The sequence below is a fragment of the Escherichia sp. E10V10 genome (genome assembly GCF_004211985.1).
Classification (GTDB): Bacteria; Pseudomonadota; Gammaproteobacteria; order Enterobacterales; family Enterobacteriaceae; genus Escherichia.
This window is the reverse complement of the sequence record NZ_RHJO01000004.1, coordinates 115,344-230,686: the sequence shown is the minus strand read 5'-3', so window position 1 is coordinate 230,686 and position 115,343 is coordinate 115,344. Positions and strand designations below refer to the sequence as shown.

Genomic DNA, 115,343 nt, shown 5'->3' with positions numbered 1-115,343 from the left:
TCGCGTACCACCAGACCAAGATCCAGTGGCACTTGTCTGGTTTTATAGACGGCGAGCTGCTCTTCGATAATCGCGGCGAGTTGTTCGCGGATCTCGTTAAACTCTTCGTACTCTAAATCTGGCGGAAGTTCCCCGGTCACTTCTTCATCGCGCAGTGCCATCTCTTCGTCACGCATGTCCAGCAGACGATCGGCATTGGCGTAAGTCAGCGCCCACGGCTCATCAAAATAGGTTTGTACCGACTGACGTAAACGCTGGGCAAAGACGCGGTTTTTATCCATATCGATAGCGGTACGAATAAATTTGTGTACGTGGCGATCGTAGCCAATCCACAAGTCGATGGATTGCTGCCCCCAGCTGATAATACGATCGAGCTTACTTTGCAGATCGAACACCAGACGATCGACAAAATGCAGGTCGTCATGGGTCATCGTCGCATCCTGAATGCGCAACAGGTTGGCCTGCAATTTATCGCCTGCTGCTTCCAGCGTATCCTGCAATTCACGCAGCGTTCCGGAAGTTTCCGAAAGCAACAATTCACAGCTGGAGATCGCCGCCCGCCAGTCTTTATTCAGCAACTGGGCGATATCGTCCTTCACCTGCTGCTGCTGTTCGTCCATCAGACGTTGCGTCAGGTCGATGCTGTCGAAAATTTCCGCTACCGAATATTTCAGCGGCGCATAGACGTTGCGGTGCCAGTGAAATTCATCACCGCCCTCTTCGGCGGCATCGGCTGCACGTTTTAACTCACCCGCCACAATCGACAACTGCATAGAAAGGCGCAACGTAGAAAACTCGCGCTGACGGATGTAGTAGTCAGTAATGCCGATGCCGAGCGGCGTCAGGCGATAAATAGCATTCCCTTCCGCCTGCTCGCTGGTAAAGCGGTTCAGCAGACGTTGACGCACCATATCGTTGATCGCGTTGTTGGCGCGCACGCCGATGGTTTCGCTGGTTTGCTCAAACGCATCACTCACATGGCGGAACGCATCCACCAGCTCGCCCTCACTCATCTCACCATCAAGACGCTCGCCATTCAGCGTGGCAACCGCCAGCAGAAAAGAGAGTCGGTCTACCGGCAGCGAGATGGAGAAGTCATTTTTTCTGGCCCAGGCAACCAGTTCGGGGACTGTCTGGGATAATTCACTCATACTTTATCCTTGCTCTGCGGTTTGTGCGCGGTGACATGAATATAACGCCCCAGGTTAATATACGGTTCCTGACGGCAATAACGCGTTTCTAATTCAAGTAATGCTTCATAGCTGTCGCGCTGTTGGTGCTTTTCACGCAGATAATCATGAAACACGCGAACGCCTGTCTTACCCATAATTTGCCAACCAGCTTCTTCCAGCCACAGATAAACCTGCGCCGGGTCGCGTGGATAATCTGGCGAAAGCGTCCGTTTTTTCTTTTTCGGCATTCCCGCCTGCACGTAATCAAAATTCCCGGCGACCATGTTATGCATCAGCAAGCCGTGCGCATTGTAGAACATTAATGACAACACGCCGCCTGGACGCAACACTGACCACAGGGTCTGCAATACGCTGCGGGGATCGGCCACCCACTCCAGCACCGCATGGAACAATATCAGATCAACGGGCGTTTCCAAATGTGAAGCAACATCCTGAGCGGCGCAATGTATAAATTGCATGTTGTCGCTCACACCTTTTACTTCTGCCGCCTGTTTTGCGCGGTCGATCATCTGCGCAGAGAGATCGCATAAAATGACCTGATGCCCGCGCTCGGCCATTTTGATTGCGGTCTGCCCTTCTCCACCGCCAGCATCCAGCACACGCAGTTTTTGCGGGCCCATTTCCGCCAGCACGCGATCGAGATCCTGCCACAGAATAGCCTGTCGAAGCTGCCCTTTGGTGGTGCCGTAAATGTTACGGGAAAACTTTTCCGCAATATCATCAAAATTGCGATCCTGCATTGCTTTCTCCACCGGTTGGCTAAGACGTTTTCTGATAAAGACGCTATTTTGTCACAGCCACGGCGAGAATGAACCCGTCTGGTGTAATATCACTGGCGATCCCTTGCTATATGGTCAAAAAAGGAACCAGAAAGGATGCTTTTTACACTGAAAAAAGTGATTGGCGGCATGCTGCTGCCACTTCCGCTGATGTTGTTGATTATTGGTGCTGGCCTGGCGCTGCTGTGGTTTAGCCGTTTTCAAAAAACCGGGAAGATTTTTATTAGCATTGGGTGGCTGGCGCTCTTGTTATTGAGTTTGCAACCGGTAGCCGACCGCCTGCTGCGTCCCATCGAAAGCACCTATCCGACATGGAATAATGCGCAAAAAGTGGACTATATCGTGGTGCTCGGAGGTGGTTATACCTGGAACCCACAGTGGGCACCGAGCTCTAATTTAATCAATAACAGTTTGCCGCGCCTGAATGAAGGTATTCGCTTATGGCGCGAAAATCCGGGATCAAAGCTGATCTTCACGGGAGGCGTAGCAAAAACCAATACGGTGAGTACAGCGGAAGTAGGTGCCAGAGTGGCGCAATCGCTGGGTGTCCCACGCGAGCAAATTATCACACTGGATTTACCAAAAGATACCGAAGAAGAAGCTGCCGCAGTGAAACAGGCGATTGGCGACGCCCCTTTCCTGCTGGTGACATCTGCGTCTCATTTGCCGCGCGCGATGATCTTTTTTCAGCAGGAAGGGCTAAATCCGCTGCCAGCCCCGGCGAACCAGTTGGCAATCGACTCGCCGCTTAATCCGTGGGAACGGGCAATCCCGTCTCCGGTCTGGTTGATGCATAGCGACCGCGTTGGCTATGAAACGCTTGGCCGCATCTGGCAGTGGCTAAAAGGTGCGTCAGGCGAGCCAGGGCAGAAGTGATTTAGTCGCCAGATCAAAGTTGCTACGGTTAAACCGCCCGGTATTGACCAGTTGTGCAACTTCATCCCATAACACATACAGCCAACGCCGCCAGATGAAAGACTCCGCCACTGGCGCGCGTTGCAGGTAACTCCAGAGCAAATCTTCCGCCAGGGTGTTATCCATCAACCGGAATAATTCATACTCACGCGGCGCCCAGAGCATTAACCCCGGTCCGACCATCGCCAGGAGCTGATCGCTACGGGAATCTTTCAGCATGCTACGCAAACAGAAATTGCCGTGAATCAGCACACAATTATCGTTAAAACCTTCAAACAACACCGGCAGACATTCACGAGTGCGAAACAGGATCCGCTTATCCTGCATGGTTAAACCTGTGTTATTAAACTGATTGAGCGTCGCCCACAGCATTTCAACGTGCTGACGATACCAGGAAGGCCAGAAATTTTCCTGAGTATTGTCAACCGCGCCAACACATCCGCGGCTGTCCTGACGGTGCCAGGCCAGCAACGCTTCAACAATTTGATCTTTCAGATGTTCCCAGCGCTCTGGCGTTCTTGCGGGAGCTTCCACAGAAACACCGCGCATCCGCTCCAGCAACAAGACATCGGGACCGGGATGTTCTTCATGCGTCATCACGCCATAGATAGTCGGCATGCGAACAGTCCCGCTCCGAGCCAGCATGGTGGTTTTCCATGCCAGCTGTCTGGCCTGCCCCGGGGTAGAAAAACTTCGCGCCATGAGCGGCATCGGGTTTCCCTGGCTGTCATACAACGCCCACAGAGTTGTGTCTGCTTTTTCATTCACACACTCTATACGACTCAATCTTTCGCCCAGTAAATGGCTTAGTTCGGCACGCAGCTGTTCCATTCAGATTACCCTCATAAAAGCTACTGCTTTCATAATGAGCGCCAATGTAAAAGATGTCACCTGAATGAGATCAATTGTTGAAGGGAAAAAATGAAGAGAATCGTAACGCTACGACACTCCTCCCAAAATTGAGATGGAGTGTCGTGGGGAAAAATTAAGCCATTTCAGCGCGAACACGCTCAAGATCTTCGGGAGTATCTACACCGGTGCCAGGAACCTCCTGGGCGACAGCTACATGGATTTTTTCTCCATACCACAGCACACGAAGCTGCTCTAGCATTTCGATATGTTCTAACGGGCTTGGCTGCCAGTTAACATAGCGGCGGATAAAACCTGCACGATAGCCATAAATGCCGAGATGGCGCAGGAAGTTATCTCCTACGGTTTCCAGACCTTTCGCAAAACGGTCACGATCCCACGGAATGGTGGCGCGCGAGAAGTAGAGCGCATAACCTTCGGCGTCGAGAACAACTTTAACCGCATTCGGGTTAAAGGCTTCTTCCGCACTGTGGATAGGCACAGCCAAGGTCGCCATTCCAACCTGACGCTGGGCAAGGTTATCGGCAACCTGACGAATGATTGTCGCGGGGATCATCGGTTCATCACCCTGCACATTCACAATCACCGTGTCGTCGCTGAACGCGCATTTTTCGACAACTTCCGCCAGGCGTTCTGTACCTGACTGGTGATCAGCACGCGTCATGCATACTTCACCGCCAGCAGCTTCAACAGCGCGGGCGACATCCTCATGATCGGTTGCGACGATGATGCGCTCGGCTCCTGATTCGCGTGCGCGTTCAAGTACATGAACAATCATGGGTTTGCCGTTAATATCGACCAGCGGCTTACCTGGCAGACGCGTGGAAGCATAGCGCGCGGGAATAATGACCACAAAACTCATGATTTACTCTCATCAGCAGTCAGCACGCGGGCTTCCGTTTCCAGCAGCACTGGAATGCCATCGCGCAGCGGAAAAGCCAGGTTGTCCAGTTTGCAAATAAGCTCTTGTTTTTCCTGGTTATACCAAAGTTTGCCGTTGCAAACCGGGCAGGCAATGATTTCAAGCAGACGATGATCCATAGTTCCTCCAGATGGATCGGGTTATGAATGCATAAATCTTATCATAATCATTTATGCGTCGGGGTCTATTTCCCAGCCGGTGCGGCAATCGGTAAAGAAACCGTGCGGGCAGCGCCCTATTGTTACTCGTGTTGCCTGCTGCCAGTGAGCAAAATCAGTAATCGCCTGACGCAGCCCTTTTTGAAGGGTCACTGTTGGTTTTACCCCATCCTGTAACCAGAGAGAGAGCACTTCAAAGATGCCAGTCTGGCGATGCATCTTAGAATCCATTCGTCCAACTAATTGCCCACGATGCAATAACGGTAGAACGAAATAACCATACTGGCGTTTGGGCGCTGGCGTGTAGCACTCCAGCCGGTAGCTAAAATCAAAAAGTTGCTCTGCCCGTTTACGATCCCAGACAACAGGATCAAAAGGCGAAAGTACCGCGCTGTGCGTTGCAGTGAGCTTTCCGGCGAGCGCACGTTCGAGTAGCGGCAGCAAATCAGCATGCAGCCAAAGATTACCCAATTTTTCAACATGCACAGCAATGATTTGCTGCTGTTCAGCCCTCGCTTCGCGCCACGCCGCCAGCGCCGGACGTTTCAGCCGGTAGTAATCCGCCAGCCACTGTTCGCGAAATATTCCCAGGCTGCGCGCACTGTTATCCAGCATGATGATTTCTGCTTCTGTTTGCGAAACGAGGTCGCGCTCATCATCCCAGTCAGGCATGACTCGGTGGGTTAAATCATAAACGCGCTGGAAGTTGCGCCGTTCAATCACCATCACCTTTCCGGCGGTAAAGAGCCCTTCCAGATGCCGTTTATGCGGCTTCCACTCCCACCAGCCGCTCGCCCCTTTACGAGGATGCTCAAAATCGGCTGAACGTACCGGCCCCTTATCATGAATATGCTGAATTAACTGTGCAATTTCCGCCGCATGTTCCTGCATCCAGGCATCTTTGTATTTCCAGCCCATTTTTTCAGGTGCCAGCATGCGGTGGCGAATAAGACGAAAATCGCTACGCGGCATAAAGCAGGCTTCATGCGCCCAGTATTCCATTAATTCGCCACACGCCAGAGACTCATCCAGCCACTGCGCAGGATAATTTCCCAGACGACTGAAAAGCACCAGATATGGACTACGGGCAACAATATTGATGGTATCGATTTGCAGCAAGGACATACGGGAGATCGTTGCCGGAATATCTTCCAACGACGCTCGACGGCGGGGTTTGTTTAACAGGCCTTGCGCGGCAAGGTGAAGATTACGCGCATCAGCAAGGGAGAGGTGCGGCAGCGACATTCATGACTCCATCAATCGAACGCTGCCGCGGCGTAACTAGTTGCCAGAAGCCAGCGAAGTTAGTTGCGCAAGCAGTTTTGCTGGTTCATCACCTGAAAGCTGTGCGTCAACGGGCAAATACCACCAGTTTTCTTCTGCAAAAGCCCGACATTTCACCGCATCTTTTTCAGTCATTACCAGCGTTTGCCCGGCGCTTACCAACGCGCTAACATCCGCATGATTTAAAGACTGATGATCGGCCAGCGGTACACATTTTTCCGGTTGTACGCCGCACATCTTCAGCGTGGCAAAAAAGCGCGGCGGATGCCCAATCCCCGCCATCGCCACCACATGTTCAAGCTGAGCAACGTCACAACGCGTACCGGTACGTAAATTCACCGCCTGACCCGGCAGCAGATGCATGGGGATTTCACCGCTGTGGGGGACACCGCCGTTGACGATTACCGCATCAACCGATTTTAAGCGCCCCGCGCGCTCGCGCATTGGCCCCGCCGGTAACCACCAGCCATTGCCAAAGCGACGCACGCCATCGATGACGACGATTTCCACATCACGCGCCAGACGATAATGCTGTAAACCGTCATCAGTCACGATAATCTGCACATCGGGATATTGCGCCAGAATGGCTTTTACCGCATCTGAACGGACAGGAGAAACTGCAACAGGTGCACCCGTACGCTGATAAATCAGCACCGGTTCATCGCCCGCCTGTGCGGTGGTGGTATCTGCCGACAATAACAGCGGATACGACTCAGCTTTACCGCCATAGCCCCGGGACACTACGCCAACACGAATACCGCGTTTTTGTAGTTGTTCCACCAGCCAGACAACCACCGGAGTTTTTCCGTTGCCGCCTGCGGTGAGATTACCAACCACGACAACCGGTACGGGGGCACGCCAGGCGCGCTTCAGTTTTAGTTTATAGCAAAGACGGATAGCGCCACTCACTAGGCCATACAACCAGGAGAGTGGCAGCAATAGCCGCCACAAAGGGGATTCACCAGACCAGATTTTTTCGATCATTGGCCAAACTGCATTTTATGAAGTTGCGCGTAGACTCCACGGTGCTCAAGCAAATCGTTATGCGTACCGCGTTCCACAATGATCCCGTCCTCGACGACCACAATTTCGTCAGCCTTTTCAATGGTAGACAAGCGGTGGGCAATCACCAGAGAGGTACGGTTTTTCTGCAACTCGTCCAGCGCCGCCTGAATCGCGCGTTCGGATTCGGTGTCCAGCGCCGAGGTGGCTTCATCCAGAATCAGAATTGGGCTATCACGCAGCAAGGCACGGGCAATGGCAATACGCTGGCGCTGACCGCCAGAGAGCAACACGCCGTTTTCACCAATAACCGTATCAAGACCGTTATCCATCTTATTGATAAAGTCCATGGCGTAGGCCATACGTGCAGCTTCTTCAATTTGCTCACGGCTGTACTGTTCAGTACGGGCGTAAGCAATGTTGTTGGCAACCGTGTCATTAAACAGATGGACATTCTGCGACACCAGAGCAACCTGGTTACGTAAAGACGCCAGGGTATACTCGCGCAGATCGTGACCATCCATCAGGATCTCGCCTTCATCGATATCATAAAAACGGGTGATCAGGCTGGCGATGGTCGATTTACCCGACCCCGAACGCCCTACCAGAGCCACTGTTTTCCCTGCCGGGATCTTCAGGTTGATATTACGCAGCGCCGGGACTTCACGCCCCGGATAGGTAAAGGTGACATTGCGGAATTCGACGTCGCCGGTAGCACGCTCAATCTCGCGTTTACCTTCGTCTTTCTCCTGTTCACTATCCAGAATGGTAAACAGCGTCTGACATGCTGCCATCCCGCGTTGGAACTGGGCGTTAACGTTGGTCAGCGATTTCAACGGACGCATCAGTGCAATCATCGAAGAGAAGACGACAGTAATCGTACCGGCGGTCAGGCTATCCATCACGCTTGGGAAGCTCGCAGCGTAGAGAACAAATGCCAGTGCCAGAGAGGCGATCAGCTGAATGATCGGGTCAGAGATGGAAGAAGCAGAAACCATTTTCATGCCCTGCAAACGCATCTTGTTGCTGACCTTATCAAAACGCTTTGTTTCTACTTCCTGGCCGCCAAAAATCAATACTTCTTTGTGGCCTTTCAGCATCTGTTCAGCACTGGTGGTCACCTGCCCCATGGTGTTCTGCATGTTTTTACTGATGCTGCGAAAACGCTTCGACACGATACGAATCGCAATCGAGACAATCGGCGCCAACACAATCAAAATGATCGACAGCTGCCAGCTGTAATAGAACATCATGGCGAACAGACCGATAATGGAAGCACCTTCACGCACCACCGTAATCAGCGCGCCAGAAGACGACGAAGCAACCTGTTCAGAATCGTAAGTAATACGTGAAAGCAGTGTCCCGGTTGACTGTTTGTCAAAAAATGACACTGGCATTCCCATCATGTGGCCGAACAGACGTCGACGCATGGTCATGACCACTTTTCCTGATACCCAGGAGATACAGTAGCTGGAGATATAACTGGTGATACCACGTAAAATCATCAGGCCGATAACCACCAGCGGCATCCACATCAGCACGGAGCGATCTGTTTTACCAAAGCCATCATCGAGAAGCGGCTTAAGGAGCGATAACATGAAGGTATCGCTGGCTGCGTTGAGAATTAACGCTATGCCCGCCACGATCAGACCCGCTTTAAAAGGCGCAATGGTTGGCCACAGTCGGCGGAATGTCTGCCACGTAGAGAGATCTTTGTCGTTATGCATTCAAAAAACCAGCATTTGTTGAAATAGCCGCATATTCTACCCGTTATCCACTGGCACGCCAAACCACTGATGATACCAACGAGGTAAAATTTGCTCCCTTAGGCTGCTCACCCGCCAACCTTGCGCTGAAAAATAGACCGTTATTTGCCCCTGATGTGGGGTGTCAACCCATTGATATCCTTGTAGTTGATAGCGAAGTTTGACTTTACTGGAGGGCAATCGCCATGCGTTATAGCGCGATGCCGATGCCAGTGCCATTTTTCCATTTACCCGCTGAATCAATGGCACTGATGACGAGGTATTACTACCGTGATGGGGTACCTGAATCAAAGTTGCCTGAACCTGTTGCCAGTAATGACTTAGCATTTTTTGTTCAGAGGGGGCTTCAATATCGCCAGTCAAAAGAATGCTATGTGTTCCATCATCAACCTTAATCACACAGGAATGGTTATTTCCCTTTTCGTTACTCCCTTGCAAAGGCCAGTGCACGCTAAACTGCAATCCTTGCCACTGCCACGCTTCGCCACGCACGCAGGGCTGATGATGCACCCAGTTTAAGGGGCTTCTTACCCATAACGTCGGCCAGGCATGTAATATCGAGTCCAGCCCACCCCGATGATCAAGATGTTCATGACTAAGAATAACGCCTACCGGTTCAAGGTCATGCCAGCGGAGCCAGGGAATAATCAGTTGTTGCCCACTGTCCCCCTCCGGCCAGGCGAGCCCTGTATCATAGAGAACCGCTTTACCGTTTCGAGCGATCACCATTGCCAGCCCTTGCCCGACATCAAGCATATAAACCTGCCACTCATCAGACCGTGGTTTTTGCCACAGTGGCCAACACATTATAATTCCTCCAGCCATACACACCGCAGGCAACGTTTGCCATGCGTTTAGTCGCCATATCACCAGTAATAACCAGGGCGAAAATGATAGCCATTGCCAACGTTCAGCAATGCTTATCCACCCTTCAGGCAAACTCTTTAACCCCCAAAAAAGTAAAGCTAAGGACCGATCGGCAAGAAACCATATACCTTGTTCCAGGATTAATGGCCCGCTTAAATGCACAACCATCGCGGCGAGGATCAACGGAACCGAAATAAATGTCACTAAGGGAATAGCGAACAAATTTGCCATAAATGAAGTCAGACTAATGCCATGAAATATGACTATTTGCACCGGCATTAGCAGGAGTGTTATACCAAGTTGCAGATGGATAAGTGAAACAATAGATTGCAATACAGGCGGCAATGGCCAGACTGGGCAGGGAAACCACTGATACCAAAATATCAGCGCTGCCACCGCTGCGGCAGAGAGCCACAAACTTTGCGAAAGGATAGCGACAGGATCCATCAGCAGAATTGCTGCCAGGCAGCATATCCACACATCCCAACCACTCCATTGCCGGCCGCTCAATTTGAGCGCTCCCCAGGTCGCAAGCGCCACCACGGTACGCAATGCAGGCGGCTGCATACTGGTAAGCCAGGCATAAAAAGCAGCGCAGCAAACTCCACCGATTAATGGCATCTGCCAGTAAATCCAACGCCCGGGGAGGAAAATTTGCCCGCCACGAATTAGCCCCGCAGCCAGTAATGCTGCAAAAGCGATGTGTAAACCCGATATCGCCATTAAATGTGCCGTACCGGTATCGCGCATTATATTTTTAGTTTCTTTAGATACCGATAACCGTTCACCCATTCCTAAGCCGAGCATCACCGTCTGCCATGAATACGGCTGCAGCGTCGTTTGCAGGGATGCCAGATATTGCGCACGTAGGCTACAACCTGGTTCAATGACGCTTGCTTGCAGAAAACGTCCGGTAAGTGGCTGATGCTGGGCAATGGCATAACGCTGGCTGTCAAAGCCGCCATCATTAAGTTGACCGTGAACAGCACGCACTTTCAGTTTCATCGACCATCGTTGCCCAGCGCATACCGATTGTGGCAAATATTCGCCATATAGCGCGATGCCTGGCGCGGGAAATAACCGCCGCCCTTGTAGATGAGTAATTTGCCCGTAATGCGTGGTCATGCCGTCAGTGGCGGTAATCTCGACGACTGCATCCTGCGTCGCGCCAGTTAAGTTTTCTCCTGCCCACAGAATTTGCTTCGCCGCCAACACGCCCCAAAGAAAAAACAGCAATGTCAGCGTGAAATAACGGACGACTTTAACAGGAATAAATGCCAGTACGCAGACGAATACAGTCAGACTCGCGAGAGTTAATGTCCCAGGCAACTGCGGCAAAATCAGCAGCGGAAAAATCCCGCAAATTATGCACAGGCTAACTGTCGTTATTTTCATGCACTCCTCCCTGTTTTTGGAAAGTGTGCAACTTTGTTGAGTGGTTGTCTGGCGGGAGTTTTGCGTTGCCCGAGGCACGTTCAGAAGAATTTAGCAGGATCATGAAAACTGTACACAACTCTGCGAGACAGCTTCCAGAACCATATTGCAGAAATGAAAAAAGCACCCGTCAGGTGCTTTTTCCGCGTTCAAGTTTTACTAAAACTTAACCGTAAATATTGGCGCGATCGCGCAGTTCTTTACCTGGTTTAAAGTGAGGAACGTATTTTCCTTCCAGCTCTACTTTATCGCCAGTCTTCGGATTACGTCCGGTACGCGGTGCGCGGTAGTGCAAAGAGAAACTGCCGAAACCGCGGATTTCAATACGCTCGCCCTGCGCAAGAGTCGAGGCCATATGCTCCAGCATCTCTTTTACTGCATCTTCAACCGTCTTGGCGGGAATGTGCGATTGCTGGGTGGCAAGTCTTTCTATCAATTCTGACTTGGTCATGATTCCTCCGGTTCCTTAAAGGCAAATTTAACGGCTGCTGTTGCTGCATTGATTAAGGGCGGCCGTAGCCGCCCTTAGTGCTTGATTACAGGACGAAACCTGCAATCTGTCAAGTAAACTCAGCAAACTTCGGAATAAAAATCCCGAAGAGTCAGAGAATTACTCGCCTTTAGCTGCTTTGAAAGCTTCAGCCATTGCGTTGTTGGAGAAGTTTGCATCTTCCTGTTTGTTAACAGTTGCGATTGCATCTTTCTCGTCAGCTTCGTCTTTCGCACGAACAGACAGGCTGATTGCGCGGTTTTTACGATCAACGCCAGTGAATTTAGCTTCAACTTCGTCGCCAACGCTCAGAACCAGGGTAGCGTCTTCAACGCGGTCACGGGATGCTTCAGAAGCACGCAGGTAACCTTCAACGCCGTCAGCCAGTTCTACGGTTGCGCCTTTAGCGTCAACTGCAGTTACTTTACCGGTTACGATAGCGCCTTTCTTGTTCAGAGCAACCCAGTTGTTGAACGGATCTTCTGCGAGCTGTTTAACGCCCAGGGAGATACGTTCACGTTCTGCGTCAACCTGCAGAACAACTGCAGCGATTTCGTCGCCTTTTTTGTATTCACGAACTGCTTCTTCGCCTGCAACGTTCCAGGAGATGTCAGACAGGTGAACCAGGCCGTCGATGCCGCCGTCCAGGCCGATGAAGATACCGAAGTCAGTGATAGACTTGATTTTACCTTCAACACGGTCGCCCTTGTTGTGGGTTTCCGCGAACTGCTGCCACGGGTTAGCTTTGCACTGTTTCAGACCCAGGGAGATACGACGACGTTCTTCGTCGATATCCAGAACCATAACTTCCACTACATCGCCAACGTTAACAACTTTGGACGGGTGGATGTTTTTGTTGGTCCAATCCATTTCGGAAACGTGTACCAGGCCTTCAACGCCTTCTTCGATTTCAACGAAGCAGCCGTAGTCGGTCAGGTTGGTCACGCGACCAGTCAGTTTGGTACCTTCCGGATAACGTTTAGCGATAGCTACCCACGGATCTTCGCCCAGCTGTTTCAGGCCCAGGGATACACGGGTACGTTCGCGGTCGAACTTCAGCACTTTAACAGTGATTTCGTCGCCCACGTTGACGATTTCGCTCGGATGCTTAACGCGTTTCCAGGCCATGTCAGTGATGTGCAGCAGGCCGTCAACGCCGCCCAGATCAACGAATGCACCGTAGTCAGTGAGGTTCTTAACGATACCTTTAACTTCCATGCCTTCCTGCAGGTTTTCCAGCAGCTGATCGCGCTCTGCGCTGTTTTCGGATTCGATAACGGCACGACGAGAAACAACAACGTTGTTGCGCTTCTGATCCAGCTTGATTACTTTGAATTCAAGCTCTTTGCCTTCCAGGTGCAGAGTGTCACGCACCGGACGAACGTCTACCAGAGAACCTGGCAGGAACGCACGAATACCGTTCAGCTCAACAGTGAAGCCGCCCTTAACTTTGCCGTTGATAACACCGGTAACAGTTTCAGCATCTTCGTAAGCTTTTTCCAGCGTGATCCAGGCTTCGTGACGTTTAGCTTTTTCACGGGACAGCAGAGTTTCACCGAAGCCGTCTTCTACTGCGTCCAGAGCAACGTCAACTTCGTCACCTACCTGGATTTCAAGTTCACCCTGGGCGTTTTTGAACTGCTCAGCCGGGATGGCAGACTCAGATTTCAGACCAGCGTCAACCAGTACTACATCTTTGTCGATAGCAACAACAACGCCACGAACGATAGAACCCGGGCGGGTTTCGATTTCTTTTAAGGACTCTTCAAAGAGTTGAGCAAAAGATTCAGTCATGTTTAATCTTCAGGTTTATATTTAACGTCCACCTGGCTCCGTGCCGGATGGGGTTGTTTAACATACCCGCTGTCATTCCATTGCAACGGGGGTACTGCAAATTCGGTCGCTTATGCGAGAGCCAATTTTTGGCGCGCGTAGTGTAACGCTTTTTCAATCACTTGCTCAATGCTTAAGGTGGTGGAATCCAAAACTAAAGCATCGGCTGCCGGAACCAAGGGCGCTACCGCGCGATTACGATCGCGGTCGTCGCGTTCTTTGATCTCGGCCAAAAGGCGCTCAAAGTTAACACTAAAGCCCTTCTCCTGCAACTGTAGCATGCGGCGATGCGCACGTTCTTCCGAGGAGGCGTCAAGGAAAATTTTTACTGGCGCATCAGGGAATACCACTGTCCCCATATCGCGACCATCGGCGATCAAACCGGGTAACTCCCGGAATGCGCGTTGGCGACGCAATAATGCTTCACGAACGCGTGGGAATGCAGCGACTTGTGAAGCAGCATTCGCCACTTCCTGAGTACGAATTTCGCCGCTGACATCTTCCCCTTCGAGGATCACTTCCAGATTGCCATTGGTCGACACAAAACGTACATCCAGATGGGATGCCAGCGGCACCAGCGCATCTTCCGACGCAACATCAACATGGTGATGTAATGCCGCCAGTGCCAGTACGCGATAAATTGCACCCGAGTCCAGCAGATGCCATTGCAACGCTTCCGCCATAGCCTTACACAAGGTGCCTTTCCCTGCACCGCTTGGGCCATCAATGGTAATAACCGGGGCAATTGCCGTCATCTTTATCTCCTTAAAACAGGCGTACCGTTAACATAACCGCGCGCATTATACGCGTCGGCGCCACAAATCGTTAACGTTGTGTGCAAAAACCAGTTTTGTCTGTATTCAGATGGGGATTTATTGCGCAATTATAGCGGGCTGGCGAAAGACCAGCCCGAAAGATGACAATGATTTACTTACCGGAGGCGATACGATCGCGGATGTGCTGTGCACGCTCTGCTGATGGTGGATGAGAGTCAAACATAGACTGAGTACGACCGCCATCCAGGCTGGCCAGTTTTTCAAAGCTACCGACCAGTCCCTGGGTGTTAATGCCACGTTTCTTCAGCAGATCAAAGGAGAAATCATCTGCTTCAGACTCTTTATCGCGGGAGTACTTAGCATTGATAGCGCCTTCTGCGATATCGCCCAGTTGCGAGCGAGAAAGCTGGGAAGCAACACCGCTGGTGGCGGAAATTGCATCGCGTGCGGCAACAATCGCATAAGATGCTTTCATTTCAGCCAGTGAGTGACCCAATGCAACGTGTCCCAGTTCATGACCCAGAACGCCTTCAATTTCGTTGTCGTTCATCATGTCCATCAGGCCACTGTAGACTCGGACACAGCCGTTTGCCATCGCCCATGCGTTAACGTCGCTGGTCATATAAACCTTATAGTTGACCGGCGTACCGTTAATGTTGTTACCCAATGCTTTGGCGATTTTTGCCAGACGTTTACCGTACTTGCTGGATTTGCTTGCAACTTGATTGCCGCTGTCCATTTCGGTACAGCCCTGATTGGCAATGGCTTTTGCATCGGCGTCGCTTAACGTTGCAGCTTTATAGGCATTTAAACCGGAGCTGATAGCCATATTGGTATCAATACCGTGCGTATTTTGACACCCTGTCAGTAGTGCTGCAGAAGTCGCAATCGCCAGCAGTAATTTAGTATTCTTCATGTGAATCATCCGTTGATTAATCATATATAAATATTATGCATCAATAACTTACATTGATAATTGACGTTACCACTGTTCAAAATGACTCACAAGGTCCGAAAAAAAACGCCGGCAATGTGCCGACGTTTTTAGAAAGAAATATTTGTCTATTTATCGCCCGTTATTCAAGCTGGTTGGCTTATCCGCGCCAGTTGTTCGAAGTAATCCGGGAAGGTTTTAGCCGTACATTTGGGGTCAAGAATCGTCACTGGCGTATCTGACAATGCCACCAGCGAGAAACACATCGCCATCCGGTGATCATTGTATGTCGCGATCTCGGCAAAGTTCAGTTTTTCCGGTGGTGTTATGCGAATGAAATCGTGCCCCTCTTCAACTTCTGCACCGACTTTACGTAGCTCTGTTGCCATCGCGAACAGGCGATCCGTTTCTTTTACGCGCCAGTTATAAATATTGCGCAGCGTGGTTGTGCCTTTTGCAAATAACGCCGTCGTGGCAATGGTCATCGCCGCATCGGGAATATGGTTCATATCCATATCGATGGCGTTCAGTTCGCCACACGTGCAGGCAATATAATCATCGCCCCAGCTAATGGTCGCCCCCATTTTTTCCAGTACATCAGCAAATCGAATATCGCCCTGCATACTGTTGCGTCCAATGCCGGTCACTTTTACCGTGCCGCCTTTGATTGCTGCTGCTGCCAGGAAGTAAGAAGCTGAAGATGCATCTCCTTCGACCAAATAAGTACCCGGAGACTGATAAGACTGCCCCCCTTTTACGACAAATTGTTGATAGTGCTGATTTTCAATCTCAACACCAAACGTTTTCATCAGGTTGAGCGTGATATCGATATAAGGTTTAGAAACCAGATCACCTTTAATACGAATAACTGTATCTTTCGGCGCAAGAGGCGCAGTCATTAACAGTGCGGTGAGGAACTGGCTGGAAACGGAGCCATCAACGTCAACGTTGCCGCCAGTAAAACCGCCCTGTAAACGCAACGGCGGATAATTATCTTGTTCCAGGTAAGTGATTTTCGCTCCGCCCTGGCGCAACGCATCCACCAGATGACCAATCGGGCGTTCTTTCATACGCGGCTCACCAGTCAGGACAATATCATTGTTTCCCAGACAAAGTGCCGCCGCCAGCGGACGCATAGCCGTTCCGGCGTTTCCAAGAAACAACTCCAGCGCGCTTTCTGCGTGTAATGGACCGCCGTTACCGATGATTTCGCAACGCGTACGATCGGCTGAAAGCGTGTAACTTACCCCTAACGCCGTTAATGCATTCAGCATATGGCGCACGTCATCGCTATCCAGCAGATTAGTTAATACTGTTTTGCCGTGTGCTAATGCCGCCAGCAATAAAGCGCGGTTAGAAACGCTCTTGGAACCGGGCAGATTAATAGTGCCATCGACACGGGCGATGGGGTGCAACGTCAGGGATTCCATGAACTCAACTCTCTACAACAGAAATAAAAACCCCACAGTCTGGCTGTGGGGATTACGCAAAATGTCGGCATTAGCCGTGACGACGTTCGAACTCAACCATGAAGTCTGTCAGTGCTTTAACGCCTTCCAGCGGCATGGCGTTATAAATAGAAGCACGCATTCCGCCGACCACACGGTGACCTTTCAGCGCATGTAAGCCCGCAGCGAAAGACTCTTCGAGGAACAATTTATCAAGCGCGCTATCCACCAACTGGAACGGCACGTTCATCCGCGAACGGTTAGCTTTCGCCACATCATTGCGGTAGAAATCGCTGTTATCAATCACACCATACAGCAGTTCTGCTTTTTGCTGATTGATCTTATCCATTGCAGCCACACCGCCGTTCGCTTTCAGCCATTTGAAGACCAGACCAGACAGATACCAGGCAAACGTTGGCGGCGTGTTAAACATGGAGTCGTTATCGTTGAGGATGGAATAATCCAGAATCGACGGACAAGCGATATTCGCTTTGCCCAGCAAATCTTCACGAACGATGACGATTGTCAGGCCAGCCGGGCCGATATTTTTCTGCGCGCCAGCGTAAATTACGCCATAACGGCTGACGTCAATCGGACGGGAAAGAATGGTTGAAGAGAAGTCGGCTGCGACCACCACATCTTTGCCGAAGTCTGGCGTTTCGTCGATGGCGATACCATCAATGGTTTCATTCGGGCAGTAATGCATATAAGCAGCATTATCAGAGAGTTGCCATTCGCGCATTGGCTTAACCGCACGCAGACCATCAACAGTCACTTTGGCGTCAAAGACATTAGGCGTGCAGTATTTTTTCGCTTCTTTAATGGCACTTGCCGCCCAGTAACCAGCATCAACATAATCTGCGGTGGTTTTATCACCAAGAATATTCAGCGGTACAGCAGCAAACTGACCGCGACCGCCGCCGTGGCAGAACAATACTTTGTAGTTGGAGGGGATATTAAGAAGATCACGAAAATCCTTCTCGGCTTCCTCTGCAACCTGAATGAACTCTTTGCCACGGTGACTCACTTCCATCACCGACGTACCGAGACCGTTCCAGTCGCGCAGTTCCTGTTGAGCCTGTTTAAGCACCTCTGCCGGTAGCATTGCCGGACCAGAACTAAAATTGAAGATTTGAGCCATTTCCCCTCACCACGTTGCGTTGCCATTAACCCCCGGTCAATCGATTGCGACCGCGGGTAATATGTTATTCCTGTGGCTATCGGTTTTATCATTCAGTGACACGCATCGCAATGGGTAAAAGCGTTGAGGGAAAAAATGCGGCACGCGTCACACAACAGAATCTCTCGGATTATTACCAAAAAACCGATATTTTTGCTGTCAGGTCACCCGTTTTGCCCGACTTGCCTTCGTCCATTCTGGATTTGCACAGCGCGGACATAATTGTTTTTCCCCCGCTTTCATATGAATGATTTCACTACAACGAATGCAGGCATAGTCCGCCGACTCCGGCACCACTTTGTAACGCTGAGTACAGTCACTGGGTAAAATAAGTAATCCCGGTTTTACTTTGTCATTCTCAAAGAAATAGACGCTAATTTGCCCGTTGGTTTCGAGAATAGCCAGACGTACCTGCCCCAGTTGTTCCACGCCACGCAACCGTAGTTCCATAAAGAACTCAAATTCCGTCATGTTGGAGTTATTGAGTTTCGACCAGGCCAGCTCGCCATCTTCAATAATGACAACTGGTTTACCTTCCAGCAAATCTTCCAGTTTTTCACTGTGCGCCATCAACCACATCACCAGGCGGTATAACAACGCCAGGGTAATAAAGACAATAAGCACCGGGACCATCGGCACATCATCATAAAACGCCACATCTCCCGCCGCTGACCCCAGCGTCAGAATGATTAACACTTCAAACAGCGACATCTGCCGCACACCGCGTCGTCCGGTCATTTTGAGGAACAAAAAGACCAGTACAAAGGTATAGAGACTACGTAGTGCAACTTCGCCAAGAAAATCAAAAGGCACTTTATCGAATGCCATACGGTGGAGATCGAACGCCTTCATTTTTATGCTCTTATCGTGGTTTATCCGCTAAAAGCATAGTCAACAGTTCATCGGCATGGCTGCGGTGATAGCGCCTTTGAGATAAAACCCGTATTATTGCGCGCTTTCCGTACGACTAAAGTGATTTTCATGACGCAAACATTTATCCCCGGCAAAGATGCCGCACTGGAAGATTCCATCGCTCGCTTCCAGCAAAAACTCTCCGACCTCGGTTTTCAGATTGAAGAGGCCTCCTGGCTGAATCCAGTACCGAACGTCTGGTCTGTGCACATTCGCGACAAAGAGTGCGCCCTGTGTTTTACCAACGGCAAAGGCGCAACCAAAAAAGCGGCGCTGGCTTCTGCCCTCGGTGAATATTTCGAGCGTCTGTCTACCAACTACTTCTTTGCGGACTTCTGGCTGGGCGAAACCATCGCCAACGGTCCGTTCGTGCATTATCCCAACGAAAAATGGTTCCCGCTGACCGAAAATGACGATGTGCCAGAAGGGCTGCTCGATGACCGTCTGCGCGCATTTTACGATCCGGAAAATGAACTGACCGGTAGCATGCTGATTGACCTGCAATCCGGTAACGAAGATCGTGGTATTTGCGGCCTGCCGTTTACGCGTCAGTCCGACAATCAGACCGTTTATATTCCGATGAATATCATTGGTAACCTGTACGTCTCCAACGGTATGTCCGCAGGTAATACCCGCAACGAAGCACGCGTTCAGGGATTGTCTGAAGTTTTCGAACGCTACGTGAAAAACCGCATTATTGCTGAAAGCATCAGCCTGCCAGAGATCCCGGCAGACGTGCTGGCACGTTACCCAGCGGTGGTTGAAGCCATCGAAACACTGGAAGCAGAAGGTTTCCCAATCTTTGCTTATGATGGTTCGCTTGGCGGCCAGTATCCGGTGATCTGCGTGGTACTGCTCAATCCTGCTAACGGTACCTGCTTTGCCTCTTTCGGTGCACATCCTGATTTTGGCGTAGCACTGGAACGTACCGTGACCGAGCTGCTGCAAGGTCGTGGCCTGAAAGATTTGGATGTGTTTACTCCACCAACCTTCGATGATGAAGAAGTCGCTGAACATACTAACCTCGAAACGCACTTTATCGACTCCAGCGGTTTGATCTCCTGGGACCTGTTCAAGCAGGATGCCGATTATCCGTTTGTGGACTGGAGCTTCTCCGGCACCACTGAAGAAGAGTTCGCCACGCTGATGGCTATCTTCAAAAAGGAAGATAAAGAAGTTTATATTGCCGATTACGAGCATCTGGGTGTCTACGCTTGCCGAATTATCGTGCCTGGCATGTCCGATATTTATCCGGCTGAAGATTTATGGCTGGCAAATAACGGTATGGGCAGCCATTTACGGGAAACAATTCTGTCACTGCCCGGTAGCGAGTGGGAAAAGGAAGATTACCTGAACCTCATCGAGCAACTGGATGAAGAAGGTTTTGATGACTTTACCCGCGTACGTGAGCTGCTGGGTCTGGCGACCGGACCGGATAACGGTTGGTACACCCTGCGTATCGGTGAATTAAAAGCCATGCTGGCGCTGGCTGGTGGCGATCTGGAACAGGCTCTGGTCTGGACCGAATGGACGATGGAGTTTAACTCATCAGTATTTAGTCCGGAACGCGCCAACTATTATCGTTGCCTGCAAACGTTGTTATTACTGGCACAGGAAGAAGATCGCCAGCCACTGCAATATCTGAATGCGTTTGTTCGCATGTACGGCGCAGATGCCGTAGAAGCCGCCAGTGCGGCAATGAGCGGCGAAGCGGCGTTTTATGGCTTGCAACCAGTAGATAGCGATCTGCACGCGTTTGCTGCACATCAGTCGTTGTTGAAGGCCTACGAAAAGCTGCAGCGCGCCAAAGCAGCATTCTGGGCAAAATAAAATCAAATAGCCTACGCAATGTAGGCTTAATGATTCGTCTGAGTTATATTACGGGGCGTTTTTTTAATGCCCCGCTTTACATATATTTGCATTAATAAAATAATTGTAATTATAAGGTTAAATATCGGTAATTTGTATTTAATAAATACGATCGATATTGTTACTTTATTCGCCTGTTGCTCCCTTTTAATTAACTGTTTTAGCGGAGGATGCGGAAAAAATTCAACTCATTTGTTAATTTTTAAAATTTATTTTTATTTGGATAATCAAATATTTACTCCGTATTTGCATAAAAACCATGCGAGTTACGGGCCTATAAGCCAGGCGAGATATGATCTATATCAATTTCTCATCTATAATGCTTTGTTAGTATCTCGTCGCCGACTTAATAAAGAGAGAGTTAGTGTGAAAGCTGACAACCCTTTTGATCTTTTACTTCCTGCTGCAATGGCCAAAGTGGCCGAAGAGGCAGGTGTCTATAAAGCAACGAAACATCCGCTTAAGACTTTCTATCTGGCGATTACCGCCGGTGTTTTCATCTCAATCGCATTCGTCTTCTATATCACAGCAACCACTGGCACAGGCACAATGCCCTTCGGCATGGCAAAACTGGTTGGCGGCATTTGCTTCTCTCTGGGGCTGATTCTTTGTGTTGTCTGCGGAGCCGATCTCTTTACTTCCACAGTGTTGATTGTTGTTGCCAAGGCGAGTGGGCGCATCACCTGGGGCCAGTTGGCGAAAAACTGGCTAAATGTCTATTTCGGCAACTTGGTCGGCGCACTGCTGTTTGTACTTTTAATGTGGCTTTCTGGCGAATATATGACCGCGAATGGTCAATGGGGACTAAACGTCCTACAAACCGCCGACCACAAAGTGCACCATACTTTTATTGAGGCCGTCTGTCTTGGTATCCTGGCAAACCTGATGGTATGTCTGGCAGTATGGATGAGTTATTCTGGCCGCAGCCTGATGGACAAAGCGTTTATCATGGTGCTGCCGGTCGCGATGTTTGTTGCCAGCGGTTTTGAGCACAGTATCGCAAACATGTTTATGATCCCGATGGGTATTGTAATCCGCGACTTCGCATCTCCGGAATTCTGGACCGCTGTCGGTTCTGCACCGGAAAATTTTTCTCACCTGACCGTGATGAACTTCATCACTGATAACCTGATTCCGGTTACGATCGGTAATATTATCGGCGGTGGTTTGTTGGTTGGGTTGACATACTGGGTCATTTACCTGCGTGAAAACGATCACCATTAATGGTTGTCGAAGTACGCAGTAAATAAAAAATCCACTTAAGAAGGTAGGTGTTACATGTCCGAGCTTAATGAAAAGTTAGCCACAGCCTGGGAAGGTTTTACCAAAGGTGACTGGCAGAATGAAGTAAACGTCCGTGACTTCATTCAGAAAAACTACACTCCGTACGAGGGTGATGAGTCCTTCCTGGCTGGCGCTACTGAAGCGACCACCACCCTGTGGGACAAAGTAATGGAAGGCGTTAAACTGGAAAACCGCACTCACGCGCCAGTTGACTTTGACACCGCTGTTGCTTCCACCATCACCTCTCACGACGCTGGCTACATCAACAAGCAGCTTGAGAAAATCGTTGGTCTGCAGACTGAAGCTCCGCTGAAACGTGCTCTTATCCCGTTCGGTGGTATCAAAATGATCGAAGGTTCCTGCAAAGCGTACAACCGCGAACTGGATCCGATGATCAAAAAAATCTTCACTGAATACCGTAAAACTCACAACCAGGGCGTGTTCGACGTTTACACTCCGGACATCCTGCGTTGCCGTAAATCTGGTGTTCTGACCGGTCTGCCAGATGCATATGGCCGTGGTCGTATCATCGGTGACTACCGTCGCGTTGCGCTGTACGGTATCGACTACCTGATGAAAGACAAACTGGCACAGTTCACCTCTCTGCAGGCTGACCTGGAAAACGGCGTAAATCTGGAAGCAACTATCCGTCTGCGCGAAGAAATTGCTGAACAGCACCGCGCTCTGGGTCAGATGAAAGAAATGGCTGCGAAATACGGCTACGACATCTCTGGTCCGGCTACCAACGCTCAGGAAGCTATCCAGTGGACTTACTTCGGCTACCTGGCTGCTGTTAAGTCTCAGAACGGTGCTGCAATGTCCTTCGGTCGTACATCCACCTTCCTGGATGTGTACATCGAACGTGACCTGAAAGCTGGCAAGATCACCGAACAAGAAGCGCAGGAAATGGTTGACCACCTGGTCATGAAACTGCGTATGGTTCGCTTCCTGCGTACTCCTGAGTACGATGAACTGTTCTCTGGCGACCCGATCTGGGCAACCGAATCTATCGGTGGTATGGGCCTCGACGGTCGTACCCTGGTTACCAAAAACAGCTTCCGTTTCCTGAACACCCTGTACACCATGGGTCCGTCTCCGGAACCGAACATGACCATTCTGTGGTCTGAAAAACTGCCGCTGAACTTCAAGAAATTCGCCGCTAAAGTGTCCATCGACACCTCTTCTCTGCAGTATGAGAACGATGACCTGATGCGTCCGGACTTCAACAACGATGACTACGCTATCGCTTGCTGCGTAAGCCCGATGATCGTTGGTAAACAAATGCAGTTCTTCGGTGCGCGTGCAAACCTGGCGAAAACCATGCTGTACGCAATCAACGGCGGCGTTGACGAAAAACTGAAAATGCAGGTTGGTCCGAAGTCTGAACCGATCAAAGGCGACCTCCTGAACTACGATGAAGTGATGGAGCGCATGGATCACTTCATGGACTGGCTGGCTAAACAGTACATCACTGCACTGAACATCATCCACTACATGCACGACAAGTACAGCTACGAAGCCTCTCTGATGGCGCTGCACGACCGTGACGTTATCCGCACCATGGCGTGTGGTATCGCTGGTCTGTCCGTTGCTGCTGACTCCCTGTCTGCAATCAAATATGCGAAAGTTAAACCGATTCGTGACGAAGACGGTCTGGCTATCGACTTCGAAATCGAAGGCGAATACCCGCAGTTTGGTAACAACGATCCGCGTGTAGATGACCTGGCTGTTGACCTGGTAGAACGTTTCATGAAGAAAATTCAGAAACTGCACACCTACCGTGACGCTATCCCGACTCAGTCTGTTCTGACCATCACTTCTAACGTTGTGTATGGTAAGAAAACCGGTAACACCCCAGACGGTCGTCGTGCTGGCGCGCCGTTCGGACCGGGTGCTAACCCGATGCACGGCCGTGACCAGAAAGGTGCTGTAGCTTCCCTGACTTCCGTTGCTAAACTGCCGTTCGCTTACGCTAAAGATGGTATCTCTTACACCTTCTCTATCGTTCCGAACGCACTGGGTAAAGACGACGAAGTTCGTAAGACCAACCTGGCTGGTCTGATGGATGGTTACTTCCACCACGAAGCGTCCATCGAAGGTGGTCAGCACCTGAACGTTAACGTGATGAACCGTGAAATGCTGCTCGACGCGATGGAAAACCCGGAAAAATATCCGCAGCTGACCATCCGTGTATCTGGCTACGCAGTACGTTTCAACTCGCTGACTAAAGAACAGCAGCAGGACGTTATTACTCGTACCTTCACTCAATCTATGTAATTAGATTTGACTGAAATCTTACAGTAAAAAGCGTACAATAAAGGCTCCACGAAAGTGGGGCCTTTTTTAGCAAGAGAGCCTTTTTTGTCAGCTATCTATACTTTAGGGTAACTGCCAAAACAGACTCGACGTAGCCTTCGAGCTGCGCACCAACACGGCCTCAGATGGGCCACATCTGGAGAAACACCGCAATGTCAGTTATTGGTGACATTTTTTGATATCTAATCATATGAAATAAAAGGATTTATTTCTGGTCACGTCCACACATTGACCACATCGACAAAAAAGCCCCTCGACTGAGGGGCTTTCTGTTTGTAATTACATCCACATAATTTGCTGCCCTGACGGCAATGGGTGCGGCCTTACGGCGTGGACTTCTCCCGGCTTCACGATGTATCGCTGTACCGACTCATAAGTGATGAACGTGGCGCTGCAATTCACGTTCTGACACTGGTGATAACGCTCTTTTGTCGTGTCAGTGATATAGCGGCTTGTACGCGCATGTGCGGCATGCTGGCATAAAGGACAATGAAACATCGCGAGCACCTCTTCCGGTTTTGTTGATGGTGCCATTTTAGTTAGTTTATCCTTATAAAACAAATAGATAAAAACAAATCATTACTCATCATCTTCTGTTTCGTACTCCACGTCAGAAAGCCTGACCTCAAGCTCTAAGGACGTCGTGAAGCCGCTATTATTCAGAAAATGTGTCACCTTAGTGATTGTCCAGTCCTGCTCGTCTATGACGCGCTTAAAGCCTGACACTTTGACCGGCGTTTCCGTGTAAATATCTGCCCGACCAGTAGCCAGACTGATGGAGAACTCCGCAACGCCCCGTTGCAGCTTATCCCACTTCGCCTGAGCGGCGCGCATGGCCTGCGCTTTCGTGGCATATACCGTGGTCAGGGCAAAAACGTTGTCAGCCTCACCAGCCATGTATTCACCTTCGCGCGCTTCCGGTACTTTTGGCGCTTTCTTCTGCGTGACTGGTTTCGCTTTCGGGTGCTCCAGTGCGCGCAGGTGTTTCTCTTTCTTTTTGCGTTTCAGTTTTACCTTCTGCTTTTGTGGCTTCGGGTCTTTGGTGTGTAACCACTTTGCCGTTACGCCGGTATAGGCTCCACGGTCAGCAATCGCAAAATGATGGCGGTCGCCGTCGCTGCGGGTTATGGTGACCTGCGGGATTTTTTTACCGCTGGCCGTCACCCCCTGCCCCGCTTTGAGAAACAACAGTTTTCCCATTTTTACCGAGACCTCACCGCCGTTGCGTTCTGCAAGACGGGTCAGGAATTTCGCATCAGACTCCTGCGACTGGTCGATGTGCGGGATTTTAATTCCTGCCAGTGACGGCGCGACACTGGCTTCCAGCCTGTTACGGGAGGCTATCGCCTCAACAATCGCACCGAGCGTGGTGTCATGCCAGGAGCCTTCACGGCGGGAATTGAGCGTCCCGCGAAAATCTGCACTCCGGGCGCGGATGGTGACCACATCCGGCGCGCCCCGGTGTTCAACCTCATCAACGGTAAATTTCCCTTTGCATACCAGGGCAAAACCTTTCCAGCCGATATACACCGTCAGGACAGCGCCACGAATCGGCAGCCCGACCTGCCCGTCGGCATCGTTCAGTTCAATATCAAGCTGATCAGCCTCAAAGCCCCGGTTATCCGTCAGGGTCATGCTCATCAGACGGTCGCTGATATTGCCGGTAATATCCCTGCTGTCGAGCATCAGCATGTAATCCGGCGTCAGCGTACTGCCTGCATCAAATGTCAGCGCATCCAGCATTATCCTGCCCCCGTCATACCCGTGAATCTGGTCGCCATACTGCCGGCCTTACTGATGAGCGACTCCGCCTGTTTACCGATATCGCCATAAAGCGCGGCCAGTGATTCATCAACGCGGGTGAGAGACAGCGTAAAATCAATTTTCCGGGGTGTGCCGTCTGCAAAGAAAATACTCCCTGTTTCACTCACCTTGCTGATGACATACATGCCGTAAATCATGCCAGTGCCATCCAGCAACGGCCACGCCCGGCCTTCATCTGCCATCAGCCTGAGCGTGGTCATCGTCAGCTTTCCGCCGGTCAGTTCGGGATAAAGCACACCGGCAAGCGTCATGTTTTCCTCACCCACACCGAGAAACTGGTAGGCATCCCGTTTACCGATACGGGAATTTGACGGCCAGCGATAATCTGATTCACGCTGCATGGTCTGGTGTGGCAGCGTCTGGCGCATAAAAACAAACATACCTAACGCGAGCATCATTTTTCGTCACCTCCTTAACCGTCATGCATCATGCTGGCACGGGCGCGCGCACGTTTATCCCGCTCGTATTTTTCGAGCGCGTCCTGTAACTGGCGGTCAAGCGGTGTCCCCGGCGCAGTACCACCCGTCAGGCTGATGTGATATTCGTTTTTACTCTGGTCTACATAAGAGCGGCCAGCCGGTGCCGTGACCGGCTGATAAGCCTGATAGCCTGCATAAGAGCTGGTCGCCGGAATATAGCCACCGGTACCATACGTGGCGGCATGAGTTCTGGCGGCGGTCTGGTCAAGTGTGTCTGACTCTTTGTTGATAACACCGAGTTTTTCCAGTACCCAGTCAATACCACTGCGCAGTTTGTTGAACGCATTAAGCGGCAGCATCAACGCGTCAGCCAGTGCCTGCCCGAACATGACGCCCGTATCACGGCAACGGTTCAGGGTGTCCTGTGTGGCTTTAACCGGGGCAATCAGGTTTTTAAACCACTGCCACGCGGCCTGTAACTTTTCGCCCAGCCAGTCAAACACCGGCTTCAGTGGCGTGAACAGTTCCCCCACCGGCGCAAATGCCGCTTTCAGCCCTTCAACCACACCGCCAAAGAATGCGCTGACAGGCTCCCAGTATTTACGGATAAGCAACGCCCCGGCGACAATGGCGGCCACCACGGCCACAACCGGCCAGCTAATCGCCCCGATGGCCGTCATAACAGCACTGCCAACCGTCGTGAAGATTGCCCCCATTGCGCCTGCTGCCGCGATAATGGCATTGATGCCGGTGATAACCGGCCAGGCTACAAGACCAATGGCACCGATGATGCCAATAAGTGCCAGCGCGCCACCGACAATGAGGCCGATGGTTGACGCCAGTGATTTGTTTTTCTTGATCCAGCCGTCGAGTTTTAACACATACTTTGTGGCAGTCTGAGTGAGCTTACGCAGTGCGCCTTCCTGCTGGTCAAACAGGTCAGTCCCCACTGCCTCATAAGCGGACTGAAACTCCTTAAAGTCACCGCCGAGGTTATCCTGCATGATTTTAACCAGCTCTTCCGTTTTACCGTCCGAGGCTTTCAGCGTGGCGGCCAGCGTATCCAGTTTTCCGCTTGCTGCCGCTGCCAGTAAAACGTTCGCTGATTTCAGGGCTTCCTCACCAAAAATGGTTTTAAGGTATTCCCCCTTCTGAGACGTTCCCAGCTTGTGTTTATCAAAGCTGGCCTGAATCTCTTTCAGAATGGTGAACAACGGACGCATATTTCCCTTTTTGTCCGAGGTTTTAACGCCAAGCTCTTTGAGTGCATCCCATGCTTTTCCAGTCGGTGCCTGTAATCGGGTGACAACGGCACTGCTCCCCGTCCCCGCCATTGACCCCCTGATGTTATTATCATGCAGCACACCTGTCATGGCCGCTGCCTGCTCAAGACTTACACCTGCCGTCCTCGCAACCGGACCGAGGTAAGTCAGTGCATCACTGAGTCCCTGAAAATCAGCCGCCGACTTATTCATCGTTGCCGACAACACGTCGCCCACATGGCTGACATCATCATTTGACAGTTGAAAGGATGCCTTAGTCCCCAGCAACAGTTGCGCGTTTTCTTCCATCGACCGCTGATTCGCCAGTGCCATATTCAGCGTGACCGGCGTTGCCGCCTGAATAGCCGCAGCATCTCCACCCGCTTTCGCAATGATAATCTGTGCACCGGCTGCATCATCTGCCGAGGCTGCGGTATTGTCGCCGAGCTGGCGCGCCTGCTTGCGGAGTGCGGTCATTTCGGCGGAGTCTTTTGCCACTCCCAGCACGGCCTGCAATTCTGAGTTTTTCTGCGCAAACTCATAACCGGGCATCAGCAGCTTAACTCCGGCCATCGTTCCCGCCGCCGCAATCCCCACACCGGCAGCGCCCACCGAGGCCATATTTCCGGCCAGCTCCTTTCCGGCCTGATAACGCTGTTTTACTGCGTTAAGTTTTGCCTGTTGCGCACTGACACGCGCCAGCGCATCACGCTGACGGTTAAGCTGTGTGGTGGTTTCACTGATACGGTTTTTCAGCCCTCGTTCATCATGCGCCAGATTACGGGTATTAATACCCGCCTGACTCAATTCCTGACGCTGGCGCTGTACCGACAATCTCAGGCTGTTATATTTCGCCTGTAACTCAGACGCATTTTTACGCGCGGCTTCCATTGCCTTTGCCTGTGCATTTGTCGGTCGTTCAGTATTTTTAAACTGGACAGCCAGAGCTGCGGCTTCCTGTCTGGCTTTTTTCAGTTCCTGACCAGTCACGGCGAGCTGTGCACTGGTCTTGCGGAACCCCTCAATACGGGATGCCTGACCGTTCAGCTCGCGCAGTGATTTTTGTGTTTCCCGGATATCCCCCGACAGCGACTTGCTCGCTGTGCGGATGGATTTAAACGGGCGGGATGCCTGGTCAACAGCCCTGAGCAATACCTGTAATTTTACATTGTTACTCATTCGTGTTTCCGCTTCGCCGGAGCGCCTTTTCGCGCCATGTGATGAGTTCGGCCAGGCTCATGGGATACAGTTCTGATGGCGGCCAGTGAAATATCACTGCCACATCCGCCATCAGGTCATCGACCGAGAGATTTTTCGGAAACGTCACTGCACCGAGTTCGGCGACAAAAAACCGACCACCTTACCGACCAGCGCCACAAGGTCAGGCAGTTCCAGCGCGGCGACTTCCTGCTCGGTCAGCATCGGTGCCGTCATGCGCGGCAGCACCTTAATCAGTGCATCGACTTCGGAGTTCGCGACCGCAGCCAGGCTGACACCGCGCAGCGTCCCGGCATTGGGTTTCATCAGCGTGACCTGTTCGATAACCTGCTCACCACGCTTGACCGGATTGTCCAGGGTAATCACATTTTCTTTGTTCATGGTTTTCTCACTTCTGAATCAGGGTTAACCGGTCAGCCAGGCTGACCGGATGAAAATCACAGGCCGATATTTCGGCGGTGTTGCTCCAGCCGGTCGACGCCGTTCACCTTCTCAATCATGTTGATGGTGTCGATTTCGACCAGCTCCTTACCGTCCATCGTCAGCCGGAAATAAGTACAAATCACCGGGAGTTTCGATTCGGTATCCTCTCCCTGTTTACCCTCTCCGGTATCGACTTCTTTCTGACGCCCACGCATGACCACTTCGACGGCCACCGTTTCGCCGGTATCGTCGCGCTGGTAAGAACCAGCAAAACGAATCGGTACGGCATCAGCACTGGTTGCAGCGTAAAGCTCCCAGATAACCGAATCCGGGAAGCCCCCGAGCGACCACTCCATTGACAGCGCATCATCATCAAGGCCGAGGTCTACCGGTGCGCTGCCGTTCATCCCCGCACCGCGATAGTTTTCGAGCTTACGGGTCAGTTTTGGCAGCGTGACGGACTTTGCAACGCCCTGATAGCTGTAGCCGTTCAGAAAGACATTCATGTATTTGAGTTTGCGCGGCATTGCCATCGGTCAGGCTCCTTAATTGCTGTTAACCGAGGTGACCAGATTTGCCAGGTATTTATCAGTAATACGCTGGCGCAGGGTCAGGTTTTCAAGAGGAGGCACCGGGGTATAGTCGTAGTCGATATACAGTTTTCCGGCCTTGAGGGTTTCCGCATCGTTGGATTCTTCACTGAACCAGCAGGTCGCATCCACGATATAGCCGTTTGTTTTCAGCTCTCGGAATTTGGCATTGATGCCATCAACGATGTCGCGAATCAGCGTTGCGGTGATGGGCTTGTCCACCGCCCACATGTGCGCCTCAGCCATCGTGTCGGCCAGCACCTGCGCGGTGCGGGTGTAGTTTTCAAAGAGGAACAGCGGGTCATCAGAGCAGGTACGGTTACCCCAGAAGCGGAAACCGTCACGACGAATCAGCGTTGTGACGCCTGACTCGTTAAGCAGGTCAGCATCGGTGCCGGACTCCTGCAAATCCCAGAATACAGATGCGCTGATGCCGGTAACACCGTTCACCCCGACGTTGGACAGCGTTTTATGCCAGCCCTGCTCCTGGTCAATTTTAGCGCGCAGGCCCAGTGCACGGGCGGTGGCATACGCGGTGGCGGTGGTACTGGTGACCGTATCCCATGCGAGGAAATCCGGCCAGATGACCATCAGCTCACGCTGGCTGAAATTCTGGCGATAGGCTTTCACCTCGGAAATGGTTTTACAGTCCCATGCGCTGATATACCCGAAAGCGCGCAGCTTCTGACAGACTGATGCCAGTGCAACAGCCACCTCTTTGGTGTCCAGTCCCGGCACGCCGAGAATGCGCGGTTTAACACCGGTTACCGACTCCGCCGCCAGCAGGGCTTTCAGTCCGGTGTACTGACCGTTTTCGTCAGTGGTGCCGATGATATTGGAAACGGTCTGCGCGAGTTTCGTTTCTTCGTCGTCGCCGGTGCCGTCTTCCACGCGCACGACAACGGTGACCGGTTTTGACTGGTCGGCGATGGCCTGCAGCGACGCCGCCAGCGTGCCTTTTTTACCGGCCTTTGCAATTGCGCTCTGCACATTGGTAATCAGCACCGGTTTATTGAGGGGGAAGGTTTCCGCATCCGCATCGCTGGCCGTGCAGACCATGCCGACAATGGCAGTGGATACAGTGGAAATGACGCGGGTGCCGTCGTTAATCTCCAGCACCTGCACGCCATGATGATAGTCACTCATCCGTTTAACTCCGTGGTTAATGGGTACAACTATTTTCTGTTGGGCAGTGCATGAGACGCTATTTGACCTGGCTGGTCAGTGAATGAAACAACAGATAAAGAAAAGACGGGCAATCAGCCCGCCTTTTCTTTATTTGTTCTCACTTAGCTTCCAGCTGACAAGTTACATAATCAAAACGCTATTAAATCTGACAGTCTGCCTTGAGCGAATAGCAGACATTCATTAATATGTTTGTTAGGCTAACTTTATATGATGATTACTGAAATTAATCTTAGTTTGAGAATTGCATTAGGGGAATAAAATGGATGTCAATGAACTTAGAGAGTTACTTATCAAGCATAATGGTCTTCAAAATACTGATGAAGTCTATACGTTTTATTATGATGAAACGAATAACATTCGAAAACTATATTTAAAAGATTCTGGTTTCAATGTTGTAAAGGCGGATAATTTCATCCTTGCAGGAATACTACACAAAGGGTTAAGCACTGACAGCGATTATTCAACCCTATTTCAAAAGCTTAATCTTCAAAAAAGTGCCCATGAGTTAAAACTCAGACATATTGCTAAGGGTAGTTTTTTGGACATGCTTAAATCTGATAAGATTTTAATTATTCTAAACTGGCTTATCGAAAACAATTTCTATATCCATTATTTTAATCTTAATGTCACATACTGGTCTATTATTGACATTGTTGATTCTATTATTGGAGAGCTACACAATCCTTTTTATATCATGAACCACATGTCATTTAAGAGCGATTTTTATGAGCTTGCCAATAGCAATCCCGATGTTTTCCTGAATGCTCTACATAAATTTAACTACCCCGATATTCCAGAAGAAAAAGTTTATGAGTTTTGCCTCTGGCTTATCGATTTTACATGCATGCACAGTTGTATGCTACCAGATTTTCGAGCACTCGCACTCGAAAATTTGGTTAAAGAATCTCTAAAAATCGAAGAACTACCGTTCATATCGGGATTTCATGGTCGAGAACTGATCGATAGCTTTATGGTATTCTATTTAAGAAACTTGTATCTATTTAAAAATTCCATTCACATATTTGATGAAGAAAAAAGCATTCAAGATGAAGTTAAAAACTTCCCGTTAACTGAAAATGGCATACCAATACAGAATCATGAATTCGTTAAATCCCACGACTCAGAGGCTGTCCAACTATCTGATGTTATCGCAGGCTTTTTGGGTAAGTATTTTTCTTACTTAAAAGATGTAAATGACGAGCAATTAGCGATTGATAAGTCAGCCTTAACGAGCAAGCAATTTGAGACCCTTTCTGCGTTAAAACACATTATTGATGTTTCTGATGATGTTAGCAGAGGATTTTTTAATGAAGTTAGCAGCGAGGGAGAGCGACGAAGAAATAACCGTTTTTTACATGGTGTATAATCGTAAGAGGTAAATTCTGCTTTTGGCACAGAGCGAACTGTCAGATTATTTTTTACTCTGTGCCATAGATGTATAAACTCACATCAGAGCTTCTACAATTTATTGCGGCATTTCCGGCCATTCTATATCCGGAGCATCTTCCGGCTGAACGCGATTCAGTAACACACGGTATTTTTTCCAGTGTGTCAGGCTTAACTTTTCTTCCTCGGTAGCCATATCTAAATCGACAGCATCCTGCAGCGTGGCAATAATTTCACCTGCATATGCAATCAGCTCTTTCTTCTGAGAGTCAGCCGCTCTGACAAGCGCATCACGCTCTGCATTCTCATCATTCACCCACGCATTGCCGTTCCATTTCTGATAATCCCCCTCCGGGGAAATGGCTGTCACGTCTGGAGGTAATGCGCCAAGTTCAGAAATATAAATGGCTGCTCCCGTTTTCGTTTCATAGACAGTCTTTCCGCGATGGTCTTCCATCAGTTCCCATTTCATTTCATCTGCATTGAAAACGGCAGCAAAACCCGCCGGAATATCAGGTGGTGTAATATCTGTACTGTTTGCAGGCAGACCTGTATGCGGCGGAATATATGCATCACTTTCGCCAATAAATTCATTGGTTCCATCAAGTAAATTGAAAACGCGGATAGTTTGTGCTTCTGCACTCATTCTGAAAGCCATTATGCAAGCCTCACAATATAGTTAAATGCGATGTTTTTGACGGTGTTTTCGGTATTACCTGTAGCATTAACGGTAATAGAGTGCCCGTGTGAGCCAATAGCAACCGTGTGTGAATGTGCACCAATACCAACAGTATGGTTATGTGCTCCAATATCTACCGTGTGGGCATGATTCCCGGCAGCTCCTGATGTGCCATTAAACGATGGGTTGTCAAAGCCTGTTTTACCGGTTTCACCATTAGTATTGGCATTCCCTCTGTAAATGGTATGTGTATGGTTACCTGTGGTATTAGTGGTTTTTGTTCCGTAGTTAAACGTACTGACTGTCTTCGTGCCGTAATCAAATGAACTGGTTGTTTTCGTTCCCAAATCCGTATTTGACGCACTGGCGCTGTGAGTATGCGATTTAATCCCGTCCTGTTCCTGTGACAATACGGCACGCCCACTGGCGGGTTTGCCCTTGATTGTCCAGCCGCGCATATCTGGAATAACACCAGAAGGATAGGCTATAGCCAGTTTCGGATATGCTGCCTTATCAAACGTCTGCCCCTGCATAATTGCATAGCCCGCAGGTGGTGTATCTGATGGCCACGGCAGCGGAACACCAGGCGGAAACGCTTCAATATTTGCCGAGCCGTCAAATTTTACGCCGTTAATTGTCCTTGCCGTTTTCAGCTTTGTTGCTGTAGCCGCATTGCCGGACAGTTCACCAGAAAGGCCTGCACTGAATGTCTGTTTTGCCTCCCATGTCTGGGCTTCGTCGATAATTGGTAGCCGACGAATATTGAAGCTACGCTCCCCAGGATTTCCATATAAGCGGACTGTAAAAAAACGATAGTTGGTTTTGTTTGAAGTGCTGCGCCATACCTGCATTGAACGGGCGACACCTCCGCCTTCACTGGGGCCAACAGTGATATTTATCAGGTTAGTATCAATGACGCCCCATTCCATCCCATCGGGAATATTGGTCATATCTGAAAGCCTGACAGTTATCATGCTGCCCGGTATAAAGTCGTAGGTCTGCCAGTCCAGACTGGATAACCTGTCGGTAACACCGCCGACACCTAATTTAGTGAGTAATGATTTTGAGTTGTATACTTCCGCCCATTCCCCCCAGTCAGTTTCACCGCTGGCGCGGGTTCGCTGAAATGTCCGGTTTTTATAGGCATCCGTTGCTGAAACAGTCGTGTATGTCTGGATATACGATTCAATATCACAACGTTTTTTCACTTCAACTATTGAGCCAACAGCAAGATCTTTAGAGTCGGTGACAGGTGCATTTGTGGCCTGTTTCGTAACGCTATAAATACCAGGCTTTAAAAGGTCATCAAGATCCCCTGAATAAGTCCATCCCGTGGACTGATACCCAACAGCAATCCAGTCCTCCCATTGTGGATTTTCTGCATCCCATGAGGCAGTCAGTCCGCGAATGTACATAGTCCCACTACGGGTGGTGTAACGTTGCATCCTCCCATACAGACCGCCTTCAAAGACTTCCAGAATACCCTGCCCAAAACTCCCTTCCTCCGGGAAATGACGGTCAAATGAGGCTATTGATGTACTGCTATTGCGCCATATTCCCAGGTGTTCCGCACCACCTAAAGAATTCAGGTCAATTGACGTGCTTAATGGGCGAGTCCCGCTTGTAATAACTCTCCATGCACTCCATACAGGACTGACAGGGTTCCATTCTGCATCAAGCATCCGAATGTAAATATTACCGGTTCGGGTGGTGTAGCGTTGTGTGCAGTGAAAGCGACCAGCATTGAATACTTCCAGAACCCCATTGCCTTTATCTTCAGGGTAACCAGACTCTGGTTTTGCAGTGGATTGTGACGGACATGACCACGTTCCAAGATATTTTTCTTCTGGGCCATAGGAGTCAAGATTGTCAGTGGTTGGAATCATTCCATTGTGTTTCATAAACGTCAGGCTGGTAACGCCAATATTGTCCAGAAAAGCGCCCTTATCTGGAATATCGCCACCGTTCTGGTCTTTCTGCAGACGTTTCTCAGCATTGTCATAGGCTGCTTTTACTGCCTTTGGCGTTGCCGCCAGCTTTTCACTGGTGCTGTTTGTTGCACTGCTTAACTGAGTAAAACCTTTTTCTGTCAGCGTGGCGTCAGGATGGCGGCGGGACTGCTCATGCTCTGCGATTTTGTCATCGACATAATCCTGCGTCGCCATCACTGTGCTGGCATCAATACTCAGCTCAACGGACGCCACATTGCTGAGAATAATAACCATGCGGCAGGTCTGCGCACGTCCGGAGCCTTCAGCCAGTTCTGGTTTATAGCTTTCTGCCATGTTGGATACCGCAATCAGTGTTCCGGCATCGTCATACAGACCAAGCTCACGCATCCAGAAGCCGCCCACTTCGGGCGGTACAACCAGTTCAGCCACGATATAGTTTTTATTCTTATTATCCACGCTGACTTTATTCAGAGCATGACGCCAGACCTCATGCACCAGTTTCGTCTGACCGGCATCCGGCACCGGCAATTTGCCATTACCGTCACCCACGGCCATTGCAGACAGGTTTACTTTTTTCCCGCCGGGGACAGTGGCGGCTGCCAGCTTTGCGGCTCCGGCAGTAGTGATAACGGTTTTAAATTTCGTGCTCATTGTTTCTCACTTATCCGGGATAAACAGTAATAACATCACCATCACAGACCACACCGCCTGTATACAGATAGCCGGGAATGTCCTGGATAATGTTCAGACCGATAAGGTGGCGACTTGCGGGTTTGGCATCGGCAATCAGCCGTTCCATTTCCAGATACATCTCCTCCGTGATGCCGCTTTCCAGTACGCCGATATCAAGGCGGAAGGTTCCGGGCGGGTCGTTTGTCTCCCACCATTCCTTTACGTTAATGAGATAGCCGAGCGGCTCCACCACACGCCGGATTGCGCCGATAGTGCCTTTATGACAGTGGATGAAATACGCATCGCGGATAACGGCGCGTTTTGTCGCTTCCGGCCACTTTTCATCCCACCTGTCGACCGAAAACGCCCACGCCAGCCACGGCAGCAGATTTGCCGGACAGGAGTCCGGGTTCCACAGCTCACGAATACTGACCGGTGTTTTTTCAATTTCCGCACAGGCTTTTGCGGCGGCAACTTCAAGCGGTGATGAGCCGGTCGGCAGCAGTCGCGAATCACTCATCCGAGCCTCCGGTCACGACGCTGTATTCGGTACAGAAAGACGCCTGCGTACTGTTGAGCACAATGTCGGCCAGTGGTGCGGCCAGCTCGACACGCTGCACGCCTTCCACATGCAAAGCGGCATAAATGGCAGACAGACGGATGTCGCGCCCCAGCCGGTGCTGTGCCGTGATGTACGCTTCTAGTTTTTTCACGGCGGCAGCGCGGATGGGTTCGCTTTCGGGACCAGGGTAAAGGTAAAGCGTGGCGTTTATCTGGTATTCAACGATGGCGGCAGACTGCACGGTCACGCGGTCGGCCACCGGCCTGACGTCCTCGCCATTAAGGGCGTTACGCACCACAGCCAGCAGGTCTTCGGATGCGACGCCGTTATTTTCACGTGACAGCACAGAGATGGTGACGCAGGCCGGAGACGGACTGGTGACAGAGATATCCGCGACACGCCCGTCGGCACTGCGGCCATGATACTGATAGGCACCCACCGACCCGGCGACGCTTAAACCTTCAAACGCCTGCTGAATACGCAGACGATAATCGGTGTCAGATTCCATCACTGCCGGTGTCGGCGGGATGGTCGAATCATCTGCCGGGGTGATAATCAGGCGCGTGGTGTTGTAATTGGCACCAATCACATCAAGGTCATTACCGGCTGCACAGGCCAGCATCACCGCCCGTGCAGCCTCATTCACACGCTGACGCCAGATAAGCTCACGATAAGCATTTTCCTCCAGCAGTTTGACGAGAGGCTCAGATTCCAGCGTCAGGGTACGGGCGACCGCCTCCTGCTGGTCTTCCGGGTAAAGGGAAATCAGTGTCGCCTTGCGTTCGGCAAGAATGGTTTCAAAGTCCAGCTCCTCGACCACATCCGGTGCGGGTAGCTGGTTCAGGTCGATAATCGGCATGGTTTCAACTCACAGGGATGGTTAACGAAAGTGGCTGGCCGGTGTCGTTGTGCTGGCCGGTTAACGTGACCGTCATTCGCCCGTCAAAACTGCGCTCAGTGGTGACGGATGACAGGGTGACTCGGGGTTCCCATTTCAGCACCGCCATGTAACAGGCGACCTTAATCTGCAACTCAAGCGCCGGGGTCTGCGGCTGGTCAATCATTGATGCCAGCAACGAGCCGTAATCACGACGCATCACCCGTGAGCCGACCGGTGTGCGCAGGATATCGCCGATACTCTGGCTGATATGCTCAAGGTCAGTGACAGTCTGGCCATCACTGCGATTCATTCCGAGATAACGCGCTGTCATAGAGGACTCCCGGTTGTGCCGCCGCTGTCGCCGGGGTGTTTATGGGTATGCAGTACCTTACCGTTTGATGAGAGTTCACCGCCGGTGTGTTCAATGTTGCCGCGCATCGTCCCGCCCTTCTGCACTTCCAGCGTGCCGGTAATCAGCCTGTTGGTGCAGACCACCTCCGGTGTGTCCAGGGTGACGCGGGTTGATGCTTTCACCATGACCACAGGCACCGTGGCGGTAACAGAATCAGAAGCCGTCACGCTGGCCGTTTTAATTCCGCTTACCGTAAGTGCACTGGTTTCGGGTTCATACTCAATCACCGCCCCGTCAGGGAAACGGATATGCAGGGCATCCGCCGACGCAGACGGCGCGGGATTATCGCCGGAATAAATCCCCGGCAGAACAAACGCCGTGTCGAGTTCACCGCCCACGGACAGAATCAACACCTGTTCCCCCACGGAAGGTGCCCACCATGTGCGCGAACGTCCGGCGCGATGGGTCAGCCACTGAAGCCAGTCGGTGCACATGCCGCCGGTCTGCACACGGCAGCGACCGGCGTTAAGGTCGGTTTCGACGATAATGCCGGTGCGAATCATATTGCGTATAAAGCGAAGTATTTCATTGTATTGTGTATTCATTCGAGAATAATGATTCTGTACAATCCCGAAGTAAATCACGCAACGATTTCTGGTGCACAGAACAACAAGGGACAACAAAATCCATAATGAACACTTACTTTTTCTCATCAAAAACAATGAAAGAATTGTTCAAAGATTATCTGGTCTTTTTGAACACGCTGACACCCAGCACAACCTTTGAATCAAACAGAAACAAAATAATTGCTCAAGCAATAGACTTCATTTCTGAAAACCCAGAAGATTGGGACAAAAAATCCCAGTACAACATTGTCAGGATTGGTAATACCTTTACAAACTTATTAAAAGAAAAGGGAGAGGATAACAACAGCATCAATTTTATATTCACTTGTTTTTTTAGATTTATTATTGAGCCAAGTATTCTCTCTCCTGAGACAGATACTTTCTTTTCACCACTAAAAACCATCAAGGATTTCGCTCTGTATAACTATAATGAATTCGATGAACAAAGCAGAGCACAGATAGACTTTTCTCTTAGAGAACTACCATTAGCAATGGTTAAAGAAGTTTTAAGCTCAGGCAATGTGGACACATATAAAAAATATATTGATAGTTTAAGCGAAGGTCGTCAATTTTTCGAAAAATGCGAGTCCTTTTTAAAGGAACAACATACCAAAATAGAGTCAATTAAAGAATCATTGAAAGGGTATGAGGTCGCATTTAATTTTGTTGGATTGTTTGAAGGCTTTAATTCACTTGGCAAAAAGAAAGAACGTGAAATTTTACTATCAAGAATAATCCTTATCATCTTAGCTATAATCATCCCATCCCCGCTGATATACTATGGAATGCATAAATTACCAACTCTCGAAACGACAAATGCTGCCACATATTTCATGTCAGCACTACCTTTTGCATCAGTCACATTGATTTTCATGTATTACTTTAGAGTTGTACTGATAAATCACATATCGTTACGAACTCAGATTATGCAAATAGAACTCAGAAAGAGCCTTTGTCAGTTTATTCAGAGTTATAGCGACTATTCCTCAGAGATAAGGGAAAACAACCCAGAAGCTCTTTCAAAATTTGAAGACGTAGTATTTTCGAACATCATGCTATCCGATGATAAGATACCATCTACATTTGATGGTATTGAACAAATAGCATCGTTAATCAATGCATTGAAAAATGGCAAGTAATGATAAAAGGCCAATAACTGGCCTTTTATTTATTAACGTAAAGATTCAAAATAAATCATACTAAATCAAATAATTTCATTCTTATATTCTCAGATCAATAAAGCTAGCGATTCAGGTGAGCCAGAATAATCTCTTCAATCATCTGCACATCCTCACCGGTAAAGCCGAGCAGAGGACGCGCCGGATAATCAATTTTCTTACCGTCTTTCCTGTTTTCTTCCGACAGACCGAACTGATGCACGCTGGCGATTTTCGGTGACTTCCCGCCGTAAAATTCCATTGATGCCTGCTCCGGGCTGGCGCGGATATGCAAAAAACGACTGGTGATAAGTTTCGCAAACATTTTTCGCTTAACGCGACCGGTCTTTTTTCTGGCGCTCTGCTGCTGGCGTGGCGCGTAGGGTGTGCCGTCCGGGGCTTTCTGTGCTATCACCCGACGCTGCTGACTCTGCCGCAGACGTTTCGCCAGTTCGGCACTCAGTCGCCGACGCCCTGACGGTGACAGCGACTCAATCAGTCCGGTCAGTCGGTCTTCAAAACGCTTAAACTCATTCATCCCACTTGCTCACCAGTTCGCCATTGATATACAGCTCCATCGGGCGGGTGACCGGCTCCGGCGGCGGAGGTTCCGGGATATTCTTCACATGCAGCGCACCGCCCACCTCACTAACCAGCGTACGCTCGGTCAGCATCAGGCTGATGCTGATATCAAAGCTGCTGTCATTGTTGATGTCTGCATAAAACGTGAAGCCCTTTTTCTGGCCTGCGTCGGTGGTCATGATGTCGGGCTGATTTTCCCGCAGCCACGCCAGCACCGGCACAATGAGCAGGTCAAAATCACCGGTAAAGTCGGTCACAATGACATTGAGCGTGTAACGCTTTTCGAATGACAACGACGTCGCCAGTGTGGAGGCAATACTCCCGTTATCCACGAATATCCGCAGCATCTCGGGGCTGGTTTTCAGCACCGTGACGGCATCAGTCAGTGCCCTGCGCAGGCTGTCGGGTTTGAGCATCGTTTTCGTCCTGACAGTGTTTAATCATTTTTACCTGGCTGGCACAACGTGCCAGCGCGTTCTCAAGCTGCCGGATATCGGCACTTAAATCGCCGTTCTTCTGCGGGTCACTGCCCGGCATCGGGCAAAGACTCACTTTCGGGCAGGCGTTGTGGACAATCACTGGCGTCAGTGCAGGCCGGACGCTGGTGCAACCGGCGCACAGCATCAGGCAGGTCAGCACCGTACCAGCGGCGGAAATCTTCGTTTTCATTCAGTAACCTCGTGATGGTTTTCTCGCGCTGTGCTTCACGCTTCGCGGTGTTCTCCAGCTCCTGACGCAGTGCAACCTGCGCCAGCTCGTTTTTATCTGCCCTGGTGATGGCAACATGAAGCTGATTTTTCAGCATGGTGATGGTCGTCTGCTGCCCGCTGGCGACGTTGTTCGCCCTGTCCAGCGAGGCGCGCAGGCTGGCGTTTTCATGCTTCACCAGAAACAGCCCGGCCACCGCCAGCGATAACAACACAACCAGCACAATCATCAGCTTTGACATGGTTCCCGCCCCTCAAAACGCTGACGGCAGGCCGTACGTATCAGCCGGAAAAACAGCGACGCCACGAGATAAATCAGCGCGGTAAAAATCCACCCGGCAGCGACCAGCGAGATAAATGTCGCCACCATCACCACCAGAGCCACCGCCCGTCTGCGCCACGGCACCGGCTGCAAAAACAGCGACGTGACAATCTTCACGGCCAGCGATTCCGGCGGCAGCTCCCGCCCGTAGCGTTCCAGTACATACTCTGTGGCATACACGCCGACACCGCCGGCAACCACACAGATAACCGTCGCCAGAATCGCCCAGGCAGCGACAAAATTGACGGCCACGCTCTGCGGGTAAATCAGGGACAGTGCCAGCATCAGCGCCAGCGACACGTTCAGCATCAGTGAAAGGGATAATTTCTTCATGGTGTTGACTCCGTTTAAGCCGGTACACCGCCGGCGGTACGCCAGACGGTGACCAGTTTTTCCAGTGAATGCTCACGCTGACCGTAACCGGCACCCGGCAGGGACGCCCAGATATTGCGACAGCGTGAAATGGCGCGCTCAATGCGTCCCGCCCGAATGTCCTCCAGTGCACCGCGTTCGCGGATCAACTGAATGGCGAGTCTGTCCTGTGACAACGGACTGAAATCCGGCAGGGCAAGCTGTTTGCGGTAGTGTGGCCAGAACAGGTAAAGCTGCTGATAGCGACCGGAGGCCGTGGATTTTTCACCGCGACGGTTAAACACCTTCGCCGGTCGACCATGTGCGAACGGGTGGTCACTGTAGTCGGTGAAAATTTCCGGCTTTCCGTCCAGTCCGGTGACTATCACGTCATAGCCCCGGTTTTTCGTCAGCGGATGGTTCGCCGTCCCTTCGGACACGGCCAGCATGTCGAGAAAGGCGGCGATATTCTGATGCGTGTTAATTACCGGCATTACGGTTTCCCCCTGCCCTTAAAACGGCGCTGAATGGCAATCTCAATCACCTGATAACCGGCGATACCCAGCATGGATCCGATGCCGCACACCGCAGGCAGTGACAGGTCAGGAAACTGCACCAGAACAACACCGGCAACCATCGAGACAAAACCACCGAGCAACATGCGCCCGATAAACAGACGCGGGGTGATGGGTTCACCACCGGCAAGCACCTTGCCGACAACAATCAGCACCCCAATCATGAAAAGCGACAGGACGCTTTTTTCTTCTGCTGTCATGCGTTACTCCCACAGATTGACAGTTTCAGCTACGGGCGCGGTCTGAACGTCGGGCAGTTCGACGGCGGTGCCGTGCGGCAGCACCGCACCCAGTTCAGCCAGTCCCGGATTTGCGGCGAGCACGGTCTCAACCACGCCCTCAGTGCGCCCGTAATACCGGACACAAATGGCGTCGAGCGTGTCGCCCTGTAGCGCAAAGGTCTTCATCAGATTTGACTCACGATGCAGCGCGGCTTGTCCTGGATACGCGCCACCGCCCAGCGCATATCCCGCCACAGCTCATCAATGGTGCTGTCAATGCTGTCGGCCTTCTTGTCGCCCTTGGCACTGGCATCCACGCCGCGGTAACGCTCATAAAGCGACGCGGTCGCCATCGCACACACGGCGCGCTCGTAGTAAAAAACTTTGATGCTTTCACCGTCGATGTCGTCCGCCGGAACGTCCGCCAGACGCGTAAAACCGGCGGCAATTTTCTGTTCGCGGTACTCGTACAGCTCCGCATTCGTCTCCGCCATGCCTGACTTGATGGCCTCACGCAGACGGGCGGGGGCGACGGTCTGCTCAAGGCGCATACGTTCCCGGACGCGCTTCGGGTCGATATCGGGAAAAAAGAACGTGTTTTTAATCACCGGCTCGTCGCCTGCCGGTTGCGGGATGACCACCGTACCCTCACCGGACACGGGAGCCTCCTTTCGCGGAATAATCAGCGTCATCATGACTACCTCTGAAAAGTCGGGCGGTGGACGCCGGTGCAGTGTCAGGTGATTCACCCTCACTGACCGGCGTGCCGCCCTGGCGCGGGGCGCATTCGGTTGTTAACTGGCTTTCTTTTTCGGGCGTCCACGTTTTGCCGGTGTCACGCTCCGGGTCTTACGCGGGGTACGGGTGGCCGCTTTTGGCTGCGGCTCCGGCTTCGGTTTCAGCTCCCGCTCCAGTCGTTCAATCTCTTTTTTGACGCCTGCCTGACAGTCGAGCTGTGTCGCACGTTGCAGATGCGCCAGCGCCCCTGCGGCATCACCAGCGTCACGCAGAAACAGACCGGTGATTTTGTGCAGCTTTGCGCGCACTTCATCAGGCATGTCAGCCGTGGCGGTCAGTTCAAGGGTGTCCGTCAGCAGGCGGGGATCCACAGACTCACCGGCAGCGTGGGCGCGCATGGCCGCGAGCGCGACCTCCTCGGTGAACATGTACGGCGGGGTACGGCGGTGTTTACCCGGCATGGTCAGACCGTACTTCAGGGCATAACGGGCAATCTCCAGCGCACCGGCAATATCGCCGGTATCCAGACGCCACAGCATGACCGTCATCAGAATGTCATCCTGTGCGCCTTTGCCCTGCTCCAGCACGCCGCTCACCCACGGCAACCAGAACGGCAGCAGTTCGCGCTTTTTCGCGGCCTTCAGCTCTTTTGAATAAATCGCTTTCAGTGTGCGCTGGTCTGCGGCCAGCTTGACCAGCATCTGCTCATAGACAGTTGCATGTCGCAGCGGGGCGGCTTCCCGCTGCGCGGTCATCGCTGCCGAGACCCGCATCATGTGGCGCTGTGCGGGACTCGTCATCGGTTACGCTCCCGGCTCTGCGGTCGCTTTAGCCGGTGTGGAGAAATCACCGACCTTAATTTTTTCCACCAGACAACCGGCGGCGTAGTCTTCCACCACGTAATCAATGTTCATTGACTCGTAGTTCTCCACGCGGTCGAGTTTCGGGTTTTCCACAATCACGCGGCGATGGCTGTCATCCATGTAGTAGATGGACAGATTTTCCAGCTTCGTGATGAGCATCGCATCCGCCGGGAAGTACGGAACGCGTACCGCCGGCAGGTTACCGATGCGTTTCTGACTGATGATGACGTCAGCGGCCAGCATTTCGCTGTTGTCCTGCTCCTTGTTGACGATGGGGAAATACTTGTCCGCCAGTAGCTGGCGACCCACAATCACCACAAGGTCAGGGTCTTCCTGATACCACGGTTCAATCAGGTTGTTGGTCGCATCCATCACCAGCGCGTCAAGGCTGGCATAATCACCGCCCTTACCCACGCGGATGACCTCAGAGGTGGTGCGGCCTTCCTCGTCAGTGACCTTGCTCATCACGCGCGCCGGGGCTTCATTGCGGTATTTCTGCAGCCAGCCGACTGCCACATCCTGCAGCATCGGATTGCTGCTGCGGTCAGAGGTTTCGGCACGCTTCACGCCGTTAAAACCGGCCATGATGAAATCAAGGGACTGGCGTTTGATAATGGCGTTACGGATACGGAGCTGGAAATCCTGATAACGCGCCCACAGGTCCAGCGTTTTGTAGCGGATATAAAAATCGAAGTTAACCTGGTCGCATTCGTACTTGTTGGACGCCAGCTTCGAGAAGTCCTTCGGCTGACGCTCGGTGCCACCGGCGGTGTCGGTGGTGCTGGCGATGGAGCCGGTGACACCGATACCAATTTTTTCCCCTTTCATTTCGCTGACCGGCACAATATTGATGCGGGTCAGAAAATCAGAGGACTCCTGCATGGTGTTCATCAGGGTCTGGGTGACCGACGGTTCAACGGTGAATTTTTTCGACACATCACCGGCGTCGATGCCGTTCAGTTCGGCAACACGGGACAGGTAGGCATTAAATTTAAAGCGGGTTTCCTGGCGCATAGTTTTTCCTGAAATTAAGGGTTAATCGTGAAGGTTTTCCCGGACTGACTGACACGGTCAGCAGTTCGTCATCAGGGCGTCACCGCCACCGCCGGTGGCCTTGCTGCGGCGCTGCTGGGTCAGACTTTCGGTGTTGTCGAGACTGTTTTTCAGGCGGGTAAATGCCTGGCTGGTTTCATCCGCCCTGTCAGTCACCTCCTGCTTAAGTGCGGAAAAGGCAGTTTCCATCTCAGCGAGGCGCTGCTCAGTGGCGCTCAGTTTTTCCTGCACATGTTCAGCAACAGCGGTCACCGCTTCATGCACGTCATTCAGACGGGCGTCATCGCTGGCCTGTTTGCGGCCAAAAATGGATTTCACCTTTTCGGTCAGGGCGGTGAATACGGTTTCAGGCAGGTCTTCAAATTCCAGCTCAACGGGCGTTGCCACTGAAATCAGGTTTTCAGGGCTTAATTTGAAGCGGTTCAGGGGGTTGTGTTTTGCCGTGCGGCAGAATTCCAGGTATTCCGTGCCGAGGCTTGCCGGGTCATCGGTGACGGCCAGCCCCACCAGATAACATTTGCCGGTGTTGGCAAAGTTCGGCTGAATTTCCATTGAGGTGTAGACCTTCTGCGCGGCCTTGTTCATCGCGATAAGGTCATCGGTCGGGGTGATTTTTGCAAACAACGCCCATTTGCCCTTCAGCGCCGAATCGTCGTCAATCTTTTCGGCCTTCAGTTCGACCACATCGCCATAACGCTTAAAAATACCGTCAGGCAGGATGCCGCGCAGATGTTCCAGGTTAATGCGGCAACCATAGACACGCGGGTCAAAGGTTTCGGCCATTTCCTGAATATCCTGCGCACTGATGACACGCCCGTCACAGGTGTCACCCTCAACGCCGATACGAAAGAATTTTGAGACTTTTTTTGCCATTGTCAGGAGTCCTGAATAGTGATTAGAGGAGTCACATGTCGGCATCAGTTTCCCGACGATGCGCATCCTCCGCCATCAGTCCCGGATGGCTTATCACTGACACAACAGCACCTTAGCGAATCGCGGGGCGCGACTCAGTAGCCTTGCCGTGTATTCATCACGGCGAGGTATTCATGACCATCACCACAGACACCACTCTTTTACACGACCCACGTCGTCAGGCGGCGCTGCTGTACTGGCAGGGGTTTTCCGTGCCGCAGATTGCCGCCATGTTGCAGATGAAACGCCCGACGGTGCAGAGCTGGAAACAGCGCGACGGCTGGGACAGCGTTGCCCCCATCAGCCGTGTCGAAATGAGTCTGGAAGCGCGGCTGACCCAGCTCATCATCAAACCGCAGAAAACCGGCGGTGACTTCAAGGAAATTGACCTGCTGGGACGCCAGATTGAACGACTGGCACGGGTAAACCGTTACAGTCAGACCGGCAACGAGGCAGACCTTAATCCGAACGTCGCTAACCGCAACAAAGGCGGGCGGCGCAAACTGAAAAAGAATTTTTTCAGTGACAAGGCCATCGAAAAGCTGGAGCAGATTTTCTTTGAGCAGTCTTTCGACTATCAGTTGCACTGGTATCGCGCCGGGCTTGAGCACCGCATCCGCGATATTCTGAAATCCCGCCAGATTGGCGCGACGTTTTATTTTTCCCGCGAGGCGCTGCTGCGCGCCCTGAAAACCGGTCATAACCAGATTTTTCTGTCGGCCAGTAAAACGCAGGCGTATGTGTTCCGCGAATACATCATCGCCTTTGCCCGGCTGGTTGACGTTGACCTGACCGGTGACCCGATTGTCCTGGGCAATAACGGCGCAAAACTGATTTTTCTCGGCACCAACTCCAACACCGCACAGAGCCATAACGGCGACCTGTACGTCGACGAGATTTTCTGGATCCCGAATTTTCAGGTACTGCGTAAGGTGGCATCAGGTATGGCCTCACAGAGTCACCTGCGCTCGACCTATTTCTCCACCCCGTCCACGCTGGCGCACGACGCCTACCCGTTCTGGTCGGGTGAACTGTTTAACCGGGGACGCGCCAGCGCCGCCGAACGCGTGGAAATCGACGTCAGTCATAACGCCCTTGCCGGTGGGCTTCTCTGTGCAGACGGCCAGTGGCGGCAGATTGTCACCATTGAGGACGCGCTGAAAGGCGGCTGCACGCTGTTCGACATTGAGCAGCTCAAACGTGAAAACAGCGCCGACGATTTTAAAAACCTGTTCATGTGTGAATTTGTTGACGACAAGGCGTCGGTATTCCCGTTCGAGGAGCTGCAACGCTGCATGGTCGACACGCTGGAAGAATGGGAAGACTATGCGCCGTTTGCCGCGAATCCGTTCGGCTCCCGCCCGGTCTGGATTGGTTACGACCCGTCACACCGTGGCGACAGTGCCGGATGCGTGGTGCTGGCACCGCCGGTGGTGGCCGGTGGCAAATTCAGAATACTTGAGCGTCACCAGTGGAAAGGCATGGACTTTGCCACCCAGGCGGAATCCATCCGCAAACTCACCGAAAAATATAACGTCGAATACATCGGAATTGATGCCACCGGCCTCGGTGTCGGCGTGTTCCAGCTCGTGCGCTCGTTCTATCCCGCCGCGCGCGACATCCGCTACACGCCGGAAATGAAAACCGCAATGGTGCTCAAGGCCAAAGACGTTATCCGCCGTGGCTGTCTGGAATATGACGTCAGCGCCACCGACATCACCAGCTCGTTTATGGCTATCCGCAAGACCATGACCAGCAGCGGACGCAGCGCCACCTATGAGGCCAGCCGCAGCGAGGAAGCCAGCCACGCCGACCTCGCCTGGGCGACCATGCACGCCCTGTTAAATGAGCCACTCACCGCCGGTATCAGCACCCCGCTGACATCCACCATTCTGGAGTTTTACTGATGAGTAAGAAAAAAGGGAAAACACCGCAACCTGCGGCAAAAACAATGACCGCCAGCGCCCTGAAAATGGAGGCATTCACCTTTGGCGAGCCGGTGCCGGTACTCGACCGCCGTGACATTCTGGATTACGTAGAATGCATCAGTAACGGCAGATGGTATGAGCCGCCGGTCAGCTTTACCGGTCTGGCAAAAAGTCTGCGTGCTGCCGTGCATCACAGCTCACCGATTTACGTCAAACGCAATATTCTGGCCTCGACATTTATCCCGCACCCGTGGCTTTCCCAGCAGGATTTCAGCCGCTTTGTGCTGGATTTTCTGGTGTTCGGTAATGCGTTTCTGGAAAAGCGTTACAGCACCACCGGTAAGGTCATCAGACTGGAAACCTCACCGGCAAAATATACCCGCCGTGGTGTGGAAGAGGATGTTTACTGGTGGGTGCCGTCCTTCAACGAGCCGACACCTTTCACGCCCGGCTCCGTGTTTCACCTGCTGGAGCCGGATATTAATCAGGAGCTGTACGGCCTGCCGGAATATCTCAGCGCCCTTAACTCTGCCTGGCTGAATGAGTCGGCCACGCTGTTCCGCCGCAAGTATTACGAAAACGGCGCACATGCCGGATACATCATGTACGTCACCGATGCCGTGCAGGATCGCAACGATATCGAAATGCTTCGCGAAAACATGGTTAAGTCGAAAGGCCGCAACAACTTTAAAAATCTGTTTCTCTATGCCCCGCAGGGGAAAGCCGACGGCATTAAAATTATCCCGCTCAGTGAAGTGGCAACGAAGGACGATTTTTTTAATATCAAAAAAGCCAGCGCCGCTGACCTGCTGGACGCGCACCGCATCCCCTTTCAGTTGATGGGCGGCAAGCCGGAGAACGTCGGGTCGCTGGGTGATATTGAGAAAGTGGCAAAGGTCTTTGTCCGCAATGAACTTATCCCGTTACAGGACAGGATCCGCGAGATAAACGGCTGGCTCGGTCAGGAGGTCATCCGCTTTAAAAACTACTCACTGGACACTGACAACGGCTGAACATCGCCGCCTGCGGGCGGCTTTTTACACCCCGTCATCACGCCCTCACACGCTCACCACCGCACAAAACATCCCGCAGACCCACCAACGCCCCGGCGCACAATCCAAACGCCGTCACGACGCGCTCAGACGCTGAAAAAATAAAATCAGCACCACCGCCAGCGCGCAGTGCTTTCCCCGCCTCGCCCGCCCGCTTCATGGGTCGGTTTTAATGCAGTTGCACAAACACGTCGGAGACGCGCCAGCACTGGTGGCGCTCACTCACTGCAGGGGAGGAAAAACCATGCAATTTGATGCTATTTAATGCGTCTTATATATCCATATCTTTACCATGCATTTCCTTATACATCTCCCGTATTTTTATTTGTTTTTCATAGTTAGCTTTCATCATTCTCAACAACACTTTAGGTATCCTTAGTTTGTATTGCTTCATTGATGTTTTAACCACAAAGAAACCACTTCGGAAAGTTGGACTCCCATTAACACTCAGTTCATGATAGAACTTCATATTTTTCTGACTTGCAGCAGGATAAAAAGCAAACTCCCATACTTCGCCTATTTGGCATAAAGAATACGGGATTCGTAGCCCATTAGCTTTTAGTTTGTTTATATTGATGTGACCATCTACCCCACTAATTTCCAAACAAAACTCTTGTATATGCGCCGAAACACTCCGCATATTCTTCACTTCAACATTTGCACAGTAATTTTCATTATTATCGCTCGGGTAAGGCTTATAGAATAAAGCTAATTTTTCAATATTATTTTGTGATGATTGATATGTCGCATACAGTGAAACAATTACTGCTATTGATGTTGCAATTCCTGAGACCCATCCGCCTATCATAGTTAAATAAGCAACAGCATCTTTATGCTCTGGTTTCGACCATTCAGCCTGAATAGAACCTAGCCATAAGCCGAGAACAAAAATACAAACACCGACAAGTACAAATGTAATCACTTTCCAAAGCATTTTTCGGCCTCAATTTAATTTAGTCTAACGCCTCGCGTGGCTCGTTGTTTAACCCCGCCAGCACTGAAAACAAGTTTCAGTACTGGCGGCGTTTGTCACTATATTGTTTAATTGTCGAGTATCGAATCGACCTCACCCGTTCGCACGTTGACGCGCGCCGCTACGGTCTGCTTTACCACTCCACCATAAGCATTAGTGCCGCGAAACGTGGTTTTCACAATGGCGTGCGGGTCTTTATTCAAAACCAAATGATATACCGTTGACACATGTTTATAAGATGAATCATCGTTCATATTATCTTTAATTAGTTTTTCCAATGGACGATAAGAACCATCCCAACCACTAAAATTACTCTGAAATGTATCAAGATTGATTTTATTGTTTAGTGAATCCGGGGCATTTTCATAATCATTAAAGCACCACCCAAGAACATCACCGAGTTTCAACTCATCATCTTTGGTAAATGTATACTCACTCATGCAGGCATAAAATGCATCTGATGCGGTGACTGGCACTTCCTTAAAATCAATGTAACTATTCACAATATCGTGTCGTGTTTTCTTTGACTCGTTCCGATATTCCTTGAGTGTTTTTTCACCATATTCGAATGTTTTTTGGACTTTGTGTTCTGCAACGGTTGATGTTTCAGTTTTGGCAACTGGCTGGCTTTTTTCTGTTGGATAGAGTATTGAACCAATTATGCTCAATACAAAACCTCCTCCGAGATAAACCGCACTTGCACGTTTGCGGTTTGGCATTCGCACCAGTGATGGCTTGATTAACCCGATGAAGAAAGCAACGAAAAAAGCGAGTGATAGAAAAGCGATTATAGTATCCATAGCTATCCTTTTTGCATCATCCACATAAAAAATCGACCTCATGTTAGCAACAGGATGCTTACTTTTGAATATTTGTAAGTTGTTAGCTCTCCAACCTAACTCCTTTCAACCGTCAAAAACCGGCACCAACGCAGTAAAAATATGTCTGTCAACTAACGCCTCGCTTCGCTCGTTGTTCAACCCCGCCAGCCCTGAAAACAAGTTTCACGACTGGCGGCGTTCTCTATCGTCTGCGTGGTGGTGGCGTAACTCTTGATTGACCGATATGATTAAACCGCCCGTAATTATCCCGGACTATTTCGGCACACCCGACCAGCTCATCGGGCGTCAGATTTTCGTTGACCATAATCCGCTGTAAACGCTGAACAATAGCCATCAGCTTGATATTTTTAGTTTTATGGTGCGGTATCTCGCCTGGTATTCTGTGCATTATCCAAGCCACCCGTTTTGCTGTGCACGCTCCATCTGTTCATCTGAATAGTTCCATGCTCCATCCGTGGCAACCATTGCCCCGCCAGACATCCCCGTCTCTGGTTCATACATAACAGCAAGGCCGAGCTGATGCATAATTTCATGATTAATTCTGAATACCAGACCACGCTCACTAAGTTCTTTCCAGTTCACAATCTCATATGCGCCTGTATTAAGCAGCTCAATACTTAGCAAGACATAATCTTCCAGCCAGTCTGACAGGTCAGTAACATCTGTTATCCGGGCTTCAACCTTTCGCCCCGTATACACACCCTGCCCCCATTCATGCAAAATCAACGTGTCCCCGTGCTCATAATTACGGTCATTTTTCCGAAACTCTGCGCGTTTCTTTCCTTCCAGCACAAGGTCGAAATATTTTGCGTGCAGCTTTACCTCGTGAATTTTTGCCATCATCTCCACTCCATTACTGTTGAGAATCCCGGCCACTCATCAGCGACCGGATACGTGAATTTTTTCCCGTCATAATTTACGGTCGCGCCACGCGCCAGCGCCTCAAGCTCCCATCGCTGCGGCCTGATACCCTTCTGAGCAAGGTCAACGCGGATACGGGTAATTTGCATTCTTTCCGACCGGGTAAGTCTGGCCGATGGTGCAATTTCATGTGGTTTTAACGGGCTTCCGTTTCTTTGCTGACGGTTTGGTGTTCTCAGGTCGTGTTTTAATGCGCCCCTGAGCGCCCTCACGACCTCCGGGTCATTCCATTCGATAACACCATCATCAACCAGATTAAGCACTGCTGCGGCGTGTTCAGAAGGTGTGGGAGCCGGTAACGAAGTATCACCACCGGTGAGCTTTCCACAGTTATTGACAGGACTCCGAGGCGCGGCGATGCCGCTTTTTAAAGTCAAAGGCTCAACGACCGGCACTTTCGGCACAATGCGCCAGTCCGTCGTTCTGGTGATATGAATATGACGCGCGCCGAGATGCGGCGCGTAAATGCCGACCACTCTCTCGACTTCTTCCTCGTACTCGTTAACGTCATCCGACGGGCTACGGGCGACCCTGACAGTCTGACAATCGCGCGGGACATTTGCCCCGCCCTGCGCGCTGATATACAACGCAAAATCACCACTGTCTGCAGCGGCGCGTGCAGCCTCGACGCGCTCGTCAAACTCATCAGCAATGCTGACGCCGCGAGGCAATTTGCGTAGTTCACGGTAAGCCCCCATTGTCGGCAGACCAACCGTTTTAAATTGCGGGATGCGCCACGTTGACGCCCATGCGGTAACAGCCGCGGCAGTGTCTTTCAGCGGTCTGCCGGTATCATTATCGAGCTGACCATCCAGTGCATAGCCGTCGATATTTTTTGAGATGTATTTCGCGATATACCCCGCAGCACCGCCCCGGTTAAGGTGTTTCGCCTGAAAACGGTTTCGCGCGGCTCCTCTTTCGTCGCCATCCTCTTTGAGCGCATAGCGACGCATGATTTCGATAATCTGGTTACGCTGGCGTGGATTACAAAAAAGCATCATATGCCAGTGCGGCGTTCCGTCGTGGTGTGGCTCAACGACACGCAAACCGTAGGCCTGTAAATCATTATCTTTGAATGCCGTGCGCATCAGGCTCCAGATACGGCAGAGATAACGCTGCGCATCCTTTGGATTAAATGCCTCATGGTTCCAGCCGTGATTAAGCTGGACGGTTTTACTTTCGCCTTTTCCGACCTGACGTGTCGGGTGATACTTTGACGGCGCGGTCAGCGTGATAAACATCCCCACATCACCCTCTGCGGCGGCGTAACGCTCAATTCCGGCGATGGTGTTCATCAGCTCCATCCGGCGAATTTCTGGATTAGAAATACTGCCCATCACCTTACTGATAAGGTCGATGCGCTCGCCGGTTTCCCTGTTTTCGAGGTCACACGATTTAAGAAATTCCAGATTTGCCTGGCGGCGTGCACGCACATCACGAATGGCGTGTTTACTGGCATAAGGAGAACGGTCTTTATTGACCTCCCCGACAGCAATCAGTAACGCCTCATGCCAGCGCATACGCTGGCCTTTAAGCTGATGAGTCCACCACTCATCGTTAAACAGGCGGGCAATGGCAGAATATGCCTGCCTCGTGGTCATCTGCCCTTTACGGTATTTTTTCCAGTAGAGCGGGGAAATATTGAAAGCACGTGCAGCACCAGCAACATGACCATACAGGTGAGCCTGCGCCTCATCCGTAAACAGCGATTCTTTCTCGCCATGTGCATCAACCCAGGCATCGCAGAGTTCCTCATACATCATGAAAAGCTGCGATGAGATACGGGCAGCAAACTTTTTCAGCTCCTTGTCATTCATTCCAGGCAGGCGCGCATAGTGGTCACGCTCTGCCAGAAACAGCAACGACGCGTCGGTATTCATTTCATGGCGCTGATTCACGCGCTCAATGCGCGGCCATAAACGACGCTGAAAAGTGGATGTGAGGAAATAAAACCCGTGCACCGGGCTTTTATTGCGCCGAATGTAGTCATAGCGTGAAGTAAACAGCGAGCGCAAAAAGTAAGGCAGGCGGTTAATCGTGGATAAAACACCTTGCACCTGACGCATCTCGTCACGTGTAAGGGGTCTTTCGCGCCCGACAGCCTCGCGTGGCGCGTTCCATGCATAAGCACCGGTAAACGTCTTACCGGTGCCTGCGGCAAATGCTGACGGAGGGACAAAACGCCCGGAGGCTTTAACGGCCATATGAGCCAAAAGCCTCTGAACAACGCTTGCTGAGTTGCTCAACCTGCGCGTTTAAATCAGCAAAAGACTTTGCGCTTCCGGTCAGAATATCGTGATGCATCAGGCCGGAAACGAGCTGGCTTAATTTCGGGTAATAACCAACCACCGCCAGCCATTCCTGACCGGCGTTTTTACCGCTTTCAGCTCTCTTTTTCTCGTGGAGAATAAACTGAAAGCTGTCACTGGTAACGACATAACGTTCGCCAATTTCAATACGAATACTCATGCCGTTCTCCGGTAATGTTTGTTTTTTGCTTCAAAGACTGACTGACAGGAAACACAACGCGTGGCTGACGGATAAGCCGCACGACGGGCAGCAGGTATTGGCGCGTCACACTCTTCGCAAACCAGCGCAGAAGCACCGCAATGTTTTACCCTTGCCGCGTTAATCTGGCGCTCCAGTAATTCAGCCTGTTGTTCCTGAATAAAATCTACGTTGTCCGGCATTATCAGCTCCTTTTATCGTTAAGTTTCCTGGATACATCAGCGCAATAACTGGCAAGTTCTGTCGTTAATTTTGTCAGTTCATCCACTGAGGAAATTTGCTTGTGGAATACAGCGCGTTTAACAAGTAAATTGACCACATCAGACAGGAGGTTTAATTCATTCTGATAAATCGCGATAACAGATTCAGTTATGTCGCGTTTTTCTTTATCAAGACAAAGTTGAATAAGAGACAAATCGCCATTTTTCATAACGGAGATTTTTAAGGCATTGTTCAGTAATACAACTGAATGAGAACAGGACATCAAAGCACCTCCCCGCGAGACAATCCGATATTGTGAAATTTTTCCGACTCCTGACTGAGCAGCTCGACTATCTCCACGCGGGATAACTCCGCCTTTGTGATGTGGCGAATCATGGCGTCAAGATGAGAAGAAAAGCGCGTCGCAGCGTCGGCCTGTGCTTCGGTTCTGGCCTGTTGCAGCAGTAATGCGTATTTACCGCACTGATTTTCAGAAACTGTATGCATGACTTTCTCCAGGCAAAAAGAAGCCCCGCACGATTAAGTGCGTTAAAAACTTTGGTTAATTACTTAATGCAGATATTGCTCTGGTTTTACCGACGTCAGAATTGTCGGCGCATACTCAAACAGACTGAATAATTCACGTAATGCACGGAATAAAGCATCACGCCAGTAACATGATTCCTCATTAATTCGCCAGTATGGCTGGTTAAATTCTTTTTCTGTCAGTCGTGCGTGCATAAATAAAGTGCGACGCTGACTGACTGTTAAAAAACTAATATATGCATACTCACTTGCGCCAACCTGACGGCGTTTTGAGAATGCCCCACGCAATTCATCAATTGCACATACCAGTCGTTCACGTTCGACGTCGTTCATTTCTTCAAAACGCATCGTTGCGTGACGCTGTTTTAACTGCGCATGGAAGCAAACCGTTAGCCGTTCACGTTCCATCATCTGGTTATAATAATCGCATGTCTCCTGCCAGCGAGGGACGGCCAGATGCTTACCAATTATCCGGCGCATAGTTGCTGGCTGTTTTTCAACAAGATTGAGCGTCATCACTGTCATTTCCATACCCTCCGGCTTTTCAGAAAGGTCAGAGCCTTTTTTAACGGACTCTGTTTTTTGGTGCGGATAATGATTCCCTTGCGTCCCTTCCCGTGGGTGATGGTGAAGTCAATCGCCCTGGGGCTTTCGTTACGCAGTAACTGAGCAATACAACGCGGCTCCTTCATCCTTTCCACCTTAAGCCGCACGGCCATGTCTTGATTTGCTATAACTAATGCGATTTTTCCAGTCGTGCCATTCTGATGGAGCTTCATCGACTAGCTGTGCTGCGTACTTGTCCCACTCACGACGATTAATCCATAACTCAGCATGACCTCCCGGCTTTAATGGGTCTGCCATGTAAAAGGCAGGCAGCTTGCCTGCTTTCGCCATTTCAGCTACAGCGCGAGGCGTCTTACCGATGTAAAGAGCAAAACCCTCTTTCGAGAGTAGATCCGACGGTGCGGCAGCGAGCTTGATGTCACATTTTTTACTTTTTGTGAGATCAGATACTTTTTCTCCAACATCGTTATTCATTTCTGATCCAATACTCATTTTGATATCCTCAACTTTGGTGCCATTCAACCAGAGCTATTTGAAGCCGCTCTGCGTTGTTCTGGCTTGTCGCATGCAACATAAATTACGAGATACGACAATTCATGTCAAATACACAAATCACATCTCAAGCAGAGAAACTCGCACTTATTAGGGAGTCAGAAAGGATGACAAGGAAGCAAGTCGCTGAATTAACTGGGATTAACTACAACACCTATGCTGGATATGAGCAGGGAAAAGTAAAGATGTCTTTTGACGCAGGTATGAAATTTTTCAAGCCAGAAAGATTTCGCAAGTACCGTGACTGGTTCATGTTTGATGAAACTGATCCCGCTGGCGGACAAATAGCCCCGGCGCTCGCGCACATTGGGCAAGACTCAACAACCTTGCACCACTCAGACCAAAAGACTGGCTGACGATTTATTCAGCATATGTGTGCAGTAAATGTACGAAAGAAAATTGCATTAATTTTCAAGTAGTAGAAGTAAACAGCGTCATCGGAGGGCTTTATGTCTATTAAAAAGCTCGATGATGGTCGTTATGAAGTGGACGTCAGACCGCAGGGTGCAGATGGAAAACGTATCAGGCGGAAATTTAAAACTAAAGGTGAAGCCCAGGCATTCGAGCGTCATGTCTTGGTTAACTACCACAACAAAGAGTGGTTGGAGAAGCCGGCCGACCGCCGAACTCTTACAGAGTTGTTAGGCAGATGGTGGATATATCACGGAAAATCACATGAGCGTGGAGATATTGAACGGGGGCGTTTGACGACAATAATCGCCAAATTTGCAGAAATGGGAGTGTCCAGAGCTGACCAGCTAACAAAGAAAACGATAACTGATTATCGCGTTGTAATGATGAACGATGGTCTAAAACCAGCCAGCGTAAATCGGCATCTGGCAATAATGAGCGGGATGTTCACCAAGTTAATTGACGCCGGTGAATACCATTCTCACAACCCGTTCCGTGAGGTTAAGCGATTACGTGAAGCTGTTACAGAAATGGCTTTTTTGTCCAGTGAAGAGATTACACGGCTGTTATCCATGCTCGATGGTGATGAATTAAATGCGACTCTGGTCTGCCTTTCTACTGGTGGACGCTGGAGTGAAGTGTCTAATTTAAAAGCTGAACACATCATTAACCAGATGGTTACGTTTATGAAAACTAAAAACGGAAAGCGCAGGACAATTCCCGTTTCGCAGGACCTGATTAAACGGATCAAGACCAAAAATTCAGGCAGGCTTTTTAATGCCAGTTACTACAAAGTGCGCAACGCTCTCAGGGAAGTAAAACCCGATTTACCTGACGGACAGGCAGTGCATGTTTTGAGGCATACATTTGCCACACATTTTATAATGAATGGAGGTAACATAATCACATTGCAGCGCATCCTGGGTCATTCTAACATTCAGCAAACTATGACCTACGCACACTTTGCACCGGATTTCTTACAAGATGCAGTGACTCTTAACCCGGTGTCAGGAATGTCCATAATGCGTCCATAAACCAGAGTTAACTAGAGCCAATTGAAGCGATATGAGTAATTTAACTAATTGTAATACAACAGAAAATACCGCTACGGCGGGGGCTACCAAGTCAGTTATTGGTCGCATTCACTCCTTTGAATCCTGTGGAACCGTAGACGGCCCGGGTATTCGCTTTATCACCTTTTTCCAGGGCTGCCTGATGCGCTGCCTGTATTGCCATAACCGCGACACCTGGGACACGCATGGCGGCAAAGAAGTTACCGTTGAAGATTTAATGAAAGAGGTGGTGACCTATCGCCACTTTATGAATGCTTCAGGCGGTGGCGTTACCGCATCCGGCGGTGAAGCAATCCTGCAAGCTGAATTTGTTCGTGACTGGTTCCGCGCCTGCAAAAAAGAAGGCATTCATACCTGCCTGGACACCAACGGTTTTGTTCGTCGTTACGATCCAGTGATTGATGAACTGCTGGAAGTGACCGATCTGGTAATGCTCGATCTCAAACAGATGAACGACGAGATCCACCAGAATCTGGTCGGCGTTTCCAATCATCGTACGCTGGAGTTCGCCAAATATCTGGCGAACAAAAATGTGAAGGTCTGGATCCGCTACGTTGTTGTCCCAGGCTGGTCTGACGATGACGATTCAGCGCATCGCCTCGGTGAATTTACCCGTGATATGGGCAACGTTGAGAAAATCGAGCTTCTCCCCTACCACGAGCTGGGCAAACACAAATGGGTGGCGATGGGTGAAGAATACAAACTTGATGGTGTTAAACCACCGAAGAAAGAGACCATGGAACGCGTGAAAGGTATTCTTGAGCAATATGGTCATAAAGTAATGTTCTAATTTCCCCGTAAAGCGGCAACTTTATTGAGTTGCCGCTTTGTTATTCCGCGCTTCATTCTGCAGAACTAACCACAATGATTAGTCCGTATTCGCTTTACGAGCCAATAGCGGGAATATCAACCCCAACCCCACCAGCACAAATGGTGTAGCGATATTCAGCGCTAGCTGGAAGGTCCACTCTGCAGTGAAGGCTTCCATTTTCGGGAAGATCCCCGTCAAACAGGCAAAAGCAGTAAAGGCAAAACACCAAATCCCGACAGTCATCGCCAGAGACTTATTACGAATAAAGACATATTCCGGTTTATATTTCTGCGCCAGGCGAACTACTGCAATAAACGCCACGAACACCCACAAATAACGCAGTGGCATCACTACTGAGTTCAAATTGAGCAGCCATTTGTAGAGATTATTCATGTCACCAATACCCAGTGTTGGCAGCATAATCAGAATCGCCACCAGCACCAGGGTCAGTAGATAACCATTAACCGGTGTACCTGAATCATTGGTCCGGCACAATCTGGCAGGAATATATTTACTATCCGCATCACCTAATAACACTTTCAGAGGAGCATCGATGGAGAACACCAGAGCGGCGACTTGTCCCAGGGTATTTGCAATGGCGTAAATCACCATCAGGTATTCCCCATGTTGTAATACTCGCCCAGCTTCTGAAAAGCGTAATACTGACCGTTAGTCATTAAGTCATCAGGAATATTACGCGAGTCAAACATCATCCCCATTGCGAGAGAGCCCAGAATGGCACAAACCGCAACCATCACCGCCAGGCATAGCATCCCTTTTGGAAATTCTTTTCCTGGGTTGCGCGTTTGATTAACGTAGGGAGAAATCTTCTCTGCACCGCCAACCGCGAAAACCAGCATTGAAATAGTGGTAATGTAGGTAAAATCGATATGGGGAATGAACGTTTCCCAGGTAATGTTCGTGGTCGCAATATGCACTTCAGTAATCGCAGGCGCGGTTACTGCCATCGCCACATACAGGAGCGACATGATAAACATCGCAATCCCTGCCACAGAACCGACGATTTTCAGCGATTTCATACCACGTGAAGCGATCCACATAAAGAAGACAAACAGCACCAGCGTTAACCCCTGTAACGCTACGACTGAATATTCTTTGATTAACGAACCGTCACCTTTCATCGCCCAGCCGAGCGCAATCAGAATGGCCTGTGGTTTTTGTGCCAGATAGGGTATATGCACCACCCAATAGGTCCACGCGGCAAGATAAGCCAATCCGGGGCCCATTGTGTGTTTAATCCAGGTACTGACTCCGCCTTTCCCATCTTTAAAAGTCGACCCCAACTGACCGACAATCAATGCATATGGTGTAAAATAGAGCGCAAATATAAACAGCCATGAAAAAACAACGACCAACCCCTGGTTGGCATAATTATTAACAACATTGCCAAATCCCCAAACCGTAATAAAAGACATCAGTGCAATGTTGTACCAGCGCAACTGTTTTTCCTGAACGTTCCCAGCCATAGACCGATCCTTCGCTATTTTTTTAATAGATATCTGTAAAACGAGGGATTATGCGCGGCTAATAAGAAGTACGAAAATAGCGGAACGAAAAATTATAACCTGCTGCACACTTTATTTTTCCATAAATGAAATTTGGTAAAAGCAAGTTGTATGGAGGAAACAAAAAAACAGAGTGTGATACAGCATGTTCACACTCTACACTAATTCATTTACACATGAGCGACAGGTTTGGGTGTATGACCGGCGTTACGCAGCAGCATCAACAAGTAGATAAATGACACACTGGCAATCATAATAAATAACAGTTTATCGGAAAAATTCTGCATCAGTATGGCGGTAAAAGACGGACCAAGCAGACTACCGACTGTATAACTCAACAGTAAAGCCTGATTCATCGCCACCAGTTGATGATGTTCAACCTTCTCACAAGCCCAGGCCATCGCTACTGGATACAGCGTGAACCCCGCAGCACCGAGAATAAACAATGAAGGCGCCATCGCAGCCTGGCTTAACATTGCAATACTACCAAGAATGACAACAAAAACCTGAACGCGCAGTACCAGTAGACGACCAAATTTATCCGCCAGACGCCCAATAGGCCACTGCCCAAGGATTCCTGCGCTGACCAGTACAGCCATCCAGAAACCGATGCTGGCGTTATTGATCCCCTGATGGTTAAGATACAATGGCATCAGACCATACAGAGAGCCCAGGACAATCCCGGAGATAATACAGCCATTGACCCCAAGCCGTGCCTGACGAAGTTTAAGCATTGATGTAATCGGCGTAGCCGGATGTTTTTCCGTTTGCTGATTCAGAATACGAGTAAACAACAACGGTAAGATGCCTGCCAGTATCAAACCCGTTGCCCACGGTAACACGGCCATCAGCTCAGTCGACACTTTGCTGACCAGTAACTGGCCTAAAAACGTCCCCACGTAATAAACCATCATATACGCAGCAAGCAGCCGCCCACGGTTACGGGACGTCCCACTGCACATCAGCGCGCTTTCAACCACGACCCAAATCATTGCGCAACCAACGCCTGCAACGAAACGCCAGGCAAGCCAGCTCCAGAAGCCAATCATTAGGCCAAGCCCGGCACATCCAGCCGCAAAAATAAACGACGCCAGATAGTAACTACGATTAAACCCAAATCGTTTAATGACATACCCTGTTAGCAGGGTACCAACGAGGTTACCTGTAAAATATGACGAGCTGACAACGCCGACCTGCCATGTGGGCAAGTGTTCCTGAGCGAGCCATAGAGGCACGAGCGTATTCAGCACCGCAATCGCCAAAGTCAACAAAAGCAGGCCAGACAGCAAGAGCATGACAGGCCGGGTATACGTGGACATGAATTAAAACCGTGAGGAAGTTCAAATTTCATGCGCATCATGCCACCAACCAAAACATTGTCAATGGGGGAAAATACGTACATAACGCAGCGGCTGTATTATCGATTTATATTACTCATTCATAACACTAATAACGAAAAGATAATCAGCCTCATCTAATTGTTTTTATTGATCTAACATAAAGTTCATATGGTTAGTTCAGTCGAAAAATTTCATGGTCACAGCAAACCTGAATTTCCCGTCTATGCTTTCAGGGCAACGCATCGCGTCTGAACGCTTTCAGGCGTACCACTGACTCTCAAAAGGAGAAGAGAATGACCAAACCGTATGTTCGTCTCGATAACAATGATGCTGCTGTTTTGTTAGTTGATCACCAGGCTGGTTTGCTTTCCCTTGTGCGGGATATTGACCCCGACAAATTCAAAAATAACGTGCTGGCGCTGGGTGACTTAGCAAAATATTTCAATCTCCCCACCATTCTCACCACCAGTTTTGAAACCGGCCCTAACGGCCCATTAGTCCCCGAGCTGAAAGCACAGTTTCCGGATGCGCCTTATATTGCGCGTCCTGGAAATATTAACGCCTGGGATAACGAAGATTTTGTCAAAGCAGTTAAAGCGACAGGTAAAAAACAACTGATTATTGCAGGGGTGGTAACCGAGGTTTGCGTAGCATTCCCGGCGCTTTCGGCTATTGAAGAAGGGTTTGATGTCTTTGTGGTAACCGACGCTTCTGGAACCTTTAACGAGATTACCCGGCATTCAGCGTGGGATCGTATGTCACAAGCTGGCGCTCAATTGATGACATGGTTCGGCGTGGCTTGTGAACTGCACCGCGACTGGCGTAACGATATTGAGGGACTGGCAACGTTGTTCTCTAATCACATTCCTGATTATCGTAATTTGATGACCAGTTATGACACGTTAACGAAACAGAAATAAGAGATAACCGGGGCCGAAACCCCGGTTATTACACCTTAACTGGCAACAGCCATGCCAACGGTCATATGCAAACCGTAGAATACCCCGCGGCCGATTAATTCCCCTGCGAGAAGCAGGATGAATGATACGGAAAGCAGAGGCACCGCAGGCTGAAAGCCTTTCACCTGCGGTGCAATCCACAAGCACAGTGCCACGGCCAAAAGCACAATCCGCCAGGACATCAGCGCACCGTAGTCAGGCACCAGTGCAGCAGCCTGTTGCACTGAACTATGAATGGTCGCCAGTTCTGCGCCCTGCATTACTGACATCACGCCACTCACCACCAGTGCCAACACGGAAATTGCAGGCAGCAGACGCATCGCCCAGCCATCAACGCCAGCAAGACTCAGCAACAGGTAACCCAGCAACGGGCCGCCCATAAACATGGTCAGGAAGAAGCCCATCGGCGTCCAGATGCTGTACCAGGTCGGTACGGTATCGATGCTGTTATAGACACGCACCATCATCCAGACAAAGACCACGCCGAGAACCATCGTCACCACCAGCCAAAGCGTGCGTAATGCCGGTGACAATTTTTTCAGCATCGCCAACAACCAGCCGATGCCACCTACGGCAAAAAAGATCGAACCGCTGGCGATTTCGTTACTCAGTGCTGAAGCCCCTACCCGGTTAAGCGAGTTAAAGGCGCGCATTGGTGAGCCAAGATGGAGCATAGAGGCGATAAACCCAATGCCCATCAGAACCCATAAGCCAAACATGCAGGCGATAACACGCTGCTGGGCTTCTGCTCGCAGGTCACCTTTAAGCAGTGCCAAAGCCAGAACGATAAAACCGCCCGCCACACATTGCCCAAAGACCGTGAAGATCATCAGCGGCCATTCATGCCATCCACTTCCCATCTCACACCTCCTTCGGGTTTGCCAGATAGCCAGTGGTATCCCCGGTTGGGCGGCTATTGGCGTTAGGTTTGATCACAATATTCGGTTTGGTGAAGTGCGCACGCGGCAACGGCGCAACAGCCGCCAGATCGCCGTGTTTTTTACGCAGCTCGTCGATAGGTCCGAAATCCAGCGCCCGTAGCGGGCAAGATTCGACGCAGATCGGTTTTTTACCTTCTGCGACGCGGTCATAGCAACCATCACATTTGGTCATATGACCTTTGGTTGCGTTGTACTGCGGTGCGCCATACGGGCAGGCCATATGGCAGTAACGACAGCCAATACACACATCTTCATCGACAACGACAAAACCATCTTCACGTTTATGCATCGCACCGCTTGGGCAGACTTTGGTACAAGCCGGATCTTCGCAGTGGTTGCATGAAATCGACAAATAGTAGGCAAATACGTTTTGATGCCAGACGCCGTTATCTTCCTGCCAGTCTCCACCAGCATATTCATAAATGCGGCGGAAACTAACTTCCGGCGTCAGATCTTTGTAGTCTTTACAGGCCAGCTCGCAGGTTTTGCAACCGGTGCAACGGCTGGAATCAATAAAAAATCCATACTGGGTTGTCATCGGTTACTCCTTACACCTTTTCAACCTGAACAAGGTTCGTATGTGATGGATTCCCCTTGGCAAGAGGAGACGGACGTTGAGTGGTCAGTACGTTAATACAACCGCCCTTATCGACACGTTTCGCATCCGGGTCATACCAGGCACCTTCGCCCAATGCGACCACGCCCGGCATCATTCGTGGCGTCACTTTCGCCTCAATATGGACTTCACCACGATCGTTAAAGATCCGCACCTTATCGCCGTTGCTGATACCACGTTTTTGCGCATCAAGTGGGTTGATCCACATTTCCTGACGGCAAGCTGCTTTCAGCACGTCTACGTTACCGTAAGTCGAGTGAACACGAGATTTGTAATGGAACCCCGTAAGCTGCAGCGGATACTGTTTGTTGAGCGGATCCTGATAACTTTCAAAGCCCGGTGTATAGATCGGTAGTGGATCGATCACATCGCCTTCCGGCAATTCCCAGGTGGCGGCAATATCAGCCAGCGCCTGTGAATAGATCTCAATTTTGCCCGATGGCGTGGTCAATGGATTAGCCTGCGGATCTTCACGGAAGGCTTTGTAAGCAACGTGATGCCCTTGCGGATCGCGCTTTTTAAAGATCCCCTGTTTGCGGAACTCTTCAAAGGTTGGCAGTTCCGGAATCGCTTCGCGCGACTGGGCATACAGGTGACGCATCCACTCTTCCTGGGTACGACCTTCAGTAAACTGTTGCTCGACGCCAAGACGTTTTGCCAGTTCGCTGGTCATCTCATAGATAGTCTTACATTCAAATCGCGGTTTAATGACCTGGTCGTTGAAAATGACGTAAGACATATTCCCGCAGGATGCATCCAGCGCAAAGTCCATCTGTTCGGAGGCAGTGCAGTCCGGCAGCAGGATGTCAGCATATTTTGCCGATGAGGTCATGTGGCAGTCGATAACCACAATCAGCTCACACTTCTTATCATCCTGGAGGATTTCATGGGTACGGTTGATTTCCGAATGCTGGTTAATCAGGCAGTTACCGGCATAGTTCCAGATCATCTTGATCGGAACATCCAGCTTATCTTTCCCGCGCACACCATCACGCAGTGCCGTCATTTCCGGGCCACGTTCAATGGCATCGGTCCACATAAACATGGAAATGCTGGTCTGAATCGGGTTTTCCAGAGTAGGCATCCGCACAAACGGTAAGCTGTATGAACCTTCTCGCGCACCGCTGTTACCACCGTTAATACCGACATTCCCGGTGAGGATTGCCAGCATCGAAATGGCACGCGTGGCGATTTCGCCATTGGCATGGCGCTGCGGCCCCCACCCCTGGCTGATAAATGCCGGTTTGGTGTTACCGATTTCACGAGCAAGTTTGATGATTTTATCTGCCGGGATACCGGTAATTTGCGAGGCCCATTCCGGTGTTTTGGCAACACCGTCTGGCCCGTCACCCAGAATATACGCTTTGTAGTGACCATTTTTCGGCGCGCTGGCTGGCAACGTTTTTTCGTCGTAGCCGACACAATATTTGTCGAGGAATTCCTGATCAACCAGGTTTTCGGTGATCATGACATACGCCAGACCGTTAACCAGTGCCGCATCTGTTCCCGGACGAATCGGGATCCATTCATCTTCGCGTCCGGCGCCCGTATCGGTATAGCGCGGATCGATAATGATCATACGTGCATTTGATTTTTGCCGCGCCTGCTCCAGGTAATAAGTCACCCCGCCGCCGCTCATACGCGTCTCGCCAGGGTTGTTACCAAACAGCACCACCAGTTTACTGTTTTCGATATCTGACGGACTGTTGCCATCGGCCCAGCCGCCATAGGTATAGTTCAAACCTTCGGCTATTTGCGCCGAGGAGTAGTCACCATAATGGTTCAGATAACCGCCGCAGCAGTTCATCAAACGCGCAACCAGAGTATTTCCCGGCGGCCAGGAACGGGTCATGGTGCCGCCCAGCGTACCGGTACCATAGTTCAGATAGATGGATTCGTTACCGTACTCTTTTATCAGGCGCTGCATATTCGTGGCGATGATATCGTAGGCTTCTTCCCAACTAATACGCTCAAACTTACCTTCACCGCGAGCACCTACTCGTTTCATCGGATATTTCAGGCGGTCGGGATTGTAAACGCGGCGACGCATAGAACGCCCACGCAAGCACGCGCGCACCTGGTGCAGTCCTTCGTAATTGTCATCCCCGGTATTATCCGTTTCGACATATTTGATTTCGCCGTCCACTACATGCATACGCAGCGGACAGCGGCTGCCACAGTTAACTGTACAGGCGCTCCATATCACCTTTTCGTCTGAATTTGCCGGAGCGACACTATTAGCAGCGTGCGCAATCCGGCTAAAGGGTAATGTTAACGCGCTGCTGGCCATCGCCAGGCCGCCGATCGCTGTCGTTTTTACCAAACCACGGCGACTCACCTCAGCAGCCAATACCGCATCAGGAATTTTCGTTTTCATAATGGCTCACTCAAGCTTGCTTACGATTGATTCCAGTAACAAACCGTCTTGTGTAATTATTTTCATAGCGGTGCGCTATATAGGCTTGTATACATCGAATAATTTGAAAATCAACGGGATAGGTAGATTTTCACTCGAAAGTAGTATTGCGCTTAAGTCAGCTGTAATTATTGTTTGGTATCAAAGGGAGATAAAAAAAGCGCCCGTAGGCGCTTTTTAGATTCAGAATAGTTGGATATTAGCCGATATATTCCAGTCCGTTCATATACGGGCGCAGAACTTCTGGTACTTCAATACGACCATCAGCCTGCTGATAGTTTTCCATTACCGCAACCAGCGTACGACCAACAGCCAGACCAGAACCGTTCAGGGTATGAACCAGACGGGTTTTCTTGTCAGACTTACTGCGGCAACGTGCCTGCATACGACGCGCCTGGAAATCCCAGACGTTGGAGCAGGAAGAGATCTCGCGGTAGGTATTCTGCGCCGGGATCCATACTTCCAGGTCGTAAGTTTTGCAAGCGCCAAAGCCCATGTCGCCAGTGCAAAGGATGATTTTGCGGTACGGCAGGCCCAGCAGTTGCAGGACTTTCTCCGCATGACCAGTCATCTCTTCAAGTGCCGCCATTGAATCTTCCGGACGCACGATCTGAACCATTTCAACTTTGTCGAACTGGTGCATACGAATCAGACCACGGGTATCACGACCATAAGAACCGGCTTCAGAACGGAAGCATGGGGTATGAGCGGTCATTTTGATCGGCAGATCATCTTCATCGATGATTTCACCGCGAACCAGGTTGGTCAGCGGAACTTCTGCAGTTGGGATCAGCGCGTAGTTACTGGTATCAGCTTCTTCTTCCAGCGGACGAGTATGGAACAGATCGCCAGCAAACTTCGGCAACTGACCCGTACCGTACAGCGTATCCTGGTTAACCAGGTACGGGACATAGTTTTCGCTATAGCCATGCTGCTCGGTGTGCAGGTCCAGCATAAACTGCGACAGTGCGCGGTGCATGCGAGCGATCTGCCCTTTCATCACCACAAAGCGCGAACCTGTCAGCTTAACCGCTGCCGCAAAGTCGAGGCCGGAGTGCATTTCACCCAGCGTCACGTGGTCACGAACTTCGAAGTCAAATTCACGCGGGGTACCCCAGCGGCTGACTTCAACGTTGTCATTTTCATCTTTACCAACCGGCACTTCATCTGCAGGCAGGTTAGGGATTGTCAGCGCGATATCGCGAATTTCAGCCTGTAAAGCATCCAGCTCGGCTTTTGCTGCATCCAGCTCTTCGCCCAGTTTGTTCACTTCCAGACGTAAAGGCTCGATATCTTCCCCGCGCGCTTTCGCCTGGCCGATGGATTTCGATCGAGAGTTACGCTCTGCTTGCAGGTTTTCCGTTTTGACCTGCAATACTTTACGACGCTCTTCAAGAGCGCCCAGCTTATCTACATCCAGCTTAAAGCCCCGGCGTGCCAGTTTTTCAGCGACTGCGTCTGGCTCATTACGCAGCAGATTGGGATCGAGCATGCTTATCCTGTGCTTATCGAATTAAATGGGAGATGTGGCCACAGCCTGCGACCACAGGGATACAGTAACAACATTACCGCAACGATAACATTAACGGTAGCGTTTTATGGGGCTATTTTGATCCTGTTCAGCCAGCCAGGCGAGCTTTTCGCCAATCTTGCCTTCAAGGCCTCTGTTTGTCGGGAAATAATAGCGCGTTTGTGCTATTTCCGGCGGGAAGTAAACCTCACCGGCAGCATAAGCGTTTGCTTCATCGTGGGCGTAACGATATTCCTGCCCGTAGCCCATTTCCTTCATCAGTTTGGTTGGTGCATTACGCAGGTGTACCGGCACGTCATAATCCGGACGTTCACGGGCATCAGCTAACGCGGCTTTAAACGCGGTGTAGACAGCGTTACTTTTTGGCGCACAAGCGAGATAAACAATCGCCTGGGCAATGGCGCGTTCACCTTCTGCCGGACCTACGCGGGTAAAGCAATCCCAGGCCGCAATCGCCACCTGCATTGCCCGCGGATCGGCATTACCGATATCTTCTGAAGCAATCGCCAGGCAGCGACGTGCGACATATAACGGATCACCGCCCGCAGTAATAATCCGCGCATACCAGTAAAGCGCTGCATCGGGTGCGCTACCGCGTACCGATTTATGCAGCGCGGAAATCAGATCGTAAAAGCGATCACCTTTGTTATCAAAACGAGCGCTACGCTCACCAGCAATTTCGGTGAGTAACTCAGGCTTCAGGACACGTTTGCCGCTGTCATCGACTTCGGCCATATCCGCCATCATTTCCAGCGTATTTAACGCCCGGCGCGCGTCGCCATTCACCAGTTCAGCAATCGCGCGGCGTGTTTCGTCTGGCAGAACAATATCCTGCCCACCGTAGCCGCGGGTTTTGTCTTCCATCGCCTGAGTCAGTACTTGCTCTATATCCTCGGTGGTCAGGGATTTGAGCAAATAGACACGAGCACGGGAAAGCAGCGCCGAATTAAGCTCAAACGACGGGTTTTCAGTGGTTGCGCCAATAAACGTGATGGTGCCATCTTCAATGTGCGGCAGAAACGCATCCTGTTGGCTTTTATTAAAGCGATGCACTTCATCGACAAACAAAATGGTACGGCGACCGGCATTGCGGTTTTGCCGCGCGCGCTCTATCGCTTCGCGAATTTCTTTCACGCCAGAAGTGACAGCAGAAATACGTTCCACATCAGCATTTGCATAGCGGGCGATCACTTCGGCAAGGGTAGTTTTACCGGTACCTGGCGGCCCCCAGAGGATCATGGAATGCAGATGTCCGGCTTCGATAGCGCGCGGCAACGGCTTCCCCGCAGCCAGCAAATGTTGCTGGCCAATATACTGTGCTAAATTTTCTGGCCGCATACGTGCGGCCAGAGGTTGAAAAGTATTATCCGAAAAATCGAGCGACAGATTGCTCACTCAGGTGCCTCTACTTACGTTGATCATCTACCGTTACGCCTTGCGGCGGGGTGAAGGTAAATTTCGCTGCATCCACAGCCCCATTTTGCTGGGATTTCAGCTGATAACTGCTGCGTTGATCGTCCTGTTCCACCGCGCTGAATTGATGGATGGTGCCATCACGGCCCACGTTAATAGTGAACTGCTTCAGATTGCCATTGCTGGCTTTCGGCGTCAGGACAAAATCATCGCCGTTCTGTTTGATGTTGTACTGCTGCCAGTCGCTGGACTGGTTACGTGCGATCAGCATAAATGGCGTATTCCCGGTGGCATCTTTCAGCCAGGTCGCCGTAGCCTGTTCAACAAACGGGTTATAGAACCACAGTGTTTTACCATCAGAAACCAGAATGCTTTCATCAGGTTGAGTCATATGCCAGTTGAATAAGTTTGGACGTTTCACCCACAGATCGCCCTGACCTTCCTGCACCGCCGCGCCGCTACCGTCAGTCACTTTTTGTGTGAAGCTGGCGTGGAAGCTGCTGACTTTATCCAGACGGCTTTTCAGATCGCTTGCGGCATCAGCCCAAACACTGGACGCCACTAAACTTGAGAGTAATGCACAGGTGATGGCAATTTTTTTCATCATTGTTCCTCAAATTACGTCACTCCCGATCGGGAGTTCCCTCTACTCTCTATTCCAGGCTAATAATCAGCTTGAGGAAAGAAGAAAATACTGAATTTTCAGTTGATAGAGTGCCGGATGCGACACTATCGCGTCTTATCCGGCCTACGATGCACTAATTAGTCAAACGGTGGCGGAGCCAGTACTTCACGATTACCGTTGTGACCCTGTTCGCTGACGATCCCTTGCGCTTCCATCTGTTCAACAATGCGTGCAGCACGGTTGTAACCGATGCGGAACTGACGCTGAACACCAGAAATAGACGCTTTGCGTTTTTCAGTGACAAACGCCACCGCCTGATCGAACAGCGGATCCAGTTCTTCAGCACCGTCGAAACCACCAGCTCCGCCTTCGCTTTCGCTGTCGGAGGTGATGCCATCTACATACTGCGGACGACCACGCGCTTTCCAGTCCTGCACCACAGCATGAACTTCCTGATCGCGAACAAAAGCACCATGGACACGTACCGGCATGGTTGAGTTCGGCCCGGAGTAAAGCATATCCCCCATACCAAGCAGTGATTCCGCGCCAGCCTGATCAAGAATGGTACGTGAGTCGATCTTGCTGGATACAGTAAAGGCGATACGGGTTGGAATGTTCGCTTTAATCAGCCCCGTAATAACATCCACCGAAGGGCGCTGCGTTGCCAGCACGAGGTGAATACCTGCGGCACGGGCTTTTTGCGCCAGACGCGCAATCAACTCTTCCACTTTTTTACCTACCGTCATCATCAGGTCGGCAAATTCATCCACCAGCACTACAATGTACGGCTCTTTTTTCAGCACTGGATGCTGGGCATCCATACTGTCACCTGGCTTCCAGTACGGGTCTGGAATCGGACGCATCATTCGGTCCGCTTCAGCAATTTTTTCGTTATACCCCGCCAGATTACGCACTCCCAGTGCCGACATCAGCTTATAACGGCGTTCCATTTCATTTACGCACCAGCGCAGAGCGTTGGCAGCATCTTTCATGTCGGTAACGACTTCCGTTAACAGATGCGGGATGCCTTCATAAACCGAAAGTTCCAGCATTTTCGGGTCGATCATAATGAAACGAACATCTTCCGGCTGCGCTTTATAGAGCATGCTCAGGATCATGGCGTTTACTCCCACCGACTTACCGGAACCAGTGGTCCCCGCAACCAGCAAGTGAGGCATTTTAGCCAGATCGGCTACGACCGGATCGCCTGCGATATCTTTACCCAAAACAATCGTTAGCGGCGATGGGTTATCACGGAACTTCGCGTTATCCAGCACTTCGCGCAGATAAACGGTTTGTCGTTTTTTGTTCGGCAACTCCAGACCTACGTAAGGTTTGCCAGGAATGACTTCAACCACACGCACCGCCACGGTCGACAATGAACGGGCAAGGTCGCGTGACAGGTTAGAAATACGTGCTGCTTTTACGCCCGGCGCCAGGTTCAACTCAAAACGGGTGATTACAGGCCCTGGTGAATAATTGACCACATCAGCTTTAATGCGGAAATCGGCCAGCCGTGCTTCTACCAGACGCGCCATTTGCTCAAGCGCAAAGGTATCTACTGGCTCAACTTCGCTTGGCGGTGGTGTCAGCAAATCCAGCGAGGGTAGTGGCGTCGTTGGTTTATGCAACGGACGGCTATCACCGTTGCGCATTAACAACGGATGAAGCAGGGTATCCTGCGGCTGTGGCGCTACCGGTTGCTGCGGCTGCTGATATTGCGGCTGCGGCACCACCGGTTGTTGCGGCTGCTGATACTGCGGCTGCGGCGCCACCGGTTGTTGCGGCTGCTGATACTGCGGCTGCGGCACCACCGGTTGTTGCGGCTGCTGATATTGCTGCTGCGGCGCTACCGGTTGCTGTGGCTGCTGATACTGCTGCTGCGGCGCTACCGGTTGCTGCGGTTCAACAATGGGCGTAAACAGTGGCTCGTGTGGGCCATCATCCACCAACGCTTTCATCGGTGAAAATTCAAAATCATTCAGCGAGAATGGATTTGCTCCCGCAGGTTGTTCACCGGAATAGCGTTGCTGCTGAGTCTGGGCAAACTGACGAGCCAGTTCAGCCTCTGCCGCTGCATCTTCATCTTCAGGGTTAACTGGCGCATCATGCTGATACTGTTCACCATAGCGTTGCTGCTGCGCCTGGGCAAACTGACGTGCCAACTCATCTTGCTGCATCGCATCGATTTCATCATCGTTATACTGATCGCCAGAATCGTATTGATTGCGCTGCGCTTCGCGAGCTTTCTCTTCGGCGGCTCGTTGTGAAGGTAGTTTAATGCCATACGATGCCAGTTCACGACGAGTCGGAACACGAATACGCTTTGGTCGTGGCAACTGCGGGCCTATCCCCTCTTTCACTTGTGGTCGAGGTCCACCGCTATTTGCCAGGCTAAAAACAGGTGCAGCAACCGTTGCGGCGGCCCCCGTCGCCAGAGTCGCTTTCTTCACGCCCGATGCCAGCGGCGAAACAGCAGCCACGGCTTCTACCGGAGGGACTGCAGCAGCAGTCGGCGATGACTGAACAGATCTAGCTGACTGAACAGGTCTAACATGCTCAGGTTCTTTAACTGGTTCAGGAATAGGTTGATACCAGGCGGCGAGCTGTTCACGTTCGCGCGCACGCTTCTCTTCAACTTCTTCAAAATAGTAAAGCGGCGGACGCGCAGGTTTTGTTTCTTCAGCAACCGGTTCAGGCTCCACAACAGGCGGCTGTTCAACCGGTTGCGGCTGTTGACGCAACGTCTCCTGAACGGCTGGCTGCTGGTAGGTTTGCTCAGGCTGGTATGTAGACTGCGCCGCAAAAGTGGATTGTGTCCCCTCGGCTTGCCACCCGTTATCAGCCACTGGTTGTTCAGGCACTGGTGCATAATATGGTTGTTGAACAGGTTGTTCCGCAGCAGGTGCATAATATGGTTGCTGAACCGGCTGTTCAGGCACTGGTGCGTAATAGGGTTGTTGAACAGGTTGTTCCGCAGCAGACGCATAATATGGCTGCTGAACTGGCTGTTCAGGCACTGGTGCGTAATAGGGTTGTTGAACAGGTTGTTCCGCAGCAGACGCATAATATGGCTGCTGAACTGGCTGTTCAGGCACTGGTGCGTAATATGGTTGTTGAACAGGTTGTTCCGCAGCTGGCGCATAATATGGCTGCTGTGACTGCACAGGTTGTTGCGGATAACCTTCCGGCGCAGGGGCAATGACCGGCTCGCCCGTTTGCGGCCCTGGCGCAGGCTGCCAGGCAACAGCAGGTTGCGCAGGTGGAACATCAACCGACGCAACAGGCGGCGTCTGAGTAACAGGTTCAACCGGAGCTGCCCAGCTTTGCGTCGCCGTGGTAGCAGCTGCTGCCGCAGCAACAGGTTCGGTAATTGGTGCACCGTTTAATAATGGATCGTATTCGTCATATTCTGGCTGCGTTGCACGGTTGCCCGAAAAGAGGACATCATCAGGATCAGCGGCTACGCCGCGCGCAGTGTAGGTAATGTCGTCTTCATCATCCATCCGCTTACCGGAGAACAATGCAGCGTCTGTTTGCCGCCCCATCGGATTGATGAATTTTTCCGCCAGACGTTTACGACGCGCTAACGCGCCACGAAGAATACGAGCACGGCGCGATTCATGCTGTTTGCCGTTTTTCTCGTCTTCATACTCTTCGTCGTCTTCATACTCTTCTTCATCAACCCAGGTATCATCGCGACGAGTGCGGTTACTGGCGAAAGTGAGGATGTTTAAAATCCAGCCCCCCAGTTTTTCGGCAATGGTCACCCAGGACCAGCCGGTAAACAGCGTCAGGCCAGCCGCCCAAACACAGAGCAGCGCAATGGTCCCACCACTGCTGTGCAACAGCGGCTGCAGCGTAGTGCTTAATAAACTACCGATTACACCACCGGAGGCAAAATACCAGATGTCGTCCGCGTTGATTGCCGCAAGGCCACAGGACGTAAGGATAAGCGCCAGCACGCCAATAATTCGTAGTGAAACGGCGAAATAGTCAACGTACTCATCGCTGGACTGATGACGCCAGGCAAACCAACAGCCGCCAACAATAATGACCGGGATGGTGTAAGCCATCACGCCAAAAATGAAGAACAGCGTATCTGCCAGCCACGCGCCAGGCGTCCCGCCTAAATTATGGATAGGCTCATGCCAGGCCGTTTGCGACCAGCTGGGGTCCGAAGGGTTAAAGCTTAATAAGGCTGCCATCAACCAGACGGCAAACAGGACAATAAGAATCAGCAACGCCTCCAGAAGTCGGCGCCCGCTGCTTAACTTTGTCAATGTGACTTCTTTGTCTTCAGTGTATTCCTGGCTCAAGAAAGGCTCTCCAGGTTACAGGCTTTTCCTGCCCGATGCTAAAACGGACAACAGCACCAGGTTACCCCAGTACTGTTGCTGTATGGATTAACAGGAGTGTAATCAAAATACGCTTATTTTGCACCTGTTCCGTGTTAGCGCGTCTTAATAACCAGACGATTACTCTGCTTGACTTCTTCCATAACAACATATGTCCGTGTGTCATTGACGCCAGGCAGACGCAGCAGGGTTTCCCCTAGCAGCTTACGATAAGCTGACATATCCGGCACGCGTGTTTTCAACAGGTAGTCGAAATCACCGGATACTAAATGACACTCCTGAATTTCTTCAAGTTTTTGCACAGCAGTATTGAATTGTTCAAACACATCCGGAGCGCCACGATTCAGAGTAATCTCAACGAATACCAGAAGTGATGCATCCAGATAATGCGGGTTCAACAGCGCCGTATAGCCCTGAATAAACCCTTGTCTTTCCAGCCGACGCACACGCTCAAGGCACGGCGTTGGGGAAAGTCCCACACGTTTAGAAAGCTCGACGTTAGAAATACGCCCATCCTTTTGCAACTCATTAAGAATGTTACGATCGATACGGTCGAGATCTTTGCCAGGGCGCTTCTTGCTATCTACCATTATTATTGTCTCTCTGTATTCCTTCCCTACTCCTGTCTGACCCTGAAGACATCACTGTTCAGAGTCGCTACCTGTCACGATAGACCGAAATCATTAAGATTCACGGCTCGCAATGCCTGGGTCTACGGTGAGAAGACCGTTGCCTTGAGGCAGCTATCGACATCACGAATGGCGTCTGTCCACGCCATGCGTAGATTTCACTAGCACGGTAAACATGGTATTTACATGCATGATTATGCGCACATAACAATACTGTTTTTTTCTTCCTCGAATGTTTTCGCAAAACACCAGGTGATTGTCAAAGCAAAACATCGTTTTTTAGTACAACATGCCAGTTATTCATTAACAGTGACGTTTAATCATCATTTAATCGGCTTATAAACCGGAAAAATTAAGTAGCAGACGTGATAATGACGGGAGAATGACAGGAGAATTTGACACGATTATCGCTTTTGACGATTGCACAAATCGTTAACAAAATCGTCATACTCTTTTTTTACGTCTGTAAATTCCCTACAATCCTGCCCATTGTCTGCCAACAACTATGGGGATCTCATGGGCACGACCAAACACAGTAAACTGCTTATCCTGGGCTCAGGCCCGGCGGGATATACCGCTGCTGTCTACGCGGCACGCGCCAACCTGCAACCGGTGCTGATTACCGGCATGGAAAAAGGCGGCCAGCTGACGACGACCACTGAAGTAGAAAACTGGCCAGGAGATCCAAATGATCTGACCGGCCCGTTACTCATGGAACGCATGCATGAACATGCTACCAAGTTTGAAACTGAAATTATTTTTGACCACATTAATAAAGTGGATTTGCAGAATCGTCCGTTCCGCCTGACTGGCGATAACGGCGAATATACCTGCGATGCGCTGATTATTGCCACCGGAGCTTCTGCACGCTATCTCGGCCTGCCCTCTGAAGAAGCCTTTAAAGGCCGTGGGGTTTCTGCCTGTGCAACCTGCGATGGATTTTTCTATCGCAATCAGAAAGTGGCGGTTATCGGCGGTGGCAATACCGCAGTTGAAGAGGCGCTGTATCTGTCTAACATCGCTTCCGAAGTACATTTGATCCACCGCCGCGATGGTTTCCGTGCGGAAAAAATCCTCATTAAGCGTCTTATGGACAAAGTGGAGAACGGCAACATCATTCTGCACACCAACCGTACGCTGGAAGAAGTGATCGGCGATCAGATGGGCGTCACTGGCGTTCGTCTGCGCGATACGCAAAACAGCGATAATATCGAGTCTCTCGACGTTGCTGGTCTGTTTGTTGCTATCGGTCACAGTCCGAACACGGCTATTTTTGAAGGACAACTGGAACTGGAAAACGGCTACATCAAAGTGCAGTCGGGTATTCATGGTAATGCCACCCAGACCAGCATTCCGGGCGTCTTTGCCGCAGGTGACGTGATGGATCATATTTATCGCCAGGCCATTACTTCTGCCGGTACAGGCTGCATGGCAGCACTTGATGCGGAACGCTACCTCGACGGTTTAGCTGATGCAAAATAATTTTACAAATCAGTAACAAAAGTAAAGAAGGCGACACCATGCGACTATGGGTCGCCTTTATTTTTTCCCCGTTGTAACATTGCTCTGCAAATAATTCTGATAACTCACCTGCTAAGCGTGCAATGAATAAATCCCGTCAAAAAGAGTTAACCCGCTGGTTAAAACAGCAAAGCGTCATCTCCCAACGTTGGCTGAATATTTCTCGTCTGCTGGGCTTTGTGAGCGGCATATTAATAATTGCCCAGGCCTGGTTTATGGCGCGAATTCTGCAACATATGATCATGGAGAACATCCCCCGAGAAGCCTTGCTGCTTCCCTTTACCTTGCTGGTGATGACCTTTGTGCTGCGTGCATGGGTGGTCTGGTTACGCGAACGGGTGGGCTATCACGCCGGGCAACATATTCGTTTTGCCATCCGCCGCCAGGTTCTTGACCGTTTGCAGCAGGCGGGGCCTGCCTGGATTCAGGGCAAACCTGCGGGGAGCTGGGCGACGCTGGTGCTCGAGCAAATTGACGATATGCATGATTACTACGCTCGCTACCTACCGCAAATGGCGCTGGCAGTCTCAGTGCCACTACTGATTGTCGTCGCAATTTTCCCTTCTAACTGGGCCGCGGCACTTATTTTACTCGGCACTGCACCGTTAATTCCGTTGTTTATGGCTTTAGTTGGGATGGGTGCTGCCGATGCTAACCGACGCAACTTTCTCGCGCTTGCTCGCTTAAGCGGGCATTTTCTCGATCGTCTGCGCGGCATGGAAACCCTGCGTATTTTTGGTCGTGGCGAGGCTGAAATTGAAAGTATCCGTTCGGCTTCGGAAGATTTTCGCCAACGGACCATGGAAGTATTACGCCTGGCGTTTTTATCCTCCGGTATTCTTGAATTCTTTACCTCGCTGTCGATTGCCCTGGTCGCGGTGTACTTTGGTTTCTCTTATCTTGGTGAGCTGGATTTCGGTCACTACAGCACGGGCGTGACGTTGTCTGCGGGCTTCCTTGCGTTGATCCTCGCCCCCGAGTTTTTCCAGCCGTTACGTGATCTCGGCACGTTTTATCATGCCAAAGCCCAGGCTGTTGGCGCGGCTGACAGCCTGAAAACATTTATGGAAACACCGCTCGCCCATCCACAGCGTGGTGACGTTGAGTTAACGTCTACCGAACCAGTGACCATTGAAGCCAAAGATCTGTTTATCACATCGCCTGAAGGTAAAACACTGGCTGGCCCGCTGAACTTTACACTACCTGCAGGCAAACGTGCGGTACTGGTGGGACGAAGCGGATCCGGGAAAAGTTCACTATTAAATGCGCTTTCCGGTTTTCTCTCTTATCAAGGCTCGCTGCAGATCAACGGCATTGAATTGCGGGATTTATCACCGGAATCATGGCGTAAACATCTCTCCTGGGTTGGGCAAAACCCACAATTACCCGCGGCAACAGTACGAGACAATGTGCTGCTGGCACGACCGGATGCCAGCGAGCAAGAGTTACAAATGGCCCTGGATAACGCCTGGGTCAGTGAGTTTCTGCCGCTCCTGCCGCAAGGCATCGATACTCCCGTGGGCGATCAGGCAGCCCGCCTTTCCGTAGGTCAGGCACAACGTGTGGCCGTAGCGCGTGCATTACTTCATCCCTGCTCACTGTTATTACTGGATGAACCTGCAGCCAGTCTCGATGCACATAGCGAGCAGCGTGTGATGCAGGCGCTAAACGCTGCCTCGCAGCGCCAGACAACGCTGATGGTCACCCACCAGTTAGAAGATCTCGCCGACTGGGATGTCATTTGGGTAATGCAGGATGGTCAGATTATTGAGCAAGGACGTTACGCGGAATTAAGTGTGGCTGGTGGCCCATTCGCCACATTACTGGCCCATCGTCAGGAGGAGATTTAAATGCGCGCTTTGCTACCCTATCTGGCACTGTATAAACGTCATAAATGGATGTTAAGTCTTGGTATTGTGCTGGCAATTGTCACGCTGCTCGCCAGTATCGGTCTGTTGACACTTTCCGGCTGGTTCCTCTCCGCCTCAGCGGTTGCGGGGGTTGCCGGACTGTACAGCTTCAACTATATGCTACCCGCTGCGGGCGTGCGTGGCGCAGCAATCACCCGTACTGCCGGGCGTTATTTTGAACGTCTGGTAAGTCACGACGCGACTTTCCGCGTGTTGCAGCATCTGCGCATTTACACCTTCAGCAAATTGCTGCCCCTCTCCCCTGCCGGACTGGCGCGCTATCGCCAGGGCGAATTGCTCAACCGCGTCGTCGCCGATGTTGATACGCTCGATCATCTTTACTTGCGCGTTATCTCACCGCTGGTAGGGGCTTTTGTGGTAATTATGGTGGTGACTGTCGGGTTAAGTTTTCTTGATTTCACCCTCGCCTTCACGCTGGGCGGCATTATGTTGCTGACGCTTTTCCTGATGCCGCCGCTGTTTTATCGAGCGGGGAAAAGCACCGGGCAAAACCTTACCCATCTTCGCGGGCAGTATCGCCAACAGTTAACCGCCTGGCTGCAAGGGCAAGCTGAACTGACCATTTTTGGTGCCAGCGATCGTTATCGTACGCAGTTAGAGAACACCGAAATTCAGTGGCTGGAATCGCAGCGTCGTCAGTCCGAACTGACCGCGCTCTCGCAGGCAATTATGCTGTTGATTGGCGCGCTGGCGGTGATTCTGATGCTATGGATGGCCTCCGGCGGCGTTGGCGGTAATAGCCAGCCGGGTGCGTTAATTGCGCTGTTTGTCTTCTGTGCTTTGGCTGCATTCGAAGCCCTGGCTCCGGTGACAGGTGCATTTCAGCATCTGGGGCAAGTTATTGCTTCTGCCGTGCGTATCACTGACTTAACGGACCAAAAACCAGAAGTGACCTTCCCGGATACTCAGTCCGCCGTTCCTGAGCAGGTTTCCCTGACGTTACGGGATGTTGCGTTCACTTATCCGGAACAATCCCAACAAGCGCTTAAAGGGATTTCTCTTCAGGCAAACGCCGGAGAACATATTGCGATTCTCGGGCGAACCGGATGCGGCAAATCAACGTTGTTACAACTGCTAACCCGCGCATGGGACCCGCAACAGGGTGAGATTTTGCTTAACGGCAGCCCGATCTCTGACCTGAATGAATCGACATTGCGCCAGACCATCAGCGTTGTGCCACAGCGAGTGCATCTGTTTAGCGCCACACTGCGCGATAATCTGTTACTCGCCGCACCTGGCGCTACTGATGAGACTCTTGCTGAAATTCTCCGTCGCGTCGGTCTGGAGAAACTACTCGAAGACACAGGGCTCAACAGTTGGTTGGGAGAAGGCGGACGTCAGCTTTCCGGCGGCGAGCTGCGTCGTCTGGCTATCGCCCGTGCGCTATTGCACGATGCGCCGTTAGTATTGCTGGATGAACCAACCGAAGGCTTAGATGCCACGACTGAAAGTCAGATCCTCGAATTACTGGCTGAAATGATGCGTGAGAAAACGCTATTAATGGTTACACATCGGCTGCGTGGGCTTTCACATTTTCAACAAATAATAGTGATGGACAACGGGCAAATTATTGAACAAGGTACTCATGCAGAACTGCTTGCCAGACAGGGGCGTTATTACCAGTTTAAGCAGGTTTTGTAAGCTATTATTGAACGATCCGACTTGCGTAGTGGAGTTTTGCAGTCATGCGCCTGGTTCAGCTTTCTCGCCATTCAATAGCCTTCCCTTCCCCGGAAGGCGCATTACGTGAGCCTAACGGTCTGCTGGCGCTGGGAGGCGATCTTAGCCCTGCGCGGCTGCTCATGGCTTATCAGCGCGGTATTTTCCCGTGGTTTTCTCCGGGCGATCCTATTCTCTGGTGGTCGCCTGATCCACGTGCGGTTTTATGGCCAGAATCACTGCATATCAGCCGCAGCATGAAACGTTTTCATAAGCGCTCTCCCTATCGCGTCACGCTGAATTACGCGTTTGGTCAGGTCATTGAAGGCTGCGCCAGCGATCGCGAAGAAGGGACCTGGATAACGCGTGACGTCGTCGAAGCCTACCATCGTCTTCACGAGTTGGGCCATGCTCATTCCATAGAAGTGTGGCGTGAAGGCGAACTTGTCGGCGGCATGTACGGCGTGGCGCAGGGAACACTGTTTTGTGGTGAGTCGATGTTCAGCCGCATGGAGAATGCCTCGAAAACGGCGCTCCTGGTTTTTTGTAACGAATTTATCCACCACGGCGGCAAGCTTATCGACTGCCAGGTATTAAATGACCATACGGCCTCGCTTGGTGCCTGCGAAATTCCTCGCCGGGATTACCTCAATTATCTCAATCAACTGCGCCCCGAACGGTTACCAAATAATTTCTGGGTACCACGGCGATTGTTTTCACCACAAGAATGAATGTTTTCGGCACATTTCTCCCCAGAGTGTTATAATTGCGGTCGCAGAGTTGGTTATGCTCATTACTCCGCTGCCGATAAGGAATTTTTCGCGTCAGGTAACGCCCACCGTTTATCTCACCGCTCCCTTATACGTTGCGCTTATAGTGCGGCTTAGCCGTGTGTTTTCGGAGTTATGTGCCAAACCTGTTTGTTGCGAATTAGCGCACAAATCTTTACTTATTTACAGAACTTCGGCATTATCTTGCCGGTTCAAATTACGGTAGTGATACCCCAGAGGATTAGATGGCCAAAGAAGACAATATTGAAATGCAAGGTACCGTTCTTGAAACGTTGCCTAATACCATGTTCCGCGTAGAGTTAGAAAACGGTCACGTGGTTACTGCACACATCTCCGGTAAAATGCGCAAAAACTACATCCGCATCCTGACGGGCGACAAAGTGACTGTTGAACTGACCCCGTACGACCTGAGCAAAGGCCGCATTGTCTTCCGTAGTCGCTGATTGTTTTACCGCCTGATGGGCGAAGAGAAAGAACGAGTAAAAGGTCGGTTTAACCGGCCTTTTTTGCGTTTGGGGTCAAGGGGAATAAATACTGGAGGATGGTGTGTTAAGTTTGAAAACTGCCTGTACGGCAGAGTACGCCGGAAGCCCGAAGGGGCGAGACAGCTTGCTTCTCTAAGCTGCCTGCACGGCAGTGAACACACCAACGGCAAAATTACCGACTCAATGCCATTTCTAAGCTGCCTGTACGGCAGTGAACCGTATCATCATGGCCTCGGACCATCTGCCGAATTTCTAAGCTGCCTGTACGGCAGTGAACGTTTAATTGTCGCGTCAGGTTCAGATTGTTGCTTTCTAAGCTGCCTGTACGGCAGTGAACTGGAATAATAGCAGACTATCCGATTGATTTACTGTTAAAACTTACAAAGTCGCAGATTTAAACCCTTTTTCCAGACTTCAAAATAGCAATAAACAAAATCAATGAGTTACATTTCAACCTAAAAAAAAGGGTCGATTTGGTACTTCTTCAATCTCATATTTTATGCATAGCTTTTGATAAACAATTGAACAGAACACATACGGTCATAATCTCCGTCACGCAAACAGCGTGTTCATTGCGTAACCAAACGAATCAATCTCTATAAATTCTTCTTGACCGTTTTACTCCAACTCCCTATAGTAGCGCCCCGTTGCCACCCATGAGGTCAGGCAGCAAAACAATTTGGTGAGGTGTCCGAGTGGCTGAAGGAGCACGCCTGGAAAGTGTGTATACGGCAACGTATCCGGGGTTCGAATCCCCGCCTCACCGCCATATTTTAAGAAGAGCTCGTACGAAAGTACGGGCTTTTTTTTCGCATATTGCACAGCCTGGCGGGGATGAGAAGCCCGGACCCGGGTTCGACAACTGGCGCCAGCCAGTTGGACAGACCGCGAACGCAGTGAACGGGCTGCCCGCAGGGCGAGCGAAGCGAGTCAATCCCCGCCTCACCGCCATATTTTAAGAAGAGCTCGTACGAAAGTACGGGCTTTTTTTTCACATTGATGTGCCTTAAATAAAAAACACGTACTTCCTCTTCGAAAGTACGTGAAAATCAGTGGCTGATTACTATACCCACTAGTCGTAGGATACGGCAAATATGGCTTTGCTTTGGACTTCTCCAGGCTGTAGTGCTTCCTCATTCACGCGGACATATTTCGCGGTAATCGGGAAGGTGTACTGATTCTCAATGGCCGCCATTTTAGTTAGTTTGTTCATCAGAGTATCACCCAGCTTTAGCGGTGTCGTTTCGTTACCATTATAAATCTGGAACCCAACCCCCTTAGCACCATTAAGCGATGTGTTTTTCAGAATGGTTCCACTATCATCCCATTCACCGCGCGCAACTTTAAAAGTCACTGGATTAGTCGTGACGTTATAAACACTGTCACAATTTAAAACCAGATCTATAGAACCTGATTTTGTGTTATTGGCAGATTGCATCTCACTTATCGTTGTTTCTGGCATTCTTATTTCGTAAGTCGGTTGCGAGAAACTACAGGTTGTAGGTTTGTGTTTTGTTATATTAACATTTAAATTCTGTTGATAAGCAGCATCTGTTGGTAACCTATTGCTCACATAACATATAAAATAAAAGATAATGTTTTGATAGCAAAAATTAGTTGCTGAACCATTTTCAAATGGAAAGATAACCGCCGGAGCATTCAAGATGAATGAATTAGAATATACTGTTTGAACATTCGCATTACTTTCAGGCGATTTTATATATGAAGCTGTTAATGCTATACTTTTATTATTAATAGTATCGTTAACTGAATAAGTTTTCCTATCTCCCGTGTCAACAGGAAATCCATCTCCGACATCAAGATTAAACTTAATATAAATTGATTGATTGCTGTTTTGATTTTCTTTCATCTCTACAACATAATTATCTAATGTTTTAAGCACATTCACCTTATCTTGAGCCGAATTACATGTGAATTCCCCCGTCAGATTAGGAGAAAATGTAACCGTTGCATTTCCCGCAGTTAAGTCTAAATTAACTCCCTGTATTGCAGTAGAATTTCCGTTGATAGTACATTTAGCCTGCCCCCAAAATGGCAAAGCCAGTAAAAACAAAAAACAATATTTCTTCATAAACAAATCCTTTAACGACAAATATAAACTTTATTCTCATCAATAACGTTATCAAAGGTAATAGTGCAGAATTGTTCCTGCTGTTTATTAACCGAGACGCGAATCGACGCGGGAACATCATTGGTGCGAATAAATATCCGGCTTCCCTGTCCTACTAAGCCCACATTATTGCCGCTTTCATCTTCAACCTCATAACCAAACGGCAACGGAGAGCCATCAGGGCGTTGGGAGATGAAATACCAGGGCTTGCGTTTATCAGTCTCAAACTGCGTCATCACTACCGCACCACGATAAGGAACGGTGTTTTTACGGTTACCCAGTAGCGCCACGTCGCTTTTACTGTCGGCAATATCCAACATCAACGTATTTTCACGATACGGCGTCAGGTTGTCATAAATAGCGTAGCCTCTGCTATCCGTGGTCAGGTAACGATATCCCTGCACCGCCGCTCCCTCCAGTCCCGGCGCTTTGACGATGGCGAACGTATCGGAAAGTCTGGGAGCCAGTGCCACCCCGTCCGACCACGCGACTAAACCGCCTTGAATATTAGCGCTAACCTGTTGATATCTTTTCGACTGGCTATAGCTGCCACCAATAGTCGCCAATGGCGCACGCCAGGTCAGGTTTCCACCTGCTGTTGTTTCGCTGCCCTGGTGTTGATGGCTTAAGTTAGCCCCGTAGCTGAACTGATCGCGACTCCCCGCTACACCGCTGAGGCTGGTATTATTCGACCGATAGCCGTCTTTATCAAAAGTGGTCGAGTTAGAAACAAATAAATCTCGTCGTTTTTCAGTGATTCCATCGCCCCACGAGAAGGGAATTGAGAAATATAAGTTAATGCGTCTATCTTCGCGGTTATCTTCATCGTAGGTTTGGCTAACAGACAAGGTATAACTAAGGCGTTCCCAGGAGTTCGAATAGCTGAGTTGATAATCTTTCCCTGTCCCGCTGCGTTCCCAATAATCCCGCCATTGACCGCTGACCGACAGATATCCCCAATTTTCCGGTAATGACTGATTTATATTTACAGAAAAGCTGTTCTTACGACCAAAATCGTACTGATAATAGTCGGCGATATCATAAACTGAGTCATCTTCTCGATTATAGCTTTTCCTGCTATTTGCCCACACGTGATCGTTAAAAGTACGATAATCCCGAGAAGAATAACGCCAGGCCGCCAGCGAAAATTGCGTTCCACTTTGAGAGAGATATTTGTTCCAGGCAATCTGATAACTTTGACCATTAAACACATCACCGTTATCTTGTTCACTATGGGAATGGGTAAAATCAACCGATACAGCACCAATCGGTGTATTCCATCCCGTGCCGAGAACAAACGATGAGTAATTATCAGACAACTGCGTGCCAGCATAGAGAGTCAGCAAATTATTAAGGCCATACTGATAGCTTCCCTGAATAAAATCTGACTGATCGCTGGCTCCCTCGATACGACTACGTCCGGCAGCAAATTCATATTTCGAAACGCCCGGTTGCAACATATTTGGTACAGATGAATAAGGTACACGATAACGCGATACCGAACCGTCAGCTTCTTTAACGGTAACTTCCAGATCTGCACCACCACCAGCAAGTTGCAAATCATCAATGGCGAATGGACCTGGCGGAACCTCTTTCTGGTAAACCACAAAGCCATTTTGTTCGATAGTGACAAGTGCGTTACTTTGGGCAACACCACGCACCACTGGAGTAAAATTCTGTTTAGAGTTCGGCAACATCTGCATATCGCGCCATAGGCGTACACCGCGAAAACGCACGGAGTCAAAAACATCAGAACCGGTATACATTTCACCAGCACGCAATGTGCCAAGAATTTGTGGAATTCCGCGCTCCAGATATAACGTGTTACTCTTCCATTTACCGCTGCTCTCGTCACTTTTCGTATAATTTGCATTTGAATGCAACTGCCAGCCCAGAAGATTCAAACCACTATTCAGATTTAAATAGCTACTTTTATTATCTCCTCCGTGCTTATAATTACTGTAATACTGACTGGCATAATAAGACGTATATAATGCGTTAATCCCGCGATCCCATGCCTCAGGCGGGACATATCCGCGTTCATACTCAACGACATAGGCTTGGGGTACACTTAACTTCAGGTTAAAATGCCCAATATCATAGTCAACGCTGCCGCCCTGTACCGCTTCCCGAAGTGGTACACATTCCACGCTTTTATCGATATTAATGCCTTCAGTGAGGATACCTATTTGCTTTAACTGCTCCCAGGATAAACATGTTGCATCTGGATCGTCTTTAATATCGACATTATAATGTCCGCGCCACTGATTATTCAGGTATACATCCATATCATAGATACCGGGCATCGGCTTATCACTATCAATATGATAGTCAGAAATTTTTTCCCCATTTAATCCGCCAATCATAAAATGGGTGTCAAATGTTTCATCTTCCGCCCATGCAGACGAAGTTGCCAACACCGACAGGATAGCCAGTGTAATAGAATTAAGTTTAGACATAATCAATCCCTGATCTATTTGACGGTTTTTACTTTTTCACTCAAATAGTTTCCATGATCATCAATCAGCGTAACATTGTACTGGCTAACAACGGAAGATGTGGTGACGGTCTGTTCTGACCAGGGTGCTAGTACCAGAGTTTCTTTATTTAATTTGGCATTACCTTTCAGTTCAGGAATAGTTATCCAGTTCGCTGAATTATTTTTTATATTAATACCATTACTGACAGTTCTGATATTCAGTCGAGAAAAACTTCCTTTATCGACACCAGCTATACCCTCCGGACGATAAATAAATTTGATGCGGTTTTGCATCGCAAATTTAATCTGGTTTTTACCTTCATTTTTCTCACTATTAGGTGGAATGTCCAGTACATTGAGAAAGAACAAGCTTTCGCGATCTTTAGGTAGGGTATTCGCCAATTTTTTGATCTTGAGTTGTTGTCCTTCGCCACCTTTTATGTGAGTTACCGGTGGCGTCAACACGAACGGGACGTGAATTTTTTCTGGAGGCTGGCTTGTATCGCCATCATCAATCCATGACTGAACCAGGGCGCTACGATTACCTTCATTCATTAACTGAACGGTAATCTCTTTTTTCTGTTCTGGATAAATAACACGAGTGCCGTAGATATAGACACCACCCCACGCAGGCGTGACCATGCCGGCCAGCAAGAAGGCTATAAATTTTTTCATGATAACAATCCTTGTTATTGAAAATCGGCGACCGAAGCCGCCGATAAACACGGTATCAATCTGTCACGACAGTCATTGTCAGTGCAGAGTTAACCGGGCCAGAAGTCACCGTATCACCTGATTGCGCGTATTTCGCACTGAAATTTAATGTATATTCATTAGATTTATCTAGTACTAACTCAATACTTTTATCACCTTCAATCTTTTGAGATTGCCCATCTGCACTCTCATAGTAGACAGCAAAACCAGCACCATTTGGGTTTGCCGCAGTATTAATGGTGATATCGCTACGATTTGCATCAAACTGACTTCTGGAAAACGTAATTCTGGGAGTCTTGCCTTCTGAACATTTAACCGTCAGCGGTACAGTTGTCTTATTTGAATAACCATTGTAGATAAATCCGGCACTTTGATCTTTAAATTGATCTTCACCAATATCGTTCATAGCAATCGTAGCCTGGCTATTTCCGATAAATTGACAAGTAGTTCCAACCACATTACCGGTAATAACTAACTCACCCTGTTCACTCCCCTCCTCTGCAAAAGCCCCTGCGCTCATAAAAAGAGAAGATAATACTGCAACTGCAATAATTGAACGTTTCATAGTCTATTCCTTAACTAATTTATTCCAGGTGATTAAGAGTCTTTGTCCTCTCGGAAATGAATTTCGCAAATTACATTTTCTATCGCAATGTAAACAAGTTGTTTTCGTGATTTAAATCAAATTATAAAAAACACATACCCAGCAAAAAATACCCATAAAAACATTTTCCTTGTTTACTATTCGGCATTATTTGATGTCTTTGCACGGTAGATTAATACGTATAATTAATTGCGGATTGCTTGTTTTAAATAAATATCCATATACTGATGAAAGTGTAGGGCATTGAATTCTTTATTCTATTTCCAGCCAGAAATCGGCTTTTCAGTAGACAAAAAGACCTGACGGTAAGGCCAGGTCTTTTATACATTACAACTAACCAATCAAAACCAGGGAATAGTAGCGGTTGCGCTTAATCCATAACTACTGAATACCCCTTTAACCGGTTCTGTACGCAATTCCCCGTGTCGGATAAACAACTTGAACTGTTGCTGACTCGACAAACTCTTCATATTAAGAAAAGGTAAGTCGGTCCGCTGTTCAGCTTGCGTCGCCAGTCGCTCAATCGCCTGTTCTTCAGTAAGCCAGCCTTTTTTCACTGAACGCCTTAACAGACGCTGAGGGTTACTTTTTACCTGTACACGACTTACGACTCGCCAGCCTTTAATTTCAGGAACTGGCGTGACAGGCGAACATTGGCAGTAATCCGTCAGCCCTTTACGCCACGTCGAGGCTTCAAGTTCTTGCAATGCGGGGGCACTGCCGTGCAAGCGTAAACGCGCTCCCGGCGTAACATTCACGTCCGGGAAACTCACGCCGATATCACCTTGCCCTCTTGCACCTAATGCCCGATGCAATTTGGCAAATAACGCCGCCATCAACATTTCGCTCGAAAATTCAGGATCTGGCAGAACGCGGATCTCAAGGTAGTGATCCATTGGCAGCTCCTTATTCCGATTTCTCACCAAAGACACCGCCACGAATCAGCACAGCCATCACGTAGTGCTGCTGATCAACGTCTGGTTTGACTCCTTTCGTCACCCAGTTGTCTAGCAAGGTGTAAAAATCGAGTTTTTCTTTCGGTTGGCGGCAAGCAACACCGCGGCTGGTTACTGAACCATAAGGCTCCACGGCGATAGCCCCCAACTCATCAACCTTCGGATGCCAGGTATCAATGGTGCGTAAAGCATTGCCAATCTTCTGGGAGTGAATACCAGCAATGCCAGCCACCTGATATAACACACGACTTTTGCTACTGTTGCTGTCGAGTACCAGCTCCTGCGACGGGAAAACTTCTTGCCCGGCACCAAGACGAACCTGCGCTTCAACGGTAAGCATTACCCACTCTTTTCCGCTCAATCCTTGTTCAATCGTTGACGCCAGTTTCGTAACGCTACTCTGGCCCTGTTCAAATTGACGTAAAGAGAAGTCATGGCTGTTAAAAGTCCATGATTTGTCGTTAGCGGTGACTTTCACCTGAATTTGCTCGGCACCGATACGGTTACGCCACAGAAAACGACCATTTGCCAGATTCAGGGCATAGCGAAGCGCCAGCTCTTTAAAGCCATGTTCACTGATATAACCTTCAATAACGCCGGAAAGCGCCTCCTGATAGGCCATATCATTACATACTGACGGTGTGGATAAATTACCCAGCACGCGCAGCGTAAACATCACTTTTAGCGTATCCGCATCAACCGGAAGCGAGGCTACATCTACCCGCTGCAAGTTGGCTTTTTGGATTTCTGCATTCAGCTTTAACGCATTACTGGAAATTGCATCTTTCAGGCGATTGGAGATGGTTCCGCGAACGGCTTTCTCCTGAATCTCAATAGGTTGCCATTCATTTCCTTGCCAGTTACCTGCGTACATCACTGCGTCAGAGGTTGCCAGTTTGCGCTCAAATGCCAGTACTGACGCCGTTTTTACTGCTACAGGGGCCTTTGCCATAATTATGTCCTTATTCTGTATCGTCATCTTCATTAATCGTAGGGTCATCAACGACTGGTATTGCCGAGCAATAGTAGCCAGTGTCCGTTGTACGGTAACGCCACATCAGCGGTTGCAAGCCAGTAATACGATGTAATCCGCGCCATTCGCCAATGCCATAAACTGCTTCGGCAAAGGCAAATGGTGTTGAGGTATCGCGCGCATTTTCAACTTCACCGGGTGCGTAAACAGGAGAAATGCGTTGGTAGCCACACATTAACGGTACCAGGAAACCAGGCATTGGCTTCGGCTGGTATACCCATTGTGCGCTGTTGTCTTCTGCCGGAGATTCGGCCTGATATTTAACGGCAGCAAAATCAAGCCAGGCATCAAGCAACGATATATCGGGATGTTGTTGGTGATGTTCAGCCAGCCATTCACTGCGATCGTAAAGCGCATAGCCAGGCATTAAACGCCAGATGATTTTACGCAGTTGCTTTTCATCTTCAGGCGCATGAAAAAGCTGCGGTTCGCGCATGTCAACAATGCTGCCGCCCGCCAGTTTATGGCTCTGGCAGAGCATTTTCAGATGGTCGCAAAGGGCTTTTCTGCCATATTCGCCATTGGTAATTTCGCCATTACATTCAATCAGCAGAGAAACCGTCAGGTGCATACGGCCCTCTTCATTGAACGAGGCGGTTTTACCTTCTCTGGTTAATGGGTTACGGGTGAGAGCGAATTGAAAATCGCGCCCGGGGCTGTACGCCTGAATATGCTGTTCATGGCTTACTACCGCACAACCGTCAAAACTTACGCCAAATTCATCCACGACTTTGCGAGAAAGCGCATGGACATAACCGAGAAAATGGGTCATCGACGGGAATCCCCAGGTCAACCCGGAGACGGCGTTAGCGTTTTCGATGCGTACATGGGGTAACAAGAGCAGATAACTCATTTCAGCGCCTCCTGCAAAACGGCTTCCATTTCACGCATCCGTTGAGTAAACAGGGACTGACTGCGCCACTCCCTTTGCTCGACAGCACCGACATCGAAACGGGCTTTTTTCAGGCGATAGTTCAGCCAGCGCGCGAAATCATCGGCTACCGTCTCTTGCCAGTCGTTTTTCTCACGCTCCTGTTTGAAAGTCTCATCTGAGAGGCTTCGCCACGGGTCCAGCCAAAGTTGTTGGTGGCGAGGTAAGTCTGGTGATTGCGCGGACCATCCCTGCCATTTTTCTTGCTGAAATGAAGACGCCTGCATGAACAGCAGATCAATCAACTCATCAATATATTTCGCCCGCGCAGTTCGGATATGAACATTATTTATGTCAACCTTCAGCAGGTAAGTCATTCGGGCGATGATGCCTGAAGCCGCCCGATTGAAATCGCCGCGTAGGGAAAAAATACTGCGCATGTTTTGTGGCGCGCGATCCAGCGTCGCCCAGGTGGGCGGCATTGATGGCAACAGCCAGACACGGCCACCACGCACACTATTGAGCAACGAAATATTCTGCGGTTTTGTGCCTCCAAAATGCATTTCGGCAAGATTAGGAAACCAGATATCTGGCTGGGAGTGCCATTTTCCTGCTTTGCGGGCATCGCGAATGGCTTTCGATTCCTCACTAAAGCGCACGGCGGTTAGCTTTTCATACATCGCCTGCGCCAGCGAGCTGGAAAACAGTGGGCAAAGCAGGTGATAGCCATCATCGACAGGGAAATAGATTTGCTTCGAAAGTTTATGCGCTTTAATCCACTCCGAAGCATATGCTTCACTAAAGCATTCAACCCATTGTTTTAATTGTTCAACATCCAACGCAAAAGCATTTAATGATTGATAATCGCCACGTTTTAAACTGGCGAGTAATGAATCACCGTTGACTTTCGTTAGCAGTAGCTTTGCAACATCAAAAACGGCTGCGTTACCTTCTGCATCCTCTTTAATAATTGCCAGTGATGCTGTATTTAAATATCCTTCGCTGACGAATTTCTCCAAATAACGCCCATATGCTTTGGAGTCACCATTACTATATTTTGTCCCGTGGGAGATTATCCTTATAGTACGAACACGGTTCGCCGCATCCGTTAACCAGTTACGTGGCAGGTAGCGTGCTTCGAGTTCCTGTCGCTCCAGAGCTATAACGCTTGCGTCCTCGCCCTGCTCCAACCGCTTTGCTGCTTCTTTTTCAAAGGCTTCGATTTTGGGTTGCCTTCGCGAAGCGATGTAGTTAGTAATAAATTGTATTAGCGCCGTTTTTTCCATCTCGGCTCCTATCGTTAATCCATCAAATTGAAGTTGCTCCCTGACTTCACTGAAAAATCTCCGTAGCCCAACATGGCTTCAGTACAACGACGCATACAGCAAAAGGGGCAACGCCCGTGGTGATTAACATGAATTATCATCCTAGAGTTATCTTCGGTTTAATTTAACTACGCCACATGTAATCACCTGGCGTTATATTAACATAATTCACTATTTGCCACACAATGATTTAATGGCTAACATTAACGCACTGCCATCGGCAGCTAAGAAATAGAGGTATCTCCGGATACGGACTTGTAAACTGCCGTACAGGCAGCTAGCGCCCCATCACAGGTTGCGAAACACACCTAACCAGGGGTGATAACGCCAGTCATCGACCGCATCTTCTTCACTGGCCGGTACTCTCACTTCAGCAAACATTTCTCCAACACGCTGTATTTCACAACTTTGCTTATCAGCTAAATTCAACAAAACGTGTTGGTAATCCATCACGCCCCAGCAAGCGACACCGCTGGCACATCTCACCTCTTCTCGCCTGAAATTCCCTTGCGCTTTACGCTCGTTGTCGCCCGTACGGGAATAGAAACGCGCTTCGCTTTCTTCATCATCCATATGCAGAAAAAACACCGCCTCCGGCAAAGGGGAATAACGAAAAGGCGTCTGGCGCTGCATCCAGCCGTTCCAGCTTAGCGGTGCACGCCACCATTGCGCCGCCACCACATGTTTGCTTTTACTGCTCATCAATTCGGCGGATAAACGACTATGTTCTAGCTCCGCCAGTTTGTTGTCATTATTGGCAGACAGGATCCGCGGCAAGGCGTTAATCGTCCGGTAGTCCGCAATCGGAATCAGTTCGCAAATATCGTGGCTATTCAGCAAGTGTTCTTTTGTTTCGAAACCAGGCTTACAAAATGCGGGGGCTTTTTTCTGCAATGATTTGATATTGCTACGCAAAATAACCAGATTCTCACTGGTCGGCACATTTCTACGGTGGCGCTGAATACGTCCGGCAAATTGAATTATCGAACGCATGGAGCTTGGTTCGATAATTCCCCAGTCCGCATCCCAGTCACGCCCCACTTCGATAACCGATGTCCCCAACACCACAAACAGATGGTGCGATTCCGGACGGTTATGTAAGGCATCTGCGATATCTTCGTTGTTCCAGAAATCGAGTTCGTTATGACGAGTAAAAGCGCGATCCAGTCGCTTCTCAATATCTGAACGCACCGCCAGCGGATGTCGGGAGTGGTAAACACAGTAATGAATGCAGACATCTTCTGGTGAAGGAATGGCAATCAGGGATTTAGTCACCGCAACCAGTGGATTGATATTCGCGAAGCGCACCAGGCCCAGCGAAACGGTTTTACCGCTTTCGTGTCGCTGGCGATGCGCCTGATGCAACTTCAGCATTTGCGTATGCACCGTCTGGGCCACACTTTCGCTAACGTCTTGTATCGCGCTTGATGCAGATGAAATTGAAGCAACACGTCCGAAATGCAGTCGCTCTTTTTCAGCCAGCATCACCGCTCGCCGTGCAACAAATTTTGCATGTGCATCACGAAACCCAGGCCCGTCGCAAATTTGCGTTGCATCAGCATCTTTTTCATCAAACCAGGCACAGCAGATATTGACGGGCCTGCCGTTGGTACCACAAGACGTCTGCCACATTTTACGCCCGGCGAGATAAGCCGCGAACAACGCCTGAATCAGCCCTGGCGGTAGCGTCGCCGAGGAAAGTAATACCCGCGTTCCCAGCATCCCGGCCCAGTTCATCAAGCGACATACCGCATGAAGATCGGCAATATCAAAGTCATCAGGTTCGTCGAGCACTAAATCACTGGTTAACAGGCGCAACATCGCCGGAAGCTGTTTCCCGCCACGCACACCCTCGGTCGCGGAAATAAGATGATCAATCGTCGCGACCAGAATCGGCGCGCTCACTAACTCCTTAAGTTTGCTGTCATCCTTCAACCATTTTTCCAGCGCCCCGGTATGCAGGCTGCCTTCGTACTTAACGAACTGTTGCTCCTCTGCTGGCGGCTCTTGCGAAGCACTTCCGCAATCATTGTCTATTTTTTCCTGCTGCCACAGTTGCTTAACTGCCGCCGAACCAATCAGTACCGCCAGCTCATCCTCACCCAGTCCAAGCCGACTGCGCAGAGCATCGCCGGTTTGCAAAGTCAGCGTGCGCAATCCCAGCGCAACGGTAAAGCGGCACCCTTCTCGCTCGTCGGCAAGTGCATACATAATGCGGGCGTTCGCAAAGGTTTTACCACACCCCGTCGAAGCCATATTGACGCCGAAAAATCCCTCTTCACGACTTCGTTCACGTAGCGCTCGCGCCACATCCCAGGCTTTATCTTGCCAGCGATATTTCACATCTGTGGCCCGCTGGCTAAAACCTTTATGTCGGGCAATTGCCGGAAGCGATGCCCGTGTGTGCATCAGTTGCCGCCCAAGCAGATACGCATGATGCGCGACGCCCACAAGGTGCTCGTCTACCCGTTGTTTGAGCGTGCCGCTTTGGCGATCGCTATTTGCCCAGACGATATATTCCGGGTCCTGCCATTTTTGCTGCGCGTCATTAGATGAATAGTAGTGATCGGCAAGCATCAGGCAAAAACGCGCCATATGTAAGGGGAACAACTGTTCCATCTGCCCGTATGTCTTTAAACCGAGCGCGTTGCTTGCCCGGCGAGAAATCTGACGCGCTTTTTCCCGCCAGCTCGCGCTTTGAAGCGGCGTTCCTGATGGAAACTGCCAGACTTGCTCAAAATCCTGTTGCGTCCAGTCATTCTTGCGGTGGTTAACGGCATTCCAGTCAGCATTCAGTTGCTTCTCCAGCCAACTTTCACAACCTTTGCATGATTGTTCCGGCTGTGGAGAAAGATTCTCCGGCATTCGATGATGGGAAAGGATCAGCCAACCTACCGTCCTGGCTAGCGGTTGCAGCGAACTGAATGGACTATTTGAAAAATGAGGCGTGTCTTTTTGCAGACGTTCAAGAATCGCAACTTCATCATCTGCCGTTAATTCCCCGAGTTTCTCCAGCCACACATCGTCTGGCTGTTCACCAACAAACGCCTGGAAAAGCCGCAATGAGATCCATTCATGTCGGTAAGGTTGATAACTTCGTGCGCTCTTATGGGTCAGGCTTTGCTGAAAGCTGCGTCCTGCTTTACCAAAATCATGAAACAACCCGGCGATAGCCGCCAGCAGCGCAATGCTCTCTGCGCATTGCCAGCGATTTTCTTCCTTGTTCACCAGGCTGATTTGGGTTGTTCGATTCGTGGGAACGCGTCCCTGTGCATTAAAACGACGAATATTACCCACAATCCACATCAACTCCATTTGCCCGTTCTTTTTCAGCCAGTGACATGCCACTGCGGTATTTCGCCTGGCAGTTTTGCGCAGTAAACGGCGGAGTGTATTAACGCCTTCCAGAGTAATCACTGTTTGCCATGCGGCATCACCTGTACGTTCAGCAAACTGATCAATAATACGGCAGCTTTCCAAGCGAGCATTTTTTGTACAGCGCGAGATAATCAGAACATTCATTGATCAGCCTTAGCCAGTGCCTGGGCCGTATCTTGCAAAGAGGTGATCATGACATCCAGAGCATCTGCTTGTTGAAAGATATTGATGCAGCGTTGACGAAACTCCTGAGCATCTTCTCCCGCCATTGCGGCAATAAATGCTTGTGGCATAACCAGGGCATCTTTAATCAGATCGGCAAGGTCAAAAACGAGGCCGCCGCGACGTGTTTTACCGTGCATTACTGCTAAACCATGCGGGATCCCGGTTACCCACGCCGCCACTGCCGCCAGCCCATAAGCCAGATAATTCCCCTGATCGAGAAAGCGGTTGGCCATATCAATCCCACCGCCCCGTTTTGCGCGAGTAAAGTCGCCATAGCCCACGGTTTGGCTCACCATTTTGTAGAGTGCTTTGGTCAATTTGGCCTCTACGAGCATAAGCTGCGTATGGTTTTCTGCCGCGTCTATTTCTTCACGAGTACGATTTAGTAGGGTCTGCAGTGCATTAGCATCAGGCTGAAAGGCGTGTTCACGCTGCATTTTCGCGCTGGTCCAGTGCTTATCGATATGTGTCAGGCGGATTAACTGAAAACGTTTCGCGGCGGCAAGTCGTTTATCTTCAGCAAACCAAAAAGAAACCCACTGCTGAAGATATTCAGTAGGACGATATTCGCTTTGCGGACTGAGCCAGGAGACATCAACATCAACTTCATTTGCCGAATACAGCGGCGTGCCATTCGTACCACAAAAGCCCACCATCACCCCGGTATGGGCAAATTCACGCATCGCCGCCTGAGTAACGGATGTTCCCATCCCCAACATCAATGCCGTGGTATTCGCAATGGGGATATTCCAGTAGTACGACTCCTTACCTTCACTGGTAACATATTCCACTCGCCCACCATTCACCTGCACCCGGCATTTTTCCAGATAATAAATATTGGCGCGTTTAGAGTGGAGAATGGTTTTGAGGTCAGATGGAGTAAGGTAATTGGAAGACATAAACACATCCTGTGATTATTTTTATTTGAAGGAGTTAGGATTAGTACAGCATTGATTTCTGTGTGAGAAATTGATTTCTATCGCAATTATCACAATTGTTATTGCGTGTTGCAGCTAATGGTTCGGAGTTGAGAGCGCCATAACGCAGCTAAATTTCTGCCATCATCGTATTTGTGAAACTGCCTGTGCGGCAGTGAACGATGCATCTGACCCCGATTACATTGCTCAACATTTCTAAGCTGCCTGTGCGGCAGTGAACGATTTGCTGGATTCAGTTGCCATTATGCACACTTTCTAAGCTGCCTGTACGGCAGTGAACTTATCTTCTGACATAACGCCTGCTCCGGGGTGTTTCTAAGCTGCCTGTACGGCAGTGAACCATTTTTCCAGCCGATCTGCGTGTCTTCTACTTTTCTAAGCTGCCTGTACGGCAGTGAACTAACAGGTTTGTTTGATTAGGTACTGGCGGGATTTCTAAGCTGCTTGTACGGCAGTGAACTTGGGCGGACTAAAACTAATTTGACCGGCAGCTTTCTAAGCTGCCTGTACGGCAGTGAACATTAAGATTAGCCAGGCGCGCCATCATGCGGGCTTTCTAAGCTGCCTGTGCGGCAGTGAACGCACAATGGTAGTAATATTAAATATTCTATTTTTTCTAAGCTGCCTGTACGGCAGTGAACATATAAGCGCAGAGGGCGCATCGTGCACCCCTGTTTCTAAGCTGCCTGTACGGCAGTGAACCTTCTCTGCTGCTAGATGTGCCGTCCCATAATTTTCTAAGCTGCCTGTACGGCAGTGAACGATTATTTTAAACCGGCAATAACACACACACCTTTCTAAGCTGCCTGTACGGCAGTGAACGCTGGGCTCGATGCGGTTTCGTGTATCGTTTGGTTTCTAAGCTGCCTGTACGGCAGTGAACGCTATACCCCCTTTTCGCTCCGTAAATGTCATCTTTCTAAGCTGCCTGTACGGCAGTGAACACTCAGTCCGGTTCGACAGCCTGGTCGACTCATTTCTAAGCTGCCTGTACGGCAGTGAACCAAATTCGGTGTTGTTTTCCGCCAGGTATTCTTTTCTAAGCTGCCTGTACGGCAGTGAACGTACCGTTTTTGCACCTTTTGCGGCATTCATCTTTCTAAGCTGCCTGTACGGCAGTGAACTCAAATACTACACGTTTAGCCCGTTGTTAATAAAGCAAAACCATCTCATTTTCCTGCTGCAATCCTTTTTTATTCTTACCTTTCAGCAGCATTAATTATCAACAAATTACCATCATCATCAAAAAAAGGGTCTGAACTTCCTCCACCCCATAAACAAAAAGTCCGTAACCCCTGACGAGATTACGGACTTCATCAACTTACCTAACAATCTGATTAATGCGCGGCTTCCGGTTTATGCTTTTGTGCACTCTGGAACCCGTAGGTCAGCTCATTTTTCTCTTTATCCAGCGCGACAGTCACCTGGCCACCATCCACCAGCGAGCCAAACAGCAGTTCGTTAGCGAGCGGTTTTTTCAGGTTGTCCTGGATGACACGCGCCATCGGACGTGCGCCCATTGCCCGGTCGTAACCTTTCTCGGCCAGCCAGTTACGCGCTTCCTGGCTCACTTCCAGAGAAACACCTTTCTGATCCAGCTGAACCTGCAACTCGACGATAAACTTATCAACCACCTGGTGGATCACGTCTGTAGAGAGATGATCGAACCAGATAATGTTGTCGAGACGGTTACGGAACTCCGGCGTAAAGATCTTCTTGATCTCTTCCATCGCATCGGTGCTGTTATCCTGGTGGATAAGACCAATCGATTTACGCTCGGTTTCACGTACCCCGGCGTTGGTGGTCATCACCAGCACCACGTTACGGAAATCGGCCTTGCGCCCGTTGTTATCGGTCAGCGTACCGTTGTCCATCACCTGCAACAGAATATTGAACACGTCCGGATGCGCTTTCTCGATTTCGTCCAGCAGCAGCACCGCATGTGGATGCTTGATGACCGCATCGGTCAGCAAACCGCCCTGATCAAAACCAACGTATCCCGGAGGCGCACCAATCAGACGGCTGACGGTATGGCGTTCCATATACTCGGACATATCAAAGCGCAGAAGCTCAATGCCCAAAGCTTTCGAAAGCTGTACCGTCACCTCGGTTTTCCCGACCCCGGTAGGGCCGGCAAACAGGAACGAACCAACCGGTTTATGTTCGTGACCTAAACCTGCACGCGCCATCTTAATGGCTTCAGTCAGCGCCTCAATGGCTTTATCCTGACCGAAGACCAGCATTTTCAGGCGATCGCCGAGGTTTTTCAGGGTATCGCGGTCACTCTGAGAAACGCTCTTCTCAGGGATACGTGCAATACGGGCTACCACGGACTCGATATCCGCCACATTCACCGTTTTCTTGCGCTTGCTTACCGGCATCAAACGTGCGCGAGCGCCCGCTTCGTCGATAACGTCAATCGCTTTGTCCGGCAGATGACGATCGTTAATGTATTTCACCGCCAGCTCCACCGCCGCACGCACCGCTTTCGCGGTATAACGCACATCGTGGTGCGCTTCGTACTTCGGTTTCAGGCCATTGATGATTTGCACAGTTTCTTCGATCGACGGTTCAGTAATATCGATTTTCTGGAAGCGACGCGCCAGAGCACGGTCTTTCTCGAAAATGTTGCTGAACTCCTGATAGGTCGTCGATCCAATCACGCGAATTTTACCGCTGGAGAGCAACGGTTTGATCAGGTTGGCTGCATCTACCTGCCCGCCAGACGCTGCGCCCGCGCCAATGATGGTATGGATCTCATCGATAAACAGGATGCTGTTAGTATCCTGTTCCAGCTGCTTGAGCAACGCTTTAAACCGTTTTTCAAAGTCGCCGCGATATTTGGTGCCTGCTAACAGGGAGCCGATATCGAGAGAGTAAATCGTACAGTCAGCCATGATTTCCGGTACATCGCCCTGAACAATTCGCCAGGCAAGACCTTCAGCAATCGCCGTTTTACCGACGCCAGACTCCCCAACCAGCAGCGGGTTGTTTTTACGGCGGCGGCAGAGAACCTGAATGGCGCGCTCCAGTTCCTTCTCACGACCAATCAGCGGGTCAATTCCGCCCACGCGTGCAAGCTGGTTCAGGTTAGTCGTGAAATTCTCCATACGGTCCTCCCCACCAGCTTGTTCTTCACTGCTCGGCTGGTTTCCTGGTTCAGAAGACTGAGATGGCTCGTCTTTACGCGTGCCATGAGAAATAAAGTTCACCACATCAAGACGGCTGACTTCATGTTTGCGCAACAGATACGCCGCCTGCGACTCCTGTTCGCTAAAGATAGCGACCAGAACATTCGCACCGGTAACCTCACTGCGACCGGAGGACTGAACATGGAAGACTGCACGCTGCAATACACGCTGAAAACTCAAGGTCGGCTGCGTGTCGCGCTCCTCTTCACTGGCGGGCAGAACAGGTGTGGTTTGTTCAATAAAGGCTTCCAGTTCCTGACGGAGCGCAACCAGGTCCACGGAACACGCTTCCAGCGCCTCCCGGGCCGATGGGTTACTGAGCAATGCCAGTAACAAGTGCTCGACGGTCATAAACTCATGACGGTGCTCGCGCGCTCTGGCGAAAGCCATGTTTAAACTGAGTTCCAGTTCTTGATTGAGCATAGGCACCTCCCCCAATTTTTATACCTGCATTCAGGCTTTTTCCAGCGTACACAGCAATGGATGCTCGTTCTCCCTTGCGTACTTGTTCACCATCGCCACTTTGGTTTCTGCAACCTCAGCGGTAAAGACTCCGCAAATGGCCTTCCCCTGGTAGTGAACAGCAAGCATCAATTGCGTTGCACGTTCTACATCATAAGAAAAGAATTTTTGTAACACGTCAATAACAAACTCCATTGGAGTGTAATCATCATTGACTAATATCACTTTATACATAGATGGCGGTTTTAGCGCGTCGCGAACTTTTTCTTCCGCCAGTTGATCAAAGTCCAGCCAGTCGTTCGTTTTACCCATTGTCAGTTATCATCTTCGGTTACGGTTACCGGCAGAACGCTCTGCCGCTGACAAGAGCATATTTGCCTGACCAATCTACTCCACATGATAGATAATTATCATCTATCGTTGGTATAAGCGACATCAGTGACATTACTGTCAATAGCGTTAACTGCTTCAAATTTTTGATGCATACCTACCCCCTGGCCCCTGTCAAACGCTTGACGACTCGCCCCATTTCTCTAAATTGTATTTCAAGAGTTGGCGAGGTTTTGAACTGCCCCCTCTCTGACCCCGGTTTATTCCATCTTACTTGTATAAGATTTGCGAAGGATGTCGAAGCATGGAAAAGGGTACTGTTAAGTGGTTCAACAATGCCAAAGGGTTCGGTTTCATCTGCCCTGAAGGCGGTGGCGAAGATATTTTCGCTCATTATTCCACCATCCAGATGGATGGTTACAGAACGCTAAAAGCTGGACAACCCGTTCAGTTTGATGTCCACCAAGGGCCAAAAGGCAATCACGCCAGTGTTATTGTGCCCGTCGAAGTAGAAGTAGCAGTCGCATAGCTCTTCTGTCTCATTGTGTACATCCTAAAGGCAAAATGCCAGCCCGATCGGCTGGCATTTTTATCTCAAAAATCACTCTCGCGCCAAAGCATCCACTGGATCCAGCCGTGCCGCATTTCGTGCAGGTAGCCAGCCAAATAAAATGCCCGTAACGGTTGAGCATAAAAACGCCAGCAGCAACGCCAGTGGAGAAAAGCCTATCTCCCAGCCGGGTAAAAAAATCTGTAGGGTGAAGGCAATTAACAGCGACAGCATTATCCCCATCGCGCCGCCCACCAGGCAAACCAGCACGGCTTCAATCAGAAATTGTTGCAGAACATCGCTGGCACGCGCGCCAACAGCCATGCGAATACCAATTTCCCGCGTCCGCTCCGTTACTGACACCAGCATAATATTCATAACGCCAATGCCGCCTACCACCAGCGAAATCACCGCCACCAGCGTCAGAAACAGTTGTAAAGTACGTGTGGTTTTTTCGACTGTTTTCAAAACGCCGTCCATGTTCCAGGTAAAGAAGTCTTTTTTGCCATGACGCAGCGACAACAAACGGGTGAGTTGTTGTTCCGCTTCGGTGCTGTCATAGCCTTCTTTTACTCTTACAGTGATGGAGTTCAGCCACGACTGGCCCATAACCCGCCCGGACATGGTGCTGTAAGGCAACCAGACGCGCAGCACTTTACTGCTACCAAACATCGACTGTTTCTCTTCCGCCACGCCGATGACTCTCGCAGGCATATTACCAACCAGAATGACCTCACCAATCACATCGGCCTTATGCGGGAAAAGCTGGCGGCGGGTATTACTGTCGAGAACCACCACCTGTGCGCGGCCGTTCAGTTGCTCCTGATTAAAGGTATTCCCTTCGCTGAAGGTCATGCCGTAGACATTGAAATAATCGCCGCTCACACCGTTGGCGCTGGCGGCAACATCAACATTGTTATAACGCAGGCGCAGGTTTTGCGAGACGGCGGGCGTGGCAGAGGCGACCCACGGTTGTTTTTGGATGGCGATTAAGTCGTCGTACTTTAGCGCCTGCTGATATTGCGGATCGTCATCGCCAAAATCTTTCCCGGGATAGACATCAATAGTATTCGTACCAATAGAACGAATATCCGCCAGCACCATTTGTTTGGCGGCGTCGCCCACCACAACGATAGAAACCACCGACGCAATACCAATAATAATCCCCAGCATGGTCAGTAAGGTGCGCATTTTATTCGCTGCCAGCGCCCGCCACGCCATCGTCAGCGCCTCATTAAAACCACTGACGAACTGCCGCCAGCCAGACGCCGTGTTGACAACAGGTTCCGTCCCGCCAGCAACATTCACCTTTTCAATGGCGGGAGGATTACGCACAATTTCGCCGTCACGAATTTCGATTACCCGCTCCGCCTGAGCCGCAACCTGTGGATCGTGGGTAACGATAATCACCGTGTGCCCGCGATCGCGCAACTGATGCAATATCGCCATCACCTCTTCGCCAGAATGGCTGTCCAGTGCGCCGGTAGGTTCATCGGCGAGGATCACCTGCCCACCGTTCATTAACGCACGAGCAATACTGACACGCTGCTGCTGGCCACCGGAAAGCTGGGCTGGATAATACTCTGTACGGTCTTCCAGCCCCAGTCGTTGCAGCAACTCCTGAGCGCGCAGCAATCGCTGTTTCCGCTCAAGACCGGCATAGACGGCGGGTACTTCAACGTTCTGCTCGGCGGTTAAGTGCGAAAGCAAATGGTAACGCTGGAAAATAAAGCCGAAATGCTCGCGACGAAGCTGCGCCAGCGCATCGGCGTCCAGCGTGGCAACATCCTGACCGGCGACGCGATAGGTGCCGCTGGTGGCCTTATCCAGGCAGCCGAGAATATTCATCAGGGTCGATTTACCAGAGCCCGAAGCACCGACAATTGCCACCATCTCACCTGCATAAATATCCAGGCTGATACCCTTTAGCACCTCAACCTGCTCGTCTCCAGCAGGATAGCTACGGCGAATATCCTTTAGTTCGAGCAAGGGCGTCATTGTGCAGCTCCTGGTTTGGCCTCACCAATCACCACTTCATCACCCGCTTCCAGACCTTTGACAATCTCAACATCGGTGTCGTTGCGCGCGCCAATCGTCACTTCGCGCTCGCGTATTTCGCCATTACGCAGCAGTTTGATTTTATAACGGTTATCGCCAACCGAATCCCCCAGTGCCGACAACGGAATGGTGAGTACATTTTTCACATCAGTGAGTTGAATGTGGACCTGCGCAGTCATATCCAGGCGCAGTAAACCATTGGGGTTCGGCACTTCAAAACGGGCGTAGTAGAAAATGGCGTCGTTGACCTTTTCTGGCGTCGGCAGCACATCTTTAATCTGCCCCTCGTAGCGCGTCAGCGGATCGCCAAGCACGGTGAACCAGGCTTTTTGACCGGGTTTCAGGTGAATGACATCCGCTTCCGACACCTGCGCTTTTACCAGCATGGTACTCATATCTGCCAGCGTCAGAATGTTTGGCGCTTGTTGCGCGGCAATCACCGTCTGCCCTTGCAGAGTGGTGATTTGCGTAACTTCCCCAGCCATCGGGGCAACGATGCGGGTGTAATCGAGATTCGTTTTCGCCGTGTCGAGTGACGCCTGATTCCGTTTGATTTGCGCATCGATAGTACCTATTTGCGCCTGTTTAACTGCCATCTCCGTCGCTGCGGTGTCAAGATCCTGTTGCGAAACCGCCTGCGTTTGCGCCAGTCGTTGCTGGCGTGAGTATGTCACCCGTGCCAGTTTCAGTTCTGCTTCTGCCTGTTGCCTTTGCGCACGCAGCTCCATCAGTGTCGCTTCCACTTCCTTGATCTGGTTTTCAGCCTGTTCAGGATCAATAACCCCTAAAAGCTGGTCTTTTTTTACTTTATCGCCAATCGCCACCGACAGCGTTTTCAACTGACCGCTGACCTGCGCGCCCACATCAACCTTACGCAGCGCGTCCAGCTTTCCAGTCGCCAGCACGCTTTGCTGCAAATCACCGGGGCGGACAATCAATGTCTGATAAGTCGGCACGGGCGCGTTGAGTGTTCTCCACAACGCAATCAGCGCAGCGATGACTATCACCAGCGCAATAGCGTAACGCTTCTTAAGGTTTTTTCGCTTTTTCATAAATACTCTGAATGCTCCATATGCGCGTACGGGGCTGCCAACTTCAACGAAATATCAACAAAAACCGAAAATTTACGTTAGTAATTATACGATTGATGTTTGGTTAAGATGCCCGATGGTGAAATCGGTGTTACGTATAATCATTGATTTTATGAATATGTCTCAGATCACTGAACGAGCATTTACACCATCTGAATCTCTTAGCAGCATGTCTCTTTTCCTTAATCTGGCAGGGGGTCAGTGGCGGCCGGGTAAATTCTGGCATCGCCGTCGGTTTCGCCAGAAATTTTTGCTGCGCTCTTTGATTATGCCGCGTTTAAGCGTTGAGTGGATGAACGAACTCTCCCACTGGCCTAATCTCAGAACGCTGTTAACGCGTCAGCCGCGCCTGCCGGTTCGCCTGCATCGCCCTTACCTTGCCGTGAATATGACCCGTAAGCAATTGCTGGAGGCGTTACGTTACCATTATGCATTGCTGCGCGCGTGCATGTCGGCGGAAGAGTTCAGCTTATATTTGAACACCCCGGGACTGCAACTTGCGAAGCTGGAAGGAAAAAACGGCGAGCAGTTCACGCTTGAACTGACCATGATGATCTCAATGGATAAGGAAGGTGACAGCACAATTCTGTTCCGCAACAGCGAAGGTATTCCTCTGGCGGAGATCACATTTACACTGTGTGAGTATCAGGGGAAAAGGACGTTATTTATAGGCGGGCTGCAAGGTGCGAAATGGGAAATTCCACACCAACAGATCCAGAATGCGACGAAAGCCTGCCACGGGCTATTTCCCAAACGACTCGTGATGGAAGCGGTCTGCCTCTTCGCCCAACGCTTACAGGTCGAACAAATTATTGCTGTCAGCAATGAAACACATATTTACCGCAGCCTGCGTTATCGCGATAAGGAAGGAAAAATCCATGCTGACTATAACGCGTTCTGGGAATCGGTTGGTGGCGAATGCGATGCCGAGCGGCATTATTGGCTTCCCAATCGAATAGCGCGAAAAGAGATTGCGGATATCGCCAGCAAAAAGCGGGCTGAATACCGTCGACGCTACGAGATGCTTGACGCTATTCAGCCGCAGATGGCAAGGATGTTTTGTGGTTAATCAGCCCGACCGCGCGCCAGCCACAGCACGCGTGAGAACATTTTTTTCAGCAGCGTCGGTACGGAATCCACACCACGACGTCCGGCCTCCATTGCCACTTCAATGGCAAGGTCGGGCTTGGAAGAGCGATGGATCGCTTTTGAAATAATTTTGCGCAAATTCATCGGCACGTTTTCCGGGATCTGCGCCACGCGATGGAACACGTCGGAAAACCCCTGGCGATACATAAAATGTTCCATATCCAGCGCCGGTAACGTTGTCAAATGTTCACGTTCAGCTTCGCGATCGTTATTCAGCAGGCTGCGCACCGTTGCGGCATATTTCTTCCCGGCTTCATCGCCATCGACCAGCACATGCCACTCAATCCCCATCCGCCGGGCAAATTTCACCAGTGGTTTTAGCCCGGACTGGGCAAACTCAATGACCTTAATCCCTTCGGCATCGAAATGGTGTCCACACTGGCGCGCCAGTTCGTTGATAACCCAGGTTTCTGTTTCCCCTTCCACCAGCAACCAGCAGCGAGCAAACAGCGATGACGGACGATTAAAACGAATGTGAAAAGAGATGCGGCGGCTGTCTTCGGTGCTCAAGCCACTTGGCCCCAGACGCCAGGCGGCAACACGAGAAGATTCACGCACCAGGCGGCAAACATGTTCCACTGGAGTTAACGAAAGCAGCTCGCCAGAGTTGGTGGTAGCAATACGTTGTAAAGGCAAAAGATTCAACAGATGCCAGGCAACGGAAAGCATAATCGGATGCAGGCGGGTTTCTGGATCTTCAATTAGCAATAACGGACGCGCGTCTTTATCCAGTCGCAATGTCCCTTTTGCCTGCAATAAAGTGGCAAACAGGCCGAGTAAAATGACCCGATACGAACGCCCCCCTGGCCTGTCAATCATCCGGTTGATGATATCGAGGTAACGCCAGCTCCGTTGCTCATTGCTGGCTCGCCGACGCATTAAGCGATATCTCGCCTGCCCGGCCCCTTGCTCCGAGAAATAATGCTCAAGCAGTTGCACCATTGCCGAAAGCCCCTGGCGAATCTGCCCATCGGAGAGATTTTGCGGGTGTGAGGATAACTCGCGGGCGAGAAAATCCAACTGGCGCGCGGTGACTTCCACATTGGGTACATTTGGTACAGTTCCATTGCGAATGCGGCGCATAAAACGGGCGTCGCGCAAACGCAGAACCGGCATTAAACGCACCAGATGACGCGCCTGATCGTTAATATCTTCGACATCAATCGGATGACCGTCTTTATCAAGAAAGCTGCGTAACGTCATCACGCTACCGTCTTCCGCACTTTCCCCTTCCAGGCGATAAAAAATGCGGTGATAACCATCAGTACAGGGCGTCCAGCATGCTTCAAGCGGGCGATAACGGCGTACACGATGCCGTCCAGGCAGCGATTCGCGAAAGGTCAGAATGATATGCAGATGGTGTTCCCGACCATTAATATCACCTGGCGGAAACCAGAAATCATCACGTTCAAAATGGTAGAGATCTGACTCTGGTGATAACAGCAGGGTTAAGGCGTCCAGCAAGCTGGATTTACCCCACGCGTTCTCCCCAATCAGGACGTTGTTTTGCTCCAGCATCAATGACAATCGGTTGATACCGCGAAAGCCCACAATTTCAACGCGCTCAAGAATCATATCCCCTCCAGAAATATGTTACTCATCCTTTACTCTGGCAGTATAACGGGAAAGGCCGAGACAATACGTGATGACATCACAATTAAGCATGGCAAATGTCTGAAAAATGAGCGAATAATTGTGTTATACGTCTACATGTTGTCTCTCATTAAAAAACAATAAAATCAAATAATTAACCTTGTAAATTATTTTTATTACCTCTAAAGGCTTATTTCAGCCGTTTGCACTACACTGTCAATCAGGCAAATGACTATATGGGGGAACTTACTGTTGCCCTAAATCAAAATTACTGGATTTATTTATCTGGCGAATGGCTCGACTTCGTTTTTAAAATACCGATGCATTATTTCTGTCGTCATTTTTTACGACGACCCTATAAAACGACCATATTTTTCACAGGGTCAATTTTTAATTGAGGTGGATATGTTCAGAAAATTAGCAGCTGAATGTTTTGGTACTTTCTGGCTTGTATTTGGTGGCTGCGGTAGCGCCGTGCTGGCGGCAGCGTTCCCGGAATTAGGCATTGGCTTTGCCGGTGTCGCGCTGGCGTTTGGTTTGACTGTACTGACGATGGCCTTCGCTGTCGGTCATATCTCCGGTGGCCACTTTAACCCGGCGGTCACTATTGGTTTATGGGCTGGTGGCCGTTTCCCGGCAAAAGAAGTCGTTGGTTACGTGGTAGCCCAGGTTGTCGGTGGTATTGTTGCGGCGGCACTGCTGTATTTAATCGCCAGCGGTAAAGCTGGGTTTGACGCAGCGGCCAGCGGCTTTGCTTCTAACGGTTATGGCGAGCATTCACCGGGCGGCTATTCCATGCTTTCTGCACTGGTGGTTGAACTGGTATTGAGTGCCGGTTTCTTGCTGGTGATCCACGGTGCAACCGACAAATACGCGCCGGCAGGCTTTGCGCCGATCGCGATTGGTCTGGCGTTAACCTTGATTCACTTAATCAGTATTCCGGTGACTAACACTTCCGTTAACCCGGCGCGCAGCACCGCAGTTGCCATCTTCCAGGGCGGCTGGGCGTTAGAACAGCTGTGGTTCTTCTGGGTAGTGCCAATTGTCGGCGGTATTATCGGTGGTCTGATTTACCGGACCCTGCTGGAAAAGCGTGATTAATTAACGCAGAAGGCCTGGCGCAATGTCAGGCCTTTTTTTTAAGATGTTGTTATATGTTGGTTTATCATCTTGTTGCGCTCCTTTCATGAGCTAAGCCACATATTGCCACTGACGCAAGGAGCGCGCAGGGGGCGGCCAATCGCCGCCGCCCCCTGCACCCCCGGGCTCTGGCGAACAAAATCGCCGCTGCGCGGTGCCCTCGACTTATCCCTTACGGCTACCGGGTCGGGCGCGAGGTAACATCCCTGTAAAACGCGCCCTCAGCCCACATCCATGTGGGCTGCCCCGGCCTTCAGGGAACGCCTCGGCGATTTTGACGCCACCAACACCAGTGCGGTTTGTAATTAAAGCGCAAGAATATCTTTAAATGAAAATGAATACCCTACAGCTCCTTATGCATAACATTTCCTTTTAATTGCAACTTTACTCGTCCTTCCGCTTTCAGTAGTGTGTCATCGCGCATTTCGACTTCTTCTTTGCAAGGACTGGTTTTTCATGTTTTCTGGGCTGTTAATCATTCTGGTTCCCCTGATTGTGGGTTACCTCATTCCACTTCGCCAAAAAGCTGCGTTAAAACGCATTAATCAGCTATTAAGCTGGATGGTCTATCTCATTCTCTTTTTTATGGGTATCAGTCTGGCGTTTCTCGATAATCTCGCCAGTAACCTGTTGGCGATTCTGCATTATTCCGCTGTCAGTATTACCATTATTTTACTGTGCAATATTGTCGCCTTGCTGTGGCTGGAACGCGGTTTGCCGTGGCGCAGTAGCCACCAGCAAGAGAAATTGCCGTCGCGTATTGCGATGGCACTGGAATCGCTGAAACTGTGTGGCGTCGTGGTGATTGGTTTTGCTATTGGCCTTAGCGGATTAGGTTTTTTACAGCACGCTACCGAAGCCAGCGAATACACGTTAATTCTGTTACTTTTCCTCGTCGGTATTCAGCTGCGTAACAATGGCATGACCTTAAAGCAGATTGTCCTTAATCGCCGGGGAATGATTGTCGCCGTGGTGGTGGTTGCCAGTTCTTTAATTGGCGGTTTAATTAACGCCTTTATTCTTGATCTCCCCATCAATACCGCACTGGCAATGGCCTCCGGTTTCGGCTGGTATTCTCTTTCCGGTATTTTGTTGACCGAATCTTTTGGTCCGGTAATCGGGAGCGCGGCGTTCTTCAATGATTTAGCGCGTGAGTTGATCGCCATTATGTTGATCCCTGGCCTGATTCGCCGTAGCCGCTCTACTGCACTGGGCTTATGCGGAGCCACATCAATGGATTTCACCCTGCCCGTTCTTCAGCGTACAGGTGGGCTGGATATGGTCCCGGCAGCGATTGTTCACGGTTTTATTCTCAGCCTGTTAGTGCCGATCCTCATCGCCTTTTTCTCCGCATAATACCTCTCTGGCGGTAGATCCCTGCCGCCAAAATTGCGCTAAATCAATCTCCCTTAAAGTTGCATGAAAAATCCCTTTTATCCCCGCGTTAAGCGTCTTAACCTTAAACATGTATATTAAATATAACTTTAAAAGGTGTGATCATGTTTTGTGTGCAATGTGAACAAACTATCCGTACTCCGGCAGGAAACGGCTGCTCATACGCGCAGGGGATGTGTGGTAAAACGGCGGAAACCTCTGACCTTCAGGATTTACTCATCGCGGCGCTGCAGGGGCTTTCTGCCTGGGCTGTAAAAGCGCGTGAATACGGCATTATCAACCACGATGTAGACAGCTTCGCGCCTCGGGCATTTTTCTCAACCCTGACCAACGTTAACTTCGATTCTCCGCGTATTGTCGGCTACGCTCGTGAAGCGATTGCCCTGCGCGAGGCGCTGAAAGCGCAATGCCTGGCAGTAGATGCTAACGCCTGCGTCGATAACCCGATGGCTGACCTGCAACTGGTGAGCGATGATCTCGGCGAACTGCAACGTCAGGCAGCTGAATTTACGCCAAATAAAGATAAAGCCGCGATTGGTGAAAACATTCTCGGCCTGCGTCTGCTGTGTCTGTATGGCCTGAAAGGTGCGGCGGCCTATATGGAACACGCCCACGTTCTCGGTCAATACGACAACGATATTTATGCCCAGTACCATAAAATCATGGCGTGGCTGGGGACCTGGCCTGCCGATATGAACGCGCTTCTTGAGTGTTCAATGGAAATCGGCCAGATGAACTTCAAAGTGATGAGCATTCTGGATGCAGGCGAAACCGGTAAATACGGTCACCCGACGCCAACCCAGGTCAACGTCAAAGCGACGGCGGGTAAATGCATTCTGATTTCCGGTCACGATCTCAAAGATCTCTACAACCTGCTGGAACAGACCGAAGGCACGGGCGTTAATGTCTACACCCACGGCGAAATGCTGCCTGCCCACGGCTACCCGGAGTTGCGTAAATTCAAGCATCTGGTCGGTAACTACGGCAGCGGCTGGCAGAATCAGCAAGTGGAGTTCGCTCGTTTCCCTGGCCCCATCGTGATGACCTCGAACTGCATCATCGACCCAACTGTCGGTGCTTATGACGATCGTATCTGGACCCGCAGCATCGTTGGCTGGCCGGGTGTGCGTCATCTGGATGGCGAAGATTTCTCTGCGGTCATTGCCCAGGCGCAACAAATGGCGGGCTTCCCGTACAGCGAAATTCCGCACCTGATCACCGTGGGCTTTGGTCGCCAGACGCTGCTTGGCGCAGCAGATACGCTGATTGATCTGGTGAGCCGTGAAAAACTGCGTCATATCTTCCTGCTTGGTGGCTGTGACGGCGCACGCGGCGAGCGTCACTACTTCACCGATTTCGCCACCAGCGTGCCGGATGACTGCCTGATCCTGACTCTCGCCTGTGGTAAATATCGCTTTAACAAACTCGAGTTTGGCGATATCGAAGGTCTGCCGCGTCTGGTGGATGCTGGTCAGTGTAACGATGCTTACTCAGCGATTATTCTGGCGGTAACGCTAGCAGAAAAACTGGGCTGTGGGGTGAACGATCTGCCGCTGTCGCTGGTGCTCTCCTGGTTTGAACAGAAAGCGATTGTCATTCTGCTGACGCTGCTTTCTCTGGGTGTGAAAAATATCGTCACCGGCCCGACTGCACCTGGTTTCCTGACACCAGACCTGCTGGCGGTGCTGAACGAGAAATTCGGCCTGCGTTCTATCACCACTGTTGAAGAAGACATGAAGCAACTGTTGAGCGCGTAAGGAGTTTGTCGATGACGATGCCAACGAATCAATGCCCGTGGCGGATGCAGGTTCATCACATTACGCAAGAAACGCCGGATGTGTGGACGATTTCCCTGATTTGCCACGATTACTACCCATATCGCGCCGGGCAATATGCACTGGTCAGCGTGCGAAACTCAGCGGAAACGCTGCGTGCATACACCATTTCCTCCACGCCAGGCGTGAGTGAATATATCACCCTGACCGTGCGGCGGATTGATGACGGTGTCGGCTCCCAGTGGCTGACGCGCGATGTAAAACGCGGTGATTATCTCTGGCTTTCGGACGCGATGGGGGAATTTACCTGCGACGATAAAGCAGAAGATAAATTCCTGTTGCTGGCGGCAGGCTGCGGCGTCACACCGATTATGTCGATGCGTCGCTGGCTGGCGAAGAACCGTCCACAGGCCGATGTGCAGGTGATCTACAACGTGCGTACGCCGCAGGATGTTATTTTCTCCGATGAGTGGCGTCATTATCCGGTAACACTGGTGGCGGAAAATAACGTTACCGAGGGGTTCGTTGCCGGACGCCTGACTCGTGAACTGCTGGCAAGCGTTCCTGATTTAGCCTCACGTACCGTGATGACTTGTGGTCCGGCACCGTATATGGATTGGGTGGAACAGGAAGTGAAGGCGCTCGGCGTGACGCGTTTCTTTAAAGAGAAATTCTTTACGCCAGTGGCGGAAGCGGCGACCAGCGGTCTGAAATTCACCAAACTGCAACCGGCGCAAGAATTTTACGCTCCGGTTGGCACCACGCTGCTGGAGGCGCTGGAAAGCAATAAAGTTCCGGTTGTCGCCGCCTGCCGCGCGGGTGTTTGCGGCTGCTGTAAGACAAAAGTGGTTTCCGGTGAATATACGGTGAGCAGCACAATGACGCTGACCGACGCCGAAATCGCCGAAGGTTACGTACTGGCCTGCTCCTGCCATCCGCAGGGGGATTTGGTTCTCGCGTAATCACCTTATGCCCGATGATATTCCTGTCATCGGGCTGTTTAACCGTTAGTGCCTCCTTTTTCTCCCATCCCTTCCCCCTCCGTCAGATGAACTAAACTTGTTACCGTTATCACATTCAGGAGACGGAAAACCATGAAACAAACGGTTGCAGCTTATATCGCCAAAACACTCGAATCGGCAGGCGTGAAACGCATCTGGGGAGTCACGGGCGACTCTCTGAACGGTCTTAGCGACAGTCTTAATCGCATGGGCACCATCGAGTGGATGTCCACCCGACATGAAGAAGTGGCGGCGTTTGCCGCTGGCGCTGAAGCACAACTTTCAGGAGAACTGGCGGTCTGTGCCGGATCGTGCGGCCCCGGCAACCTGCACTTAATCAACGGCCTGTTCGATTGCCACCGTAATCACGTTCCGGTACTGGCGATTGCCGCCCATATCCCTTCCAGCGAAATTGGCAGCGGCTATTTCCAGGAAACCCACCCGCAAGAGTTATTCCGCGAATGTAGTCACTATTGCGAGCTGGTTTCCAGCCCGGAGCAGATCCCACAAGTGCTGGCGATTGCCATGCGCAAAGCGGTGCTAAACCGTGGCGTTTCCGTTGTCGTGTTACCGGGCGACGTGGCGTTAAAACCTGCGCCAGAAGGGGCAACCACGCACTGGTATCATGCACCACAGCCAGTCATAACACCGGAAGAAGAAGAGTTACGCAAACTGGCGCAACTGCTGCGTTACTCCAGCAATATCGCCCTGATGTGTGGTAGCGGCTGCGCGGGGGCGCATAAAGAGTTAGTTGAGTTTGCCGGGAAAATTAAAGCACCTATTATTCATGCCCTGCGCGGTAAAGAACATGTCGAATACGATAATCCGTATGATGTCGGAATGACCGGGTTAATCGGCTTCTCGTCAGGTTTTCACACTATGATGAACGCCGACACCTTAGTACTGCTCGGCACTCAGTTCCCCTACCGCGCCTTCTACCCGACCGATGCCAAAATTATTCAGATTGATATCAACCCAGCCAGCATCGGCGCGCATAGCAAGGTAGATATGGCGCTGGTCGGCGATATCAAATCAACCCTGCGCGCATTGCTGCCACTGGTGGAAGAAAAAACCGATCGCAAGTTTCTGGATAAAGCGCTGGAAGATTACCGCGACGCCCGCAAAGGGCTGGATGATTTAGCAAAACCGAGCGAGAAAGCCATTCACCCGCAATATCTGGCGCAGCAAATTAGTCACTTTGCCGCCGATGACGCCATCTTTACCTGTGACGTTGGCACACCTACGGTATGGGCGGCACGTTATCTGAAAATGAACGGCAAGCGTCGCTTGTTAGGTTCGTTTAACCACGGTTCGATGGCTAACGCCATGCCGCAGGCGCTGGGCGCGCAGGCAAGCGAGCCAGAACGCCAGGTGGTCGCCATGTGCGGCGATGGCGGTTTTAGCATGTTGATGGGCGATTTCCTCTCGGTAGTGCAGATGAAGCTGCCGGTGAAAATTATCGTCTTTAACAACAGCGTACTGGGCTTTGTGGCGATGGAGATGAAAGCTGGTGGTTATTTGACTGACGGCACCGAACTACACGACACCAACTTTGCCCGCATTGCCGAAGCGTGCGGCATTACGGGTATTCGCGTGGAAAAAGCCGCTGAAGTCGATGAAGCCCTGCAACGCGCTTTCTCCATCGACGGTCCGGTGCTGGTGGATGTGGTGGTTGCCAAAGAAGAATTAGCCATTCCGCCGCAGATCAAACTCGAACAGGCAAAAGGTTTTAGTCTGTATATGCTGCGCGCAATCATCAGTGGACGCGGCGATGAAGTAATCGAACTGGCGAAAACGAACTGGCTAAGGTAAAAAGGGTGGCATTTCCCGTCATAATAAGGACATGCCATGATTGATTTACGCAGTGATACCGTTACCCGACCGAGCCGCGCCATGCTCGAAGCGATGATGGCCGCCCCGGTTGGGGACGACGTTTACGGAGACGACCCTACCGTTAATGCTCTGCAGGACTATGCAGCAGAGCTTTCCGGTAAAGAAGCCGCCATTTTTCTGCCTACCGGCACTCAGGCCAACCTGGTCGCTCTGCTCAGTCACTGCGAACGCGGCGAAGAGTATATTGTCGGTCAGGCCGCACATAACTATCTGTTTGAAGCCGGTGGCGCAGCAGTGCTGGGCAGTATTCAACCGCAACCCATCGATGCTGACGCCAACGGCACGTTACCGCTGGATAAAGTGGCGATGAAAATCAAACCCGACGATATTCACTTCGCCCGCACCAAATTGCTCAGTCTCGAAAACACCCACAACGGCAAAGTGCTGCCGCGTGAATACCTGAAAGAAGCATGGGAATTTACCCGTGAGCGCAATCTGGCGCTGCATGTTGACGGTGCGCGCATCTTTAACGCCATCGTGGCTTATGGCTGCGAACTAAAAGAGATCACGCAATATTGTGATTCGTTCACCATTTGTCTGTCGAAAGGTCTTGGTACGCCAGTCGGTTCGTTACTGGTCGGTAACCGTGACTACATTAAACGTGCCATTCGCTGGCGGAAAATGACAGGTGGCGGGATGCGCCAGTCCGGGATTCTGGCAGCCGCCGGGATGTATGCGCTGAAAAATAACGTCGCACGCTTGCAGGAAGACCACGATAACGCCGCCTGGATGGCGGAGCAGCTGCGTGAAGCAGGCGCAGATGTGATGCGTCAGGACACCAATATGCTGTTTGTTCGCGTCGGGGAAGAAAATGCTGCCGCGTTAGGCGAATACATGAAAGCGAGAAACGTACTGATTAACGCCTCGCCGATTGTCCGCCTGGTGACGCATCTCGACGTCTCGCGCGCTCAGCTGGCGGAAGTCGCCGCCCACTGGCGCGCATTCCTGGCGCGTTAAGGAGGGAGACGTGCCGCAACGCATTTTAGTTCTCGGTGCCAGTGGCTACATTGGTCAGCATCTGGTGCGCACGCTCAGCCAGCAAGGGCATCAGATCCTGGCGGCGGCACGTCATGTCGACAGGCTTGCAAAGCTGCAACTGGCAAACGTCAGTTGCCATAAAGTCGATCTCAGCTGGCCGGATAATCTTCCGGCCCTGTTGCAGGATATCGATACGGTCTATTTTCTGGTGCATAGCATGGGCGAAGGCGGCGATTTTATCGCTCAGGAGCGGCAGGTGGCTCTCAACGTCCGCGATGCGCTACGCGAAGTGCCAGTTAAGCAAGTCATCTTTCTCAGTTCGTTGCAGGCTCCACCACATGAGCAGTCGGACCATCTGCGTGCTCGTCAGGCCACGGCGGACATTCTTCGTGAAGCGAATGTACCAGTGACCGAACTGCGGGCCGGAATTATCGTTGGTGCAGGTTCTGCAGCGTTCGAAGTGATGCGCGATATGGTTTACAACCTGCCAGTGTTAACACCACCACGCTGGGTCCGTTCACGCACCACGCCTATTGCGCTGGAAAACCTGCTGCACTATCTGGTGGCGCTGTTAGATCATCCGGCCTGCGAACATCGGGTCTTCGAAGCCGCTGGGCCAGAGGTGCTCAGTTATCAACAACAATTTGAACATTTTATGACCGTAAGCGGTAAGCGCCGCTGGTTGATCCCCATCCCCTTTCCGACCCGCTGGATTTCGGTGTGGTTTCTCAATGTGATTACGTCCGTACCGCCCACCACCGCCAAAGCGTTGATTCAGGGGCTGAAACACGATCTGCTGGCAGATGACACCGCGTTACGTGCACTCATTCCACAACCGCTGATCGCTTTCGATGATGCGGTACGTCGCACATTGAAAGAGGAAGAAAAACTGGTCAACTCCAGCGACTGGGGATATGACGCGCAGGCTTTTGCTCGCTGGCGACCGGAATACGGTTACTTCGCTAAACAAGCCGGTTTTACGGTTAAAACATCCGCCAGCCTTCAGGCGCTATGGCGGGTAGTCAATCAAATCGGCGGTAAAGAACGTTATTTCTTTGGCAATATTTTGTGGCAGACCCGTGCGCTGATGGACCGCGCGATCGGTCATAAACTGGCGAAAGGTCGCCCTGAGCGGGAATATTTGCAGACGGGAGATGCGGTAGATAGCTGGAAAGTGATTGTCGTTGAAGCGGAAAAACAACTTACGTTGT

At 50.5% G+C, this 115,343-nt stretch carries 104 protein-coding genes, 1 tRNA gene, 1 pseudogene and 2 CRISPR repeat arrays (2 of these 108 cut by a window edge); of the genes and pseudogenes, 27 read left to right on the top strand and 79 right to left on the bottom strand.

Annotated features, from left to right (window positions below; all coding sequences use genetic code 11):
* Positions 1-1,151, bottom strand: partial view of a chromosome partition protein MukF gene (mukF, locus tag D9736_RS09845; protein ID WP_130205341.1) — the 5' portion only. 172 nt of this gene lie to the left of the window's left edge; the window shows 1,151 of its 1,323 coding nt (coding positions 1-1,151); it begins with the start codon at positions 1,149-1,151; the stop codon falls past the left edge of the window.
* Positions 1,148-1,933, bottom strand: coding sequence for a tRNA uridine 5-oxyacetic acid(34) methyltransferase CmoM (gene cmoM, locus D9736_RS09840; protein ID WP_130258243.1), 786 nt, complete (start codon positions 1,931-1,933; stop codon positions 1,148-1,150). Before cmoM ends, mukF begins: the two co-directional genes overlap by 4 nt.
* Before the next feature lie 135 nt (positions 1,934-2,068).
* Here cmoM and elyC point away from each other — a divergent pair, with 135 nt between their 5' ends.
* Positions 2,069-2,848 (top strand): envelope biogenesis factor ElyC, encoded by a 780-nt coding sequence (elyC, locus tag D9736_RS09835; RefSeq protein ID WP_130258242.1) that lies wholly within the window; start codon positions 2,069-2,071, stop codon positions 2,846-2,848.
* Here the strand turns inward: elyC and D9736_RS09830 are convergent.
* From D9736_RS09830 to D9736_RS09760, 14 genes are all read right to left on the bottom strand, one after another.
* The gene (locus D9736_RS09830) at positions 2,825-3,718 is read right to left on the bottom strand and encodes a YcbJ family phosphotransferase (protein WP_130205335.1); all 894 of its coding nucleotides are present in this window, start codon (positions 3,716-3,718) and stop codon (positions 2,825-2,827) included. The two genes, elyC and D9736_RS09830, sit on opposite strands and share 24 nt — an antisense overlap.
* 154 nt (positions 3,719-3,872) lie before the next feature.
* The gene (gene kdsB, locus D9736_RS09825) at positions 3,873-4,619 is read right to left on the bottom strand and encodes a 3-deoxy-manno-octulosonate cytidylyltransferase (RefSeq protein WP_064528339.1); all 747 of its coding nucleotides are present in this window, start codon (positions 4,617-4,619) and stop codon (positions 3,873-3,875) included.
* On the bottom strand, positions 4,616-4,798 hold the full coding sequence (gene ycaR, locus D9736_RS09820) for a protein YcaR (protein WP_000350058.1): 183 nt from the start codon (positions 4,796-4,798) through the stop codon (positions 4,616-4,618). The genes kdsB and ycaR overlap by 4 nt, the downstream gene beginning before the upstream one ends.
* A 51-nt stretch (positions 4,799-4,849) precedes the next feature.
* Positions 4,850-6,082, bottom strand: coding sequence for a crosslink repair DNA glycosylase YcaQ (gene ycaQ, locus D9736_RS09815; RefSeq protein WP_130258241.1), 1,233 nt, complete (start codon positions 6,080-6,082; stop codon positions 4,850-4,852).
* Between the two features lie 36 nt (positions 6,083-6,118).
* On the bottom strand, positions 6,119-7,105 hold the full coding sequence (lpxK, locus tag D9736_RS09810; protein ID WP_130258240.1) for a tetraacyldisaccharide 4'-kinase: 987 nt from the start codon (positions 7,103-7,105) through the stop codon (positions 6,119-6,121).
* Positions 7,102-8,850, bottom strand: a complete 1,749-nt coding sequence (msbA, locus tag D9736_RS09805; RefSeq protein ID WP_130205329.1) for a lipid A ABC transporter ATP-binding protein/permease MsbA — start codon at positions 8,848-8,850, stop codon at positions 7,102-7,104. Before msbA ends, lpxK begins: the two co-directional genes overlap by 4 nt.
* Positions 8,851-8,886: 36 nt before the next feature.
* Complete coding sequence (locus D9736_RS09800) at positions 8,887-11,151, bottom strand: ComEC family protein (protein WP_130258239.1); 2,265 nt, start codon at positions 11,149-11,151, stop codon at positions 8,887-8,889.
* 205 nt (positions 11,152-11,356) lie between these two features.
* Complete coding sequence (gene ihfB, locus D9736_RS09795; RefSeq protein WP_000167336.1) at positions 11,357-11,641, bottom strand: integration host factor subunit beta; 285 nt, start codon at positions 11,639-11,641, stop codon at positions 11,357-11,359.
* A 159-nt stretch (positions 11,642-11,800) separates the two neighbouring features.
* Positions 11,801-13,474, bottom strand: a complete 1,674-nt coding sequence (rpsA, locus tag D9736_RS09790; RefSeq protein WP_000140327.1) for a 30S ribosomal protein S1 — start codon at positions 13,472-13,474, stop codon at positions 11,801-11,803.
* Positions 13,475-13,584: 110 nt separating this feature from the next.
* Entirely contained in the window at positions 13,585-14,268 is a 684-nt protein-coding gene (cmk, locus tag D9736_RS09785; RefSeq protein WP_000125014.1) for a (d)CMP kinase, read from the bottom strand.
* Between the two features lie 172 nt (positions 14,269-14,440).
* On the bottom strand, positions 14,441-15,205 hold the full coding sequence (ycaL, locus tag D9736_RS09780; RefSeq protein ID WP_130205325.1) for a metallopeptidase YcaL: 765 nt from the start codon (positions 15,203-15,205) through the stop codon (positions 14,441-14,443).
* A gap of 164 nt (positions 15,206-15,369) precedes the next feature.
* The gene (gene aroA, locus D9736_RS09770; protein ID WP_130258238.1) at positions 15,370-16,653 is read right to left on the bottom strand and encodes a 3-phosphoshikimate 1-carboxyvinyltransferase; all 1,284 of its coding nucleotides are present in this window, start codon (positions 16,651-16,653) and stop codon (positions 15,370-15,372) included.
* Positions 16,654-16,723: 70 nt separating this feature from the next.
* Entirely contained in the window at positions 16,724-17,812 is a 1,089-nt protein-coding gene (gene serC / locus D9736_RS09765; protein WP_130215745.1) for a 3-phosphoserine/phosphohydroxythreonine transaminase, read from the bottom strand.
* A gap of 198 nt (positions 17,813-18,010) precedes the next feature.
* Positions 18,011-18,703, bottom strand: coding sequence for a DUF421 domain-containing protein (locus D9736_RS09760; protein ID WP_130215743.1), 693 nt, complete (start codon positions 18,701-18,703; stop codon positions 18,011-18,013).
* 129 nt (positions 18,704-18,832) lie between these two features.
* Here D9736_RS09760 and ycaO point away from each other — a divergent pair, with 129 nt between their 5' ends.
* The 3 genes from ycaO (at position 18,833) to pflB (ending at position 24,193) form a co-directional block, all read left to right on the top strand.
* The gene (gene ycaO / locus D9736_RS09755) at positions 18,833-20,593 is read left to right on the top strand and encodes a 30S ribosomal protein S12 methylthiotransferase accessory factor YcaO (protein ID WP_130258237.1); all 1,761 of its coding nucleotides are present in this window, start codon (positions 18,833-18,835) and stop codon (positions 20,591-20,593) included.
* 405 nt (positions 20,594-20,998) lie between these two features.
* Positions 20,999-21,856, top strand: a complete 858-nt coding sequence (gene focA, locus D9736_RS09750; protein ID WP_000642546.1) for a formate transporter FocA — start codon at positions 20,999-21,001, stop codon at positions 21,854-21,856.
* Positions 21,857-21,910: 54 nt separating this feature from the next.
* Positions 21,911-24,193 (top strand): formate C-acetyltransferase, encoded by a 2,283-nt coding sequence (gene pflB / locus D9736_RS09745; RefSeq protein WP_130258236.1) that lies wholly within the window; start codon positions 21,911-21,913, stop codon positions 24,191-24,193.
* A gap of 318 nt (positions 24,194-24,511) precedes the next feature.
* Here pflB and ogrK read toward each other — a convergent pair whose 3' ends face one another.
* From ogrK to D9736_RS09700, 8 genes are all read right to left on the bottom strand, one after another.
* Positions 24,512-24,730 (bottom strand): prophage transcriptional regulator OgrK, encoded by a 219-nt coding sequence (gene ogrK / locus D9736_RS09735; RefSeq protein WP_000468308.1) that lies wholly within the window; start codon positions 24,728-24,730, stop codon positions 24,512-24,514.
* 81 nt (positions 24,731-24,811) lie between these two features.
* Positions 24,812-25,975: a phage late control D family protein gene (locus D9736_RS09730; RefSeq protein WP_000882940.1), complete on the bottom strand. Its 1,164-nt coding sequence runs from the start codon at positions 25,973-25,975 to the stop codon at positions 24,812-24,814.
* Positions 25,975-26,454 carry a phage tail protein gene (locus D9736_RS09725; RefSeq protein ID WP_130258235.1) on the bottom strand — a complete coding sequence of 160 codons (480 nt, stop codon included), beginning with the start codon at positions 26,452-26,454 and terminating at the stop codon, positions 25,975-25,977. The genes D9736_RS09730 and D9736_RS09725 overlap by 1 nt, the downstream gene beginning before the upstream one ends.
* A 14-nt stretch (positions 26,455-26,468) precedes the next feature.
* On the bottom strand, positions 26,469-28,916 hold the full coding sequence (locus D9736_RS09720) for a phage tail tape measure protein (protein WP_130258234.1): 2,448 nt from the start codon (positions 28,914-28,916) through the stop codon (positions 26,469-26,471).
* Positions 28,909-29,064 (bottom strand): GpE family phage tail protein, encoded by a 156-nt coding sequence (locus D9736_RS09715; RefSeq protein ID WP_024196108.1) that lies wholly within the window; start codon positions 29,062-29,064, stop codon positions 28,909-28,911. Before D9736_RS09715 ends, D9736_RS09720 begins: the two co-directional genes overlap by 8 nt.
* Complete coding sequence (locus tag D9736_RS09710; RefSeq protein ID WP_130258233.1) at positions 29,061-29,336, bottom strand: phage tail assembly protein; 276 nt, start codon at positions 29,334-29,336, stop codon at positions 29,061-29,063. Before D9736_RS09710 ends, D9736_RS09715 begins: the two co-directional genes overlap by 4 nt.
* Positions 29,337-29,392: 56 nt before the next feature.
* The gene (locus D9736_RS09705) at positions 29,393-29,911 is read right to left on the bottom strand and encodes a phage major tail tube protein (RefSeq protein ID WP_024221248.1); all 519 of its coding nucleotides are present in this window, start codon (positions 29,909-29,911) and stop codon (positions 29,393-29,395) included.
* A gap of 12 nt (positions 29,912-29,923) precedes the next feature.
* Positions 29,924-31,114: a phage tail sheath protein gene (locus tag D9736_RS09700; RefSeq protein WP_032301922.1), complete on the bottom strand. Its 1,191-nt coding sequence runs from the start codon at positions 31,112-31,114 to the stop codon at positions 29,924-29,926.
* Positions 31,115-31,415: 301 nt separating this feature from the next.
* On the opposite strand from D9736_RS09700, the gene D9736_RS09695 reads away from it, so the two are divergent.
* Complete coding sequence (locus D9736_RS09695; RefSeq protein ID WP_130258232.1) at positions 31,416-32,522, top strand: DUF3800 domain-containing protein; 1,107 nt, start codon at positions 31,416-31,418, stop codon at positions 32,520-32,522.
* A 99-nt stretch (positions 32,523-32,621) separates the two neighbouring features.
* Here the strand turns inward: D9736_RS09695 and D9736_RS09690 are convergent, their stop codons facing one another.
* From D9736_RS09690 to D9736_RS09665, 6 genes are read right to left on the bottom strand one after another with little or no spacing between them, the layout of a single operon-like run.
* Entirely contained in the window at positions 32,622-33,200 is a 579-nt protein-coding gene (locus D9736_RS09690; protein WP_130258231.1) for a tail fiber assembly protein, read from the bottom strand.
* Entirely contained in the window at positions 33,200-35,824 is a 2,625-nt protein-coding gene (locus D9736_RS09685) for a phage tail protein (protein WP_130258230.1), read from the bottom strand. The genes D9736_RS09690 and D9736_RS09685 overlap by 1 nt, the downstream gene beginning before the upstream one ends.
* Positions 35,825-35,834: 10 nt before the next feature.
* Complete coding sequence (locus tag D9736_RS09680; RefSeq protein ID WP_105291091.1) at positions 35,835-36,365, bottom strand: phage tail protein I; 531 nt, start codon at positions 36,363-36,365, stop codon at positions 35,835-35,837.
* Complete coding sequence (locus tag D9736_RS09675; RefSeq protein ID WP_001121475.1) at positions 36,358-37,266, bottom strand: baseplate assembly protein; 909 nt, start codon at positions 37,264-37,266, stop codon at positions 36,358-36,360. The genes D9736_RS09680 and D9736_RS09675 overlap by 8 nt, the downstream gene beginning before the upstream one ends.
* Positions 37,267-37,270: 4 nt before the next feature.
* Positions 37,271-37,618, bottom strand: a complete 348-nt coding sequence (locus tag D9736_RS09670) for a GPW/gp25 family protein (RefSeq protein ID WP_033552407.1) — start codon at positions 37,616-37,618, stop codon at positions 37,271-37,273.
* On the bottom strand, positions 37,615-38,244 hold the full coding sequence (locus tag D9736_RS09665) for a phage baseplate assembly protein V (RefSeq protein ID WP_130258229.1): 630 nt from the start codon (positions 38,242-38,244) through the stop codon (positions 37,615-37,617). The genes D9736_RS09670 and D9736_RS09665 overlap by 4 nt, the downstream gene beginning before the upstream one ends.
* An 86-nt stretch (positions 38,245-38,330) precedes the next feature.
* On the opposite strand from D9736_RS09665, the gene D9736_RS09660 reads away from it, so the two are divergent.
* Entirely contained in the window at positions 38,331-39,404 is a 1,074-nt protein-coding gene (locus D9736_RS09660) for a hypothetical protein (protein WP_130258228.1), read from the top strand.
* 103 nt (positions 39,405-39,507) lie between these two features.
* On the opposite strand, the gene D9736_RS09655 is transcribed toward D9736_RS09660, so the two are convergent.
* From D9736_RS09655 to D9736_RS09600, 12 genes are all read right to left on the bottom strand, one after another.
* Positions 39,508-39,960 carry a phage virion morphogenesis protein gene (locus D9736_RS09655; protein ID WP_130258227.1) on the bottom strand — a complete coding sequence of 151 codons (453 nt, stop codon included), beginning with the start codon at positions 39,958-39,960 and terminating at the stop codon, positions 39,508-39,510.
* Positions 39,953-40,420 carry a phage tail protein gene (locus D9736_RS09650; protein WP_130258226.1) on the bottom strand — a complete coding sequence of 156 codons (468 nt, stop codon included), beginning with the start codon at positions 40,418-40,420 and terminating at the stop codon, positions 39,953-39,955. The genes D9736_RS09655 and D9736_RS09650 overlap by 8 nt, the downstream gene beginning before the upstream one ends.
* Positions 40,383-40,628 (bottom strand): Rz1-like lysis system protein LysC, encoded by a 246-nt coding sequence (gene lysC, locus D9736_RS23585; RefSeq protein ID WP_240779335.1) that lies wholly within the window; start codon positions 40,626-40,628, stop codon positions 40,383-40,385. Before lysC ends, D9736_RS09650 begins: the two co-directional genes overlap by 38 nt.
* Complete coding sequence (gene lysB, locus D9736_RS09640) at positions 40,528-40,953, bottom strand: Rz-like lysis system protein LysB (RefSeq protein ID WP_130258225.1); 426 nt, start codon at positions 40,951-40,953, stop codon at positions 40,528-40,530. The genes lysC and lysB overlap by 101 nt, the downstream gene beginning before the upstream one ends.
* Positions 40,941-41,366, bottom strand: a complete 426-nt coding sequence (locus D9736_RS09635) for a DNZ54_00345 family protein (protein WP_130258224.1) — start codon at positions 41,364-41,366, stop codon at positions 40,941-40,943. The genes lysB and D9736_RS09635 overlap by 13 nt, the downstream gene beginning before the upstream one ends.
* Positions 41,367-41,380: 14 nt before the next feature.
* Complete coding sequence (locus tag D9736_RS09630) at positions 41,381-41,878, bottom strand: glycoside hydrolase family 104 protein (protein ID WP_069898860.1); 498 nt, start codon at positions 41,876-41,878, stop codon at positions 41,381-41,383.
* Entirely contained in the window at positions 41,878-42,159 is a 282-nt protein-coding gene (locus tag D9736_RS09625) for a phage holin family protein (RefSeq protein ID WP_000123123.1), read from the bottom strand. The genes D9736_RS09630 and D9736_RS09625 overlap by 1 nt, the downstream gene beginning before the upstream one ends.
* 3 nt (positions 42,160-42,162) lie before the next feature.
* Entirely contained in the window at positions 42,163-42,366 is a 204-nt protein-coding gene (locus tag D9736_RS09620; RefSeq protein WP_000846409.1) for a tail protein X, read from the bottom strand.
* Positions 42,366-42,875, bottom strand: a complete 510-nt coding sequence (locus tag D9736_RS09615) for a head completion/stabilization protein (protein WP_000988633.1) — start codon at positions 42,873-42,875, stop codon at positions 42,366-42,368. Before D9736_RS09615 ends, D9736_RS09620 begins: the two co-directional genes overlap by 1 nt.
* A 99-nt stretch (positions 42,876-42,974) precedes the next feature.
* Complete coding sequence (locus D9736_RS09610) at positions 42,975-43,718, bottom strand: terminase endonuclease subunit (protein WP_130258223.1); 744 nt, start codon at positions 43,716-43,718, stop codon at positions 42,975-42,977.
* 3 nt (positions 43,719-43,721) lie between these two features.
* Positions 43,722-44,795, bottom strand: a complete 1,074-nt coding sequence (locus D9736_RS09605; RefSeq protein ID WP_130258222.1) for a phage major capsid protein, P2 family — start codon at positions 44,793-44,795, stop codon at positions 43,722-43,724.
* A 57-nt stretch (positions 44,796-44,852) separates the two neighbouring features.
* The gene (locus D9736_RS09600; protein WP_047667575.1) at positions 44,853-45,707 is read right to left on the bottom strand and encodes a GPO family capsid scaffolding protein; all 855 of its coding nucleotides are present in this window, start codon (positions 45,705-45,707) and stop codon (positions 44,853-44,855) included.
* A 173-nt stretch (positions 45,708-45,880) separates the two neighbouring features.
* Here D9736_RS09600 and D9736_RS09595 point away from each other — a divergent pair, with 173 nt between their 5' ends.
* On the top strand, positions 45,881-47,653 hold the full coding sequence (locus D9736_RS09595) for a terminase ATPase subunit family protein (RefSeq protein WP_130258221.1): 1,773 nt from the start codon (positions 45,881-45,883) through the stop codon (positions 47,651-47,653).
* Entirely contained in the window at positions 47,653-48,687 is a 1,035-nt protein-coding gene (locus D9736_RS09590) for a phage portal protein (protein WP_130258220.1), read from the top strand. The genes D9736_RS09595 and D9736_RS09590 overlap by 1 nt, the downstream gene beginning before the upstream one ends.
* 310 nt (positions 48,688-48,997) lie before the next feature.
* Here the strand turns inward: D9736_RS09590 and D9736_RS09585 are convergent, their stop codons facing one another.
* The 11 genes from D9736_RS09585 to D9736_RS09535 all read right to left on the bottom strand — a co-directional run bounded on the left by D9736_RS09585 (position 48,998) and on the right by D9736_RS09535 (position 55,776).
* Positions 48,998-49,660, bottom strand: a complete 663-nt coding sequence (locus D9736_RS09585; protein ID WP_240779334.1) for a hypothetical protein — start codon at positions 49,658-49,660, stop codon at positions 48,998-49,000.
* Positions 49,661-49,767: 107 nt separating this feature from the next.
* Positions 49,768-50,499: a hypothetical protein gene (locus tag D9736_RS09580; RefSeq protein WP_130258219.1), complete on the bottom strand. Its 732-nt coding sequence runs from the start codon at positions 50,497-50,499 to the stop codon at positions 49,768-49,770.
* Between the two features lie 223 nt (positions 50,500-50,722).
* The gene (locus D9736_RS23580; protein WP_071987934.1) at positions 50,723-50,929 is read right to left on the bottom strand and encodes a hypothetical protein; all 207 of its coding nucleotides are present in this window, start codon (positions 50,927-50,929) and stop codon (positions 50,723-50,725) included.
* Complete coding sequence (locus D9736_RS09570) at positions 50,929-51,381, bottom strand: DUF3850 domain-containing protein (RefSeq protein ID WP_130258314.1); 453 nt, start codon at positions 51,379-51,381, stop codon at positions 50,929-50,931. Before D9736_RS09570 ends, D9736_RS23580 begins: the two co-directional genes overlap by 1 nt.
* A complete protein-coding gene (locus D9736_RS09565; RefSeq protein WP_130258218.1) occupies positions 51,381-53,666 on the bottom strand; it encodes a replication endonuclease in 2,286 nt (761 codons plus the stop codon). Before D9736_RS09565 ends, D9736_RS09570 begins: the two co-directional genes overlap by 1 nt.
* Positions 53,656-53,931 (bottom strand): DUF5405 family protein, encoded by a 276-nt coding sequence (locus D9736_RS09560; RefSeq protein ID WP_000027664.1) that lies wholly within the window; start codon positions 53,929-53,931, stop codon positions 53,656-53,658. The genes D9736_RS09565 and D9736_RS09560 overlap by 11 nt, the downstream gene beginning before the upstream one ends.
* Positions 53,928-54,152, bottom strand: coding sequence for a TraR/DksA C4-type zinc finger protein (locus D9736_RS09555; protein ID WP_001113264.1), 225 nt, complete (start codon positions 54,150-54,152; stop codon positions 53,928-53,930). The genes D9736_RS09560 and D9736_RS09555 overlap by 4 nt, the downstream gene beginning before the upstream one ends.
* Positions 54,153-54,154: 2 nt before the next feature.
* Positions 54,155-54,454 (bottom strand): DUF5405 family protein, encoded by a 300-nt coding sequence (locus D9736_RS09550; RefSeq protein ID WP_130258217.1) that lies wholly within the window; start codon positions 54,452-54,454, stop codon positions 54,155-54,157.
* Positions 54,454-54,678: a DUF2732 family protein gene (locus tag D9736_RS09545; RefSeq protein ID WP_000557703.1), complete on the bottom strand. Its 225-nt coding sequence runs from the start codon at positions 54,676-54,678 to the stop codon at positions 54,454-54,456. Before D9736_RS09545 ends, D9736_RS09550 begins: the two co-directional genes overlap by 1 nt.
* Before the next feature lie 63 nt (positions 54,679-54,741).
* The gene (locus D9736_RS09540; protein ID WP_000217684.1) at positions 54,742-55,242 is read right to left on the bottom strand and encodes a hypothetical protein; all 501 of its coding nucleotides are present in this window, start codon (positions 55,240-55,242) and stop codon (positions 54,742-54,744) included.
* Between the two features lie 177 nt (positions 55,243-55,419).
* Positions 55,420-55,776, bottom strand: a complete 357-nt coding sequence (locus D9736_RS09535; RefSeq protein WP_001576635.1) for a Cox family DNA-binding protein — start codon at positions 55,774-55,776, stop codon at positions 55,420-55,422.
* A 104-nt stretch (positions 55,777-55,880) separates the two neighbouring features.
* Here D9736_RS09535 and D9736_RS09530 point away from each other — a divergent pair, with 104 nt between their 5' ends.
* From D9736_RS09530 to pflA, 3 genes are all read left to right on the top strand, one after another.
* On the top strand, positions 55,881-56,192 hold the full coding sequence (locus D9736_RS09530) for a helix-turn-helix transcriptional regulator (protein ID WP_000072552.1): 312 nt from the start codon (positions 55,881-55,883) through the stop codon (positions 56,190-56,192).
* A 93-nt stretch (positions 56,193-56,285) separates the two neighbouring features.
* Positions 56,286-57,281: a tyrosine-type recombinase/integrase gene (locus tag D9736_RS09525; protein ID WP_000023391.1), complete on the top strand. Its 996-nt coding sequence runs from the start codon at positions 56,286-56,288 to the stop codon at positions 57,279-57,281.
* 31 nt (positions 57,282-57,312) lie between these two features.
* The gene (gene pflA, locus D9736_RS09520) at positions 57,313-58,110 is read left to right on the top strand and encodes a pyruvate formate lyase 1-activating protein (RefSeq protein WP_000067979.1); all 798 of its coding nucleotides are present in this window, start codon (positions 57,313-57,315) and stop codon (positions 58,108-58,110) included.
* Between the two features lie 78 nt (positions 58,111-58,188).
* On the opposite strand, the pseudogene D9736_RS09515 reads toward pflA, so the two are convergent.
* Both D9736_RS09515 and D9736_RS09510 read right to left on the bottom strand, forming a co-directional pair.
* Positions 58,189-59,618, bottom strand: a pseudogene (locus tag D9736_RS09515) (amino acid permease).
* A 209-nt stretch (positions 59,619-59,827) separates the two neighbouring features.
* Complete coding sequence (locus D9736_RS09510; RefSeq protein ID WP_130215689.1) at positions 59,828-60,976, bottom strand: MFS transporter; 1,149 nt, start codon at positions 60,974-60,976, stop codon at positions 59,828-59,830.
* A 314-nt stretch (positions 60,977-61,290) separates the two neighbouring features.
* Here D9736_RS09510 and ycaC point away from each other — a divergent pair, with 314 nt between their 5' ends.
* The gene (gene ycaC / locus D9736_RS09505) at positions 61,291-61,917 is read left to right on the top strand and encodes an isochorismate family cysteine hydrolase YcaC (protein ID WP_130258216.1); all 627 of its coding nucleotides are present in this window, start codon (positions 61,291-61,293) and stop codon (positions 61,915-61,917) included.
* A gap of 35 nt (positions 61,918-61,952) precedes the next feature.
* On the opposite strand, the gene dmsC is transcribed toward ycaC, so the two are convergent.
* The 8 genes from dmsC to lrp all read right to left on the bottom strand — a co-directional run bounded on the left by dmsC (position 61,953) and on the right by lrp (position 74,446).
* Positions 61,953-62,816, bottom strand: a complete 864-nt coding sequence (dmsC, locus tag D9736_RS09500) for a dimethyl sulfoxide reductase anchor subunit DmsC (RefSeq protein WP_130205291.1) — start codon at positions 62,814-62,816, stop codon at positions 61,953-61,955.
* Between the two features lies 1 nt (position 62,817).
* On the bottom strand, positions 62,818-63,435 hold the full coding sequence (dmsB, locus tag D9736_RS09495) for a dimethylsulfoxide reductase iron-sulfur subunit DmsB (RefSeq protein WP_000213094.1): 618 nt from the start codon (positions 63,433-63,435) through the stop codon (positions 62,818-62,820).
* 10 nt (positions 63,436-63,445) lie between these two features.
* A complete protein-coding gene (gene dmsA, locus D9736_RS09490) occupies positions 63,446-65,890 on the bottom strand; it encodes a dimethylsulfoxide reductase subunit A (RefSeq protein WP_130258215.1) in 2,445 nt (814 codons plus the stop codon).
* A gap of 238 nt (positions 65,891-66,128) precedes the next feature.
* Positions 66,129-67,421: a serine--tRNA ligase gene (gene serS, locus D9736_RS09485; protein WP_000886683.1), complete on the bottom strand. Its 1,293-nt coding sequence runs from the start codon at positions 67,419-67,421 to the stop codon at positions 66,129-66,131.
* 90 nt (positions 67,422-67,511) lie between these two features.
* Complete coding sequence (gene rarA / locus D9736_RS09480; protein ID WP_130205287.1) at positions 67,512-68,855, bottom strand: replication-associated recombination protein RarA; 1,344 nt, start codon at positions 68,853-68,855, stop codon at positions 67,512-67,514.
* Positions 68,856-68,865: 10 nt separating this feature from the next.
* Entirely contained in the window at positions 68,866-69,477 is a 612-nt protein-coding gene (lolA, locus tag D9736_RS09475; RefSeq protein WP_001295343.1) for an outer membrane lipoprotein chaperone LolA, read from the bottom strand.
* Positions 69,478-69,635: 158 nt separating this feature from the next.
* Positions 69,636-73,817, bottom strand: coding sequence for a DNA translocase FtsK (gene ftsK, locus D9736_RS09470; protein ID WP_130258214.1), 4,182 nt, complete (start codon positions 73,815-73,817; stop codon positions 69,636-69,638).
* A gap of 134 nt (positions 73,818-73,951) precedes the next feature.
* Complete coding sequence (lrp, locus tag D9736_RS09465) at positions 73,952-74,446, bottom strand: leucine-responsive transcriptional regulator Lrp (protein WP_000228473.1); 495 nt, start codon at positions 74,444-74,446, stop codon at positions 73,952-73,954.
* A gap of 555 nt (positions 74,447-75,001) precedes the next feature.
* Between lrp and trxB the strand changes: the two genes are divergently transcribed.
* From trxB to D9736_RS09435, 6 genes are all read left to right on the top strand, one after another.
* Positions 75,002-75,967, top strand: coding sequence for a thioredoxin-disulfide reductase (gene trxB, locus D9736_RS09460; protein WP_130205283.1), 966 nt, complete (start codon positions 75,002-75,004; stop codon positions 75,965-75,967).
* 122 nt (positions 75,968-76,089) lie between these two features.
* Complete coding sequence (gene cydD, locus D9736_RS09455) at positions 76,090-77,856, top strand: cysteine/glutathione ABC transporter permease/ATP-binding protein CydD (protein ID WP_130258213.1); 1,767 nt, start codon at positions 76,090-76,092, stop codon at positions 77,854-77,856.
* Complete coding sequence (gene cydC / locus D9736_RS09450; protein ID WP_130258212.1) at positions 77,857-79,578, top strand: cysteine/glutathione ABC transporter ATP-binding protein/permease CydC; 1,722 nt, start codon at positions 77,857-77,859, stop codon at positions 79,576-79,578. It begins immediately after the preceding gene.
* A gap of 44 nt (positions 79,579-79,622) precedes the next feature.
* A complete protein-coding gene (gene aat, locus D9736_RS09445; protein ID WP_130258211.1) occupies positions 79,623-80,327 on the top strand; it encodes a leucyl/phenylalanyl-tRNA--protein transferase in 705 nt (234 codons plus the stop codon).
* A 284-nt stretch (positions 80,328-80,611) separates the two neighbouring features.
* Positions 80,612-80,830, top strand: a complete 219-nt coding sequence (gene infA / locus D9736_RS09440) for a translation initiation factor IF-1 (RefSeq protein ID WP_001040187.1) — start codon at positions 80,612-80,614, stop codon at positions 80,828-80,830.
* A 111-nt stretch (positions 80,831-80,941) separates the two neighbouring features.
* Positions 80,942-81,209: direct repeats of the CRISPR family, unit length 28 nt; unit sequence TTTCTAAGCTGCCTGTACGGCAGTGAAC.
* 344 nt (positions 81,210-81,553) lie between these two features.
* Positions 81,554-81,641: transfer RNA gene (locus D9736_RS09435), tRNA-Ser, on the top strand.
* Between the two features lie 303 nt (positions 81,642-81,944).
* Here D9736_RS09435 and D9736_RS09430 read toward each other — a convergent pair.
* The 13 genes from D9736_RS09430 to D9736_RS23575 form a co-directional block, all read right to left on the bottom strand.
* Positions 81,945-82,964 carry a fimbrial protein gene (locus D9736_RS09430; protein WP_130258210.1) on the bottom strand — a complete coding sequence of 340 codons (1,020 nt, stop codon included), beginning with the start codon at positions 82,962-82,964 and terminating at the stop codon, positions 81,945-81,947.
* Between the two features lie 11 nt (positions 82,965-82,975).
* Entirely contained in the window at positions 82,976-85,462 is a 2,487-nt protein-coding gene (locus D9736_RS09425; RefSeq protein WP_130258209.1) for a fimbrial biogenesis outer membrane usher protein, read from the bottom strand.
* Positions 85,463-85,476: 14 nt separating this feature from the next.
* Positions 85,477-86,157 carry a fimbrial assembly chaperone gene (locus D9736_RS09420; RefSeq protein ID WP_130258208.1) on the bottom strand — a complete coding sequence of 227 codons (681 nt, stop codon included), beginning with the start codon at positions 86,155-86,157 and terminating at the stop codon, positions 85,477-85,479.
* Between the two features lie 55 nt (positions 86,158-86,212).
* A complete protein-coding gene (gene yehD, locus D9736_RS09415; RefSeq protein WP_130258207.1) occupies positions 86,213-86,761 on the bottom strand; it encodes a fimbrial protein YehD in 549 nt (182 codons plus the stop codon).
* 380 nt (positions 86,762-87,141) lie between these two features.
* Complete coding sequence (gene cas6f, locus D9736_RS09410; protein WP_130258206.1) at positions 87,142-87,696, bottom strand: type I-F CRISPR-associated endoribonuclease Cas6/Csy4; 555 nt, start codon at positions 87,694-87,696, stop codon at positions 87,142-87,144.
* A gap of 10 nt (positions 87,697-87,706) precedes the next feature.
* Positions 87,707-88,708, bottom strand: a complete 1,002-nt coding sequence (csy3, locus tag D9736_RS09405; protein WP_130258205.1) for a type I-F CRISPR-associated protein Csy3 — start codon at positions 88,706-88,708, stop codon at positions 87,707-87,709.
* A gap of 10 nt (positions 88,709-88,718) precedes the next feature.
* A complete protein-coding gene (gene csy2 / locus D9736_RS09400; protein ID WP_130258204.1) occupies positions 88,719-89,642 on the bottom strand; it encodes a type I-F CRISPR-associated protein Csy2 in 924 nt (307 codons plus the stop codon).
* Entirely contained in the window at positions 89,639-90,946 is a 1,308-nt protein-coding gene (gene csy1, locus D9736_RS09395) for a type I-F CRISPR-associated protein Csy1 (protein WP_130258203.1), read from the bottom strand. The genes csy2 and csy1 overlap by 4 nt, the downstream gene beginning before the upstream one ends.
* Before the next feature lie 327 nt (positions 90,947-91,273).
* Entirely contained in the window at positions 91,274-94,507 is a 3,234-nt protein-coding gene (gene cas3f, locus D9736_RS09385) for a type I-F CRISPR-associated helicase Cas3f (protein ID WP_130258202.1), read from the bottom strand.
* Complete coding sequence (gene cas1f, locus D9736_RS09380) at positions 94,504-95,487, bottom strand: type I-F CRISPR-associated endonuclease Cas1f (RefSeq protein ID WP_130258201.1); 984 nt, start codon at positions 95,485-95,487, stop codon at positions 94,504-94,506. Before cas1f ends, cas3f begins: the two co-directional genes overlap by 4 nt.
* A 171-nt stretch (positions 95,488-95,658) precedes the next feature.
* Positions 95,659-96,650: direct repeats of the CRISPR family, unit length 28 nt; unit sequence TTTCTAAGCTGCCTGTACGGCAGTGAAC.
* 213 nt (positions 96,651-96,863) lie between these two features.
* Positions 96,864-99,140: an ATP-dependent Clp protease ATP-binding subunit ClpA gene (gene clpA, locus D9736_RS09375; RefSeq protein WP_130258200.1), complete on the bottom strand. Its 2,277-nt coding sequence runs from the start codon at positions 99,138-99,140 to the stop codon at positions 96,864-96,866.
* 30 nt (positions 99,141-99,170) lie between these two features.
* A complete protein-coding gene (gene clpS, locus D9736_RS09370; RefSeq protein ID WP_000520781.1) occupies positions 99,171-99,491 on the bottom strand; it encodes an ATP-dependent Clp protease adapter ClpS in 321 nt (106 codons plus the stop codon).
* Between the two features lie 98 nt (positions 99,492-99,589).
* The gene (locus tag D9736_RS23575) at positions 99,590-99,664 is read right to left on the bottom strand and encodes a hypothetical protein (protein WP_214251107.1); all 75 of its coding nucleotides are present in this window, start codon (positions 99,662-99,664) and stop codon (positions 99,590-99,592) included.
* Between the two features lie 149 nt (positions 99,665-99,813).
* On the opposite strand from D9736_RS23575, the gene cspD reads away from it, so the two are divergent.
* Positions 99,814-100,038, top strand: coding sequence for a cold shock-like protein CspD (gene cspD, locus D9736_RS09365; protein ID WP_064530179.1), 225 nt, complete (start codon positions 99,814-99,816; stop codon positions 100,036-100,038).
* 72 nt (positions 100,039-100,110) lie between these two features.
* On the opposite strand, the gene macB is transcribed toward cspD, so the two are convergent.
* Positions 100,111-102,057, bottom strand: coding sequence for a macrolide ABC transporter ATP-binding protein/permease MacB (gene macB, locus D9736_RS09360; protein WP_130258199.1), 1,947 nt, complete (start codon positions 102,055-102,057; stop codon positions 100,111-100,113).
* Entirely contained in the window at positions 102,054-103,169 is a 1,116-nt protein-coding gene (gene macA, locus D9736_RS09355) for a macrolide transporter subunit MacA (RefSeq protein ID WP_130215658.1), read from the bottom strand. The genes macB and macA overlap by 4 nt, the downstream gene beginning before the upstream one ends.
* Before the next feature lie 151 nt (positions 103,170-103,320).
* On the opposite strand from macA, the gene D9736_RS09350 reads away from it, so the two are divergent.
* Positions 103,321-104,277, top strand: a complete 957-nt coding sequence (locus D9736_RS09350) for a VirK/YbjX family protein (RefSeq protein WP_130258313.1) — start codon at positions 103,321-103,323, stop codon at positions 104,275-104,277.
* On the opposite strand, the gene D9736_RS09345 is transcribed toward D9736_RS09350, so the two are convergent.
* Positions 104,274-105,932: an ATP-dependent endonuclease gene (locus D9736_RS09345; protein WP_130215656.1), complete on the bottom strand. Its 1,659-nt coding sequence runs from the start codon at positions 105,930-105,932 to the stop codon at positions 104,274-104,276. The two genes, D9736_RS09350 and D9736_RS09345, sit on opposite strands and share 4 nt — an antisense overlap.
* 423 nt (positions 105,933-106,355) lie before the next feature.
* Between D9736_RS09345 and aqpZ the strand changes: the two genes are divergently transcribed.
* From aqpZ to D9736_RS09310, 7 genes are all read left to right on the top strand, one after another.
* Positions 106,356-107,051 carry an aquaporin Z gene (gene aqpZ / locus D9736_RS09340; protein ID WP_130215654.1) on the top strand — a complete coding sequence of 232 codons (696 nt, stop codon included), beginning with the start codon at positions 106,356-106,358 and terminating at the stop codon, positions 107,049-107,051.
* Positions 107,052-107,546: 495 nt separating this feature from the next.
* Positions 107,547-108,446 carry an L-lysine exporter LysO gene (gene lysO / locus D9736_RS09335; RefSeq protein WP_130258198.1) on the top strand — a complete coding sequence of 300 codons (900 nt, stop codon included), beginning with the start codon at positions 107,547-107,549 and terminating at the stop codon, positions 108,444-108,446.
* A 143-nt stretch (positions 108,447-108,589) separates the two neighbouring features.
* On the top strand, positions 108,590-110,242 hold the full coding sequence (hcp, locus tag D9736_RS09330) for a hydroxylamine reductase (RefSeq protein ID WP_130258197.1): 1,653 nt from the start codon (positions 108,590-108,592) through the stop codon (positions 110,240-110,242).
* Between the two features lie 11 nt (positions 110,243-110,253).
* Positions 110,254-111,222, top strand: a complete 969-nt coding sequence (hcr, locus tag D9736_RS09325) for an NADH oxidoreductase (RefSeq protein WP_130258196.1) — start codon at positions 110,254-110,256, stop codon at positions 111,220-111,222.
* Between the two features lie 132 nt (positions 111,223-111,354).
* The gene (gene poxB, locus D9736_RS09320) at positions 111,355-113,073 is read left to right on the top strand and encodes a ubiquinone-dependent pyruvate dehydrogenase (RefSeq protein WP_130258195.1); all 1,719 of its coding nucleotides are present in this window, start codon (positions 111,355-111,357) and stop codon (positions 113,071-113,073) included.
* 36 nt (positions 113,074-113,109) lie between these two features.
* Positions 113,110-114,111 carry a low-specificity L-threonine aldolase gene (gene ltaE, locus D9736_RS09315; protein WP_130258194.1) on the top strand — a complete coding sequence of 334 codons (1,002 nt, stop codon included), beginning with the start codon at positions 113,110-113,112 and terminating at the stop codon, positions 114,109-114,111.
* A 10-nt stretch (positions 114,112-114,121) separates the two neighbouring features.
* Positions 114,122-115,343, top strand: the 5' portion of a protein-coding gene (locus D9736_RS09310; RefSeq protein ID WP_130258193.1) for an SDR family oxidoreductase. 209 nt of this gene lie beyond the right edge of the window; only the first 1,222 of its 1,431 coding nucleotides appear in the window; its start codon is at positions 114,122-114,124; the stop codon falls past the right edge of the window.

Excerpts from the sequence above, each read along its gene's own strand:
- cmoM (WP_130258243.1), bottom strand. The coding sequence starts at position 1,933 with ATGCAGGATCGCAATTTTGATGATATTGCGGAAAAGTTTTCCCGTAAC.
- elyC (WP_130258242.1), top strand. The coding sequence starts at position 2,069 with ATGCTTTTTACACTGAAAAAAGTGATTGGCGGCATGCTGCTGCCACTT.
- D9736_RS09830 (WP_130205335.1), bottom strand. The coding sequence starts at position 3,718 with ATGGAACAGCTGCGTGCCGAACTAAGCCATTTACTGGGCGAAAGATTG.
- kdsB (WP_064528339.1), bottom strand. The coding sequence starts at position 4,619 with ATGAGTTTTGTGGTCATTATTCCCGCGCGCTATGCTTCCACGCGTCTG.
- ycaR (WP_000350058.1), bottom strand. The coding sequence starts at position 4,798 with ATGGATCATCGTCTGCTTGAAATCATTGCCTGCCCGGTTTGCAACGGC.
- ycaQ (WP_130258241.1), bottom strand. The coding sequence starts at position 6,082 with ATGTCGCTGCCGCACCTCTCCCTTGCTGATGCGCGTAATCTTCACCTT.
- lpxK (WP_130258240.1), bottom strand. The coding sequence starts at position 7,105 with ATGATCGAAAAAATCTGGTCTGGTGAATCCCCTTTGTGGCGGCTATTG.
- msbA (WP_130205329.1), bottom strand. The coding sequence starts at position 8,850 with ATGCATAACGACAAAGATCTCTCTACGTGGCAGACATTCCGCCGACTG.
- D9736_RS09800 (WP_130258239.1), bottom strand. The coding sequence starts at position 11,151 with ATGAAAATAACGACAGTTAGCCTGTGCATAATTTGCGGGATTTTTCCG.
- ihfB (WP_000167336.1), bottom strand. The coding sequence starts at position 11,641 with ATGACCAAGTCAGAATTGATAGAAAGACTTGCCACCCAGCAATCGCAC.
- rpsA (WP_000140327.1), bottom strand. The coding sequence starts at position 13,474 with ATGACTGAATCTTTTGCTCAACTCTTTGAAGAGTCCTTAAAAGAAATC.
- cmk (WP_000125014.1), bottom strand. The coding sequence starts at position 14,268 with ATGACGGCAATTGCCCCGGTTATTACCATTGATGGCCCAAGCGGTGCA.
- ycaL (WP_130205325.1), bottom strand. The coding sequence starts at position 15,205 with ATGAAGAATACTAAATTACTGCTGGCGATTGCGACTTCTGCAGCACTA.
- aroA (WP_130258238.1), bottom strand. The coding sequence starts at position 16,653 with ATGGAATCCCTGACGTTGCACCCCATCGCCCGTGTCGATGGCACTATT.
- serC (WP_130215745.1), bottom strand. The coding sequence starts at position 17,812 with ATGGCTCAAATCTTCAATTTTAGTTCTGGTCCGGCAATGCTACCGGCA.
- D9736_RS09760 (WP_130215743.1), bottom strand. The coding sequence starts at position 18,703 with ATGAAGGCGTTCGATCTCCACCGTATGGCATTCGATAAAGTGCCTTTT.
- ycaO (WP_130258237.1), top strand. The coding sequence starts at position 18,833 with ATGACGCAAACATTTATCCCCGGCAAAGATGCCGCACTGGAAGATTCC.
- pflB (WP_130258236.1), top strand. The coding sequence starts at position 21,911 with ATGTCCGAGCTTAATGAAAAGTTAGCCACAGCCTGGGAAGGTTTTACC.
- ogrK (WP_000468308.1), bottom strand. The coding sequence starts at position 24,730 with ATGTTTCATTGTCCTTTATGCCAGCATGCCGCACATGCGCGTACAAGC.
- D9736_RS09730 (WP_000882940.1), bottom strand. The coding sequence starts at position 25,975 with ATGCTGGATGCGCTGACATTTGATGCAGGCAGTACGCTGACGCCGGAT.
- D9736_RS09725 (WP_130258235.1), bottom strand. The coding sequence starts at position 26,454 with ATGATGCTCGCGTTAGGTATGTTTGTTTTTATGCGCCAGACGCTGCCA.
- D9736_RS09720 (WP_130258234.1), bottom strand. The coding sequence starts at position 28,916 with ATGAGTAACAATGTAAAATTACAGGTATTGCTCAGGGCTGTTGACCAG.
- D9736_RS09710 (WP_130258233.1), bottom strand. The coding sequence starts at position 29,336 with ATGAACAAAGAAAATGTGATTACCCTGGACAATCCGGTCAAGCGTGGT.
- D9736_RS09705 (WP_024221248.1), bottom strand. The coding sequence starts at position 29,911 with ATGGCAATGCCGCGCAAACTCAAATACATGAATGTCTTTCTGAACGGC.
- D9736_RS09700 (WP_032301922.1), bottom strand. The coding sequence starts at position 31,114 with ATGAGTGACTATCATCATGGCGTGCAGGTGCTGGAGATTAACGACGGC.
- D9736_RS09695 (WP_130258232.1), top strand. The coding sequence starts at position 31,416 with ATGGATGTCAATGAACTTAGAGAGTTACTTATCAAGCATAATGGTCTT.
- D9736_RS09690 (WP_130258231.1), bottom strand. The coding sequence starts at position 33,200 with ATGGCTTTCAGAATGAGTGCAGAAGCACAAACTATCCGCGTTTTCAAT.
- D9736_RS09685 (WP_130258230.1), bottom strand. The coding sequence starts at position 35,824 with ATGAGCACGAAATTTAAAACCGTTATCACTACTGCCGGAGCCGCAAAG.
- D9736_RS09680 (WP_105291091.1), bottom strand. The coding sequence starts at position 36,365 with ATGAGTGATTCGCGACTGCTGCCGACCGGCTCATCACCGCTTGAAGTT.
- D9736_RS09675 (WP_001121475.1), bottom strand. The coding sequence starts at position 37,266 with ATGCCGATTATCGACCTGAACCAGCTACCCGCACCGGATGTGGTCGAG.
- D9736_RS09670 (WP_033552407.1), bottom strand. The coding sequence starts at position 37,618 with ATGACAGCGCGTTATCTCGGAATGAATCGCAGTGATGGCCAGACTGTC.
- D9736_RS09665 (WP_130258229.1), bottom strand. The coding sequence starts at position 38,244 with ATGAATACACAATACAATGAAATACTTCGCTTTATACGCAATATGATT.
- D9736_RS09660 (WP_130258228.1), top strand. The coding sequence starts at position 38,331 with ATGAACACTTACTTTTTCTCATCAAAAACAATGAAAGAATTGTTCAAA.
- D9736_RS09655 (WP_130258227.1), bottom strand. The coding sequence starts at position 39,960 with ATGAATGAGTTTAAGCGTTTTGAAGACCGACTGACCGGACTGATTGAG.
- D9736_RS09650 (WP_130258226.1), bottom strand. The coding sequence starts at position 40,420 with ATGCTCAAACCCGACAGCCTGCGCAGGGCACTGACTGATGCCGTCACG.
- lysC (WP_240779335.1), bottom strand. The coding sequence starts at position 40,628 with ATGCTGTGCGCCGGTTGCACCAGCGTCCGGCCTGCACTGACGCCAGTG.
- lysB (WP_130258225.1), bottom strand. The coding sequence starts at position 40,953 with ATGTCAAAGCTGATGATTGTGCTGGTTGTGTTGTTATCGCTGGCGGTG.
- D9736_RS09635 (WP_130258224.1), bottom strand. The coding sequence starts at position 41,366 with ATGAAGAAATTATCCCTTTCACTGATGCTGAACGTGTCGCTGGCGCTG.
- D9736_RS09630 (WP_069898860.1), bottom strand. The coding sequence starts at position 41,878 with ATGCCGGTAATTAACACGCATCAGAATATCGCCGCCTTTCTCGACATG.
- D9736_RS09625 (WP_000123123.1), bottom strand. The coding sequence starts at position 42,159 with ATGACAGCAGAAGAAAAAAGCGTCCTGTCGCTTTTCATGATTGGGGTG.
- D9736_RS09620 (WP_000846409.1), bottom strand. The coding sequence starts at position 42,366 with ATGAAGACCTTTGCGCTACAGGGCGACACGCTCGACGCCATTTGTGTC.
- D9736_RS09615 (WP_000988633.1), bottom strand. The coding sequence starts at position 42,875 with ATGATGACGCTGATTATTCCGCGAAAGGAGGCTCCCGTGTCCGGTGAG.
- D9736_RS09610 (WP_130258223.1), bottom strand. The coding sequence starts at position 43,718 with ATGACGAGTCCCGCACAGCGCCACATGATGCGGGTCTCGGCAGCGATG.
- D9736_RS09605 (WP_130258222.1), bottom strand. The coding sequence starts at position 44,795 with ATGCGCCAGGAAACCCGCTTTAAATTTAATGCCTACCTGTCCCGTGTT.
- D9736_RS09600 (WP_047667575.1), bottom strand. The coding sequence starts at position 45,707 with ATGGCAAAAAAAGTCTCAAAATTCTTTCGTATCGGCGTTGAGGGTGAC.
- D9736_RS09595 (WP_130258221.1), top strand. The coding sequence starts at position 45,881 with ATGACCATCACCACAGACACCACTCTTTTACACGACCCACGTCGTCAG.
- D9736_RS09590 (WP_130258220.1), top strand. The coding sequence starts at position 47,653 with ATGAGTAAGAAAAAAGGGAAAACACCGCAACCTGCGGCAAAAACAATG.
- D9736_RS09585 (WP_240779334.1), bottom strand. The coding sequence starts at position 49,660 with ATGCTTTGGAAAGTGATTACATTTGTACTTGTCGGTGTTTGTATTTTT.
- D9736_RS09580 (WP_130258219.1), bottom strand. The coding sequence starts at position 50,499 with ATGGATACTATAATCGCTTTTCTATCACTCGCTTTTTTCGTTGCTTTC.
- D9736_RS23580 (WP_071987934.1), bottom strand. The coding sequence starts at position 50,929 with ATGCACAGAATACCAGGCGAGATACCGCACCATAAAACTAAAAATATC.
- D9736_RS09570 (WP_130258314.1), bottom strand. The coding sequence starts at position 51,381 with ATGGCAAAAATTCACGAGGTAAAGCTGCACGCAAAATATTTCGACCTT.
- D9736_RS09565 (WP_130258218.1), bottom strand. The coding sequence starts at position 53,666 with ATGGCCGTTAAAGCCTCCGGGCGTTTTGTCCCTCCGTCAGCATTTGCC.
- D9736_RS09560 (WP_000027664.1), bottom strand. The coding sequence starts at position 53,931 with ATGAGTATTCGTATTGAAATTGGCGAACGTTATGTCGTTACCAGTGAC.
- D9736_RS09555 (WP_001113264.1), bottom strand. The coding sequence starts at position 54,152 with ATGCCGGACAACGTAGATTTTATTCAGGAACAACAGGCTGAATTACTG.
- D9736_RS09550 (WP_130258217.1), bottom strand. The coding sequence starts at position 54,454 with ATGTCCTGTTCTCATTCAGTTGTATTACTGAACAATGCCTTAAAAATC.
- D9736_RS09545 (WP_000557703.1), bottom strand. The coding sequence starts at position 54,678 with ATGCATACAGTTTCTGAAAATCAGTGCGGTAAATACGCATTACTGCTG.
- D9736_RS09540 (WP_000217684.1), bottom strand. The coding sequence starts at position 55,242 with ATGACAGTGATGACGCTCAATCTTGTTGAAAAACAGCCAGCAACTATG.
- D9736_RS09535 (WP_001576635.1), bottom strand. The coding sequence starts at position 55,776 with ATGAGTATTGGATCAGAAATGAATAACGATGTTGGAGAAAAAGTATCT.
- D9736_RS09530 (WP_000072552.1), top strand. The coding sequence starts at position 55,881 with ATGTCAAATACACAAATCACATCTCAAGCAGAGAAACTCGCACTTATT.
- D9736_RS09525 (WP_000023391.1), top strand. The coding sequence starts at position 56,286 with ATGTCTATTAAAAAGCTCGATGATGGTCGTTATGAAGTGGACGTCAGA.
- pflA (WP_000067979.1), top strand. The coding sequence starts at position 57,313 with ATGAGTAATTTAACTAATTGTAATACAACAGAAAATACCGCTACGGCG.
- D9736_RS09510 (WP_130215689.1), bottom strand. The coding sequence starts at position 60,976 with ATGTCCACGTATACCCGGCCTGTCATGCTCTTGCTGTCTGGCCTGCTT.
- ycaC (WP_130258216.1), top strand. The coding sequence starts at position 61,291 with ATGACCAAACCGTATGTTCGTCTCGATAACAATGATGCTGCTGTTTTG.
- dmsC (WP_130205291.1), bottom strand. The coding sequence starts at position 62,816 with ATGGGAAGTGGATGGCATGAATGGCCGCTGATGATCTTCACGGTCTTT.
- dmsB (WP_000213094.1), bottom strand. The coding sequence starts at position 63,435 with ATGACAACCCAGTATGGATTTTTTATTGATTCCAGCCGTTGCACCGGT.
- dmsA (WP_130258215.1), bottom strand. The coding sequence starts at position 65,890 with ATGAAAACGAAAATTCCTGATGCGGTATTGGCTGCTGAGGTGAGTCGC.
- serS (WP_000886683.1), bottom strand. The coding sequence starts at position 67,421 with ATGCTCGATCCCAATCTGCTGCGTAATGAGCCAGACGCAGTCGCTGAA.
- lolA (WP_001295343.1), bottom strand. The coding sequence starts at position 69,477 with ATGAAAAAAATTGCCATCACCTGTGCATTACTCTCAAGTTTAGTGGCG.
- lrp (WP_000228473.1), bottom strand. The coding sequence starts at position 74,446 with ATGGTAGATAGCAAGAAGCGCCCTGGCAAAGATCTCGACCGTATCGAT.
- trxB (WP_130205283.1), top strand. The coding sequence starts at position 75,002 with ATGGGCACGACCAAACACAGTAAACTGCTTATCCTGGGCTCAGGCCCG.
- cydD (WP_130258213.1), top strand. The coding sequence starts at position 76,090 with ATGAATAAATCCCGTCAAAAAGAGTTAACCCGCTGGTTAAAACAGCAA.
- cydC (WP_130258212.1), top strand. The coding sequence starts at position 77,857 with ATGCGCGCTTTGCTACCCTATCTGGCACTGTATAAACGTCATAAATGG.
- aat (WP_130258211.1), top strand. The coding sequence starts at position 79,623 with ATGCGCCTGGTTCAGCTTTCTCGCCATTCAATAGCCTTCCCTTCCCCG.
- infA (WP_001040187.1), top strand. The coding sequence starts at position 80,612 with ATGGCCAAAGAAGACAATATTGAAATGCAAGGTACCGTTCTTGAAACG.
- D9736_RS09430 (WP_130258210.1), bottom strand. The coding sequence starts at position 82,964 with ATGAAGAAATATTGTTTTTTGTTTTTACTGGCTTTGCCATTTTGGGGG.
- D9736_RS09425 (WP_130258209.1), bottom strand. The coding sequence starts at position 85,462 with ATGTCTAAACTTAATTCTATTACACTGGCTATCCTGTCGGTGTTGGCA.
- D9736_RS09420 (WP_130258208.1), bottom strand. The coding sequence starts at position 86,157 with ATGAAAAAATTTATAGCCTTCTTGCTGGCCGGCATGGTCACGCCTGCG.
- yehD (WP_130258207.1), bottom strand. The coding sequence starts at position 86,761 with ATGAAACGTTCAATTATTGCAGTTGCAGTATTATCTTCTCTTTTTATG.
- cas6f (WP_130258206.1), bottom strand. The coding sequence starts at position 87,696 with ATGGATCACTACCTTGAGATCCGCGTTCTGCCAGATCCTGAATTTTCG.
- csy3 (WP_130258205.1), bottom strand. The coding sequence starts at position 88,708 with ATGGCAAAGGCCCCTGTAGCAGTAAAAACGGCGTCAGTACTGGCATTT.
- csy2 (WP_130258204.1), bottom strand. The coding sequence starts at position 89,642 with ATGAGTTATCTGCTCTTGTTACCCCATGTACGCATCGAAAACGCTAAC.
- csy1 (WP_130258203.1), bottom strand. The coding sequence starts at position 90,946 with ATGGAAAAAACGGCGCTAATACAATTTATTACTAACTACATCGCTTCG.
- cas3f (WP_130258202.1), bottom strand. The coding sequence starts at position 94,507 with ATGAATGTTCTGATTATCTCGCGCTGTACAAAAAATGCTCGCTTGGAA.
- cas1f (WP_130258201.1), bottom strand. The coding sequence starts at position 95,487 with ATGTCTTCCAATTACCTTACTCCATCTGACCTCAAAACCATTCTCCAC.
- clpA (WP_130258200.1), bottom strand. The coding sequence starts at position 99,140 with ATGCTCAATCAAGAACTGGAACTCAGTTTAAACATGGCTTTCGCCAGA.
- clpS (WP_000520781.1), bottom strand. The coding sequence starts at position 99,491 with ATGGGTAAAACGAACGACTGGCTGGACTTTGATCAACTGGCGGAAGAA.
- cspD (WP_064530179.1), top strand. The coding sequence starts at position 99,814 with ATGGAAAAGGGTACTGTTAAGTGGTTCAACAATGCCAAAGGGTTCGGT.
- macB (WP_130258199.1), bottom strand. The coding sequence starts at position 102,057 with ATGACGCCCTTGCTCGAACTAAAGGATATTCGCCGTAGCTATCCTGCT.
- macA (WP_130215658.1), bottom strand. The coding sequence starts at position 103,169 with ATGAAAAAGCGAAAAAACCTTAAGAAGCGTTACGCTATTGCGCTGGTG.
- D9736_RS09350 (WP_130258313.1), top strand. The coding sequence starts at position 103,321 with ATGAATATGTCTCAGATCACTGAACGAGCATTTACACCATCTGAATCT.
- D9736_RS09345 (WP_130215656.1), bottom strand. The coding sequence starts at position 105,932 with ATGATTCTTGAGCGCGTTGAAATTGTGGGCTTTCGCGGTATCAACCGA.
- aqpZ (WP_130215654.1), top strand. The coding sequence starts at position 106,356 with ATGTTCAGAAAATTAGCAGCTGAATGTTTTGGTACTTTCTGGCTTGTA.
- lysO (WP_130258198.1), top strand. The coding sequence starts at position 107,547 with ATGTTTTCTGGGCTGTTAATCATTCTGGTTCCCCTGATTGTGGGTTAC.
- hcp (WP_130258197.1), top strand. The coding sequence starts at position 108,590 with ATGTTTTGTGTGCAATGTGAACAAACTATCCGTACTCCGGCAGGAAAC.
- hcr (WP_130258196.1), top strand. The coding sequence starts at position 110,254 with ATGACGATGCCAACGAATCAATGCCCGTGGCGGATGCAGGTTCATCAC.
- poxB (WP_130258195.1), top strand. The coding sequence starts at position 111,355 with ATGAAACAAACGGTTGCAGCTTATATCGCCAAAACACTCGAATCGGCA.
- ltaE (WP_130258194.1), top strand. The coding sequence starts at position 113,110 with ATGATTGATTTACGCAGTGATACCGTTACCCGACCGAGCCGCGCCATG.